The organism is Frateuria flava, assembly GCF_017837635.1.
Taxonomy (GTDB): Bacteria; Pseudomonadota; Gammaproteobacteria; order Xanthomonadales; family Rhodanobacteraceae; genus Frateuria_A; species Frateuria_A flava.
In genome coordinates, this window is the sequence record NZ_JAGJRS010000004.1 from 1 (window position 1) to 112,858 (window position 112,858).

105 protein-coding genes, 2 tRNA genes and 1 riboswitch are annotated in these 112,858 nt (G+C 69.0%); of the genes, 51 read left to right on the plus strand and 56 right to left on the minus strand.

The genetic code is table 11. From position 1 onward, the window contains the following. Positions 1-202 precede the first annotated feature (202 nt). The 3 genes from J7I44_RS01795 to J7I44_RS01805 all read right to left on the minus strand — a co-directional run bounded on the left by J7I44_RS01795 (position 203) and on the right by J7I44_RS01805 (position 8,552). Positions 203-3,316 carry an efflux RND transporter permease subunit gene (locus tag J7I44_RS01795; protein WP_209614897.1) on the minus strand — a complete coding sequence of 1,038 codons (3,114 nt, stop codon included), beginning with the start codon at positions 3,314-3,316 and terminating at the stop codon, positions 203-205. Positions 3,317-3,895: 579 nt separating this feature from the next. Beyond that, positions 3,896-7,138 carry an efflux RND transporter permease subunit gene (locus J7I44_RS01800; RefSeq protein ID WP_209614899.1) on the minus strand — a complete coding sequence of 1,081 codons (3,243 nt, stop codon included), beginning with the start codon at positions 7,136-7,138 and terminating at the stop codon, positions 3,896-3,898. A gap of 190 nt (positions 7,139-7,328) precedes the next feature. Further along, complete coding sequence (locus J7I44_RS01805) at positions 7,329-8,552, minus strand: efflux RND transporter periplasmic adaptor subunit (protein ID WP_209614901.1); 1,224 nt, start codon at positions 8,550-8,552, stop codon at positions 7,329-7,331. Positions 8,553-8,867: 315 nt separating this feature from the next. Here J7I44_RS01805 and J7I44_RS01810 point away from each other — a divergent pair, with 315 nt between their 5' ends. Continuing rightward, positions 8,868-9,389, plus strand: coding sequence for a c-type cytochrome (locus J7I44_RS01810; protein ID WP_209614903.1), 522 nt, complete (start codon positions 8,868-8,870; stop codon positions 9,387-9,389). A gap of 121 nt (positions 9,390-9,510) precedes the next feature. On the opposite strand, the gene J7I44_RS01815 is transcribed toward J7I44_RS01810, so the two are convergent. After that, complete coding sequence (locus tag J7I44_RS01815) at positions 9,511-10,101, minus strand: acyl carrier protein phosphodiesterase (RefSeq protein ID WP_209614905.1); 591 nt, start codon at positions 10,099-10,101, stop codon at positions 9,511-9,513. Positions 10,102-10,155: 54 nt separating this feature from the next. On the opposite strand from J7I44_RS01815, the gene J7I44_RS01820 reads away from it, so the two are divergent. The 4 genes from J7I44_RS01820 to J7I44_RS01835 all read left to right on the plus strand — a co-directional run bounded on the left by J7I44_RS01820 (position 10,156) and on the right by J7I44_RS01835 (position 14,406). Next, a complete protein-coding gene (locus J7I44_RS01820) occupies positions 10,156-10,845 on the plus strand; it encodes an alpha/beta hydrolase (RefSeq protein WP_209614907.1) in 690 nt (229 codons plus the stop codon). A 91-nt stretch (positions 10,846-10,936) separates the two neighbouring features. After that, entirely contained in the window at positions 10,937-12,043 is a 1,107-nt protein-coding gene (gene zapE / locus J7I44_RS01825; RefSeq protein ID WP_209614909.1) for a cell division protein ZapE, read from the plus strand. Between the two features lie 132 nt (positions 12,044-12,175). Beyond that, complete coding sequence (locus J7I44_RS01830) at positions 12,176-13,999, plus strand: putative bifunctional diguanylate cyclase/phosphodiesterase (RefSeq protein ID WP_209614911.1); 1,824 nt, start codon at positions 12,176-12,178, stop codon at positions 13,997-13,999. After that, entirely contained in the window at positions 13,996-14,406 is a 411-nt protein-coding gene (locus J7I44_RS01835) for a hemerythrin domain-containing protein (protein ID WP_209614913.1), read from the plus strand. Before J7I44_RS01830 ends, J7I44_RS01835 begins: the two co-directional genes overlap by 4 nt. Before the next feature lie 50 nt (positions 14,407-14,456). Here J7I44_RS01835 and J7I44_RS01840 read toward each other — a convergent pair whose 3' ends face one another. Next, the gene (locus tag J7I44_RS01840; protein ID WP_209614915.1) at positions 14,457-14,924 is read right to left on the minus strand and encodes a DUF421 domain-containing protein; all 468 of its coding nucleotides are present in this window, start codon (positions 14,922-14,924) and stop codon (positions 14,457-14,459) included. A 4-nt stretch (positions 14,925-14,928) separates the two neighbouring features. Continuing rightward, the gene (locus J7I44_RS01845; RefSeq protein ID WP_245187860.1) at positions 14,929-15,960 is read right to left on the minus strand and encodes an SDR family oxidoreductase; all 1,032 of its coding nucleotides are present in this window, start codon (positions 15,958-15,960) and stop codon (positions 14,929-14,931) included. 263 nt (positions 15,961-16,223) lie between these two features. After that, positions 16,224-16,439, plus strand: a riboswitch (cobalamin riboswitch). A gap of 244 nt (positions 16,440-16,683) precedes the next feature. Here J7I44_RS01845 and J7I44_RS01850 point away from each other — a divergent pair. The 7 genes from J7I44_RS01850 to J7I44_RS01880 all read left to right on the plus strand — a co-directional run bounded on the left by J7I44_RS01850 (position 16,684) and on the right by J7I44_RS01880 (position 24,447). Further along, positions 16,684-19,101 (plus strand): ribonucleoside-diphosphate reductase subunit alpha, encoded by a 2,418-nt coding sequence (locus J7I44_RS01850; protein ID WP_209614918.1) that lies wholly within the window; start codon positions 16,684-16,686, stop codon positions 19,099-19,101. 13 nt (positions 19,102-19,114) lie between these two features. Beyond that, positions 19,115-19,339, plus strand: coding sequence for a hypothetical protein (locus J7I44_RS01855; protein WP_209614920.1), 225 nt, complete (start codon positions 19,115-19,117; stop codon positions 19,337-19,339). Positions 19,340-19,453: 114 nt separating this feature from the next. Then, a complete protein-coding gene (locus J7I44_RS01860) occupies positions 19,454-20,461 on the plus strand; it encodes a ribonucleotide-diphosphate reductase subunit beta (protein ID WP_209614922.1) in 1,008 nt (335 codons plus the stop codon). 31 nt (positions 20,462-20,492) lie between these two features. Then, positions 20,493-21,353, plus strand: a complete 861-nt coding sequence (locus J7I44_RS01865) for a helix-turn-helix transcriptional regulator (protein ID WP_209614924.1) — start codon at positions 20,493-20,495, stop codon at positions 21,351-21,353. 30 nt (positions 21,354-21,383) lie between these two features. Beyond that, complete coding sequence (locus J7I44_RS01870; protein WP_209614926.1) at positions 21,384-21,833, plus strand: nuclear transport factor 2 family protein; 450 nt, start codon at positions 21,384-21,386, stop codon at positions 21,831-21,833. A 307-nt stretch (positions 21,834-22,140) separates the two neighbouring features. Beyond that, the gene (locus J7I44_RS01875) at positions 22,141-22,527 is read left to right on the plus strand and encodes a BlaI/MecI/CopY family transcriptional regulator (RefSeq protein ID WP_209614928.1); all 387 of its coding nucleotides are present in this window, start codon (positions 22,141-22,143) and stop codon (positions 22,525-22,527) included. A 3-nt stretch (positions 22,528-22,530) separates the two neighbouring features. After that, positions 22,531-24,447 carry a M56 family metallopeptidase gene (locus J7I44_RS01880; protein WP_209614930.1) on the plus strand — a complete coding sequence of 639 codons (1,917 nt, stop codon included), beginning with the start codon at positions 22,531-22,533 and terminating at the stop codon, positions 24,445-24,447. A 233-nt stretch (positions 24,448-24,680) separates the two neighbouring features. Here J7I44_RS01880 and fabG read toward each other — a convergent pair whose 3' ends face one another. The 8 genes from fabG to J7I44_RS01920 form a co-directional block, all read right to left on the minus strand. Then, positions 24,681-25,418, minus strand: coding sequence for a 3-oxoacyl-ACP reductase FabG (gene fabG, locus J7I44_RS01885; protein ID WP_209614931.1), 738 nt, complete (start codon positions 25,416-25,418; stop codon positions 24,681-24,683). Beyond that, entirely contained in the window at positions 25,415-25,855 is a 441-nt protein-coding gene (locus J7I44_RS01890; RefSeq protein WP_209614933.1) for a hotdog family protein, read from the minus strand. The genes fabG and J7I44_RS01890 overlap by 4 nt, the downstream gene beginning before the upstream one ends. Continuing rightward, positions 25,839-28,172, minus strand: a complete 2,334-nt coding sequence (locus tag J7I44_RS01895) for an MMPL family transporter (RefSeq protein ID WP_209614935.1) — start codon at positions 28,170-28,172, stop codon at positions 25,839-25,841. Before J7I44_RS01895 ends, J7I44_RS01890 begins: the two co-directional genes overlap by 17 nt. A 1-nt stretch (position 28,173) precedes the next feature. Continuing rightward, positions 28,174-28,812, minus strand: coding sequence for a LolA-related protein (locus J7I44_RS01900; protein ID WP_209614938.1), 639 nt, complete (start codon positions 28,810-28,812; stop codon positions 28,174-28,176). Next, positions 28,736-29,689 carry a lysophospholipid acyltransferase family protein gene (locus tag J7I44_RS01905; protein WP_209614939.1) on the minus strand — a complete coding sequence of 318 codons (954 nt, stop codon included), beginning with the start codon at positions 29,687-29,689 and terminating at the stop codon, positions 28,736-28,738. The genes J7I44_RS01900 and J7I44_RS01905 overlap by 77 nt, the downstream gene beginning before the upstream one ends. Next, entirely contained in the window at positions 29,686-29,991 is a 306-nt protein-coding gene (locus J7I44_RS01910) for an ApeI family dehydratase (RefSeq protein WP_209614940.1), read from the minus strand. Before J7I44_RS01910 ends, J7I44_RS01905 begins: the two co-directional genes overlap by 4 nt. Next, a complete protein-coding gene (locus tag J7I44_RS01915) occupies positions 29,988-30,692 on the minus strand; it encodes a COG4648 family protein (protein WP_209614941.1) in 705 nt (234 codons plus the stop codon). Before J7I44_RS01915 ends, J7I44_RS01910 begins: the two co-directional genes overlap by 4 nt. Positions 30,693-30,777: 85 nt before the next feature. Further along, positions 30,778-31,047: a phosphopantetheine-binding protein gene (locus tag J7I44_RS01920; RefSeq protein WP_209614942.1), complete on the minus strand. Its 270-nt coding sequence runs from the start codon at positions 31,045-31,047 to the stop codon at positions 30,778-30,780. Between the two features lie 90 nt (positions 31,048-31,137). Here J7I44_RS01920 and J7I44_RS01925 point away from each other — a divergent pair, with 90 nt between their 5' ends. After that, positions 31,138-32,130, plus strand: coding sequence for a chorismate transformation FkbO/Hyg5 family protein (locus J7I44_RS01925; RefSeq protein ID WP_209614943.1), 993 nt, complete (start codon positions 31,138-31,140; stop codon positions 32,128-32,130). An 85-nt stretch (positions 32,131-32,215) separates the two neighbouring features. On the opposite strand, the gene glmU is transcribed toward J7I44_RS01925, so the two are convergent. From glmU to J7I44_RS02000, 15 genes are all read right to left on the minus strand, one after another. Continuing rightward, a complete protein-coding gene (gene glmU / locus J7I44_RS01930) occupies positions 32,216-33,589 on the minus strand; it encodes a bifunctional UDP-N-acetylglucosamine diphosphorylase/glucosamine-1-phosphate N-acetyltransferase GlmU (protein ID WP_209614944.1) in 1,374 nt (457 codons plus the stop codon). Positions 33,590-33,652: 63 nt separating this feature from the next. Then, a complete protein-coding gene (locus J7I44_RS01935) occupies positions 33,653-34,735 on the minus strand; it encodes a DUF748 domain-containing protein (RefSeq protein ID WP_209614945.1) in 1,083 nt (360 codons plus the stop codon). A gap of 63 nt (positions 34,736-34,798) precedes the next feature. Then, entirely contained in the window at positions 34,799-35,320 is a 522-nt protein-coding gene (locus tag J7I44_RS01940) for an energy transducer TonB (RefSeq protein ID WP_209614946.1), read from the minus strand. 300 nt (positions 35,321-35,620) lie between these two features. After that, positions 35,621-36,049, minus strand: a complete 429-nt coding sequence (locus J7I44_RS01945) for a F0F1 ATP synthase subunit epsilon (protein WP_209614949.1) — start codon at positions 36,047-36,049, stop codon at positions 35,621-35,623. Positions 36,050-36,163: 114 nt separating this feature from the next. Next, positions 36,164-37,597: a F0F1 ATP synthase subunit beta gene (gene atpD / locus J7I44_RS01950; protein ID WP_209614951.1), complete on the minus strand. Its 1,434-nt coding sequence runs from the start codon at positions 37,595-37,597 to the stop codon at positions 36,164-36,166. 125 nt (positions 37,598-37,722) lie between these two features. Then, the gene (gene atpG, locus J7I44_RS01955; protein ID WP_209614953.1) at positions 37,723-38,640 is read right to left on the minus strand and encodes a F0F1 ATP synthase subunit gamma; all 918 of its coding nucleotides are present in this window, start codon (positions 38,638-38,640) and stop codon (positions 37,723-37,725) included. A gap of 119 nt (positions 38,641-38,759) precedes the next feature. Further along, entirely contained in the window at positions 38,760-40,310 is a 1,551-nt protein-coding gene (atpA, locus tag J7I44_RS01960; protein ID WP_209614956.1) for a F0F1 ATP synthase subunit alpha, read from the minus strand. A 123-nt stretch (positions 40,311-40,433) separates the two neighbouring features. Further along, a complete protein-coding gene (locus tag J7I44_RS01965) occupies positions 40,434-40,967 on the minus strand; it encodes a F0F1 ATP synthase subunit delta (RefSeq protein ID WP_209614957.1) in 534 nt (177 codons plus the stop codon). A 2-nt stretch (positions 40,968-40,969) separates the two neighbouring features. Beyond that, complete coding sequence (locus J7I44_RS01970) at positions 40,970-41,440, minus strand: F0F1 ATP synthase subunit B (RefSeq protein WP_245187861.1); 471 nt, start codon at positions 41,438-41,440, stop codon at positions 40,970-40,972. Between the two features lie 90 nt (positions 41,441-41,530). After that, positions 41,531-41,812, minus strand: a complete 282-nt coding sequence (gene atpE, locus J7I44_RS01975; protein ID WP_209614961.1) for a F0F1 ATP synthase subunit C — start codon at positions 41,810-41,812, stop codon at positions 41,531-41,533. A 68-nt stretch (positions 41,813-41,880) separates the two neighbouring features. Next, positions 41,881-42,687, minus strand: a complete 807-nt coding sequence (atpB, locus tag J7I44_RS01980) for a F0F1 ATP synthase subunit A (protein ID WP_209614962.1) — start codon at positions 42,685-42,687, stop codon at positions 41,881-41,883. Positions 42,688-42,690: 3 nt separating this feature from the next. Further along, a complete protein-coding gene (locus J7I44_RS01985; RefSeq protein WP_209614964.1) occupies positions 42,691-43,056 on the minus strand; it encodes an ATP synthase subunit I in 366 nt (121 codons plus the stop codon). A gap of 250 nt (positions 43,057-43,306) precedes the next feature. Then, positions 43,307-43,693 carry a phasin family protein gene (locus J7I44_RS01990; protein ID WP_209614966.1) on the minus strand — a complete coding sequence of 129 codons (387 nt, stop codon included), beginning with the start codon at positions 43,691-43,693 and terminating at the stop codon, positions 43,307-43,309. 119 nt (positions 43,694-43,812) lie between these two features. Continuing rightward, on the minus strand, positions 43,813-44,175 hold the full coding sequence (gene queD, locus J7I44_RS01995) for a 6-carboxytetrahydropterin synthase QueD (protein ID WP_209614968.1): 363 nt from the start codon (positions 44,173-44,175) through the stop codon (positions 43,813-43,815). Between the two features lie 82 nt (positions 44,176-44,257). Further along, positions 44,258-44,334: transfer RNA gene (locus tag J7I44_RS02000), tRNA-Met, on the minus strand. Positions 44,335-44,490: 156 nt separating this feature from the next. Between J7I44_RS02000 and J7I44_RS02005 the strand changes: the two genes are divergently transcribed. From J7I44_RS02005 to J7I44_RS02040, 8 genes are all read left to right on the plus strand, one after another. Continuing rightward, positions 44,491-45,036, plus strand: coding sequence for an RNA pyrophosphohydrolase (locus J7I44_RS02005; RefSeq protein WP_209614970.1), 546 nt, complete (start codon positions 44,491-44,493; stop codon positions 45,034-45,036). A 56-nt stretch (positions 45,037-45,092) separates the two neighbouring features. Continuing rightward, entirely contained in the window at positions 45,093-45,290 is a 198-nt protein-coding gene (locus J7I44_RS02010) for a (2Fe-2S)-binding protein (RefSeq protein WP_209614972.1), read from the plus strand. A 101-nt stretch (positions 45,291-45,391) separates the two neighbouring features. Further along, a complete protein-coding gene (gene bfr, locus J7I44_RS02015; RefSeq protein WP_209614974.1) occupies positions 45,392-45,862 on the plus strand; it encodes a bacterioferritin in 471 nt (156 codons plus the stop codon). Positions 45,863-46,133: 271 nt separating this feature from the next. After that, positions 46,134-46,874, plus strand: a complete 741-nt coding sequence (locus tag J7I44_RS02020) for a DUF6776 family protein (protein WP_209614977.1) — start codon at positions 46,134-46,136, stop codon at positions 46,872-46,874. Positions 46,875-46,876: 2 nt separating this feature from the next. Then, positions 46,877-47,308, plus strand: a complete 432-nt coding sequence (locus J7I44_RS02025; protein ID WP_209614978.1) for a bactofilin family protein — start codon at positions 46,877-46,879, stop codon at positions 47,306-47,308. An 84-nt stretch (positions 47,309-47,392) separates the two neighbouring features. Beyond that, positions 47,393-47,761 (plus strand): iron-sulfur cluster insertion protein ErpA, encoded by a 369-nt coding sequence (gene erpA, locus J7I44_RS02030; protein WP_209614980.1) that lies wholly within the window; start codon positions 47,393-47,395, stop codon positions 47,759-47,761. Next, positions 47,758-48,726, plus strand: coding sequence for an NAD(+) diphosphatase (gene nudC, locus J7I44_RS02035; protein WP_425599735.1), 969 nt, complete (start codon positions 47,758-47,760; stop codon positions 48,724-48,726). Before erpA ends, nudC begins: the two co-directional genes overlap by 4 nt. Positions 48,727-48,847: 121 nt before the next feature. Beyond that, positions 48,848-49,717 carry a CobD/CbiB family protein gene (locus J7I44_RS02040; protein ID WP_209614985.1) on the plus strand — a complete coding sequence of 290 codons (870 nt, stop codon included), beginning with the start codon at positions 48,848-48,850 and terminating at the stop codon, positions 49,715-49,717. A gap of 89 nt (positions 49,718-49,806) precedes the next feature. Here J7I44_RS02040 and J7I44_RS02045 read toward each other — a convergent pair whose 3' ends face one another. Then, positions 49,807-51,681, minus strand: coding sequence for an MFS transporter (locus J7I44_RS02045; protein ID WP_209614987.1), 1,875 nt, complete (start codon positions 51,679-51,681; stop codon positions 49,807-49,809). A 266-nt stretch (positions 51,682-51,947) separates the two neighbouring features. Here J7I44_RS02045 and J7I44_RS02050 point away from each other — a divergent pair, with 266 nt between their 5' ends. Then, entirely contained in the window at positions 51,948-52,361 is a 414-nt protein-coding gene (locus J7I44_RS02050; protein ID WP_209614989.1) for a hypothetical protein, read from the plus strand. Here the strand turns inward: J7I44_RS02050 and J7I44_RS02055 are convergent. The 7 genes from J7I44_RS02055 to J7I44_RS02085 form a co-directional block, all read right to left on the minus strand. After that, on the minus strand, positions 52,358-53,797 hold the full coding sequence (locus J7I44_RS02055) for a hypothetical protein (protein ID WP_209614991.1): 1,440 nt from the start codon (positions 53,795-53,797) through the stop codon (positions 52,358-52,360). The two genes, J7I44_RS02050 and J7I44_RS02055, sit on opposite strands and share 4 nt — an antisense overlap. 120 nt (positions 53,798-53,917) lie before the next feature. Further along, the gene (gene purD / locus J7I44_RS02060; protein ID WP_209614993.1) at positions 53,918-55,204 is read right to left on the minus strand and encodes a phosphoribosylamine--glycine ligase; all 1,287 of its coding nucleotides are present in this window, start codon (positions 55,202-55,204) and stop codon (positions 53,918-53,920) included. A gap of 140 nt (positions 55,205-55,344) precedes the next feature. Further along, the gene (locus J7I44_RS02065) at positions 55,345-56,730 is read right to left on the minus strand and encodes an AMP-binding protein (protein ID WP_209614995.1); all 1,386 of its coding nucleotides are present in this window, start codon (positions 56,728-56,730) and stop codon (positions 55,345-55,347) included. 134 nt (positions 56,731-56,864) lie between these two features. Then, the gene (gene tsaC / locus J7I44_RS02070; RefSeq protein WP_209614997.1) at positions 56,865-57,437 is read right to left on the minus strand and encodes an L-threonylcarbamoyladenylate synthase type 1 TsaC; all 573 of its coding nucleotides are present in this window, start codon (positions 57,435-57,437) and stop codon (positions 56,865-56,867) included. Between the two features lie 3 nt (positions 57,438-57,440). Then, complete coding sequence (locus tag J7I44_RS02075; RefSeq protein ID WP_209614999.1) at positions 57,441-59,939, minus strand: DNA topoisomerase I; 2,499 nt, start codon at positions 59,937-59,939, stop codon at positions 57,441-57,443. Between the two features lie 161 nt (positions 59,940-60,100). Further along, positions 60,101-61,249, minus strand: a complete 1,149-nt coding sequence (gene dprA, locus J7I44_RS02080) for a DNA-processing protein DprA (protein ID WP_209615001.1) — start codon at positions 61,247-61,249, stop codon at positions 60,101-60,103. A gap of 80 nt (positions 61,250-61,329) precedes the next feature. Next, positions 61,330-62,457, minus strand: a complete 1,128-nt coding sequence (locus J7I44_RS02085) for a LysM peptidoglycan-binding domain-containing protein (protein ID WP_209615002.1) — start codon at positions 62,455-62,457, stop codon at positions 61,330-61,332. Positions 62,458-62,649: 192 nt separating this feature from the next. Here J7I44_RS02085 and def point away from each other — a divergent pair, with 192 nt between their 5' ends. The 5 genes from def to J7I44_RS02110 all read left to right on the plus strand — a co-directional run bounded on the left by def (position 62,650) and on the right by J7I44_RS02110 (position 68,253). After that, positions 62,650-63,159 (plus strand): peptide deformylase, encoded by a 510-nt coding sequence (gene def / locus J7I44_RS02090; RefSeq protein ID WP_209615003.1) that lies wholly within the window; start codon positions 62,650-62,652, stop codon positions 63,157-63,159. Then, a complete protein-coding gene (fmt, locus tag J7I44_RS02095; RefSeq protein ID WP_209615004.1) occupies positions 63,156-64,085 on the plus strand; it encodes a methionyl-tRNA formyltransferase in 930 nt (309 codons plus the stop codon). The genes def and fmt overlap by 4 nt, the downstream gene beginning before the upstream one ends. A 100-nt stretch (positions 64,086-64,185) precedes the next feature. Further along, complete coding sequence (gene rsmB, locus J7I44_RS02100; RefSeq protein WP_209615005.1) at positions 64,186-65,490, plus strand: 16S rRNA (cytosine(967)-C(5))-methyltransferase RsmB; 1,305 nt, start codon at positions 64,186-64,188, stop codon at positions 65,488-65,490. Between the two features lie 10 nt (positions 65,491-65,500). Continuing rightward, positions 65,501-67,291 (plus strand): ArnT family glycosyltransferase, encoded by a 1,791-nt coding sequence (locus J7I44_RS02105; protein ID WP_209615006.1) that lies wholly within the window; start codon positions 65,501-65,503, stop codon positions 67,289-67,291. Continuing rightward, entirely contained in the window at positions 67,291-68,253 is a 963-nt protein-coding gene (locus J7I44_RS02110; RefSeq protein WP_209615007.1) for a glycosyltransferase, read from the plus strand. Before J7I44_RS02105 ends, J7I44_RS02110 begins: the two co-directional genes overlap by 1 nt. On the opposite strand, the gene J7I44_RS02115 is transcribed toward J7I44_RS02110, so the two are convergent. From J7I44_RS02115 to J7I44_RS02130, 4 genes are read right to left on the minus strand one after another with little or no spacing between them, the layout of a single operon-like run. Continuing rightward, on the minus strand, positions 68,250-69,095 hold the full coding sequence (locus J7I44_RS02115) for a glycosyltransferase family 2 protein (RefSeq protein ID WP_209615008.1): 846 nt from the start codon (positions 69,093-69,095) through the stop codon (positions 68,250-68,252). The genes J7I44_RS02110 and J7I44_RS02115 overlap by 4 nt on opposite strands. 7 nt (positions 69,096-69,102) lie before the next feature. Further along, positions 69,103-70,014, minus strand: coding sequence for a glycosyltransferase family 2 protein (locus tag J7I44_RS02120; protein WP_209615009.1), 912 nt, complete (start codon positions 70,012-70,014; stop codon positions 69,103-69,105). Next, positions 70,015-70,953 (minus strand): UDP-glucuronic acid decarboxylase family protein, encoded by a 939-nt coding sequence (locus J7I44_RS02125; RefSeq protein ID WP_209615011.1) that lies wholly within the window; start codon positions 70,951-70,953, stop codon positions 70,015-70,017. It abuts the gene before it with no gap. Positions 70,954-70,991: 38 nt separating this feature from the next. Beyond that, positions 70,992-72,197 (minus strand): O-antigen ligase family protein, encoded by a 1,206-nt coding sequence (locus J7I44_RS02130; protein WP_209615013.1) that lies wholly within the window; start codon positions 72,195-72,197, stop codon positions 70,992-70,994. 289 nt (positions 72,198-72,486) lie between these two features. Here J7I44_RS02130 and J7I44_RS02135 point away from each other — a divergent pair, with 289 nt between their 5' ends. From J7I44_RS02135 to J7I44_RS02150, 4 genes are all read left to right on the plus strand, one after another. After that, the gene (locus J7I44_RS02135; protein ID WP_209615015.1) at positions 72,487-73,302 is read left to right on the plus strand and encodes a glycosyltransferase family 2 protein; all 816 of its coding nucleotides are present in this window, start codon (positions 72,487-72,489) and stop codon (positions 73,300-73,302) included. Between the two features lie 62 nt (positions 73,303-73,364). Next, positions 73,365-74,414, plus strand: coding sequence for a CDP-glycerol glycerophosphotransferase family protein (locus tag J7I44_RS02140; RefSeq protein WP_209615017.1), 1,050 nt, complete (start codon positions 73,365-73,367; stop codon positions 74,412-74,414). A 60-nt stretch (positions 74,415-74,474) separates the two neighbouring features. Next, positions 74,475-76,178, plus strand: a complete 1,704-nt coding sequence (locus tag J7I44_RS02145; protein ID WP_209615019.1) for an ArnT family glycosyltransferase — start codon at positions 74,475-74,477, stop codon at positions 76,176-76,178. After that, a complete protein-coding gene (locus tag J7I44_RS02150; RefSeq protein ID WP_209615021.1) occupies positions 76,175-76,489 on the plus strand; it encodes a tetratricopeptide repeat protein in 315 nt (104 codons plus the stop codon). Before J7I44_RS02145 ends, J7I44_RS02150 begins: the two co-directional genes overlap by 4 nt. A gap of 57 nt (positions 76,490-76,546) precedes the next feature. On the opposite strand, the gene J7I44_RS02155 is transcribed toward J7I44_RS02150, so the two are convergent. After that, complete coding sequence (locus tag J7I44_RS02155) at positions 76,547-77,434, minus strand: LpxL/LpxP family acyltransferase (protein WP_209615023.1); 888 nt, start codon at positions 77,432-77,434, stop codon at positions 76,547-76,549. A gap of 135 nt (positions 77,435-77,569) precedes the next feature. On the opposite strand from J7I44_RS02155, the gene dtd reads away from it, so the two are divergent. The 8 genes from dtd to J7I44_RS16945 all read left to right on the plus strand — a co-directional run bounded on the left by dtd (position 77,570) and on the right by J7I44_RS16945 (position 87,205). Beyond that, entirely contained in the window at positions 77,570-78,013 is a 444-nt protein-coding gene (gene dtd, locus J7I44_RS02160; RefSeq protein WP_209615025.1) for a D-aminoacyl-tRNA deacylase, read from the plus strand. A 163-nt stretch (positions 78,014-78,176) separates the two neighbouring features. Continuing rightward, positions 78,177-80,045 (plus strand): RNA polymerase sigma factor RpoD, encoded by a 1,869-nt coding sequence (gene rpoD / locus J7I44_RS02165; protein ID WP_209615027.1) that lies wholly within the window; start codon positions 78,177-78,179, stop codon positions 80,043-80,045. Between the two features lie 121 nt (positions 80,046-80,166). Next, positions 80,167-80,242, plus strand: a tRNA-Ile gene (locus tag J7I44_RS02170). Between the two features lie 155 nt (positions 80,243-80,397). Next, a complete protein-coding gene (locus tag J7I44_RS02175; RefSeq protein ID WP_209615029.1) occupies positions 80,398-82,428 on the plus strand; it encodes a bifunctional 2',3'-cyclic-nucleotide 2'-phosphodiesterase/3'-nucleotidase in 2,031 nt (676 codons plus the stop codon). 469 nt (positions 82,429-82,897) lie between these two features. Beyond that, entirely contained in the window at positions 82,898-84,043 is a 1,146-nt protein-coding gene (locus tag J7I44_RS02180) for a homoserine dehydrogenase family protein (RefSeq protein WP_425599736.1), read from the plus strand. Positions 84,044-84,063: 20 nt separating this feature from the next. Next, the gene (locus J7I44_RS02185) at positions 84,064-84,993 is read left to right on the plus strand and encodes a homoserine kinase (RefSeq protein ID WP_209615033.1); all 930 of its coding nucleotides are present in this window, start codon (positions 84,064-84,066) and stop codon (positions 84,991-84,993) included. After that, positions 84,990-86,294 (plus strand): threonine synthase, encoded by a 1,305-nt coding sequence (thrC, locus tag J7I44_RS02190; protein ID WP_209615035.1) that lies wholly within the window; start codon positions 84,990-84,992, stop codon positions 86,292-86,294. The genes J7I44_RS02185 and thrC overlap by 4 nt, the downstream gene beginning before the upstream one ends. Before the next feature lie 140 nt (positions 86,295-86,434). Next, positions 86,435-87,205: a CPBP family intramembrane glutamic endopeptidase gene (locus J7I44_RS16945; RefSeq protein WP_209615037.1), complete on the plus strand. Its 771-nt coding sequence runs from the start codon at positions 86,435-86,437 to the stop codon at positions 87,203-87,205. A gap of 73 nt (positions 87,206-87,278) precedes the next feature. Here J7I44_RS16945 and J7I44_RS02200 read toward each other — a convergent pair whose 3' ends face one another. Continuing rightward, on the minus strand, positions 87,279-88,442 hold the full coding sequence (locus tag J7I44_RS02200; protein ID WP_209615039.1) for a lipase family protein: 1,164 nt from the start codon (positions 88,440-88,442) through the stop codon (positions 87,279-87,281). A gap of 25 nt (positions 88,443-88,467) precedes the next feature. Further along, on the minus strand, positions 88,468-88,995 hold the full coding sequence (locus tag J7I44_RS02205) for a DUF6795 domain-containing protein (RefSeq protein ID WP_209615041.1): 528 nt from the start codon (positions 88,993-88,995) through the stop codon (positions 88,468-88,470). Between the two features lie 307 nt (positions 88,996-89,302). Between J7I44_RS02205 and J7I44_RS02210 the strand changes: the two genes are divergently transcribed. Beyond that, positions 89,303-89,935, plus strand: coding sequence for a DUF4303 domain-containing protein (locus J7I44_RS02210; protein WP_209615043.1), 633 nt, complete (start codon positions 89,303-89,305; stop codon positions 89,933-89,935). Positions 89,936-90,279: 344 nt separating this feature from the next. Here the strand turns inward: J7I44_RS02210 and J7I44_RS02215 are convergent, their stop codons facing one another. Beyond that, the gene (locus tag J7I44_RS02215) at positions 90,280-91,389 is read right to left on the minus strand and encodes a GGDEF domain-containing protein (protein WP_209615045.1); all 1,110 of its coding nucleotides are present in this window, start codon (positions 91,387-91,389) and stop codon (positions 90,280-90,282) included. 196 nt (positions 91,390-91,585) lie between these two features. Here J7I44_RS02215 and J7I44_RS02220 point away from each other — a divergent pair, with 196 nt between their 5' ends. Both J7I44_RS02220 and ubiA read left to right on the plus strand, forming a co-directional pair. Beyond that, entirely contained in the window at positions 91,586-91,756 is a 171-nt protein-coding gene (locus tag J7I44_RS02220; RefSeq protein WP_209615047.1) for a hypothetical protein, read from the plus strand. Between the two features lie 205 nt (positions 91,757-91,961). Next, positions 91,962-92,891 carry a 4-hydroxybenzoate octaprenyltransferase gene (gene ubiA / locus J7I44_RS02225; RefSeq protein ID WP_342451865.1) on the plus strand — a complete coding sequence of 310 codons (930 nt, stop codon included), beginning with the start codon at positions 91,962-91,964 and terminating at the stop codon, positions 92,889-92,891. Between the two features lie 24 nt (positions 92,892-92,915). On the opposite strand, the gene J7I44_RS02230 is transcribed toward ubiA, so the two are convergent. Together J7I44_RS02230 and J7I44_RS02235 are read right to left on the minus strand one after the other, a co-directional pair. Next, a complete protein-coding gene (locus J7I44_RS02230) occupies positions 92,916-93,638 on the minus strand; it encodes a ComF family protein (protein WP_209615051.1) in 723 nt (240 codons plus the stop codon). Between the two features lie 17 nt (positions 93,639-93,655). Further along, entirely contained in the window at positions 93,656-93,862 is a 207-nt protein-coding gene (locus J7I44_RS02235; protein ID WP_209615053.1) for a hypothetical protein, read from the minus strand. 141 nt (positions 93,863-94,003) lie between these two features. Here J7I44_RS02235 and bioB point away from each other — a divergent pair, with 141 nt between their 5' ends. From bioB to bioC, 5 genes are read left to right on the plus strand one after another with little or no spacing between them, the layout of a single operon-like run. Further along, entirely contained in the window at positions 94,004-95,005 is a 1,002-nt protein-coding gene (gene bioB / locus J7I44_RS02240) for a biotin synthase BioB (RefSeq protein ID WP_209615055.1), read from the plus strand. A gap of 8 nt (positions 95,006-95,013) precedes the next feature. Then, complete coding sequence (bioF, locus tag J7I44_RS02245; RefSeq protein ID WP_209615057.1) at positions 95,014-96,201, plus strand: 8-amino-7-oxononanoate synthase; 1,188 nt, start codon at positions 95,014-95,016, stop codon at positions 96,199-96,201. A gap of 26 nt (positions 96,202-96,227) precedes the next feature. Continuing rightward, positions 96,228-97,106 (plus strand): sulfurtransferase, encoded by an 879-nt coding sequence (locus J7I44_RS02250; RefSeq protein ID WP_209615059.1) that lies wholly within the window; start codon positions 96,228-96,230, stop codon positions 97,104-97,106. Continuing rightward, on the plus strand, positions 97,103-97,876 hold the full coding sequence (gene bioH, locus J7I44_RS02255; RefSeq protein ID WP_209615061.1) for a pimeloyl-ACP methyl ester esterase BioH: 774 nt from the start codon (positions 97,103-97,105) through the stop codon (positions 97,874-97,876). The genes J7I44_RS02250 and bioH overlap by 4 nt, the downstream gene beginning before the upstream one ends. Continuing rightward, a complete protein-coding gene (gene bioC, locus J7I44_RS02260) occupies positions 97,873-98,751 on the plus strand; it encodes a malonyl-ACP O-methyltransferase BioC (protein ID WP_209615062.1) in 879 nt (292 codons plus the stop codon). Before bioH ends, bioC begins: the two co-directional genes overlap by 4 nt. A gap of 74 nt (positions 98,752-98,825) precedes the next feature. On the opposite strand, the gene J7I44_RS02265 is transcribed toward bioC, so the two are convergent. The 4 genes from J7I44_RS02265 to J7I44_RS02280 all read right to left on the minus strand — a co-directional run bounded on the left by J7I44_RS02265 (position 98,826) and on the right by J7I44_RS02280 (position 102,531). After that, entirely contained in the window at positions 98,826-99,953 is a 1,128-nt protein-coding gene (locus J7I44_RS02265; protein ID WP_209615064.1) for an acyltransferase family protein, read from the minus strand. A gap of 101 nt (positions 99,954-100,054) precedes the next feature. Then, positions 100,055-100,795, minus strand: coding sequence for a LytR/AlgR family response regulator transcription factor (locus J7I44_RS02270; RefSeq protein WP_209615066.1), 741 nt, complete (start codon positions 100,793-100,795; stop codon positions 100,055-100,057). Next, positions 100,792-101,850, minus strand: coding sequence for a sensor histidine kinase (locus tag J7I44_RS02275; RefSeq protein WP_209615068.1), 1,059 nt, complete (start codon positions 101,848-101,850; stop codon positions 100,792-100,794). The genes J7I44_RS02270 and J7I44_RS02275 overlap by 4 nt, the downstream gene beginning before the upstream one ends. 180 nt (positions 101,851-102,030) lie before the next feature. Beyond that, positions 102,031-102,531, minus strand: coding sequence for a nuclear transport factor 2 family protein (locus J7I44_RS02280; protein WP_209615070.1), 501 nt, complete (start codon positions 102,529-102,531; stop codon positions 102,031-102,033). 176 nt (positions 102,532-102,707) lie between these two features. Here J7I44_RS02280 and J7I44_RS02285 point away from each other — a divergent pair, with 176 nt between their 5' ends. Together J7I44_RS02285 and treF are read left to right on the plus strand one after the other, a co-directional pair. Beyond that, positions 102,708-103,475 carry an SDR family NAD(P)-dependent oxidoreductase gene (locus J7I44_RS02285; RefSeq protein ID WP_209615072.1) on the plus strand — a complete coding sequence of 256 codons (768 nt, stop codon included), beginning with the start codon at positions 102,708-102,710 and terminating at the stop codon, positions 103,473-103,475. Continuing rightward, positions 103,472-105,061 carry an alpha,alpha-trehalase TreF gene (treF, locus tag J7I44_RS02290; RefSeq protein ID WP_209615074.1) on the plus strand — a complete coding sequence of 530 codons (1,590 nt, stop codon included), beginning with the start codon at positions 103,472-103,474 and terminating at the stop codon, positions 105,059-105,061. The genes J7I44_RS02285 and treF overlap by 4 nt, the downstream gene beginning before the upstream one ends. Positions 105,062-105,213: 152 nt before the next feature. Here treF and J7I44_RS02295 read toward each other — a convergent pair whose 3' ends face one another. Both J7I44_RS02295 and J7I44_RS02300 read right to left on the minus strand, forming a co-directional pair. After that, positions 105,214-106,119 carry a DUF72 domain-containing protein gene (locus tag J7I44_RS02295; protein ID WP_425599737.1) on the minus strand — a complete coding sequence of 302 codons (906 nt, stop codon included), beginning with the start codon at positions 106,117-106,119 and terminating at the stop codon, positions 105,214-105,216. Between the two features lie 201 nt (positions 106,120-106,320). Next, positions 106,321-106,875, minus strand: a complete 555-nt coding sequence (locus J7I44_RS02300) for a DNA-3-methyladenine glycosylase I (RefSeq protein ID WP_209615078.1) — start codon at positions 106,873-106,875, stop codon at positions 106,321-106,323. A gap of 81 nt (positions 106,876-106,956) precedes the next feature. Here J7I44_RS02300 and J7I44_RS02305 point away from each other — a divergent pair, with 81 nt between their 5' ends. Beyond that, positions 106,957-107,850 (plus strand): DMT family transporter, encoded by an 894-nt coding sequence (locus J7I44_RS02305; RefSeq protein WP_209615080.1) that lies wholly within the window; start codon positions 106,957-106,959, stop codon positions 107,848-107,850. Between the two features lie 80 nt (positions 107,851-107,930). Here J7I44_RS02305 and J7I44_RS02310 read toward each other — a convergent pair whose 3' ends face one another. Further along, positions 107,931-108,878 carry a pyridoxal-phosphate dependent enzyme gene (locus tag J7I44_RS02310; protein ID WP_209615082.1) on the minus strand — a complete coding sequence of 316 codons (948 nt, stop codon included), beginning with the start codon at positions 108,876-108,878 and terminating at the stop codon, positions 107,931-107,933. Next, positions 108,875-109,870 carry an aldose 1-epimerase gene (locus J7I44_RS02315; protein WP_209615084.1) on the minus strand — a complete coding sequence of 332 codons (996 nt, stop codon included), beginning with the start codon at positions 109,868-109,870 and terminating at the stop codon, positions 108,875-108,877. Before J7I44_RS02315 ends, J7I44_RS02310 begins: the two co-directional genes overlap by 4 nt. Before the next feature lie 63 nt (positions 109,871-109,933). Between J7I44_RS02315 and pepN the strand changes: the two genes are divergently transcribed. Beyond that, a complete protein-coding gene (gene pepN / locus J7I44_RS02320) occupies positions 109,934-112,564 on the plus strand; it encodes an aminopeptidase N (RefSeq protein WP_209615086.1) in 2,631 nt (876 codons plus the stop codon). A 51-nt stretch (positions 112,565-112,615) separates the two neighbouring features. On the opposite strand, the gene J7I44_RS02325 is transcribed toward pepN, so the two are convergent. Beyond that, on the minus strand, positions 112,616-112,801 hold the full coding sequence (locus J7I44_RS02325) for a hypothetical protein (protein ID WP_209615088.1): 186 nt from the start codon (positions 112,799-112,801) through the stop codon (positions 112,616-112,618). Positions 112,802-112,858: the final 57 nt, after the last annotated feature.

The window sequence follows — 112,858 nt, forward strand, 5'->3', positions numbered from 1 at the left end:
CAGGGACAACAAACGCTTCGATCCGGCCCTCCACAGCACTTGACCGGCAACACAGTTGCTTCCCCCGCGTTCGCGGGGGAAGGCTCACGCGCACCATCCCGCGCCCGGGAAGCCCCACTCCGGTCCCTCCCCCACATGCAGAGGAAGGCTCACTCGCATCATTCCGCAACCGGGAGCACCGCTTGGGTCCTCCCCCGCCGGATCAGGAGGCCTCGACCACGTTGCGGTGGCGACCCCTCGAGCGGAAAGTCCGCCAGCGCGCCGCCAGGCACGAGAAGATCACGTACAACGCCGGCGTGCTGAGCAACGTCAGGCTTTGCGAGATCAGCAGACCACCGATCAGCGCGATACCCAGCGGCCGCCGCAACTCCGACCCTTCGCCCAACCCGATCGCAATCGGCAACGCCGCCAGGATCGCCACCATCGTCGTCATCATGATCGGCCGGAAGCGCACGATGCACGCCTCCCGCACCGCCTCCAGCGGCGGCTTGCCGTGCTCGCGCTCGGCCACCAGCGCGAAGTCGATCATCATGATCGCGTTCTTCTTGACGATGCCGATCAGGAGCACCAGCGCGATCTGCGACACCACCGACAGTTCGGTGTTCGTCAGCCACAGCGCCAGCAGCGCACCCACGCCCGCCGCCGGCAACGTGGAGAGGATCGTCACCGGGTGGATCAGGCTCTCATAGAGCATGCCCAGCACGATGTACACGGTAAGGATCGCCGCCAGGATCAGCCAGCCCATGCCGCTCTGGGTCTCCATGAAGCGGCGGAAGTCGCCGCCCACATTGAGGCGGATGTCGCCGGGCATGCGAAGGCCCTCGACGGTGCTTTGCACGATCGCCATGGCCTCGCCCATGCTCACGCCTTCGGCGAGGTTGAACGACAGGTCCATCGTGGTGTGCTGGTCCTCGTGCGTGATCGAGGTCGGCGCAAGCCCCGGCTCCATGTGCGCCAGCGCGCCCAGCGGGATCATCTTGCCGCTGTCCGAGCGCACGTAGATGCGATTGATCGCTGCCGGCGTGGCGGTCTGCGAAGGCAGCGCGTTGAGCACGACCTTGTACTGGTTGATGTCCGAGTAGATCGTCGAGACCTGGCGCTGGCCGAAGGCGTTGTAGAGCGCGCCGTCGATGGTGCCGACGGACACGCCCAGGCGCGCGGCGGTGTCGCGGTCGATCACCACGTTCTGGCGCAGGCCGGCGTCGTCGATGTCGCTTCCGACGTCCTTGAACTTGGGGTTCTTCTTCAGTGCGTTGATGAGTTTGGGCAACCACTGCTGCAATTGGGCCAGGTCGTCGCCCTGCAGCGAAACCTGGTACTGCGCGCCCTGGTTGCCGCCGCCTCCGCCGCCGCTGGGCAGGTCCTGGATCGGGCGCAGGCGCAGGTCCAGGTCGGGAAAGCGGTCGGCCTTGGCCGAGAGACGGGCGAGCACGGCGAAGGTGTCGTCGGTACGTCCCTCCGCGCGGGTCTTCAGCTCGATGTTGAACGAGCCGCTGGTGCCCTGCCAGTTGATGCCCAGCCGCGAGCCGACCGCCTTGACGTCGGGGTCGGCCAGCAGCATCTGCGTGAGGCGATCCTGGCGCGCGATCGCGTCCTTGAAGGACACCGTCGCGCTGGCGCTGGCGCGGCCCCAGATCAGTCCCGTGTCCTGCCGCGGGAACAGCCCGGTCTTGACCGCGCCGAACAGGAAATAGGTGGCCACGATCAGCACCAGCGGGGTCAGCGACAGCGCCAGCGCGTGGCGCAGCGCGAAGTCCAGCGAGCGGGTGTAGACGCGCAGCATGCCGGCGTGGAAGCGATCCAGCGCACGGCCCAGCCGCGAGGGCTTGGCGCTGGCGTGGCCGCGCAGGAACAGCGCGCACAACGAGGGCGTCAAGGTCAGCGAGATCAGCGCGGACATCGCGATCGCCGCGACCAGCGTCATGGTGAACTCGTGCATGAACATGCCGGTGATGCCCGGCGCGAACAGCAGTGGGATGAATACCGCGATAAGCGAAGCGGTGATCGAGACTACGGTGAAGCCGATCTCGCGCGCGCCGGTCAAGGCGGCCTCGAAGCGGGGCATGCCCTGGTCGATATGCCGGATCACGTTCTCGATCACCACGATCGCGTCGTCCACCACGAAGCCGATCGCGATCACCAGCGCCAGCAGCGTGAGGTTGTTGAGCGTATAGCCGAGCGCATACATCACCACGAACGCACCGGCGAGCGACAACGGCACGGTCAGCGCGGCGATCAGCGTGGGCGCGAGCCGGCGCAGGAACAGCGCCATGGTCAGCACCACCATGGCGAGCGAGATCAGCAAGGTGGCCTGCACCTCATGCAGCGAGGCGCGGATGGTCGGCGTACCGTCGAAGTACGGGGTCAGCACGGTGCCGGGCGTGAGGTAGGCGCGCAGCGCGGGCACCTGGTCCTTGACTGCATCCACCGTGGCGATGACGTTGGCGTCCGCCTTCTTGTAGACGTACATCAGCACCGCCGGCTTGCCCTGGAACCAGGCGGCCTGGTAGGCGTCCTGCTGGCCGGCGTAGACGTGCGCCACGTCGGACAGCCGGATCGGCACGCCGTTGCGCACGGCAATGATCAGGCTGGCGAAGTCATCGGCCGTGTGCAGCTGGTCGTTGGCAGTGACCGCCATGGTGGTCGTGCCGTTGGACAGGAAGCCCTGCGGCGAGGTGACGTTGGCTGCGGTCAGCGCGTTACGCAACTGGTCCGGCGTCAGACCCATAGCGCTGAGCGCGTGCAGGTCGATGTCCACGCGGATGGCCGGTGTCGCCGCGCCGGCGATCTCCACCTGCGACACGCCGGGCAGCTGGCGCAGCCGCTGCGCCAGCAGGGAGTCGGCGACGTTGAAGAGCGTGGCGGCCGACTCGGTATCGGAGGTGAGCGCAAAGGCGATCACCGGGTCGTCGTTGGGGTTGGCCTTCTCGTAGCTGGGTGGACTGTTGAGGCCCGTTGGCAGGTCCGGCGCCGCGGCATTGATCGCCGCCTGCACATCGCGCGCCGCCGAGTCCAGATTGGTCCCGCCGCGGAACATGATGAACACCACCGCGCGCCCTTCCGAACTGTGCGAACGCATCGACTCGATGCCCGGCACCTGGCCAAGATGCCGCTCCAGCGGCGCGGCCACTGTCGAGGCCATGGTGCTGGCGTCGGCGCCGGCCTGCTGCGCCTGCACGAAGATCACCGGAAACTGCATCTGCGGCAGCGCCGACACGCCCAGCAGCGAGTAGCAGATCAGGCCTGCCAGCAACACGCCCATGGCCAGCAACGAGGTGCCGATCGGGCGGCGGATGAAGGGGCCGGAAAGGTTCATGCGGTGGCGGGGAGGAACAAGACAAAGGGAAGGAGGATACGCGGCATCGCCGTGCTAACGCGCATCGTGCCGATCGGTTGATCCGCGCGACGCATCCGGAGTCAACAGATCCTCAGAGAAAGGCCTCTTGTGCCCCGCGAGCCCCGGCCCCTCACCCCAACCCTCTCCCCGGAGGGGAGAGGGAGCCAAGTGCGGCGAACGTGCGGTACCACCCAACCCGCCGGGTGCCTCCCTGGCCTCAGCTCCCGAGCGCCCGCGGCAAAGCGGCGGCAGCTCCTCTAAGAGCAGGAGGCACACCCATCAAGGCGAGGTGGCACCTAGCTCTTATCCCTCACCGGGCTCAGCCAGCCCGTTTCTTTGGTTACTTTCTTTGGGCCAGCAAAGAAAGTGACCCGAGCGCCGGCAGGCGATCGGAAGCCCGCCGCAGGCGAGCCAAGTCGCGGGAAGGCCGCGCTAGAACGGAAAGCAGGCCAGCGTTCCTGCGAACATCCCCGCGAGCCCCGGCCCCTCACCCCAGCCCTCTCCCCGGAGGGGAGAGGGCGCCAAGTGCGGCGAACGCACCGGCACCGGCTCAAAGCGTCACACCGCCCGGGCGTCGGCCTCGGCGCGCTCCAGCGCCCGGCGCTCGCGGCGCAGCCGCAGCCAGTCGGAGAAGCGTTCCATGTAGAGATAGATCACCGGCGTGGTGTACAGCGTGACCAGCTGCGACAACAGCAGACCGCCCACGATCGACACGCCCAGCGGCCGCCGCAACTCGGCGCCGATACCGTTGCCCAGCGCCAGCGGCAGCGCACCCAACATGGCCGCGGCGGTGGTCATCATGATCGGCCGGAAACGCAGCAGGCACGCGCGGCGGATCGCCTCACGCGCGTTCAATCCGTCGCGCTGCGCCTCGATCGCGAAGTCGATCATCATGATCGCATTCTTCTTGACGATACCGATCAGCAGCACGATGCCCACGATGCCGTCCACCGACAGGCTCATGCCGCACAGGATCAGCGCCAGCAGCGCGCCCACGCCCGCCGGCGGCAGCGTCGAGATGATCGTCAGCGGGTGGATGTAGCTCTCGTACAGCACGCCCAGCACGATGTAGATCACCACGATCGCCGCCAGCAGCAACAGCACCTCGTCGCCGATCGAGGCGTTGAACTCGGCCGCCTTGCCGATGAATTGCCCGCGCACCTGCGGCGGGAAGTCCAGTTGCGCCTCGACCTCATGGAGTGCATCGACCGCCTGCGACAGGGAGTAGCCCGGCGCCAGGTTGAAGGAGATCGTCACCGCGGGCAGCTGCTGCTGGTGGCTGACCACCAGCGGTGCGCTGGTGACCTCGGCAGTCGCCAGTGACGCGATCGGGATGGTGCCGCCGCCACCAATCTGGAAGCCGACGTTGCCGGTGTTGCCGATGCCCGACGGTGTCGCCGAGTTGGCCGAGGTGAGCTGGCCGAAACTGGTCGCGTTCGAGCCGGTCAGCGCACCCGAGCCGTTGCCGCGAACGGTCAGCTTGTTGAGCAGGTCGCGGCTGGAACGGAACTCCGGCGCCACCTCCAGCACCACGCGGTACTGGTTGAGCTGGGTGAAGATGGTCGAGATCTGGCGCTGGCCGAAGGCGTCGTACAGCGTGTCGTCGATGGTCTGCACCGGCACGCCCAGGCGACTGGCTTTCTCGCGATCGATGGTGAGCTTGAGCGCGTTGCCCCGGTTGGCCAGGTTGTTGTCCACGTCGGCCAGTTCGGGCCGCTGGCGCAGCGCCTGGGTCATCTGCTCGGCGCGCTTGGCCAGGTCGGCCGAGTTCACCTCCGACAGCGAGTACTGGTACTCGGTCGCGGCGACGCGGCTGTCCAGGGTCACGTCCTGCACCGGTTTCAGGTACAGCGCCACGCCCGGAATATTGGCGACCGTGTTCTGCAGCCGCGGCATCACTTCATCCAGGCCGCCGCGGTCGCCGCGGTCCTTGAGCACGATCGAAAGCTGGCCCTGGTTGAGCGTGGGGTTGATGGTGCCCGCGCCGATGAAGGCCGCCACGCCGGACACGGCCGGATCGGCGCGCAACGCCTCGGCCACCGCCTTGGTGCGCTGCTCCATCTGCGGGAAGGCGACGTTCTCGTCGGCCTGCACCACGCCGGTGACCAGGCCGGTGTCCTGCTCGGGCAGCAGGCCCTTGGGGATCACCACGTAGAGGATGATCGTGAGCACGACGGTGGCCGCCGCCACCAGGATGGTCAGGCGGCGATGGTCGAGCACCCAGTCCAGCGTGCGGCCGTAGAAGTCGACCGTGCGCAGCCACACGCCGCGCTTGCCGGCGGCGGCATGGCGCTCGTGCGCGTCATCGCCTTCCGGAAGCTGGTCGGGCTTGAGCAGGTAGGCGCACATCATCGGCGTCAGCGTCAGCGACACCAGCATCGAGATCGCCACCGCGATGGTCAGCACCCAGGCGAACTCGTGGAAAAGGCGACCGGTCACGCCGGGCATCAAGAGCAGCGGCAGGAACACGGCGATCAGCGAGACGGTCAGCGACAGCACCGTGAAACCGATTTCCTTGGCGCCGATCTCGGCCGCTTCCTTGCCACTCTTGCCCTGCTCGATGTAGCGCACGATGTTCTCGATCATCACGATCGCATCGTCGACCACGAAGCCGGTGGCCACGGTCAGCGCCATCAGCGAGAGGTTGTCCAGCGACATGCCGGTGAAGGCCATCACGCCGAAGGTGCCCATCAGCGACAGCGGCACGGCGATCGACGGGATGATCGTCGCCCACAGCCGGCGCAGGAACACGAAGATCACCGCGACCACCAGGCAGATGGTCAGCAGCAGGGTGAGTTCGACGTCATGCACCGAGGCGCGGATGGTGACCGTGCGGTCGGCGAACACGTCCAGGTGCACGTCGGCCGGCAGCACCGCCTGCAGCGAGGGCAGCACGGCGCGGATCTGTTCGACCGTCTGCACGATGTTGGCGCCGGGCTGGCGGCGGATGTCCAGCAGCACCGCCGGCTTGCCGTTGGCCCAGGCGGCGAGCTGGTCGTTCTCCACGCCGTCGACCACGCGCGCGACGTTCTTCAGGCGTACCGGCGCGCCGTCCTTGTAGCTGATGATGGTCTGCGCGTAGGCGGCCGCGTCGGTGAGCTGGTCGTTGGTGCCGATCGAGTAGCTCTGGGTGGCGCCGTTGAGCGTGCCCTTGGGTGCGTTGACGTTGGCCGCCTGCAGCGCGGCGCGCACGTCCTCCAGGGTCAGGCCCAGGTTGGACAGCTGCGAGGGATTGACCTGCACGCGCACGGCCGGGCGCACGTTGCCGGCGATCGAGACCAGGCCCACGCCCTGCACCTGCGAGAGCTTCTGCGCGATGATCGAATCGGCCAGGTCGTTGACCTCGCGCAGCTGGCGGCTGTCGGAGGTGAGCATCAGCGTGAGGATCGGCGCGTCGGCCGGGTTCACGCGGTTGTAGACCGGCGGATAGGGCAGGTTGTTGGGCAGCGTGCCCTTGGCCGAGCTGATCGCCGCCTGCACGTCCTGCGCGGCGATGTCGATGTCCCGGTCCATGTTGAACTGCAGGATGATCGTCGACAGGCCGGCGGAAGAATCCGAGCTCATCATCGACAGGCCCGAGATCTGGCCCAGCTGGCGCTCCAGCGGCGTGGTCACCAGCGCCGCCATGGTGGTCGCGCTGGCGCCCGGGTACTGCGTGGTTACCACCAGGCTGGGCGCGTCGATCTCCGGCAGCGCCGACACCGGCAGCTGGCGGTAGCCGAGCACGCCCAGCAGCAACACCGCGACCATCAGCAACGAGGTGGCGATCGGGCGGCGGATGAAGAGGGTGGAGAAGCCCATGGGGGAATCCGGTCTGTCTGTTAGGTGGAGGCGCGCGCCATCCGTGGTCGCAACCCAACCACCGTTCGCCCTGAGCGTAGCGCAGCGAAGTCGAAGGGCTGCCCTTCGACTTCGGCCTGCGGCCTAGGCTCGGGGCGAACGGCTATTTTTCCGGCGACCGCGCGCTTCAGGCCCGGGGTCGCCTCTGTCATCAGTGCCCGCGGCGACCGCCGCCGCTCTTCTTTGCCTTCTCCAGCTCTTCCTTGGTCGGTGCCGGTGGCACCTCGCCAGGCTTGAGCGGATTGACCTTGCTGCCGGGCTTGAGCCGGAACTGGCCTTCGGTGACGACCTTCTGGCCCTGGGTCAGGCCGCTGGCGATCATCACCGCGCTGTCGCCCACTTCCTGCGCGACCTGCACCGGCTGCATCTTCACCGTGTTGTCCTGCTGCAGCAGGTAGACGTAGTCCCCGTCCGGCCCGCGCTGCACCGCCTGCGCCGGAATCACCAGGCCGCCGCCGACCGTGCGCACCTTCAGCCGCACGTTGACGAACTGGCCGGGCCACAGCTCATTGTTCTGGTTCGGAAACTCCGACTTCAGGCGGAAGGTGCCGGTGCTGGCGTCGATCTGGTTGTCGATCACCTTGAGCACGCCGCCATCGGCGATCACGTGCGCGTCGCCGCGGTCGAGCGCGGCCACCGACAGCTCGCCTTCGCCCATCGCGGCCTGGCGCACCATGTCCAGGTTCTGCTCGGGCAGGTTGAACATCACGTTGATCGGGTGCAGCTGGGTCAGCGTGACGATGGTGCTGGTGGTGGTGACCACATTGCCCGGGTCCACGCCACGGATGCCGGCCAGGCCGTCGATCGGCGAAACCACCTTGGTGTAGCCCAGCTGCACCTCGGCGTCGCGGATCTGCGCCTGGTCGGAGGCGAGGGTCGCTTCAAGTTGGCGCACCGTGTTGTGCAACGCGTCCAGGTCCTGCTTGGCGATGTAGCCCTTCGGGCCCAGTTCCTGGCTGCGCGAGTAGTTCGCCTTGGCGGTGGCCAGCTGCGCCTGGTCCTGGTGCAGCCGTGCCACGGCCTGGTCATAGGTGGCCTGGAAGCTGCGCGGGTCGATCTGCGCCAGCACCTGGCCCTTCTTCACGGGCTGGCCTTCGTTGAACTGAAGGCTGATCAGGCGGCCGCTCACCTGCGGGCTGATCGCCACCGTGTTGAGCGCCTGCACCGTGCCCAGCGCGGTCAGGTAGACCGGCACGTCCTGGCGCGCCACCGGCACCACGGTGACCGGCACCGGCGGCTGCTGGCCTTCCTTGCCCTGGTCCTGGGCATTGGCCTGCCCTGGCTGGCCGCCCGGCTTGTGCATCAGGCGCAGGCCAACGACGGCCAGCACCAGCACTACCACCACGACCAGCGCGATCTTCCAAAAACGCGACATTGATAAAGCTCCCGGAATGGTTGTCGGTCCCCTTCAGGCCACGCCGCGCGCAGCCAGAGCCGACCCTGTGAAAAGCATAGGGTTACAGCAACGGCCTTGGACAATGCCAGTTGACAGGGGTGCCCCATGACCGATGACACGTGACCGACCGCACGAACGGCGAGGCCTTGCCCCGATCGCGCCACGTGCGGCATGGCCTGAACCATGGCGCGCGCTTTGATCTATAATCGGCGTCTTGTCTGTCCCGCGCCGGCCAGTTTAGAGGCTTGCCGGCACGTCCACTGATTATCTGGAGTTACTTGCGTGAGCGGTTCCATGACCAAATCGGACCAGAGCTTCATCCGCCAGTTCAGCTGGCTGATCGCCGGTCTGCACGTACTGGCGCTGGTGTTGCTGATCATGGCCTACAGCATCTACTCCCACGCGGCGAAGGAAACCAACCCGCACGCCGCGCAGCGCGTCGCCGAGCGCCTGGCCCCGGCCGGCGCGGTGTACGCCGGCGACACCGGCCGCGCCGCGATGCTGGCCGCGCAGGACGCCGCCGCCAAGGCGGCCGCCTCGCAGGTCGCCTTCGGTGGCAGCACCGACGGCAAGACGGTCTACGAAGGGCTGTGCCACAGCTGCCACACCGCCGGCGTCGCCGGCGCGCCCAAGCTCGGCGACAAGGCCGCCTGGGCCCCGCGCATCGCGCAGGGCATCGACACCCTGGTCAAGCACGCGATCGAGGGCTACCACGGCCCGGACGGCAACTTCATGCCGCCCAAGGGCGGCATGCCCTCGCTCACCGACGAGCAGGTCGCCAGCACGGTCAAGTGGATCGTGGGCCAGGCCAAGTAAGCCGGCCGGTTCGCGCAGCACCGAAACGCCGCCTCCGGGCGGCGTTTTCGTTTTTCGCGGGAGGTCATTCGGAGGCGATGCCGTCGGATTCGTCGGCGAAGCATCGCCCACGAGTGGGCTTCTACCGGGGAGCGGTGGGGCGCCAGTGGGTGGCGAAGCGTTGCAGCTCCGGGAAGAACGCGTCGAAGCACGCCTGCAGCGGCGCCTCCAGGTCCTGCAGGACCGGCAGCATCCGCCCCAGCGGGTTGTCGCGATGCAGGCGTTGGCCGATGCCGGCCAGTGCACGATCCAGCATCTCCGGTTCGGCATACGCGGCGGGCAGGTCGTTGGCCCGCATGTAGTGCGCGAAACGTCGTGCGGTCGAGGGCAGCAGCGCGTCCTGCCGGTCCAGCAGCCCGCGCAACGCGCTCGAGAAGTCGGGCAACGGCAGCGTGGACCAGCGTGCGAAATCGCGCGCCAGCAAGTGATCGAACCACATGTCCAGGGCGATGCCGGCGTAGCGCCGGTACGGCGGTTCGAACAGGGCGCGCGCGGACAGCACTTCCGGGTGGCGATCGGTGAAGCCGTCGATCGCCCGATGCAGCGCGATGCCGTCGCGCACGCCCGAGGGCAGCGCAGGATCGGGCGCGCCACGCACGAAGTCGCCCAGCACCCCGCCCAGGATCCACTCTTCGTCGGCGCCGGCCAGCAGCGCATGGGCCAGATGGTTCATGCCATTCCCCGGCACCACGGCCGGTGCACGACCGCGACGGTTATCATTGTGCGCATGACGCCCACCACCATTCCCGACAATCCGGCCTCGTTTCCCGCGGAAGAAGCGAGCTTCGCGCTCGATGGCCCGGCCGGCAAGCTGGAGGCGATCGCCAACGTCGCCGAGCCCGCCGACGCCCGCCGCGGCGTGGCGGTGATCTGCCACCCCAACCCCGTGCAGGGCGGCACCATGCACAACAAGGTGGTGACGATGGTCGAGCGCAGCCTGCGCGAATCGGGTCTGGACACCGTGCGTTTCAACTTCCGCGGCACCGGCGCCTCCGAGGGCAGCTACGACGAGGGCAACGGTGAAGGCGAGGACCTGGCCGCAGTGGTCGCCTGGGTACGCCGCGTGCGCCCGGACGACGTGCTGTGGCTGGCCGGGTTCTCCTTCGGCAGCTACGTGACCATCCGTAACGCCGCGCGCCTGGGCGCCGCGGCGCTGGTCAGCATCGCACCACCGGCCGGGCGCTTTGCGCTGACCGAGATCGACGCGCCGCAGTGCCCCTGGCTGATCGTGCAAGGCGAGGCCGACGAAGTGGTCGAGCCGCAGGCGGTGTTCGACTGGATCGAGAGCCTGCCGGTCGAGCCCGAGGTGGTACGCATGCCCGAGACCAGCCATTTCTTCCATCGGCGGCTGATGGACCTGCGCGGCGCGGTCAAGCACGCCGTGCAGCCGTGGCTGCCGCCGCTGCGGAAAGCATGAGGCGCGCCCCGGGCGCCCTCCCCTGCGTGCAACCCCTTCCCGACCTCCCCCTGCATGCAGAGGGAGGCGTTGACCTGTCCCAGCCATCTCCATGACCGACCTCACCCCTTCCGCCCGCTACCACGAAGGCGTCGCCGCCCACCGCTGGGAAGCCGACCCTGCGCAGCTCGCCGTGCTGCCGGAACTGGACCGCATGCACGCGGCGCTGTGCGCCACGCCGGACAACGGGGGGCTGTTCGGGCGACTGAAATCGCTGTTCGGCGACGACGAGCATCCGCCGGTACCGGGGCTGTACCTGTGGGGCAGTGTCGGCCGCGGCAAGACCTTCCTGATGGACCTGTTCGCCGCCAGCCTGCCCCACGGCGTGGCGTTGCGCCGCCATTTCCACCGCTTCATGGGGGAGGTTCACGCACACCTGCGCGAACTGGGCGAGCGCGCCGATCCGCTGGAGGCCGTCGCCGAGGGCCTGGCCGGGCGCTGCCGCGTGCTGTGCCTGGACGAGTTCCTGGTCAACGACATCGGCGACGCGATGATCCTGGCCAACCTGCTCGATGCCCTGTTCCGCCGCGGCGTGGCGCTGGTCACCACCTCCAACACGCCGCCGACGAACCTTTACCGCGACGGCCTGCAGCGCGCCCGCTTCCTGCCCGCCATCGCACTGATCGAGCGGCACTGCCGTGTGGTGGAGATGGTCTCCCCACGCGACTGGCGCCTGCGCGCGCTGACTCAGGCGCCGGTCTACCTGACCCCGCCGGGCGCCGAGGCCGAGCGCGCGCTGGCGCGGATCTTCGCCAGCCAGGCGCAGGGTGAGGCACACCAGGGCGGCGCGCTGGACGTCAACGGCCGTCCGATCCCATTGCGCCGCCGGGCGCCGGGCGTGCTGTGGTTCGAGTTCGACGCGCTGTGCGAGGGCCCGCGCGCGGTGGCCGACTACATCGCACTGGCACGGCAGGTGCCTACGGTCATCGTGTCCAGCGTGCCGCAGTTTTCTGTTTACAGCGAGGACGCCGCACGGCGCTTCCTGTTGATGGTGGACGAGTTCTACGACCGCCACGTCAAGCTCGTGCTGTCTGCCGCCGCGCCGATCACCGAGCTGTATGACGGCGAGCGCCACCGCGCCGAGTTCAGCCGCACCGAATCGCGGCTGATCGAGATGCAGAGCGAGGATTACCTGGCGCTGCCGCACCGCCCCGAATAGGCCGTCACCTGGGGGCGGTCCGTCGGCCGCCGCACTTCCTTTTTTCCGCATTGCGGCTGTGGACGCCGCCGACGTACTCTGGCCGGAGGGGTTACAAGCGGTTCCCACCAAGTCGGCCGGAGGGAGAACGCCATGCATACGACCGTGGAACACGCGCTGGAGGCGACGGCCCTGGATGGGGCGTTCGCCGCCAGCGACGACACAGGCCCGTTGGCCGCGGGCGACCATTACACCGTTCCGGGCTTCGATTCGGTCGCCCACCTCGCGGCCGCTTCACTGGGCGTGGCGATGGTCGCGCTGGTGCTCGATAGCGGCAGCGCCTATTGGTACAGCCGCGACGCCGGCCCGCGCGCTCCCCATGTCCTGCACCCGCTCTATCTGGAAGCCGCGCGTCGCGGTGCCGGCCAGGTGCTGCCGGACATCGCCGCCGACGCGCGCTATCGCGACACCCCGCCCCTGACCGGCCCCTCGCCGACCACGCTGCGCTTCTTCGCCTGCGAACCGGTGTTCACCCTGAGCGGCCGGCACGTCGGCGCGCTATGCGTCATGGACCATGCGCCGCGCAGCGGACTGGACGAGGCCGGACTGGCTGCCTTGCGCAATGCCGCCCGGCTGGCCGGTGCCGGCGTGGTGCTGGGCAGCTACCTCGGCCGCACCGACCCGGTCACTCAGCTGCCCCACCGCAGCGCCTTCTTCGAAGACCTGCGCAGCCGCCACAAGAACGGCGCGCAGCGCGCCTGGCTGATTGCCATCGAAGTGGCGCCGGTGGAGCGCTTCAATGCGTTCGTGCGTGCGATGGGCTTCCCCTATGCCGACGAGCTGATGCGCGCCGTGGCCGCGCGCGTACTAGACTGGATGCCGCCGCGCACGAATCTCTACCAGGTCGGCGTCACCCGGTTCGCCGCGGTACTGCCCGATGGCGACAAACCGCTGGAAACCACCCAGCTCGACGCACTGGTCGCCCGCCTGCGTACCCCCTTCGACTGCCTGGACATCCCGCTCACGCTGCAACCGGGCATCGGCCTGCTCGACCTGGACGTGCGCCAGCTCGACGGCGCCGATCCGCTGCGCCAGGTGATGAGCGCCTCCTACGCGGCCCAGCGCAACCCGCGCGGCTGGGCGTTGTACGAGCGCAGCCAGGACGAGCGGCACCAGCAGGAGTTCTTCCTGGTTACCGAGCTGGCCGCCGCCCTGACCGAGCGCACCGAGCTCTACCTGCACTACCAGCCGCGCGTACGCCTCAGTGACGGCCGCTGCATCGCCATGGAGGCGCTCGCGCGCTGGCGTCACCCGACCCTGGGCGAAGTGCCGCCAGGCCAGTTCGTGCCGCTGGCCGAACGCGCAGGCCTGATGCGCTCGCTGACCGGCTGGGTGCTTGACCACGGCGTCGCCCAACTGGCGGCTTGGCGCCGCGCTGGCTGCGACGTTGGGCTCTCGCTCAACATTTCCAACGCCGATTTCGACGCCGACCTGGTCACCCGACTGCAGGACGTGGCGACCCGCTACGGCGTCGATCCGGGCACATTGGAGCTGGAGTTCACCGAAACCACCCTGATGGCGCACAACGACGCGACCCGTCGCCACCTGGCGGCGGTGCGCGAGCTCGGTGCCGGCATCGCGATCGACGACTTCGGCACCGGCTACAGCAACCTCGCCTCGTTGCGGCAGATGCCGGCAACCTGCCTGAAGATCGACCAGTCCTTCGTGCGTGCAATGGACGCCAGCCGCCATGACGCGGCGATCGTGCGCTCCACCGCAGCGCTGGCGCACGATCTGGGCTTTCGCGTGGTGGTCGAGGGCGTGGAAACCCGACGCATCTACGACGCCGTGCGCCGCATGGACTGCGACGAGGTACAGGGCTACTTCGTCTCGCGCCCGCTGCCGGCCGCGGCCGTGCCGCCCTGGCTCGAACGCACGGCCGAGTGGCACCAGCGCGACGACGAGGGCGGGCCGTGAGGTTGACGGACGTCCTGCGCGACCAGCATGCGCAGTTGCGCGCCCTGCTCGATGAGCTGCAACGCTTGGGGCTGGCCGGCTCCGAAGGCCGCGAACGGCTGCACAAGGCGCGGCATGCGATGCTTGCGCACCTTCATCTGGAGGACAACCGGCTCTATCCCGCACTCCAGGCGCATCCGTCGACCGCCGGCCTCGCCCGCCGCTATGCCGGCGAGATGCAGCAACTGACCCCGGCGCTGCTGGCGTTCTTCGACACCTACCATGAAGGTGATGCCGACCCACAGGCGTTTTCGCGCAGCCTGGCTCAATTGCTGGCCGTGCTGCAGCAGCGCATCGGTCGCGAGGAGAGCCGGCTGTACCCGGCCTACGAAGCACACTGTGAGCCGATTGGCCCGCCACCAACCTAGGGTGGGATGGGGCCACGACGACGCTGCAAGGTTGCACCCAGTCGCCCGCGCTACGGCCTGGAAGCCTTCAACACGCTGATCTTGCCGTTGGCCTCCAGCCGCACCTCGGCGACGTCGCCCACTTCACGCAAGCCTTTTTCGCGCAGCACGCGACGGAACGCTTCCTCGGACATGTCGTGCCTGCGCAACGAACCCTCGATCACCTTGCCATCGCGCGCCAGCAGGCTTGCCTTGCCTTCGACCAGCCGGTCCAGGCCAGGCCAGCGCGCGCAGGCCCAGGCGACACCCTTGTCCAGCAGGAAGATCGCCAGCACGCCGATGATCGCCGCCAGTGGCGCCTTGTCGTCGCCGATGATCGCCGTGCGCAGGGTGCCACCGACCAGCGTCAGCACCACGATGTCGAACGTGGTCATTTCGCCGAAGGAGCGCTTGCCCAGCAGCCGCAGCAGGATCAGCAGCCCGAGGTAGACGCCCGCCCCGCGCAGCGCGAATAGCCACCAGGGATCGGACAGGTGCATCGCGTCAACCCGTCGAGCCGCCCATCACCGGCAGGATCGCGCCACTGATGTAGCTCGAACAGCTGGGCGCGGCCAGGAACACGTACGCGGGCGAGAGTTCCTCCGGCTGCGCCGGCCGGCCCCACGGATTCTGCTGGCCGAACTTGGCCACCTGTTTGGCCGGCTTGTCGGCCGGGTTGAGCGGCGTCCACACCGGCCCCGGTGCCACCGCGTTGACGCGGATGCCGCGCGAGACGAGATTGCTGGCCAGCGACATGGTGAAGGCGTGGATTGCGCCCTTGGTCGCCGAGTAGTCGAGCAGGTGCTTGTTGCCGAACAAGCCGGTTTCCGAACCGGTGTTGATGATCGCGCTGCCCTCGTGCAGGTGCGGGAGCGCCGCCCGGGCCATGTGGAAATAGCCGTAGATGTTGGTGCGCATGGTGAGGTCGAAGTGTTCCTCGGTGATCTCCTCCAGCGTGTCGGCGTGTTCCTGGAAGGCGGCGTTGTTGACCAGCACGTCAAGCCCGCCGAATTCCTCGACCGTCTGCTGGACGGCCCGCTCGCAGAAGTCCGGGTCCTTCACGTCGCCGCGGATCAGCAGGCAGCGACGGCCTTCCTTCTCGACGTGGCGCCGGGTTTCGCGCGCATCCTCGTCCTCGGACAGATACACCACCGCCACGTCCGCACCCTCGCGCGCAAACAGCACCGCCACCGCGCGACCGATGCCCGAATCGGCGCCGGTGATGATCGCGGCCATGTCCTGGAGCTTGCCGCTGCCGCGGTAGTCGGGCGCCTCGAATTGGGGGCGGGGTTTGAGCTTCGCTTCCTTGCCCGGCTTGCTCAGGTGCTGCTCGGGCAGCGGTGGGCGCGGTTTGGGCCGCGGGCTGGTCTGGCCGGGCTGCTTTTTCGCGGCGCTCTTCGTACTCGCGGACTTGCTCGCCTTGGCTTTCTGCTTTTGCTTGTCCTGGGCGTCGATCTGCGCCTGCACCTGCCGCGCTTTCGCCACCACCTTGCCGGTGCCGGTGCCGCGCCTGGCGGTCTTCGTCGTGGCCATCATCCGCTCCCGTTGTGGCTGGGCATGGCTCGCGACGATAGGCACGCACTCGTGGCGGACAGGTGAGCGCGGCGTTGCCGGCGCTCGTCGGGACAACTCGGCGGAACGACCTGCCGGGGTCCGGTGGCGGGCTAGGTTTCGGTCTCCTGCACCAAGCCCATCGCCCCCAAGCGGGCTCCTGCGAAGAGGTGCCGCCGGCATGTCGCCGGCAGACGCGCCCTCACCCTCGCACCACTAAATCGTGGGTTGACCAACGTCATTCTCACCGATATGTTGTGCCCGTCGGTGCCCGTCCAGACGCGACTGTCGGTCGGGCTCAAAAGGGAATCCGGTGCGAATCCGGAACTGCCCCGCAGCGGTAAGCGGAAACGAACGTCCTCACATGCACTGGGCCGCCGCGCCTGGGAAGCGAGGGCAAGTAGGACGGATCGAACGATCCGGTGTCCGCAAGTCCGAAGACCTGCCGACACGCCGGGCCCCATGGGCCGGCGGTCGCGCTCCATGAGACGCGCCCGCCCGACCCTGTCGCGACCCGGCGCGGGTGACCGCTTCCGCGGGGAGGCGCGTTGCATGCGGGCGTTCTGGCGCCCGCGTGGGGCGTGCCGTTCATCGGAAGCGAGCCCTCAGGCCCTGCGCGCGGGAGCAGGCGTTTGACGTTTTCGGAACCGTCGCGTTGGTGCGTTCTCCTCCGTACCGGCGCGGCGGCTTCCCTTCCGGAGCTTCCGCATGGACACCCTTGACACCCCTTCGCACGAAGGCATGGCCGCACCGCGTGCGGACGACAGCTTTGCCCTGACCCCGCCGCACAGCCCCGCGCAGATGCGCGTGACCAAGCGCAGCGGCGCCACCGAAAGCGTGGACGTCAACAAGATCGTGCGCGCGGTGACGCGCAATGCCGATGGCCTGCACGCGGTCGACCCGCTGCGCGTGGCGCTGAAGACCATCGGCGGCCTGTACGACGGCGCCAGCACCGCGGAGCTGGACCAGCTCTCGATCCGCACCGCCGCGGCGCTCACCGCCGAGGAACCCGAATACGGCCAGCTCGCCGCGCGGCTGCTCGGCGCATTCATCGACAAGGAAGTGCGCGGGCAGGAGATCCAGAGCTTCTCGCAGTCGATCGCGCGCGGCGCGGAGCTGGGCCTGCTCAATGCGCGGCTGCGCGATTTCGTCGCCGCGCACGCGCGCAAGTTGAACGATGCGATCGACCCGCTGGCCACGCGCCGCTTCGAGTACTTCGGCCTGCGCACGGTGTACGACCGCTACCTGCTGCGCCATCCGCAGACGCGCAAGGCGGTCGAGACACCGCAGCATTTCTTCATGCGCATCGCCTGCGCACTGGGCGGCAACGACGTAGGCGAGGCGCTGGAGCTCTACCGCCTGTTTTCCTCGCTCGAGTACATCCCCAGCTCGCCCACGCTGTTCAATGCCGGCACTGCGCACGAGCAACTCTCGTCCTGTTTTCTGCTGGACTCGCCGGCCGATTCGCTGGAGGCGATCTACGACAAGTACGCCGACGTCGCCAAGCTGTCGAAATTCGCCGGCGGCATCGGCCTGTCGTTCACCCGCGTGCGCTCGCGCGGCTCGCTGATCCGCGGCACCAACGGCCATTCCAATGGGCTGGTGCCGTGGCTGAAGACGCTCGACGCCTCGGTGGCCGCGGTCAACCAGGGCGGCAAGCGCAAGGGCGCGTGCTGCGTGTACGTCGAGCCCTGGCACGCCGACGTCGAGGAGTTCCTCGAACTGCGCGACAACACCGGCGACGAGGCGCGGCGCACGCACAACCTCAACCTGGCCAACTGGATCCCCGACGAGTTCATGCGCCGGGTCGAGGCCGACGCCGACTGGTCGCTGTTCGATCCGAAGGCGGTGCCGCAGCTGGTCGACCTGTGGGGCGTGGCGTTCGAACGCGCCTACCGCGAGGCGGAAGCGGCGGTCCTGGCGGTGAAGACGGTCAGGGCACGCGAGCTTTACGCGCGCATGCTGCGCACGCTGGCGCAGACCGGCAACGGCTGGATGACCTTCAAGGACCGCTGCAACGCCACCGGCAACCAGACCGCCGAGCCGGACAACGTGATCCACCTGTCCAACCTGTGCACCGAAATCCTGGAGGTCACCGGCACCGACGAGACGGCGGTGTGCAACCTGGGTTCGATCAACCTGGCGCGCCACCTCGGCGAGGGCGCCTTCGACTTCGACAAGCTCGCCGACACCGTGCGCACCGCGGTGCGCCAGCTCGACCGGGTGATCGACCTCAACTTCTATCCGATCGCCACGGCCCGGCGCGCCAACCAGAAGTGGCGACCCGTAGGCCTGGGCGTGATGGGCCTGCAGGACGTGCTGTTCCAGCTGCGGGTGCCGTTCGATGCGCCCGAGGCGCTGGCGCTGTCCACGCGCATCGCCGAAGAGATCTACTTCCACGCGCTGGACGAGTCCTGCGCGCTGGCCGGGGCGGCCGGCGCGCACCCGGGCTTCGGGCAGACGCGCGCCGCGCGCGGCGAGCTGCAGTTCGATTACTGGCCGCAGGCGTCGGTCAGCGATCCCGCGCGATGGGATGCCTTGCGCGAGCGCATCCGGGCCGGCGGCCTGCGCAATTCGCTGCTGATCGCCATCGCGCCGACCGCCACCATCGCCTCGATCGCCGGCTGCTACGAATGCATCGAGCCGCAGGTGTCCAACCTGTTCAAGCGCGAGACGCTCTCGGGCGATTTTCTCGTGGTCAACCGCTACCTGGTCGAGGAGCTCAAGACACTGGGGCTGTGGACGACCGAGGTGCGCGACGCGATCAAGCGGGCCGACGGCTCGATCCAGGGCATCGCGGCGATTCCCGAACGCCTGCGCCAGGTCTACCGCACCGTATGGGAGCTGCCGCAGAAGGCCCTGATCGACCTGGCCGCCGCGCGCGGCGCGTATATCGACCAGAGCCAGTCGTTGAACCTGTTCATGGAGAACCCGAACATCGGGCAGCTTTCCTCGATGTACATGTACGCGTGGAAGTCGGGCATCAAGACCACCTACTACCTGCGCTCGCGACCGGCCACGAAGATCGCCAAGACGACCGTGGCCGCCGTGCCGGACCAGAGCCAGGCAAGCGCAGCGGTGTTGTGTTCACTGGAGAATCCCGAGTATTGCGAGGCCTGCCAATGAACCGGCCCCTCGCATGCATCGCTACCGCAACCTGGACGGCCATTCCGGCGTCAGCGCCTACGAACTGGGCGAGGGATGGATCCGCGTCCGCTTCGTCGGCGGCCCGACCTACGAGTACACCGACGCGGCCACCGGCGCCGAACACGTGCGCAACATGCAGGCCCTGGCGCAGGCCGGCGAAGGCCTGGCGACCTACGTCAGCAGGTTCGTGCACGAGGCGTACGCGCGCAAGCTCTGACGGTCGCGCGGGGCGGTAAAGCCCACGCCCTTTCTCGGCGCCGTTCCCGCTTTGCGGGAATGACGGCCATGCAGTCTCGCCGCCTCCCGGGCGGTCGCACCCCAAGGCACCTCCATGACCAGCCAACTGCTCGACCCCGGCTACGCCCTCACCCTGCGTCCGATGCGCTACCCCGCGTTCTACGAGATGTACCGCGCCGCCATCCGCAACACGTGGACCGTGGACGAAGTCGACTTCGCGCCCGACCTCGCCGACCTCGACGGCAGGATGAACCCCGCCGAGCGCCACCTGATCCAGCGCCTGGTCGCCTTCTTCGCCACCGGCGACACCATCGTGGCCAACAACCTGGTGCTCAACCTCTACCAGCACGTCAACGCGCCCGAGGCGCGCATGTACCTCTCGCGCCAGCTCTACGAGGAGGCGCTGCACGTGCAGTTCTACCTGACCCTGCTGGACACCTACATCCCCGACCCGGCCGAGCGGCACAAGGCGTTCGCGGCGATCGGGAGCATCCCGTCGATCGCCGCCAAGGGCGACTTCTGTTTCAGGTGGATCGACTCGATCCAGCACCTGCGCCGCATCGAGACACGCGAGCAGCGCCGGCAGTTCCTGCTCAACCTGATCTGTTTTGCCGCCTGCATCGAGGGCCTGTTCTTCTACGCCGCCTTCGCCTACGTCTACTACCTGCGCTCGCGCGGCCTGTTGCACGGTCTGGCCTCCGGCACCAACTGGGTGTTCCGCGACGAGTCGGGCCACATGGCGTTCGCCTTCGAAGTGGTGCGCATCGTGCGCGCCGAAGAACCGGAACTGTTTGACGACGAACTGCGCCTGCAGGTCGAGCAGATGCTGGAAGAAGCGATCGACTGCGAGACGCAGTTCGCGCAGGACGTGCTTTCCGGCGGCGTGGCCGGGCTGTCGGTGAACGACATGCGCCAGTATCTCCAATACTGCGCCGACCAGCGCCTGGCCCAGCTCGGCCTGCCGAAGAAGTACGGCGCCACCAACCCATTCGACTTCATGGACCTGCAGGACGTGCAGGAAGTCACCAACTTCTTCGAGCGGCGCGTGTCGGCCTACCAGGTCGGCGTGCAGGGCGAGGTGGCGTTCGACATGGCGTTCTGAGAGGCTCGCCTCCTGCCTGCGCGAGGAACCGATGAGCCTGGCCGACGTCACCGTACTGTTCGACAGCCCGCTGCTGCGGATCACCGGCATCGAATGCCGCCATCCGCGCGGCGGCTGCGGTTGCGAGCGCGGCGAGGAGCGCACGCATCTGGCACTGCTGCGCCGCGGCGGTTTCGGCTACCACCTGCGTGGCGCGACCTACGTGGGCGATCCGGCCACCGCACTGCTCTACCGCGCCGGCGACAGCTATCGCGTCTCCCACCCGTTCGAGGGCGGCGATGCCTGCAGCTGTTTCGAGGTCGCGCCCGAGCACGAGGACGAGCTGTTCGGCCGCCGCCTGCGCGGCACGATCGATGCGGCGCGCGTGATGAGCCCGGCCGACCAGTACCGTCATCGTGCCCTGCACGCCGCGCTGGCCCGTCGCGAGGCCGATCGCCTGGCTGCGGAGGAGGCGGCCACCTCGCTGTGCCACGCGATCCTGCATCGCGCGGCGCCGGGCGAGGGCTCACTGTTGCCGCGCGCGCGCCGTCTGGCGATGCGCGCGAGGGAACGGCTGCTCGCCGATCCTGCCGACGGCGCCGACCTTGCAACGCTGGCCACGTGCGTAGGCTGCTCGCCCTTCCACCTGGCGCGCGTGTTCCGCCGCGCGTTCGGCCTGAGCCTGGGGGACTACCGCACGCGCATCCGCCTGGCGCTGGCGCTCGAACGCCTTGCCGCCGGTGCGGACGACCTGGCCGCGCTGGCATGCGAGCTCGGCTTCAGCCACCACAGCCACTTCGGCGCCGCGTTCCGGCGGCACGTCGGGCTGACGCCCGCGGCGGCACGGCTGCGGCTGCGCACGGCCACGCGCGCGAGCAGGTATTTGATAGCGACGCCGTCGCGCGATCGCTAGCTTGGCCGGCGTCCCCACAGGGAATACGCCATGAAGACCGCCGCCATCCTGTTTTCCCTCGTCGCCGCGATACAGATGCGCGACGCGCGCGCCACCGCTCCCCACCCCATGTTGCCGCCGGCGCTCGCCCAGGCGGTGGCCGCGTTCGACCGGGCGCAGATGCAGGGGGACGGTGCGGCGCTCGCACGGCTGCTTGCCGATGACTACGTGCTCTTCAACAGCCGCGGCCGGGTCGAGGACAAGGCCGCCTTCATCCACGACTACACCGCGCCGGGCACCTCGATGAAGCCGTTCACGGTGGAGGACGAAGTCGTGCGCCACTGGCCCGGAGGCGCCGTGCTCGGCGGCGTGGTCACGCTCGAGGGCACCAGCGGCGGCAAGCCCTACAAGGTGCGCCTTCGTTTCGCCGACATCTGGCGCAAGCGCGACGGACGGTGGCAGGTGATCTTCACCGGGGCGACCCGCGTCCCCGCGCCATAGGTCTCCCAGGGCGTTCCTTCGCCACAGATCCGCCCGCTCCCCTGAAGGGGAGAGCTCCGGATGAGGGACGGGTATGGGCCGGCATATCAGGCATGGCGAGGCTTTGCCCGCTCCTGCGTTCCGGCAAGCCTTGCCCCCTCACCCCAGCCCCCTCCCCGCTGGGGAGAGGGAGCCAAGCGGCTCCGCCATACTCCACCGCGATCCCGGCCTCCTCGCATGCCCTTCCGCAGGAGGCCTGACCACCGGCCTATTGACTACAGCTGTAGTCACGACTAGCTTGACTACAACTGTAGTCAGGATAGCCGCCATGCCCCGCCCCACCATCGGTGACCAGGAACTCGCGCTGCTCCATTACCTGGCCGAGCACGCCCCCGCCTCGGTCGGCGAGGTGGCCGCCGGCTTCGGCGAAGCGCGCGGGCTGGCCCGCTCGACCGTGCTGACCATGATGGAGCGCCTGCGCGGCAAGGGTTACCTCAAGCGCCGCCAGGCCGGCGGTGTCTACCGCTACAGCCCGGCGACCGCGCCCGGCGAGGCCATGCGCCACGCGGTCGGCAGTTTCGTGGAAAGGACCTTGAGCGGCTCGGTGTCGCCGTTTGTCGCCTACCTGTCCGAACGCGCCGAGGTCAGCGACAGCGAGCTGGCCGAGCTGGAGGCGCTGGTGGCGCAGTTGCAATCGCGGCGCAAGGAGCCCTGAACCATGTCGCTCTCAGCCAGCTTGCTCGACGGGCTCCTGGCCCGCCTGTTGTGGACCTCGGCACAGGCGTGCCTGCTGATCGGCGCGGTCGCCCTGGCCTGCCGCCTGCTCCCGCGGCTGCCGGCCGCGGTGCGCTGCATGCTCTGGTGGCTGGTCGGCGCGCAGCTGCTGCTGGGCCTGGCCTGGCACTCGCCGCTGCAGTTGCAGTGGCTGCCGGCACCGCAGGAAGCGCCGGTCGCGGTCACGCGCGCGCTCCCGGTCGTGATGCTGCCGATGGCGACCCACACCACGCCGGTGCCGTCGGTTCCCCACCTGGACCTGCCCGCGCAGAGAGCGCCGTTCCCGTGGGTTGCGCTCCTGCTTGCCGCCTGGCTCGGCGGCGTGGCACTGCAGGTCGCGCTGGTCCTGCGCCAGCACTGGCGTGTCGCACGGGCCCGCATCGGGGCCGAGCCGGCGCCACCGGCCTGGCAGGGCGCCTGCCAGGCGCTGGCCGGGCGGTTGGGCCTGCGTCGCGTGCCGCAGCTTGCGCTCTCGCCGGGCATCGGCTCGCCGCAGGTGCTCGGCGCCTGGCGACCGCTGGTGTTGTTCCCGGCCTACGCACGCCTCTCCGACGAGGAGACGGCGATGGCCATCGCGCACGAACTGGCGCACCTGCGCCGCGGCGACCTGTGGCTTGGCTGGGTCCCCGCGCTGGCGCAGCGGTTGTTCTTCTTCCATCCGCTGGTGGCCTGGGCGATGCGCGAGTACGCGCTCAGTCGCGAGGCCGCCTGCGACGCCCAGGCGCTGGCCGCGACCGGCGGCGCCCCGCAGGCCTACGGCCGGCTGCTGCTGCGGCTGGGTGTGGCCACACCGCTCCCCTCCGGCCTGGCCGGTGCGTCCCCCACGTTCCACAACCTCAAGAGGCGACTGACCATGTTGCAGCATACCGAGGCCACATCCCGCCGCAGCCGCGGCTGGATCCTGCTTGTTGCGATCGCGGTGGCCGGCGTGGTGCCCTACCGCGTCACCGCCGGCAGTACCAAGGCACCGGCCAGCCCGGCCCCGGCCCCGGCTCCGGTTGCGACCCCGCTGCCTGCCGCACGGCCGGCGCCCGCGGCGTCCGCGTCACCCACCGCGCACCCGACGCCGAGCACCCGGGCGGCGCATGTCCGCAACCCGCCGCCGCCACCGCCGGCCCCTCCCGCATTGCCGCCGATGCCTCCGGCTCCGCCGGCGCCACCCTCGCCTCCGCCCCCGCCGCCGCCGGGTCTGGCCAGCTTCGGCAGCCAGGTGCATGTCGACACGGACGCGAACGCACGCAGCGGACTGGCGATCTTCGACGGCGACACCACGATCATCAGCGGCACCCGGGCCGACGTGTCCGCCGCGCAACGGATGCATCGGGGCGGCGACCCGCTGGTCTGGTTCCGGCATGAAGACAAGGCGTATGTCGTGCACGACCCGGCCGTGGTCGCACAGGCCAAGGCGATCTACGCGCCCGTAACCGACATGGCCAGCGAGCAGGGCAGGCTGGCCGGCGAGCAGGGACGCCTGGCCGGCCAGCAGGCCGGACTGGCCGAGCGTGAGGCAGGCTTTGCCCGCCAACAGGCGGAGCTTGCCGGCCAGGCCGCCGAACTCGCGGCCGAGGCAGTGGACGTCGGCGCGGGCTCGGACGAGGTCGCCCGTGCCCACGAGGCACGCCAGCGGGCGCTCGAGCAGCGACAGGCCCGGCTCGAGCAGCGGCACGCCGCCGCGCGAAACGACATCGCCGCAAGACAGCGCGAACTGGAATCGCAGCAGGCGGCGTTCGAAGCGCAGCAGCAGAAGCTTGCACAACGCCAGCAGGACGTTACCCACAAGGCCGAGCAGCAGATGGAGCGGCTATTGCAGGACGCCATCCACACGGGCAAGGCACAACCGGCCCTCGGCCGGGACGGCTAGTTCCGTCGCGTTGCAGGACGGGCGGGAGCGCTTATCGGACCGTTCCCTCGCTGGCCGGGGAAGGCGCCTGAGGGGCGGACCGGGAGGCTTGGCGAAACACGCCCCTCGGGATCCCGATCCGTAGCGCCCGCATCCGCCTGTCGCCGCCTTGCCTCGCGTTCGCCGGGCAAGGCTCGGTGGCCCGAGCCCTGGCGTTAAGCGACAAGGAGCTCGGGAGCATGGCCGGCGTCGCGTCAGGCCATGCCGCCGTTGACGCCGATCACCTGGCCATTGACGTAGCCGGCCGCGTCCGAGCAAAGGAATGCCACCAGCGCGGCGACTTCCTCCGGCCTGCCGGCGCGCTGCGTCGGCACCATCTCGCGGATGCGCTCGGGCGGAAAGGTCTCGCCGATCATCCGCCCTTCGATCACGCCAGGCGCCACCACGTTCGCGGTGATGCCGCGCGAGGCCATCTCGCGCGCCAGCGACTTCACCGCGCCGTGCAGGCCGGCCTTGGCTGCGGCGTAGTTGGCCTGGCCGCGGTTGCCGACCTGTCCGGCGACCGAACCGACCGCGACCACGCGGCCGAAACGCGCGCGCGCCATCGGCAGCAGCAGTGGCTGCACGACATGGAAGAAGCCGTTGAGCGAGATGTCGATGACCCGCTGCCACTGGTCGGGGCGCATTCCCGCCATCGGTGCATCGTCGTGCACGCCGGCGTTGCTGACCACGGCATGGACCGGACCGTCGGCCAGAAGGGTTTGGAGCGCGGCTTGGGTGGCGGCGCCATCGGTCACGTCGAAGGCGATCGCGCTGGCCTGCCCGCCCTCCCCGCGGATCGCCGCCGCCACCGCTTCGGCCCGCGCAGGCGAGGTGTTGGCGTGCACGATCACCTGATAGCCGGCGGTCGCCAGCGCGCGACAGATCGCCCCACCGAGGTCACCGCTTCCGCCGGTGACCAGGGCGCGTCGGTTCACGGGGTTCGTACTCATGACATCGGTCCTTCGGGATGGATGACTGCGGCGCGGCCGCTGGCCAGCAGCCGGCCGCCGTGCTCGACACGGAAGGCGTACTGCGCGCCGGCATCGTCGGCGTAGAGACACTGCGCATGGACGTCCAGGCGTCCATCCGCGGGAACGTGTTCGACTGCCAGCCGCACCTCGCGCAGGCTCACCAGCATGCCCGGGCGTGCGGTTTCGACACCTTGCGCCCGCGCGCGCAAGGCGCCGTGCACGGCCATCGCCTGCGCGCCGTATTCGGCCAGGTGCACCGCGTGCAGGCCGTCCGTGCCGCGCAACGGGTGGTCCGCCAGGGTATGGCCGTCGCTGGTGGCGTGGATGGTGTCCGCGTCCCAGTCGAGCACCGTATCGAGCAGGCACATGCTGCCGGCGTGCGGGATCAGGTGCGCCCAGTCATTCTTCGGCAGCATGTCCGGCCTGCGCGTGCGGCGCCATCAGGATCGAAAGACAGAAGTGGAAGGCCACGCCCAGGCTCACAGTGAGGCCGATCGCGCGCAGCACCGGGATGGTGGCCCAGGCCAGCATGCCGAATACCAGCAGCGCGGACAGCACGCACACCAGCGTGGCATGCAGCGTGCGCCGCTGCTCGGCCGCATCCCCGGTGTCGCGTTCGAAGAACAGCGCGTAGTGCAATCCCAGTCCGCCGGCCAGGATCAACGCGACCAGGTGGAACAGCGACACCTGCACCCCGGCGACGCGCTCGACCGCCAGCACCAGGAACGTGGCCAGGGTCATCGGCGCGAGCACGTGCCAGGCGCGGCGAAGGCTGCGCAGGGCCAGGCTGATGGTCAGCACCAGCAGAAGGGTCGCGACGAGCAGGGCCTGCAGGATGCGCGTGCGGTAGGCGATCACCAGCGATTCGGCGGCACCCTTGAGGTCGAGCACGCGCACGGTGCCGCCGCTGCCTTGCGCCAGCGTCGCCAGCGCGGCGGCGTCGTGCACGCCGCTGACCGTGCCCAGGCCAACCCAGTGGCCGTCGCGCTCGACCAGCATCGCGGCCAGTCGCTGGCCCAGCGGACTGGCCGCGAACGCCTGCGGCGTGAGCGGTGGCAGGCTGCGCGCGGTTTCCACGTCGGCCACGAACGGGGCGAACAGGTCGCGCCGGAACGGCAGCCCGTCGGTGGCCTGCGCGAGCGCCTGTTCGAGCGTCGCGCGGTCCGGCAGCTTCTGCTGGCGCGCGCGCTGGGTCGCTGCGCTGGGCAGGTAGCGCGAGGGCAGCTCGATCGCATCGACCGCCTTGCCCGCGACCAGTGCATCGACCTTCGGCTCGAGTTTCTCGGACAGCGCGAGCACGGCCTCGGGCGTCGCCGCCTCCAGCACCAGCAGATAGCGCACGTCCGGTGCGCCCAACGCTTCGCGCAGGCGGGCGTCGCGCAGCAGCAGGTCGGTCGGCAACGGGGTGAGCGCGGCCAGGTCGTTCTGCCAGAACGGCCCCCGCCCCAGCGCGAGCAGCGCGACGATCAGCACCGCCACCGCCCAGGGAACCCAGCGCGGCCGCGGCAGCGCATCCACCGCCGTGCGCAGGCGCTTGAGCCAGGGCAGCGCGGCGACGTCGCGCACGCGCACCGGCAACAGGTAGGGCAGCAGGTAGCGTGTGCTGAAGCCGGCGGCGAGCAGGCCGACGATGGTGAATACCGCCAGCTGCTTCAGGCCGTTGACGCCCGATGCATAGAAGGCGAGGTAAGCGATGCACGCCGAGGCGATCGCGGTGAGCAGCAACGGCCACAGGTCACGCACGCTGGCCACTGCGTCCTCGCCGGCGCGGCGGTGGCTGAGCACGCGGATCGGGTACTCCTGCGCCACGCCCAGCAAGGTGAAGCCGAACGCCAGCGTGATGCCGTGCACCTGCGGGTAGATAACCGTGAGCGCGGCGATGCCGGCCAGCGCGCCGCTGGCCACCGGCAGTGCGGCCAGCAGCAGCGAACCGATGCTGCGGTAGGCCAGCAGCAGCAGGGCGATGAAGCCGATGGTCGAGATCCGCCCGATCCAGTCAGCCTGCTCGCGGGTCTGCGTGCTGGCGACCACGCTGAAGTAGCCGGGTCCGGAGACCACGAGCTCCGCGTCGCGGCCGCCGGGCAACGCATGCAGCGTCTGTTCGATGCCGGCGATGGCCTCCTGCTGCGCGTCTGGGTCGAAGCCGGGTGCAAGGGTCTGCACCAGCAGCAAGGCCTCGCCCTGGGGCGAGAACCACACGCCGTCGCGGATCTGCGGCGAACGTGCCGGCGCCCAGCGCTGCGCGAGCTTGAGCACCTCCAGCGTGGGATCACGCGGCAGCAGGCCCTTGAACAGGCTGGCCGCGGGCGACCCGAGATCCTCCAGGCGCTGTTGCAGCTCATCGGCGAGGAAGGTCGCATCGAGTGCATGCGAGTCCAGCGTGGGCGAGAGCAGGTAGCGGTAGGGCAGCAGCTTCGGATCGAGCGCGGTGAGATCGAAGCTTCCGTTGAGCACCTGCGCGTAACGCGGATCGGCCTTGAGCTTGCCGGCGAGCGCCTGGCTCAGCTTCGCCAGCGTGGCCTCGTCCCTGCCGCTGATCGCCAGCAGCAGCAGGCGCGAGCCGGGGCCCTCGCCCACCTGCTCCATCAGCAGGCGCTGGTCGGGCGTGGTCGGCGCGGGCATGAAGCTGCGCAGGTCGGAACCGACCTGCAGGTGTTTCGTCACCCACAGCCCGAGCAGGGCGAGGACGAGCAGCCATCCGGCCAGCAGCGCGACGCGCGCGCGCAGCGGCACGTCAGGCGCCCTTGCAGAGGGCGGCGAGCGACTCGCGGGTCGGCTCGGCCGGCATCTTCGCGGCCAGGCTGCCGAGCAGGTCGATGGCGACGTCGCCATCGGCTTCCTGCATCCACATGCAGCGCGCCTCCTTGCCCTGGCCGTCGATGCGGATGGTGGCCACCGTGCGCGCGACCTCCAGCTCTCGTGGGGTGAGGGTCAGCGTCCAGGCGCCCGTGGCGTCGCCGCGACGGGCGATCGCAAACGCCTGGCGCAGGCGACGCGGGTCGCCGCCGAGTAGCGCCACGAAACTGTCCACCAGCACCTTCAGCTGCGGTGCGCGCTCCAGCGAGAAGCTGCGCTCGCCCTTGCCCTCGCGCTGCTGCGTGACCTTGCCGTCGGCGATGCGCGCGGTTTCCTCGTGCGGCCTGGTGACGTGGCGCACCAGCGTGTCGCCGCCCAGCCAGGCCAGCTCGCCGGAGACCACCAGCGGCCGGTCCAGCACCTGCATGAAGCGTGCTTCGGCAAACGCGGTGCGCGCCGGGGCGGGGCGGCCCAGCTGCCCGATCAGCACGTCGGTGGCATCAGGTGCCGAGGCGTTCGCCGAGCAGGCCAGGGTCAGAAGGCACAGCGCCGCGCCGATCTTGCTGCCAGAAGTCATAGAAGTTGAACCAGTTGTAGGGGGCCACGTGCACGTAATGCTCCAGCCGCTGGGCATAACGTGCGATGAGCGCGTCCAGTGCCGGACCGCGGGCGTGGCGCGGAATGTCCACCTGCTCGGCCAGCGGTTCGAACACCAGGCGGTAGCGCCGGCCGCCCAGGTAGAGCCCGAAGCACAGCACCACCGGCACCTTCAGCGAATGGGCCAGGAGCCAGGGGCCGACCGGGAACGGTGCGCTCTGGCCGAGGAACGGCGCGTGCCGCAACGCCTCGTGGCTGCGCCCGCGATCGGCCAGCAGCGCAACCAGCGCGCCCTGCTGGCAGGCCTCGGCGATGGCCAGGGTGATCGAGGTACCGTCCTGCGAGGCATCGATCACGCAGGCGCCCACTTCCGGCGCCAGCGCTTCGAGCAGTTCGGTCATGGCCGGGGTCTTCTGCTTGTCCAGCAGCACGCGCAGCGGCATCTGCGGGCGCCGCGCGCCGATCGCCCGCAAGGCTTCGAAGCTGCCTTGGTGGGAACCGAACAGCAGCACGCCGCGCCCCTGCGCCAGGCGCTCGTCGAGCAGCTCCAGTCCGACCGTCTCGATCTCGAAAGGCGTCTCGCCGTGGGCGAGCAGGAAGATCCGGTCCATGATCGTGGCGGCGAAGCAGTGGATGTGCCGCATCACCTGCCAGGCCGATGCGCGTCGTCCGAACACGCGGGAGAGATACGCGCGCGAGGCGGCGCGCTCGGGACCGCGGCGCAGGAAGAAGTAAAGCGTGATCGGGTACAGGAAGAGCCGCCCGAACCGCCGCCCGCCGTACAACGCGATGTTGCGGATCAGCCACAGCGCGAAGCGTCCGCCGCCTTCGGGCCGGCTTTGCCAGTGATGGGTCATGCGTCCGCCGCCCCCTCGACCAGGCCGCGGGCCAGCAGGTGACCATCGCGGCGCAATTCGAAGCGTACCTGCGCGCCGGCCGGCGTCAATTGCAGCTCGGCGGTCTGTTCCGGCGTCAGCGGTGCGACGAACTTGGCCTCGCGCACGCAGGCCAGCCGCTGGCCGCGCCAGGCGCGGAGGGCTTCGGCGACCTGCTCCAGCAGCAGCACCCCGGCGACCAGCGGTCGTCCGGGGAAATGGCCGGGCAGGCTCGGGTGGCCGGCGGTGAAGGAGAAGGTGGCGTGGTAGCTCTCGGTGCTCATGGCGCGCGGTTCCTGCCGCGGATCAGCTGGGGCCAGCGTAGCGCCAGCCGGTGCAACAAATCATGCAGGCTCAGGTGCGGCAAGTGCCGCAGGTGCCAGCGACGGAACGCATACTCCAGGGCGAATATCACCGCCATCAGCAGGTAGGCGCCCAGGTGCACGTAGCCCTGCACCCATGCCTGCGGCAGCGACCATGGCGGAGTCACGCCCACGCGTTCGAGCAGGCCGCCGGGCACCTGACAGGACAGCAGCACGCCCAGCAGCAACGCCTGGGCGGTCAGCAGAACGCTCCAGAAGGCGGTGAGCCGGCGTGCGTACCGGGCAATGCCTGGCATGAGCAACCGCGGCGGCCCTTCGATCGCCTCGATGAACTGCGCCACCAGCGGCTGCTGGCCAGCCCGCAGGGTCCGCCCGAACACCCAGGCCAGCAGCAAGTTGAACAGTACCGGCACCGCGTCGAGCAGCAGCGCGGCCAGGCCGCGTGCGGCAAGCCACGCCATCACGCCCGACAGCCCCAGCCACAGCAGCCAGGCGCCCCGGCGGCGATCGCGCAGCGCTGGCCACCATAGCAGCCCCAGCAGCAACGACAGCGCCGCCAGCGACAGGAACTGCCGGTGCAGCAACGTACCGGCAAGGGCCAGCAGCGGATAGGCGAGCAACAGCGGCAGCGGGCGCCCACCGGGACGCCGGGGATTGGACATGACGTGCGCGTGCATCAGAGTGGGAAAGAACGATGATCCGCGCGACGGGTGAGCGGAGGCGTCACGAGGACGCCGACGCGCCGGCTCAGGCGGCGCGATGCTGCTCGACGTGCGCCGAGAGCGTAGCCAGGCTGGTGAAGATGCGCTTGTTGTCCGGGTTGTCCGAGCGCAGCTGGAAGCCGTAGCGCTTGGACACCGCCAGCGCGATTTCCAGCGCGTCGATCGAGTCCAGGCCCAGGTCGCCGCCGAACAGCGGCGCGTCCGGGTCGATCTGCTCGGGCGCGACCGATTCCAGGTTCAGGCTGTGGACGATCAAGGTGGCCAGCTCGTGCTGGGCCGCAGTCTGTTCTGCCATGCTTTTTTCCGTACCCCATGCGTGCCTCCCCCCGGCGGCAACAGGCGCGGAGTGTAACATAGCGGCCTTGTTGCTCCTGGTTTGCAAGGCATGATGCACGGTTGTGAAAACGCACTGGCCGAGCCGCTGCCGCGCCGCGCGCCGCGGGTCGCCTACCGCAGTGGTGACGTGGCGACCGCACTGGCCGAGTACGGCACGCTGGCGGTGTTCGGTTTCGGCAGCGGCACTCGGTCGGAAGAGGATCCGCGCTGGTTCCGTGTGGCGCTGGAAAGCTTCGATGCGCCCGCGTCGCTGGAGCTGTGGCAGGTGGACGCCGACGTGGTCCACGGCCGTGACGGCGACCTGCGCTGGGCCGCTGGCGGCGGCTGGCTGTTCGCCGCAGTGGACCTGAGCGAGGCCGACCACGGTGGCCCCTCTCCGGCAGCCACGCATGCCTATGAAGCCTTGCGCCGGCTGGTCGAAAGCCGACCCGAAAGACACGTGCTGCGCATCTGGAACTACCTGCAAGCGATCAACCAGGGTGAAGGCGACGCGGAACGCTACAAGTTGTTCTGCGAGGGTCGCGCCATCGGCATGGGCGATTTCTTCGCCGAGGGTTTCCCGGCGGCCACGGCGATCGGCCACCACGGCCCGGCCAGCCGCCTGCAGGTCTACCTGCTCGCCTGCGACCAGCCGGGCGAGCGGATCGAGAACCCGCGCCAGGTCAGCGCCTGGTGCTATCCGCGCCAGTACGGCCGCACGCCGCCGAGTTTCGCCCGAGCGATGCTGCTGCCGGCGCAGGACGCGCTGGCGATCTCCGGCACCGCGGCCGTGGTCGGCCACGCCTCGGCGCATCAGGACGATCTGCAGGCGCAGCTGGAGGAAACCTTCACCAATCTGGAGGCGCTGCTGGCGCGCGGGCGGCTGGCGCCAGGCTTCGATACGCAGTCCCCGCTGAAAGCCTACGTGCGCCATCCGGCCGATGCTGCGCAGGTGCGCGAGTTCATCGCCCACCGCCTGCCCGGCGTGCCGGTGCTGCTGTTGCATGGCGACATCTGCCGCAGCGAGTTGCTGGTGGAGATCGACGGCTGGCGTTACGCCTGACGGACATCCCTGGTACCGCCCTGGAGCGCACCCGTGCGCGACGGCGCGGCACGCTCATGCATGGCAGTCGCGCACGGTTGCGCTCCTACCGTTTGGGTGTCTTGATGGGGCGCTTGTAGCCGGTGATGGTCTGCTGGCGCGCACGCCCGAGTGTCAGCTCGCCCTCGGGCGCGTCCCTGGTGATCACGGAACCGGCGCCGATCGTGGCGTTGGCGCCGATCGTCACCGGCGCGACCAGCGCGCTATTGGAACCGATGAAGGCGCGATCTTCGATGCGCGTCAGGTGCTTGTTGGCCCCGTCGTAGTTGCAGGTAATGGTGCCGGCGCCGACATTGACGCCCGCGCCGATGCGCGCGTCGCCCAGGTAAGTGAGGTGGTTGGCCTTGCTGCCCTCACCCAGATGGGCCTGCTTGGTTTCGACGAAGTTGCCGATGTGCACGCCGGCGGCGAGCTCGGTGCCCGGGCGCAGACGCGCGAACGGACCGATGGTGGATGGGCCGTGGGTGATGACGCCTTCGAGGTCGCAGTGCCCCAGCACCACGGTGCCGGCAGCCAGCCGCACGTCCTTCAGGCGCACGAACGGGCCCACGCGGACGTCGTCGCCCAGCATCACCTGACCTTCCAGCACCACATCGATGTCCAGCTCCACGTCCATGCCGGCCTGCACCTGGCCGCGCACGTCCAGTCGCGCCGGATCGGCCATGCGCACGCCCGCCACGAGTAGTTCGCGGGTTGCACGGCGGCGATGGTGGTCTTCCAGCTCAGTCAGCTGCAACGGGTTGTTGGCGCCGGCGGCCTCGACCGGGTCGGCGCATTCGATGCAATCGGCGGAGAGGCCTTCGCTGGCGGCCATCGCAAAAACGTCGGTGAGGTAGTACTCGCCCTGCGCGTTGTTGCGCTCCAGCCGGCCGATCCAGCGGCGCAACGCGGCGGCCTCGCCGGCGAGGATGCCGGTATTGACCAGGCGGATGGCGCGCTGCGCGGCGTCGGCATCCTTTTCTTCCACCACCGCGGCGACGCGTCCCTCGGCATCGCGTTGCACGCGGCCATAGCCGTAAGGGTTCTCCAGTACGGTGGCCAGCAACGCAAGGCGATCGGCAGCCACCAGTGGCGCCAGCGTATCGGCGCGCAGCAGCGGCACGTCGCCGTAGAGCACCAGCACACGCGCGCCATCGGGGATGTGCGCGAGCGCCTGCGCCACGGCGTGACCGGTACCCAGACGCTCGGCTTGTTCGACCCACTCGACGTCCGGCACGGCGGCGAAGGCGGTGCGTACCTGCTCGCCGGCATGGCCGTACACGACGTGGATGGAGCTTGGGGACAGCGCTCGGGCGGTGTCCAGCACATGCGCCAGCAGCGGGCGGCCGGCCAGCGGCATGAGCACCTTCGGCTTGCGGGATTTCATGCGCTTGCCCTCGCCGGCGGCAAGGATCACGACGTGCAGGGGCGAAGCGGGCATGCGGGTACCGTGGTGAGCTTTCGATGCCGACGAGGATACCAGCGCGTTCGTGAAGCGGACTGATCAGTCCTGCTTCTCCGGCGCCGGCTCCAGATCCTCGAGCTTGGGCGTGTAGGCCTGCACGAAGGCGTTGTGCAGCACGTTGATCACCGCGCGCCAGGCGCCGACGTCCTTGCTGTCGATGCGACCGCTGATCGGCACCTTGGTGGCGAACTGGTCCTTCTCGTGGTTCTTGAACAGCCAGGTGACGCCGCTGGCGAGGGCCTCCCAGGCGACCTGCAGCGGGTTCTCCTTGTCCTCTTCGACATCCTGCTTCCAGCTGAACACCTTGACGTCGTGCAGCAGCGGCTTGGCGTATCCGTTGAGCTCGCCGTTACGCGCCTGCAGTTGCATCACGAACGTGCCGTTGCCGCCGGCGAAGTCGAGCCTGGCGTAGGCGCGGGCGAGGTCATTGAGGCGCTTGAGTTCGATCTGGCGGATACGCAGGTCGAAGGTGAAGTCCAGCAGCTTGGGGTCCAACGGATCGAAACGGGCGTCGGCCATCAGCGGCGCGTTGCCAAGCACCTTCGCGGTGGCGTGGAAATCGGCCACGCGGCTGCCCTGGCTGCGATCGGCGTTGCTCAGGTTGACCGCCCTGGCTTCCACGTCGGTCATCTTCATGTCCACCTTGGGATGGGACACGAAGTTGTGGAACGTGACCTGGCTGTTGTGCACGGTCACCTCGTCGAGGCGTATCGGCACCAGCCCTTCGAGCTGCTGGCGCCAGTCCACGCCCGTACCGGCCTGGCTCGGCGCCCGGCTTCCACCGTCGACGAAGTTGAGGCTGGCGTGGTCGAACTCGACGCGGCCACGGACCGTGCCGTGGGTGATTGCGCGCCAGCTGATCGCGATATCGGTGGTGGCCGCGGAGAAGAACGGTACCGGCACCTTGCCGTCCACCTTGTCGATGCGCAGATCGCCAAGGCTGTAGGCGCCACGCCAGAGATGGATGTCCACATCGGCGACATGGCCGTGATAGTCACCCATGCGGTCCATCTTGCGATTGAGGTAGTCCTTGACCACGTAGGGCAGGGCCAGTCGCGCCACCACCAGCAGCGCGACGATAACCAGCACGATGACCAGCGTGCGGCGGGCGACGTGTTTCATGCGCGGTCCTGACAGCCCAGTCCGCCGAAGTCTAGGCCGCCGCGTGTGGGCGCGGCGTTCAGGTCATCGTGCTGTCGCGTCCGGCCCGGAAGAAACCGATGTGCGGCCGTGCTCGCAATGGAAGGTGAACACATAGTCAAGGCTGAATGGCCTGGCTTCGCTGTCGACCGGGTGGCTGGTGCCGTCGGCATCGGCGGCCCAGCGGGTGATCGTCAATGGCGTGTAGCGCCAGTGCTGGACGGCTGCCCGCACGGATTCGGCAAAGGGTTGCTGCGTGTCCGGCGCATTCATGCGCACCTCATCGACGTTGCCCTGGGTGCCGACGATCACGCGTGCCGGCAGCTCGATCTGTGGCGGGCAGCGGGCGAGCACCGACGCGGGATAGACGGGCGGCTCGTGCACTTCCAGCGTCGCGCCCATGGCGATCTGGCCGATCGCCAGCTTGTAGTGCGCCAGCCCGGTGCCCTCCGCGGTACGGTAGCTTGCCGACCCGATGCCGGGTTGGGCGTCCTGCTTCTGTGCGGTGTGGACACAGCCGGCCAGCAGGGTGGCGGCGACGAACAGGGTGAGCGCGCGAGTCATCATGGATCCTTCCTGGAGGCCGTGACAGCCTAGCCGCGAGGGTCACAAGCGCAAAATCCGCCTCGCGCGCTTTGCTTTCCAGGCGTTTCCTCGCGACGCGCAGCATCGCCGGGGGCCGCCCCCCACCCCTCTTTCCCACGAGCCGGAGCCCCGGCAAACGGGAAGCCAAAATCGACCCCGCCTTGGCGGGGTTGACGTCCGCTCAACAGGGCCTGATCAGGTCCCCCGAGGAGTGGGAGCCTGGTCGTCGCAAACGAAAACGCCGGCACGAGGCCGGCGTTGTCCGTCAGGCTTCGCAGCCTGTCAGTGCTTGAGGTTCCTACGCAGGCGCTCGAGCGCCTGCAGCTGGGTCAGCGCGGCGACCAGCTTGGCCTGCGCCTCGGCCACGTCGATGGCGTCGGAGCGGTTGGCCAGGGCTTCTTCGGCTTCCTTCTTGGCGGCCAGCGCGGCGGCCTCGTCGATTTCCTCGGAGCGCACGGCGGTGTCGGCCAGCACGGTGACGGCATGCGGCTGCACTTCCAGGATGCCGCCGCCGGTGATCGAGATGTCGACCTTCTCGCCGCCGGCCTCGGTCACCACGACCTTGCCCGGCTTCAGGCGGGTGATCAGCGGCGCGTGGCGTGGTGTGATGCCCAGCTCGCCCTGGTCGCCGGTGGCGACGACCATCGTGGCCTCGCCCGAGTAGATCGCGGCTTCGGCGCTGACGACTTCGACGCGGATGGTGGTGGTCATGCTTGGTCTCGCTTCGCTCGACGGAAATGGGGAATGGTCAATCGGGAATGGTCAGGCTGCGCGGGCTTCGCTTTTGCGATTCCCGATTGACGATTCCCGATTCCCGAAGGTCGCTTAAGCGGCCTTCTTCGCCGACATTTCCTCACCCTTCTTGATCGCCTCGTCGATGCCGCCGACCATGTAGAACGCCTGCTCCGGCAGGTGGTCCACGTCGCCGTCGACGATCATCTTGAAGCCGCGAATGGTCTCGGCCAGCGACACGTACTTGCCCGGCGCGCCGGTGAACACTTCGGCCACGTGGAACGGCTGGCTGAAGAAGCGCTCGCACTTGCGCGCGCGCGACACGACCTGCTTGTCTTCCTCGGACAGCTCGTCCATGCCCAGGATCGCGATGATGTCCTTGAGCTCCTTGTAGCGCTGCAGCGTGCCCTGCACGCGGCGGGCGACGTCGTAGTGCTCGGTGCCGATCACGTTCGGGTCGAGCTGGCGGCTGGTCGAGTCCAGCGGGTCCACCGCCGGGTAGATGCCGAGCGCGGCGATGTTGCGCGACAGCACCACGGTCGCATCCAGGTGGGCGAAGGTGGTGGCCGGCGACGGGTCGGTCAGGTCGTCCGCGGGCACGTACACGGCCTGGATCGAGGTGATCGAACCGGTCTTGGTGGAGGTGATGCGCTCCTGCAGCACGCCCATTTCCTCGGCCAGGGTCGGCTGGTAGCCCACCGCCGACGGCATACGGCCGAGCAGCGCGGACACCTCGGTGCCGGCCAGCGTGTAGCGGTAGATGTTGTCGACGAACAGCAGCACGTCCTTGCCCTTGCCCGACGCGTCCTTCTGGTCGCGGAAGTACTCGGCCATGGTCAGGCCGGTCAGCGCGACGCGCAGGCGGTTGCCCGGCGGCTCGTTCATCTGGCCGTAGACCATCGCCACCTTGGACTCGGGCAGGTTGTCGAGCTTCACGACGCCCGCGTCCTGCATCTCGTGGTAGAAGTCGTTGCCTTCGCGGGTACGCTCGCCCACGCCGGCGAACACCGACAGGCCCGAGTGCTGGGTCGCGATGTTGTTGATCAGCTCCAGCATGTTCACCGTCTTGCCCACGCCGGCGCCGCCGAACAGGCCGACCTTGCCGCCCTTGGCGAACGGGCACACCAGGTCGATCACCTTGATGCCGGTTTCCAGCAGCTCATTGGCCGCGGCCTGCTCGTCGTAGCTCGGCGCCTCACGGTGGATGACCCAGTGGTCTTCGGCGTTGATCGGGCCGACCTCGTCGATCGGGTTGCCCAGCACGTCCATGATACGGCCGAGGGTGGCGCTGCCGACCGGCACCTTGATGCCTTCGCCGGTGTTGTGCGCGACCAGGCCGCGACGCAGGCCTTCGGTGGAGCCCAGTGCGATGGTACGGACGACGCCGTCGCCCAGCACCTGCTGGACCTCCAGCGTGATGTCCATGCCGTCGATCTTCAGTGCGTCGTACACCTGCGGCACCTGATCGCGCGCGAACTCGACGTCGATGACCGCGCCGATGATCTGAACAACTTTGCCCTGGCTCATTTGTGGTAGCTCCACTCGTAATTTGTATTCGGGTACGGGAATGGGGAATCGTGAATCGGAAATCGTCAAAGCGCGTCGCGCGGCTCTTTCGATTCCCTATTTGCTATTGACCATTCCCGGGAAAATCAGACCGCCGCCGCGCCGCCGACGATTTCGGAAATTTCCTGCGTGATCGCCGCCTGGCGCGCCTTGTTGTAGCTCAGGGTCAGTTCGGCGATGACCTTGTTGGCGTTGTCCGAGGCGCTCTTCATCGCGACCATGCGTGCGGCGTGCTCGCTGGCGAGGTTCTCCAGCACGCCCTGGTACACCACCGACTCCACGTAGCGGCCGAGCACGTGCTCGAGCACCGCGGCGGCGTCGGGTTCGTAGATGTAATCCCAGTCGTGGGTCTGCTCGAGCGTGATGCCGGCGTAGGCGTTGTCGCCCGAGCCCTGCTGCGCGGCCAGCTCGGCCGCGACCAGCGGCAGCGGCAGCAGCGCGTCGACCATCGGCTTCTGCGTCATGGTGTTGACGAAGTCGTTGTAGGCCAGGAACACGCGATCCAGGCCGTTGGCCGCATAGGCGTCCAGCACGACCTTGATCACGCCGACCAGCTGCTCCAGCTTGGGCCGCTCGCCCAGGTGGCTGACGCTGCCGACCAGGTTGACGCCCTTGATGCGGCGGAAGAACTGCATCGCCTTCTGCCCGATCGCCACCACGTCGACCTGCACGCCCTTGTCCTGCCACTCGCGCACGGCCGGCAGGACGCGGCGGAACAGGTTGGAGTTGAGGCCGCCGCACAGGCCGCGGTCGGTGGAGATCACGATGAAGGCCACGCGCGCGACGTTGTCACGCTCGACGAGGAACGGATGCTTGAAGTCCGTGTTGGCCTGGGCCACGTGGGCGATCACCCGGCGCATCATCCGCGCATACGGACGCGAGGCCTTCATCAGGTCCTGCGCCTTGCGGATCTTCGAGGCCGAGACCATCTCGAGCGCGCGCGTCACCTTGCGCATGTTCTGCGTGCTCTTGATCTTGGTTTTGATTTCGCGTCCGCTTGCCATTTTTGTCGCTCGCTGTGCTCGCTTGGGAATGGTAAATCGGGAATCGGGAATGGTTGGAAGCCAGGGTGCAGCGCGCTTGTGCTTTTACGATTCCCGATTTCCCATTGCCGATTTACGGCCTACCAGCTCCCCGTCTTCTTGTACTCGTCCAGGCCGCTCTTGAAGACGCCCTCGATCTCGCCGTTCCAGTCGCCGGTCGCGACGATCTTCTTCATCAGTTCCTCGTGGTTCTGATGGAAGAACGCGTGCAGGCCGCGCTCGAAGTCGAGCACCTTGGCGACCGGCAGGTCGTCCAGGTAGCCCTTCTCGGCGGCGTACACCGACAGCGCGAGCTCGGCGATCGACAGCGGCGCGTACTGCTTCTGCTTCATCAGCTCGGTCACGCGCTGGCCGCGGTCGAGCTGGGCGCGGGTGGCCGGGTCGAGGTCCGAGGCGAACTGCGCGAACGCGGCCAGCTCGCGGAACTGCGCCAGCGACAGCTTCACGCCGCCGGACAGCTTCTTGACGATCTTGGTCTGCGCCGCACCACCCACGCGCGACACCGAGATACCGGCGTTCACGGCCGGGCGGATGCCGGCATTGAACAGGTCGGTTTCCAGGAAGATCTGGCCGTCGGTGATCGAGATCACGTTGGTCGGCACGAACGCCGAGACGTCGCCGGCCTGGGTCTCGATGATCGGCAGCGCGGTGAGCGAACCGGTCTTGCCCTTGACCTCGCCGTTGGTTTCCTTCTCGACGTAGGCCTCGTTCACGCGCGCAGCACGCTCGAGCAGACGCGAGTGGAGATAGAACACGTCGCCCGGGTAGGCTTCGCGGCCCGGCGGGCGCTTGAGCAGCAGCGAGATCTGGCGGTAGGCGACGGCCTGCTTGGACAGGTCGTCGTACACGATCAGCGCGTCTTCGCCGCGGTCGCGGAAGTACTCGCCCATGGCGCAACCCGAATACGGCGCGATGTACTGCAGCGCGGCCGACTCGGAGGCCGAAGCGACGACGACGATGGTGTTGGCCAGCGCGCCGTTCTCTTCGAGCTTGCGCACCACGTTGGCGATCGAGGAGCGCTTCTGGCCGATGGCGACGTAGATGCTGTAGATGCCCGAATCTTTCTGGTTGATGATCGCGTCGATCGCCACCGCGGTCTTGCCGGTCTGGCGGTCGCCGATGATCAGCTCGCGCTGGCCGCGGCCGATCGGGATCATCGAGTCGATCGCCTTGTAGCCGGTCTGCACCGGCTGGTCGACCGACTTGCGCCACACCACGCCCGGCGCGACCTTCTCGATCGGCGAGGTCTTCTTTGCGTTGAGCGGGCCCTTGCCGTCGATCGGGTTGCCCAGCGCGTCGACGACGCGGCCGAGCAGCTCGGGGCCGACCGGCACTTCGAGGATGCGGCCGGTGGTCTTGGCGGTGTCGCCTTCCTTCAGGTGCTGGAATTCACCCAGCACCACGGCGCCGACCGAGTCGCGCTCGAGGTTCAGCGCGAGCGCGAAGGCGTTGCCCGGCAGCTCGATCATTTCGCCCTGCATCACGTCGGCCAGGCCGTGGATGCGCACGATGCCGTCGGACACGCTGATGATGGTGCCTTCGTTGCGGGCCTCGGCACCGAGCTTGAACTGCTCGATGCGGCTCTTGATCAGTTCGCTGATCTCGGACGGGTTCAGAGTGGTGCTGGACATGGTCGCTTTCCTGAATTTGGGAATGCTTTTTCAAGCGTCCGACCCCATGGCCGGCGTGCTCTTCGATGTTTTGTCAGCGCCGGATCGCCGGCACTGTCCCGCGGCCCGCAGGCCGCGCTTGAATCAACTTGCCAGCGCGGAGGCCAGGCGCTGCAGGCGGCCGCGGGCGGAGCCGTCGATCACCTCGTTGCCGGTGTCGATCACCACGCCGCCGAGCAGCGCCGGGTCGACATGGCTCTCCAGTTCGATCTCGCGCTTGAAGCGGCGCTTGAGCGAGGCCTTCAGCTGTTCGGTCTGGGCGGCGTCCAGCGCCATCGCGCTGGTCACCTTGACCTTCAGCTGCGAGCCCGCCTCACGCTTGTGTTCCTCGTACAGGTCAGCCACTTCCGGCAGCAGCGCCAGGCGGCGCTGTTCGGCCAGCGTCTGCAGGAACTGGGCGAACGCGGTGTCCGTACCCATGCCCTGCGGCAGATGCAGTGCCACCAGCTGCGCCGGCTTCACGCGCGGGTCGCCGACCAGCGCGGAAACGCGCGGATCCTTCGCCACCGCGGCGGCGAAGGAAAACGCCTGCGACCATTCGCCAAGCGTGCCGGCCTCGTGCGCCAGCTCGAAAGCGGCGCGCGCGTACGGACGGGCGAGGGTGATTGCCTGGGCCATGGTCAGATCTCGGTGGCGAGCTGGTCGAGCAACGCCTTGTGCGCGGCCGGGTCGATCTCGCGCTGCACGATCTTGGCGGCACCCTGCACGGCAAGCGCGCCGACCTTCTCGCGCAGCTCCTCGCGGGCACGCTGGGCCATCGAGGCGATGTCGTCCTGCGCGCTGGCTTTCAGGCGGTTGATCTCGCCGATGGCGTCGGCGCGGGCCTTGTCCAGGATCTGGTTGGCCTGCTGCTGGGCGCGATCGATGATCTCGGCGGCCTGCTGGCGCGCCACCTTGATCTCGGCGGCCACCTTGCTGTCGGCATCGCGCAGCTCGGCGCGGGCGCGCTCGGCGGCATCGAGGCCTTCGGCGATCTTGAGCTGGCGCTCTTCGATGGCCTTGTTGATGTGCGGCCAGATGAACTGGACGCAGAACCAGATCAAGATGGCGAAAGCGATCATTTCGCCGATCAAGGTCGCGTTGGGAAGCATCGCTGCATTACCTGTAAATGCGGGTGGTACGGCTACGGGCGCCGCGGCGACGCCCGTAGGGGAACGGCGCCGAAGCGCCGTCGAGGCGACTTAGCCGGCGGCCGTCAGGCTGGCCAGCAGCGGGTTGGCCACCGCGAAGTACATCGCCAGCGCCACGCCGATCAGGAACGCCGCGTCGATCAGGCCGGCGAGCAGGAACATGCGGCCCTGCAGCAGCGGCACCAGCTCCGGCTGGCGGGCAGCGGCTTCCAGGAACTTCGAACCCATGACGCCGATACCGATACAGGCGCCAAGGGCGCCCAGGCCGATGATCAGGCCCAGCGCGATGGCGGTGAAACCCTGGACTTGCGCGATTTGAACGATAGCTTCCACGACGATCTCCTCAGAAAGAAAAGCTTATGTGTTTCGGTTGGACGTTGTTCGAAAGGACGGACAGCAGATCAGTGGTGCTCGTGAGCCATCGAGATGTAGACGATGGTCAGCACCATGAAGATGAAGGCCTGGATCGAAATGATCAGGATGTGGAAGATGCCCCACACGGTGTAGCCGACGATGCCCATGCCGTAGAGCAACCAGCTGCCGGCGCTGAACAGACCGGCAATCAGCATGAACACGAGCTCGCCGGCGTACATGTTGCCGAACAGTCGCATCGCCAGGCTCACCGGCTTGGAGAGCAGCTCGACCAGGTTCAGCGCGAAGTTGGGCAGCCACAGCAACGGATGCTTGCCGAACGGCGCGGTGAACATCTCGTTCATGTAGCCGCTGAAGCCCTTGGCCTTGAAGCTGTAGAAGATGATCAGCACCAGCACCGTCAGCGACATCGCGAAGGTCATGCTGGTGTCTGCCGTGGGCACGGCGCGGAAGTGGCCGATGCCGAACTTCTCGGTGATCCAGGGCAGCAGGTCGACCGGCAGCAGGTCCATCGCGTTCATCAGGAAGACCCAGACGAACACGGTCAACGCCAACGGGCCAAGCACGCGGCGATCACCGTGGAAGACGTCCTTGACCTGGCCGTCGACGAACTCGAGCACGATCTCGACGAACGCCTGCCCCCTGCCCGGCACACCGGCGGTGGCTTTGCGCGCCTTCATCCAGAACCACAGGCAGAACAGCACGCCGAGCACCAGCGACACGGTGATCGAATCGATGTGCACCGCCCAGAACCCCTCCGGATTGCTGTGCGGAGTCAGGTGCTTCAGGTGATGCGAGATGTATTCGGTAAGACCGCCCTGCGGCTCGCTTGCCATGTGTCAACCCTTGAATCGAAACGCCAGCAGATGAACCGCGTAAGCAGCCGCCAGCCCCGTAATGGCGGCCAGCGGCGGCAGTTTCAGTTTGATGAGGATCACGCCCATCCCACCGATGACCGCGATCCACTTGAGGATCATGCCCACCAGCAGACGCCCCAGCGCCATGCCCGCCCCGTGCATCCCGGCGAAGGCCCGCGCGCCAAGCAGCGCGTTGCCCAGCGCCATCACGAGGGCGCCTGCAAGGGCCGCCAAGGCTTCGCGGCGCCCCTGCATCAGGAAAACGAGACCGACCAGCGCTGCCACAGCGACCTGCCACATCACGATGCGCAGGGCCAGGCGGCGTCCGGAGGCAAGACTATTGAGCACGTGTGTTCCCGCGCGGCTTCGCACCAGGCGTCACCCTTGCAGCTACGGGCCACGATCCAATCCGCAAAAGTATATCAGCCGCCTATTTGCAGGGACAAGCCGCAGGGCTGCGACATCTTGTCGTGCGGGCGCTGGCGTTCACTTTGAACGACTCGCAACTTCCTGCGTGCGACGCAAAAAAAGGGCCGGACAACAGTCCGACCCTGGGAATGCGCCTCCGGCGGGGAGGACGGGGACGCGGGCAGAAGCCTTAGCGGGCGGCCGACTTGCGGCCTCCGGTAGCGCCCGTAGCGACCGCATCGTTGGCGGCCGCGAGCGGCTGCACGAGTGCGCCGAGCGACTCGGCGGTCTGGCGACCGACAGCCACCAGGCCCTGACTCAGCGTCACGGCCTGCTCGGCCTGCACACGGCCCAGTGCCACACCCTTGTCCCACAGGCCGCGCATGGCCTCCGGATCGCGGGCCTCGCCAGCAGCAAGCAGGAAGTCGGCGGCGGAGCGAGCCTGCTGCTCCAGCGCACCCAACTGCAGGCCGGCGGCCTGCTCGAGGCCCTTCAGAAACAGCGACTGCGCCTTGAAGGCGTTGTCGGCGAACTGACGGGCATAGTCAAACGCCTGGAAATCGAACGACGTGGTCATGGCTTGTCCCTCGCGGGAGTCTTGGGAAGTGGAACAAGCCTAGCAAACGATTTTGTGCAATGCAACATTAAAACGTTGCCGTTGCTATCTGCCGGCGACCGCGGCCCTATTGCACCGCGTCAGAAGCTCTCACGACTGCAGCTCGCGCCCGACGTGCAGGTTTCGTGCACCACCACCCGATCCAGCGTTGGAAGCCGCGTTTCCAGGCGGCGGAAGATCCAGCGCGCCAGCATCTCGCTGGTCGGATTCTCCAGCCCCTCGATCTCGTTGAGATAGTGGTGGTCCAGTTGCTCGAACAGCGGAGCGAAGGCGGTCTTGACGTCGGCAAAGTCCATGACCCAACCCATGGCCGGGTCAGGCTCACCTTCGACGTGGATCTCGATGCGGAACGAGTGCCCGTGCAACCGCGCGCACTTATGCCCGGCGGGCACGTTGGGCAGCCGGTGCGCCGCCTCGATCTGGAAGACTTTATGGATATGCATGGCGAGCGATTGTACGTCGCCCCAGGGCCAGGGCCGGACGACGAAAGAAGACTGGGGAGGCAGGCACGGCGCCGCGGGCGCGTGGTGGCTATGGGTGGACTCGAACCACCGACCCCAGCATTATGAGTGCTGTGCTCTAACCGGCTGAGCTACATAGCCATGGGGCGTCGCTGGCGCGGACGCCAACGGAGCCCGGCAGTGTAATTGGCGCACCCGGCCGGTTCAAGCCTCTTCGCTTTCCATCGCCACGCGCGCTATGGTTGGATCGAAGCTCGTGGCCGCTCGATACGCGGCACGCGGGCCCGAGGAGGCGTCATGATCGATGCGGATGGTTATCGCCCTAACGTAGGCATCGTGTTGCTGAACGCAGAGGGCCGCCTGTTCTGGGCGCGCCGCGTCAGCCACGACGGCTGGCAGTTCCCGCAGGGCGGGATGCGCAGCGACGAGACACCGCTTGAGGCCATGTATCGCGAGCTGGCCGAGGAAACCGGCCTGCTGCCCGAACATGTCGAAGTGGTCGCCAGCACCCGCGGCTGGTTGCGCTATCGCCTGCCCAACCGCTACGTGCGCCACCATCAGCGCCCGACCTGCATCGGCCAGAAGCAGGTGTGGTTCCTGCTGCGCCTGGTCGGCGGCGAGGATGCGCTCAAGCTGGACGCCTGTGACAAGCCGGAGTTCGATATCTGGCGTTGGGTCGATTTCTGGTACCCCGCCGTGCATGTGGTCAGCTTCAAGCGGCAGGTCTACGAGCGGGCGCTGCGCCACTTCGCGCCGCTGGTGGAGGCAATGCTGAGCGTCGAGCTTGGCGCCCTGCCACGCCACGCGGAGGGCTCCCCGCCGGGCAACCGCGCGGTCGCCTGAACGACGCCGCGAAACCTAGTTGACAATCATTCGCATTCGCGCTGGAATGCGCGGCCATGTACATCTGCCTCTGCAACGCCGTGACCGACGGCGACATCCGCCGCGCCGTCGCCGATGGCGTGCGCACCTTCGCCGAACTGCAGGCGCGCACCGGCTGTTCGGACTGCTGCGGCTGCTGCGAACCCGAAGCGCGCGCCACGCTGGACGCCGCGCTGGCGCAGGTGACTTTCCCGCTGCCGCTGATCACCGCCTGACCCGCCGCGGGCGGACGCCAAACCGCAACCATTCGCGTTCCCACCCGCGGGCGCCCGAGCCCGTATAGTCACCGGTCGACCCTGCACCGGAGACTTCCCCCATGAAAGGCGACGCCAAGGTCATCGAGTACCTCAACAAGGTGCTTTACAACGAACTGACCGCGATCAACCAGTACTTCCTGCATTACCGCATGTTCAAGGACTGGGGCTACGGCGAGCTGGCCGAGCACGAGTACAAGGAATCGATCGAGGAAATGAAGCATGCCGATCATCTGATCGAACGCATCCTGTTTCTCGACGGCCTGCCGAACCTCCAGCACCTGGGCAAGCTGCGCATCGGCGAGAACGTGCTCGAATGCATCCAGGGCGACCTGGACCTGGAGCTGGCCGCGGCGATCGATCTACGTGCCGCGATCGCGCACAGCGAGGGCATCGCCGACTACGTCAGCCGCGACCTGTTCAAGAACATCCTTCACGACGAGGAAGAGCACATCGACTGGCTCGAGACCCAGCTCAACCTGGTCAAGGACATCGGCGCCGAGCGCTACCTGCAGAGCAAGATGGGCAGTTGACCGTTTGCCCCTTGCAGGAGCCCGCTTGCGCGGCGATGCCTTAAGGGAGTCTCGGATCGGCAACAAGGCCCCAGCCCGGACGACGAGAACGCGAAGCCTGCCATCGGCTGGCTCAGGACGCGTGGACCCAGACGCTCCGATCGCCCAAAGGCCGCCCGCAAGCGGGCGCCTTGAAGGCATCCGGTGGCGAATCGGAAAGCGTGCGGCCGTTCCTTGACGCTTTCGTCACGCAGCGGCTATACCGGTCACCCCAGTAGTTCCGGATTTTTCCATGGCTTCACGCCCGCCTCCGCGCTTCGTCGTGCGCCCGCACGATGAGGCGAGCCTGCGCCGCCGCCGGCTGTGGCTGGGCGTGGCCTGGCTGACCAGCGTGCTGCTGACCGGCGCCGTGGTTGGCACGCTGGCCTGGCGCACCACGCCCGCCGCGGTCGACCATCGCGAGGCCAGGAAGCTGTCCGCCGAAAACGAGCAGCTCAAGCAGCAGCTTGCCAATCTCAAGCGCGCGCAGCAGGTCACGGACATCGCAACCAAATCGCTGCGCGGCACGCTGACCGAGCGCGACGAGGAAATTAATGGCCTGCGGGCGGATCTGGGCTTTTATTCTCGCCTGGTCGGCGGCAACGCGCAGCGCGAAGGCCTCAAGGTGCAGGAAGTGCAGTTGCGCCCGGTCAATGGGTCGCACGCCTGGAACCTCGCGCTCAGCCTTACCCAGAACGCCAAGCGCGGCAGCGACGTCAGCGGCGCGGTGACACTCAGCGTCGAAGGCGTGCGTGGCGACAAGGTGGTAGCGCTGGGCTGGTCGCAACTGGGCGACGCCGCGCAACAGGACGGCCTGTCCTTCCGCTTCCGCTATTTCCAGCAGCTGCATGCCACGTTCATGTTGCCGGCGGACTTCAAGCCTACGCGACTGCGTATTCACGTCAAACCCGAGGACGGCGACGCCGTCGACCGCGCCGTGGCGTGGAACGATGCGCTGTCGGGCAACCTCACCACGATCGAAGGGGGAAACTGACCATGTTCAACCGACGCCGCACCGACCGAACCGACGGCAGCAGCGACACCAGCCTGATCGCCCGCGGTACGGTGATCCGTGGCGACCTGCGCTTCAGCGGCGCGCTCCACCTGGACGGTCGCATCGAAGGGACCGTGCTGGCCGACGGCGAGGACGCCGTGTTCACGGTAAGCGAGTACGGCCAGGTGCAAGGCGACATCCACGTGCCGCACGTGATCGTCAACGGCTCCGTGCAAGGCGACATCCACGCCGGCGAGCGGCTGGAGCTGGCCCCGCTGGCACGCATCACCGGCGACGTGCACTACCGCACGCTGGAAATGGCCGGCGGCGCGCAGGTAAACGGCCGCATGAGCCATCGCGTGGAGCCGAGCGCCCGCGAGCTGCCCTCGCCGGCGCAGCCGGACGCGGAGCTGGACGACGCCGTGCCGGCCTGATACCGGGAGCGCCGCGTCGCGAGCGCCTGCCACCCGGCAGGCGTTATCCTTGAGTTCGCGCCTCCGCAACCGCACATTCGCCCCATGGAAACCCTCGTCTCGATTCCCGACTACCGCCAGGCCAACGCACCGCTGGTGTTCACCGAGGCCGCCGCGCGCAAGGTGCACGAGCTGATCGTCGAGGAGGGCAACCCCGCGCTGAAGCTGCGCGTGTACATCTCCGGTGGCGGCTGCTCGGGCTTCCAGTACGGCTTCACTTTCGACGAAGCGCAGGCTGAGGACGACTTCGCGCTCGATCGCGAAGGCGTGACCCTGCTGGTCGACCCGCTCTCGCTGCAGTACCTCACCGGCGCCGAGATCGATTACGCCGAGAGCCTTTCCGGCGCGCAGTTCGTGATCCGCAATCCGAACGCCAAGACCACCTGCGGCTGCGGCTCCTCGTTCTCCACCTGAAGTCGATGGCCGCGCCCGTCACCAACATCTTCGCCGGGCTGAGCCTGGTGCTCGATCGCATGGCCGAGCGCCGCGACCAGGAAGCGTGGCTCGCCGAACAATGCAGCTGCGCGCAGGCACGCTATCTGGTGCTGGACCCCTCGGGTGAGAGTTACCTCCTGCGCGAAGCCGAGCACCTGCGCTGGCTGGGCGAAGCCGAGCGCCGCGAGCTGTTCGCCGATGTGCCTGCCAGCCTGCTGGGCATCGCCGAAGGCTGTCCGCATTTCCTGCTCGCGCTGGACGAAGCGCCGCTGGCCGAAGCCCTTCAGGACCGTCTCGCCGCCCGCCGCATCGGCTTGCGCGAAGCCGGCCTGCGATTGTCCGCTGCCGAGGCGGGGTTGTTCGCCTACGCCAAGGGGCTGGCGCACTGGCAGCGCGAGACGCGCTTCTGCAGCGGCTGCGGCGCGCCGCTGGAGCGTGTCGCCGCGGGCCATCGCATGCGGTGCACCAGCCCGTCGTGTGGGCGGCTTCATTTTCCGCGTACCGACGCGGCGATCATCGCCATCGTCGAATACGAGGGCGCCTGTCTGCTCGGGCGCCAGGCGAGCTGGCCGAAGGGGCGCTGGTCGGCGCTGGCCGGCTTCGTCGAGCCGGGCGAGTCGCTGGAAGACGCCGTGCGCCGCGAAGTGTCCGAGGAGTCCGGCGTGCGCGTGGGCGAGGTGCACTACCACTCCTCACAGCCTTGGCCGTTGCCGGCGTCGCTGATGGTTGGCTTCCTCGCGCAGGCGCTGGATCCGTCGATAGACCTGCGTGACGGCGAACTGGAAGAGGCACGCTGGTTTACGCCCGCGCAGATCGTGGCCGGCCTGGCCGACGGCAGCTTCGCTACGCCGACGCGGTTGTCGGTGTCCTACCAGCTGTTGGCGCACTGGTTGCGCGAACGCGCCGGGCTGGAGCTCGACGAGCTCACCGCCGACCACCTGTAGGAGCGCACCTGTGCGCGACCGGGTGGCCGCGCCGCGCACCGCGCTCGCGCCCGGGCACGCTTCTCCAGGGCGAGCGCAACGCTTGCCCTAGAATGGTCGGGCGTATCAAGGAAACCTTCTGATGGCCCTCAGCCTGCTTGCCGCCCTCCTCGCCCTCGGCCTCCTGCATTTGCTGCCGCAGCTTGCGCAGTGGCGCGGCGATGGCGTGTTTCGCGGTTGGGTCAGGCAGCTGGACGACACGGCCGGACGGGGGCGTGTGCTGCTGACGCTGGTGGTGCCGGCGGTGCTCTGCCTGCTGCTGGCCGAACTGCTCGGCCACGTGCCGCTGGGCGTCTTCCTGCAGTTGGCTTTCGCCGTGGTAGTGCTGCTTTATGGGCTCGGACCGCACGCCTTCGAGGCGGATCTGGAGTCGGTCCTGCACGCGCCCGATCCGGTTGCCCGCCAGGCCGCCGCGCAGCGCCTGGCCGAGCCGGGTGCGCAGGTCGCCTGGAATGCCCACGCGCTGGGCGAGGCGGTGGCGCTTGCCGCGCTGCGGCGGCGCTTCGGGGTGCTGTTCTGGTTCTTCGTACTGGGGCCCGCCGGCGCCTTGCTTTACCGGCTGGCGCAGACGCTGGGTCGCGATGACACGCTGGCGCTCGATGCCGCCAGCCGCCGCCACGCGCGCTATGTCGCCAACGCGCTGGACTGGCTGCCCGCGCAGCTGCTTGTGTTCACCCTGGCGCTGGTCGGTCACTGGGACGCGGTGATGACCGCCTGGCATCGTTGGCGCCTGCACGCGGCACCGACCAGTTGGTACACCGATGGGCCCGATTTCCTGGCTGCCGCGGCCTGTGCCGACATCGAGGTGGAAATCGAGGCAGGCGATGGTTATGCCCAAGAGCGTTCCGATCCGCTGCTGGAACTGGTGCGCATGCGCGGCGCCTTCCTGCGCGCGCTGCTGGCCTGGTTGAGCGTGGTCGCCCTGATCGTGCTGGGCGGCTGGCTCACCTGACGCTGCAGGAGCCCGCTTGCGGGCGGTGCACTTGCGTCACTGGAACAAGAGCGTCGCCCGCAAGCGGGCCCTGCACACGTACGGAGGTCTCAGGCCAGCGTGCCGCGCAGTTCGCGCACGCGCGCTTCGAGCGCGTCCAGCCGCAGCCGTTCCGGCATCACCGGCGCATCGACCACCAGTTCCACCCGCGCGCGGAAACGCCGCGGCAGGCGTGCGCGCCCCAGGCGCGTGTCGCGCCGGCTCCATACGCTGCCCCACAAACCGCGCAGCGCCATCGGCACCACCGGCACCTGCCGCCGTTCGAGGATGCGCAACACACCGGGCCGGAAAGGTCCGATTTCACCGTCGCGCGTAAGCCCGCCCTCGGGGAAGATGCAGACCACTTCGCCCGCGGCGAGCGCCTGGTCGATCGCCTCGTAGGCCGCCGCCAGCACCGCTGGATCCTCCTTCTGGCCGGCGATCGGTATCGCCCTGGCCGTGCGGAAGACGAACCGCAGCAGCGGAATGTTGAAGATCCGGTAGTACATGACGAAGCGCGCTGGTCGGCGCAGGTTCGCCATCAGCAACAGCGGGTCCATGAAACTGACGTGGTTGCACACCAGCAATGCCGGCCCTTCCTCCGGCACGTGGCGCATACCTTCGACGCGCACGCGATAGAGCGTGTTCACCAGTACCCAGGTGATGAAGCGCATCGGAAATTCGGGCACTAGCGTGAAGATGTACGCCGCCACCGCCACATTGAGCAGCGCCGCGGCGAGGAACGTCTCCACCGCATCGAACCCCAGCGCGCCTAGACCCAGCCCGAAACCCGCCGCCAGGACGATCAGCAGCGCGTTGACAATGTTGTTGCCGGCGATCACGCGCGAGAGCTGCTCGCGCGGCGCGCGTGCCTGCACGAAAGCGAACAGCGGCACCACGTAGAAGCCGGCGAACACGCCGATCAGCGTCAGATCCAGCGCCACGCGCCAGCTGCCGGCGGCCCGCAGGAAGGCCAGCCAGTCCAGCCCCTGCGCCAGCGCCGCGCCGTGGCGTGCGAAGTAGAGGTCCACGCCGAACACGGTCAGGCCGAACGCGCCCAGCGGCACCAGGCCGATCTCCACGCGCCTGCCGGACATCCGCTCGCACAGCAGTGCGCCCACGCCCGTGCCGATCGAGAACAGGGTCAGCACCAGCGTATTGACCGAGCCGTCTCCGCCGAGCGTCTCGCGCGTGTAGTTGGGCAATTGCGCGATCAGCACGGTGCCGAAGAACCAGAACCAGGAGATGCCCAGCACCGCGTTGAACACGGCCCGATCGCGGCGCACGATGCCAAGCACGCGCGCGGTTTCGCTCAACGGATTCCAGTTGAATTTCAGTTCCGGCGCGGTCGCTGGCGCCGGCGGTATCCGCCGGCTGGCCAGGTAGCCGGCCACCGCCACGGCGATCGTCGCGGCCGAGGCCAGCCACGGACCGATACCGGCGACCAGCATCAGCGAATTGCCGGCGATCATGCCCACCAGCATCGCCAGCTGCGTGCCCATTTCGACCAACCCGTTGCCGCCGACCAGCTCGCCAGGCTTGAGCGCCTGCGGCAGGATCGCGTACTTGATCGGCCCGAAGGTGGTCGAGTGCAACCCCATCAGGAACAGCACCACCAGCAGCAGCGTGGTGTCGTGCGTGTGGAAGCCGATCGCCGCCAGCGCCATCGCGCCGATCTCGAACAACTTCACTGCACGGATGATGCGCGTCTTCTCGTACTTCTCCGCCAGCTGCCCGGCGGTGGCCGAGAACAGGAAGAAGGGCAGGATGAACAGCGCCGGCGCCAGATTGGTGTAGAGCGACACGCTTTTGTCGTCCAGCCCCATCTGGAACGCCACCAGCATCACCAGTGCGTTGCGGAAGGCGTTGTCGTTGAACGCGCCCAGCGCCTGGGTCCAGAAGAACGGGGCGAAACGGCGCTGGCCGAGCAAGGCGAATTGGCTCATGCGGGTCCTGGGCTGGGAGCTGGCGCTAGCCTAGCGTGAAAGCCCGCCGCCTCGTTGCGCGAAGTCATCGATGGGAATACCTTCGGCGCGCGGAGGGGCCACCGGGGCGATTCGCGTCGAAATCCGAGCACCGAGCCGCTGGGGCTCGACGCCAAGCAGGTCACCGGGGAGGGTGGCCTGGCGTATCCCGTGCCAGCGATGCCTTCCGCGGCGCACACGGCGCCCGCCGACCTGGCGCCTGCGTCGAGTGGGGGAAAGCGATGGACATGAGCCGGAGGTGTCTGGTCTGGGCATTGTGCTATGCCGCCATCGGCATGGGGCTGGGCATCTACATGGCCGCCTCGCACGACCACAGACAACTGGTGACACACGCCCACGTGCTGCTGGTTGGCTTCGTGCTGTCGCTGGTGTACGGGATCATCCACCGGCTGTGGCTGGGCACGCCGCGTCGTGCGCTGACCCTGACCCAGTTCGTCATGCACCAGCTGGCGGCCATCCTGTTGCTGACCGGCCTGTTCCTGCTTTACGGCGGCAAGGCCGACGAGGAGACGCTCGCACCGCTACTGGGCATCGGTTCGGTCGGCGTGCTGCTGGGCATGCTGCTGATGCTCTACATGGCGATGCGTCCCGGCACCGCGCCGGCAGTCGGACGGCCATCCACGGACAAGGCGGCGATCTAGCGCCCCTTGCCACCCGGAGCGGGCGGACTAGCGGAAGCCTCCAGGTGCCAGGTGCCATCCTCGTCGATCCGCAGACACTGGCGAGCCGTGGCTGGGCATTGCCTGGCCAGGTGGATGCTGTCCACCGGAAGCTGCAGGCGCCACGCCAGGCCATACTGCCCGACCGCGTAAAAGCGGTGGTCATCGCGGACGGCAACCCACAACGGCGGCTCGACGTTCCGGCGCGCCAGGTCCTCCAGCAGGCGTTCGCCCCAGCGGGCACGTCCGATCAGGCCCGGGTGATCCAGTTGGCGCGTCCCTTCGACCGCCGACCACGAGGAGAGCGCCAGCAACGCAAGAATGATCGTCACCCGCGGGCTGGCCGCCGAACAGTGAGCCAGCACGATCGCGGGCAGGATCGCGGCAATCGCCGCGTAATACGGATAGCTGTTCCAGGCGAGCAGGAAGTAAGGACCGTAGGCGATACCGGCAAACAGGACGATGGCAAGCCACTGGCGCGCACGCAGCAACGAACGACCCTGCCAGCAGGCGATCGCCGATGCAGCCAGCAGGGGCAGCGCCGTCAGCACCATCCAGGCGAGGGCTCGCCAGCGGTCGCCGGCGACGGCCATGCGCACGGCCTCGCGCGGGACGCCGGCCATCCAGCCGGCGAACGCAACCATGTTGCGAACCACGTTGCTTCCCAACGTCAGTGCATAGGCCGGATCCGCCTGCGTCGTGAAGTGCGCGCGCAGCACCAGCCAGATCCCCGTGACGCCTGCGCAAGCGAGGAGCGCAACGACCTCGCCGGCGCGCACGCGCAACTGCCCGGTGAACAGTCGCACGACCACCATCAGGACCACCGTGAGCGCGGCCGATTCCTTGCTCAACAACGCCAGCGCCAGCGACAGCGGCATGCTGGCCAGCCACAGGACACGGCGCAGGCCTTCCGCGCTGGCTGCCTCGACCCAGGCGGCCAGGCAGAGCGCGGTGAACAACGTCAGGAGCGAGTTGTTGACTGCCGCCGCCCAATGCACCGGGAGCATGTGCATGCCCAACCCGGCGTAGATCACGCCCGCCAGAGCCGCCGTCAGCCGTGGCGCGTTCCATTTGCAGGCACGGCCGATGGCAAGCGCGAACAGGAAGACACTCGCGCTTGCCAGCAGATGCAGAGCCAGGCTCACCATGTGGGTGGCCAACGGGCTGTCGTGCAGCGCCCCGTCGATCAGGCGCCAGTAACCTTCCTGCGATAGCGGCCGCCAGAACCGGGGCGGCACCGTTGGCACGAAATCCGACCACCAGGGAGCCGACGAGGCGTTCGTCGCATGAGCCCCGTAGATGTAGAGGTAATCGTCTCCCCAGAAGGGCGTGCGCAACGCCGGCAGCCACATGAGGAGCACGGAGGCACCCAACAGCGCGATGCCGATGCGCAGGGCCGATCGCCGAGCGTCGAGCATTAGCCGAACATTCCCCTTTGCCGTCACGACGCCTGCCTGGCCACGGCCAGCTGATCCGTAAGGTGGGCGGCGAGCGGGGGCCACACGTGCGCCTTGCGCGGTGTGGCGCTCGGCGGCCGTTCAGTCGGCACGCCGCAACGCCCGGTGCGCGATGTCGCGGCGACAGAAGGCACCGTTGAAATGGATTTTTGAAACCGCCTCGTAAGCGTGTTCTCGCGCGGCGGCCAGGTCGCCACCCAACGCGCAGACGGTCAGCACGCGTCCGCCGGCAGTCGCTGCGCGACCGAGCTCGTCGAGCTTCGTACCGGCGTGGAACACCTTCACCGTCGGATCGAACGCGGCATCGAGGCCTCCGATCGGATCGCCGCTGCGCACGCGACCGGGATAGCCCTCGGCGGCCACCACCACGCCGATGGAGGGGCGGCTGTCCCACTGCGCGCGGGTGTGGTGCAGTTCGCCGTCCAGCGCGGCTTCGATCAGTTCGACCAGATCGGACTTCAGGCGCAGCATGATCGGCTGCGTTTCCGGATCGCCGAAGCGCACGTTGAACTCGATGACCTTCGGCCTGCCGGCCTTGTCGATCATCAAACCGGCGTAGAGGAAGCCGATGAACGGCGCGCCCTCGGCCGCCATGCCGCGCAGGGTCGGCTCGATGACTTCCTTGAGGATGCGTTGCTCGACCGCAGGCGTGACCACCGGCGCCGGCGAGTAGGCGCCCATGCCGCCGGTGTTGGGTCCCAGATCGCCCTCGTCCCGACGCTTGTGGTCCTGGCTCGAAGCCATCGGCAGCGCGTGGCTGCCGTCGCTCATGACGATGTAGCTGGCTTCCTCGCCGTCGAGGAACTCTTCGATCACCACGCGCGCCGACGCATTGCCGAACATGTGGCCACCCAACATGTCGTGCAGTGCCTGCTCGGCATCGGCCAAGGTCAGCGCCACGACCACACCCTTGCCCGCGGCCAGGCCGTCGGCCTTGATCACGATCGGCGCGCCATGCTCGCGCACGTAGGCGAGCGCGCTGTTGAGCTCGTTGAACACCGCGTAGCGCGCGGTCGGGATGTTGTGGCGGAGCAGGAAATCCTTGGCGAACGCCTTGGAGCCTTCCAGCTGCGCGGCGATCGCGCGCGGCCCGAAGATGCGCAACCCGGCTGCGCGAAAGCGGTCAACCACGCCGGCGACCAGCGGCACTTCGGGACCCACGACGGTAAGTTCGGCCTTCTCGGCCTTGGCGAGCTTGAGCAAGCCGTCGAGATCGTTGATCGCCACGTCCGCGTTGCGCACGCCACGCTCGCGCGCGGTGCCCGCGTTGCCGGGAGCGACGATCACCTCGCTGACCCGCGGCGATTGCTTGAGCTTCCACGCCAGCGCGTGCTCGCGCCCGCCGCTGCCGATCACCAGAACCTTCATGCGCTCTCCGGAACCAAAGGATGCGCCCCTCGGCGCAGGCGCGCATTGTAGCGGTGCCGGCACGTTGCTTTGGAACGCAGGATGGGCGTCGGCTCACCGTCCCACACCGAAGCGGTGGGCTGAACCCACCCTACGCCGCCCTACGGGTGCGTGTGGTGGCGGGCGAGCAGTTCGAGCAGCGCGGCGCGCGGCAATTTGCCCGTCTCGTTGCGCGGCAGCGCGGCGACTTTCAACAGCGGGCGCGGCAGGAACACCGGATCGATCGCCCGGCGCAGCGTGTCGAGGATCGTGTGCTCGTCCAGCCCCGGCGCCACCGCCAGCGCGGCAATGCGGTGTACGCCGAGCGCGTCGCCGCCGTCGAGCTGGAACACCACACCGTCCTCCACGCCGGCAATGGCGAGCAGGCGACGGGTAAGGTCGCCGAGCGAGGCGCGCTTGCCGGCGATCTCCAGCATGTCGGCCTGGCGCCCGCGCAAGCGGAAGGCACGGCCGTCGGCGGACAGGCTGACGATGTCGGCCAGCAGCCGCGGCACGTCCAGTTGCGGCGCATCGACCTGGGTGCCGTCCGGCTGCGGGTGCAGCTGAACGTCCGGATACAGCGCCCAGTCTTCCTCACGCGTGGTGCGGCGGCTGGCGAACACGCAGGTTTCGGTGGAGCCGAACACTTCCAGCAGCGGCGCATCGAAGCGCGCTTCGGCCGCCTGCGCCAGTTCGATGGGCATGGGCGCGGTGGCCGATACCATCGCCGCCAGCGGGGGCAACGCAATACCCGATTCGACCAGCGCGCGCAGGTGCACCGGGGTGGTGACCAGCACTCGCGGCTCCGGCACGTCCGCCAGCGTCGAGGCCACGTCGGCCGGAAAGAATGGCCGCCCCGCGTGCACGCCGACGCCGCCCAGCAGCGGCAGCAGCACGCTCATCTCCATGCCGTACATGTGCTGGGGAGGCACCGTGGCGACCGCGGTGAAGCCCTCGCCGACAGCCGCGCGCAGCATCGAGAGGTTGCCCGCATTGCTCGCGTGGAAGCTTCGCCAGGTCTTGAGGTTGGCGCTGGGCACGCCGGTGGAACCGGAGGTGTAGCCGATCGCCACGACCTGGTCCGCCGGGATCTGCGGCCAGCTCTCGACCGCCTCCTCCAGCGTCGCCATGGCAGACAACGCCGGCATGCGGTGGTAGCCGGTCGGCGCCGGATCGAGCGCCTGCTCGCCCAGCGCATAGCAACCCGGATGCGCGGCCATCACCTCGTCGACCGCCTGCGGCGCGCGCGAGGAAGGCAGCAGGTTGGTCTGGCCGCGCAACACGATGGCGCAGAACGCGACCAGGAAGGCGTAGCGGTCCTCGCACAGGTTCACCGCGGCACCGGCACTGGGCAGCGAGGCCGCCACCTGGCGCACGTGGGCCAGGAACTGGGCGGCGCTGACCGGCGCGCCGTCGCGCCAGGCCAGCACGCGCTCGGGCGTGTCCGCGTGCAGCAGCGCCAGGCGCTGCGGCGCCTCGCGCTGGAACGTGTCGTAAACGATGGCCAAGCCGCTATCTCCCAGTTCGCCATGCGCCAGACGCACACAGCATGGCGACCGGCCGTTGCAAGCCGGCGTGAAGCGCGCGTGTGCCGCTGTCCCGCCTTGGGCCGTCCAACGGGCCCGCGGCGCCCCCTGGACGCTCAGGCGCGGATGATAGCGCCGGTGAGGGCATCGCGGATCACCGTCGGGCGTTCCTGACCGCCGAGTGGGGCATCGAGCACGCCATCCAGGGTGTCGCCGAAGTAATCCAGCGCCTGCTGTGCGCTGCGCGCCGGTGGTGAACCGTGCGGATTGGCGCTGGTCGACACCAGCGCGCCACCCCAGGTACGGCACAGCGCGGCAGCCGGTGCGTGGGCAGTGACGCGCAACGCGATGCCCGCATGCGCGCCAGCGACCCAATCCGGTACTTCCGTGGTGCGCGGAAAGATCCAGGTGTTCGGACCCGGCCAGCTCGCCTTGACCTGCGCCAGCACCTCGGCCGGCACGCGGGCCAGATCGATGTAGCGCTCGACCTGGGCGAAGTCGGCGGCGATCAGCAGCACGCCCTGGGTGGGTGGACGCTGCTTGAGTGCGAACAGGCGTTCGAAGGCGGCCTGGTCGCGCGGATCGCAACCCAGGCCGTAGACCGCTTCGGTCGGATAGGCCAGCACGCCGCCGCGGCGCATCAGCGCGGCGGCGGCCGCGCATTCGGTCAAGCTGAAGCGTGCGGTCATCCGTCAGGCGCCGGCGGTCTTTTTCGCGCTCGCCTTCTTGGCGGCCGTCTTCTTCGCGGTTTTCTTGGCGGCGGTCTTCTTGGCCGTGGCCTTCTTCGCCGGCGCCTTCTTGGCCGCTGCCTTCTTGGGTGCGGCCTTCTTCGCCGCCGGCGCCTTCTTGGCGGCCGCCTGCTTGCTGGCGCCCTTGCGCGCGAAGCGGCCTTTCTTGACCGGCGCGGCGGCCAGCAGCTCCAGGCATTGCGCCTCGGTCAGGTCCTTCGGCTCGGTGTCCTTGGGGATGCGCGCGTTCTTCTCGCCGTCGGTGATGTATGCCCCGTAGCGGCCGTTGAGTACCTGGACCCCGTTGCCGAAGTCGGTGATCACGCGGTTGGCGAGCATCTCCAGTTTCTCGCGCACGATCTGCAGCGCGCGCGGCAGCTCGATCGTGTACGGATCGTCCTCTGCCTTGAGCGAGGCGTAGGTGCTGCCCTGCTTGACGAACGGGCCGAAGCGGCCGATGCCGACGCTCACCTCCTCGCCGGCCTCGGACTGCCCGAGCTGGCGGGGCAGCTTGAACAGCTCCATCGCCTGCTCGAGGGTGATGGTGTGCATGCTCTGGCCCGGACGCAGGCTGGCGAACTGCAGCTTCTCGTCGGTGTCCTTGTCGCCGATCTGCGCGTACGGCCCGTAGCGGCCCAGTCGCACCGACACCGGCTTGCCGCTCTTCGGATCGATGCCCAGCTCGCGCGCGCCGGTGGCCTCGCTGCGGTCGACCGACTCGGTCTTTTCCTCGACCTGGGTCTTGAACGGTTGCCAGAAGCGCTCCATCAGCGGCACCCAGGCTTCCTCGCCGCGGCTGACCGCGTCCAGTTCGTCCTCGAGCTTGGCAGTGAAGTCGTAGTCGACGTACTGGTTGAAGTGCTGGGTGAGGAACTTGCCCACCGCGCGGCCGACGTCGGTCGGCTTGAAGCGACGGCTGTCCAGGAACACGTATTCGCGGTTCTGCAGCACCTGGATGATGCTGGCGTAGGTCGACGGGCGGCCGATGCCGTATTCCTCCAGCGCCTTGACCAGGCTCGCCTCCGAGTAGCGCGGCGGCGGCTCGGTGAAGTGCTGGTCGGCCAGGATGTCCGAAAGCGCGACCTGCTCGCCCTTTTCCATGCGCGGCAGGCGGCGTCCTTCATCGTCGTCCTCGGCGCTCTTCTGGTCGCGGCCCTCCTCGTACACGGCCAGGAACCCTGGATCGACCACGGTGGTGCCGGTGGCGCGGAACGCGGCCGGACCGCCGGCGGCGCTGGGCAGGTCGAAATCCACCGACACGGTGTTGAGGGTGGCGTGGATCATCTGGCAGGCGACCGTACGCTTCCAGATCAGCTCGTACAGCTTGCGCTGCTCGTCGTTGAGGAAGGCGGCGACCTGGCGCGGCGTGCGCATGGCCGAGGTCGGGCGGATCGCCTCGTGCGCTTCCTGCGCGTTCTTGGACTTGGTGCGATAGACCTGCACGCCGTCGGGCAAGGCGCCGCGGCCGAAGTCGCGGGCGATCAGCGCGCGCAGCTCGTCGGTCGCCTCGTTGGAGAGCGCGGTGGAGTCGGTACGCATGTAGGTGATCAGGCCGACGTTGCCTTCGCTGCCGAGGCCGACGCCCTCGTACAGGCCCTGGGCGACCTTCATCGTGCGGCTGGTGGAGAAGCCGAGCTTGCGCGCCGCTTCCTGCTGCAGGGTCGAGGTGGTGAACGGCGGCGCCGGGCGGCGCTTGCGCTCCTTTGAGGTGACTTCGCTGACGGTCAGTCGACCATGCGCGGCGTCCTTCAGCGCAACGCGCGCGGCCATCGCGTCGGCCTCGTTGGTGAGGTCGAACTGCTCGAACTTCTTGCCGTTGAGCCGGGTCAGGCGCGCGCCGAAGTCGCCATCGGCGTGCTTGAGCTTCGCTTCGACGGTCCAGTACTCGCGGGCGACGAAAGCTTCGATCTCCTCCTCGCGCTCGACAATCATGCGCAGCGCGGGGCTCTGCACGCGGCCGGCGGACAGGCCGCGCTGCACCTTTCGCCACAGCACCGGCGAAAGATTGAAGCCGACCAGGTAGTCCAGCGCGCGGCGCGCCTGCTGGGCGTCGACCATGTCGTAGGACAGGTCACGCGGCGCGGCGACCGCCGCCTTGATCGCCTTGGGCGTGATCTCGGAGAACACCACCCGGTGCATGCGCTTGCCTTCGGTCAGGCCGCGCTCCTTGAGGATCTCGCTGATGTGCCAGGAAATTGCCTCGCCCTCGCGATCCAAGTCGGTCGCGAGGTAGATGTCGTCGGCCGCCCTGGCCGCCTTGGCGATCGCGTCGACGTGCTTTTCATTGCGCTCGATCACCTCGTACTTCATGGCGAAGCCGTTGTCGGGATCGACCGCGCCCTCCTTGGGCTTGAGGTCGCGCACGTGGCCGTAAGAGGCAAGGACCTGGAAGTCGTTGCCGAGGTACTTGTTGATCGTCTTGGCCTTGGCGGGCGACTCGACGATGAGGAGGTTTTTGGCCATGGGGCGGGGGGTTCCGGGGGACGTCCGTGCCGCCGGTCTGGCGGCACACTCTTTATTAGTTGAGCCATGCGCTCGCCGGAACTGTCAAGCCGGATCGCGTGAAACCGCGATGCGGCGCGGTTTTCACCGGCCCGATGGGCGACGCAGGCAGCGCCTGCCGGTCAGGCCACGCAGTGGTAACGATTGCCCGGCAGGCTTTCCACCTGCCCTTCCAGCTCCAGCATCAGCAACATGGAGGACAACGCCGCCGGCGCCAGCCCGGTACGGCTCGCCAGCTCGTCCAGCGTGGCCGGATCGTGGCCCATGGCCTGACGCAGACGGTGGTGTTCCGGACGCGCTGGCGGCATGGATGGCGTGTCGGGCGCCGGTGTTCCGCAGGGCGGTGCCGCGGACACCGGAAGCTTCGCCAGCCGGGCGGCAAGCTCCAGGCCCAGCGCGCGCGCCGCCGGCACCAACGTCTCGATGAGTTCGGCCGGCTCTTCGACCAATCGCACGCCTTCGCGGATCAGCCGGTGGCAGCCGCGTGCCAGCGGGTTGTCCACCGAACCCGGCAGGGCGAAAACCTCGCGCCCCTGTTCGCCGGCCAGCCGCGCGGTGATCAGCGAACCGGACTTCAGCCCTGCCTCGATCACCAGCGTACCCAGCGACAACCCCGCGATCAGGCGGTTGCGGCGCGGGAAGTGGTCCGCCCGCGGCGCGGTGCCCGGCGGGAACTCGCTGACCACCGCACCGCGAGCGGCGATGGCCTGCGCCAGAGCCTGGTGTTTGTGCGGATACACCCGATCGGGGCCGGTGCCGACCACGGCGATGGTCGGCGCATCGACGGCCAGCGCAGCGGCGTGTGCGGCGCCGTCGACGCCATCGGCCATGCCGCTGGTGATCACGAAGCCGGCCTGCGCCAGCGCCATGGCGAAGCGGCGCGCGTGCGCCAGACCGCCGGCAGTGGCGCCGCGCGCCCCGACGATGGCCACCTGCGGATGCAGCAGGAGCGACGCGTCGCCGGCGATGAAGAGCGCCACCGGCGGCTGCGGGATGTGGCCCAGCAACGGCGGGAAGTCGGCGTCGGTGCAGCACAGCAGGCGATGGCCGGGCGTGGCGAGCCAGGTCATGTCACGGGTCAGGCGCGCCTCGTCGGGGCAGGTGAGCCAAGCGCCGGCGGCCTCGCCCAGGCCCGCCGGCGAGCGACGCAGGTGGGCCAGCACCGCCACGGCGTCACCGTCGGCAGCCAGCCGCTCGCGCAGCGAGGACAGGCCCAGGCCCGGGGTGTGCAACAGGGTCAACCAGGCGCGAAGTGCATCCGTGTCACTCATCGGGCCAGTGTAGGTCGGCTCCAACGAAAAACGGCGCGGCCAAGGCCGCGCCGTCGTGTCGGGTTACCCCGAAGCGGGGATTACTCGGGCATCACCAGGCGGTCGCCGCGATGCACCGGGCGCAGGCCGTCCATCACCAGGCCGTAGCTGACGCGATCGAAGGTACGGAACACCATCACGTGGCCGACGAACTCGTCCGGCAAGGTCACATGCTCGCCGCTCCCACGGCTCCAGCTGCTGCTGGCGACGTCGTCGTGGACGGTCTCACCGGGCTGGAAGATGGCGAACGTCTGGCCGTTGTCCACGCCGTCCTTCGCACCGATCGACAGCGCCACCACCTGGCGCGGGCCGGCCGCGTCCATCGCATCGGCGAAGGCGATCACGCGGGCGTTGGCCGGGACCGAACGCGGGGCGTGCGGGTAGTAGTAGGGGTCGTAGGCCGGGCCCTCCAGCGGCAGCACGCGGTCGCCACTGCGGATTTCCTGGGTGGCGTCGAGCAGCAGCAGCGTGGACGGATCGCCCCCGCGCAGCACTTCGGCCGTGCCGATCACGCTGACTTCGACGCCCAGCGGATCACCCTCGCCATAGTGGCCGTCGTCGCGGAAATCCTCCTCCCACGGCGTTTTCATCATCGACACGTCGTTGTCGAGGGTATGGCCGAGCACCTCTTCTTCGGTGTTGTCGCCATCGCCGGCGGCGTAGCTGCGGAAGGCGTGGGTCGGACGCACGATCGCAAAGCGCTGGCCCGGCTCGGCCTTAAGACCGCGCACGTACAGGTTCTGGCCAACCGCACCACGCAGGCGCGCTTCCTCGAAGCCCATGATGTAGGGCGAGGACTTGACCTGGTCCGCATCCATCACGCGCATGTCCTTGAGGAACAGGCGCAGCTGGTCGAGCGGGATCGCCGGGATGGCCTCGGCCTCGCGGTGCGCGCTCGGCTCGAGCTTGACCCGCGGCCCGTTGATGAAGGACAGGTTGAGCACGTCGCCCGGATAGATCAGGTGCGGATTGCGCACCTGCGGATTGGCCTGCCAGATCTCCGGCCACAGCCAGGGCTTGGACAGGAACTTGGCCGAGATGTCCCACAGCGTGTCGCCGCGGCGCACGGTATAGGTATCGGGATGATCGGCGCGCAACTGCGCTCCGGCGGCGTACACGGCCACGGTGACCAGCATGCCGGCCAGCAGCCCGATGGACTTCTTGATCATGTGCTCAGATTCCCCTACCCCGAGGCTCGGGCGAGTGTAACCGAATGGTGAAGACCCGCAACCGGGAGCAGTTGGCAAAATCGCCTGCCGCACGGGAGCTTGCCGCCGTACAATGAGGCCCATTCTAGTTTGCGCCGGGGCTTTCGTTACGACGATTCGCCCGCATCTTCGAGGCGCCCCGAGGTATCGATCATGTCCGTGCTGACCATCCTTGAATTTCCCGACCCCCGCCTGCGTACCCAGGCCGCGCCGGTGACCGCCTTCGACGCCGAGCTGAAGCAGTTCGTCGCCGACATGTTCGAGACCATGTACGACGCCAACGGCGTCGGCCTGGCCGCGACGCAGGTCAACGTGCACAAGCGCGTGCTGGTGGCCGACATGAGCGAGGAACGCAACCAGCCGCTGGCGCTCGTCAATGCCGAGATCATCGGCAAGGAAGGCACCCAGGTGTACCAGGAGGGCTGCCTGTCCTTCCCGGGCATCTATGCCGACGTCACCCGGGCGCTGAAGGTCACGGTCAAGGCGCAGGATGTGGAAGGCAAGGCATTCACGATGGAGGCCGAGGGCCCGCTGGCGGTGTGCATCCAGCACGAGCTGGACCACCTGGCCGGCAAGGTGTTCGTCGATTACCTCTCGCCGCTCAAGCGCAACATGCTGCTAAAGCGCATGGAAAAGCAGCGCAAGCAGGCGGCGAGCGCTTGAGGATCGTCTTCGCCGGCACGCCGGAATTCTCCGCTCCCTGCCTGGAGGCCTGCCGCGCCAGCGGTGCGCAGGTCGTGGCGGTCTACACCCAGCCTGATCGCCCCGCCGGCCGGGGCCGCAAGCTCGCGCCCAGTCCGGTGAAGCAGGCGGCACTGGCCGCCGGCCTGCCGGTCGAGCAACCCGAAACGCTGAAGTCGCCCGAGGCTCAGGCCACTCTGGCCGGCTACGCGCCCGACCTGATGGTGGTGGTTGCCTACGGGCTGATCTTGCCGCGCAAGGTGCTGGCGATCCCGACCATGGGCTGCTGGAACGTCCACGCCAGCCTGTTGCCCCGCTGGCGCGGTGCGGCGCCGATCCAGCGCGCGATCCTCGCCGGCGATGCCGAGAGCGGCGTGGATCTGATGCGCATGGAAGCGGGGCTGGACACCGGCCCGGTGCTGCTGGAAAAGCGCACGCCGATCGGTCCGTACGACACCGGCGGCACGCTGCACGACCGGCTGTCGATGCTGGGTGCCGAAGTGCTCGCCGAAGGCCTGCGCCGCACGTTGGCTGGCGAGGCGTTGGTCGCCACGCCGCAATCCGACGAGGGCGTGACCTACGCGCACAAGCTCGACAAGGCCGAGGCGAAACTGGATTTCGCACGACCGGCAATGGAACTGGAACGCACGGTACGTGCATTCGATCCGTGGCCGGTAGCGGAGGGCGCGATCGCCGGCGAGAGCGTGCGGATCTGGAGCGCGCGGGCGGTCGATCGCCAGCACGGCGCGACGCCCGGCACCGTGCTGGCGGCCAACCGCGATGGCATCGAGCTGGCCTGTGGCGAAGGCGTTCTGCGGGTGACCGCGGTGCAGCGCCCGGGCGGCAAGCGCATCGGCGCCTTCGACTACCTCAACGCCCGCCCGGAACTGCGCGGAGCCATCAAGTGAACGCACTGCTCCCTCTCCCCCTGCTCTTATCGAAGATGGGGAGAGGGCGCAAAGTTCACGGCGTCACGAACGTTCTGGCCCGTGTGGGCAGCGCCTGCCCATGACCGATACCCGCGCCCTCGCCGCCACCGCACTCGCCGAGATCGCCCTTCGGGGCGCTTCGCTGCGCGAGGCGATAGAACGCCATGCCCCCAAGCTGCCCGACCCGCGTGACCGCGCCCTGCTGATGGCCCTGCTCAGCGAAGGTGCGCGCTGGTGGCTACGCTTCGACCGGGCACTCGACCGACTGCTTGAACAGCCGCTGCGGCGCAAGGAGCCGCAGGTGCACGCGCTGCTGGTGCTGGGGCTGGTGCAGCTTGAGGTCCTCGGACTGCAGGACTACGCCGCCGTGGCCGCCACCGTCGAGGCCACCCGCGCCCTCAAGCGCCCGCGCCTGGCCGGACTGGTCAACGCCGTGCTGCGCCGCTGGCAACGCGAACGCAGCGATCTGCTGGCCGCACTCGACGCCACCCCGCCGACCCGCCACGCGCACCCCGGCTGGCTGGCCAGGGCCATCGCCCACGACTGGCCGGACGCGTCCAACGCGGTACTCGCCGCCAACAACCTCGAGCCGCCGCTCATGCTGCGCGCCAACCGCCGCCGCACCACGCGCGAGGCGCTGCTCCAACGCCTGCACGCGGACGGCTACACGGCCGAAGCCCATCCCTGGCTCGCCGACGCCGTCGTGTTGCCGCACAGCGGCGACGTCACCCGCTTTCCCGGCTTCGCCGAAGGCCTGTTTGCGGTGCAGGACGGCGCCGCCCAGGTTGCCGCCGACCTGCTCGACGCCCGACCGGGCCAGCGCGTGCTCGATGCCTGCGCCGCGCCCGGCGGCAAGGCCTGCCACCTGCTCGAACGCACCGACCTGACGCTGACCGCGCTGGACTCCGATCCCGCGCGCCTGCGTCGGATCGGTGAGAACCTCGACCGCCTCGGCCTGCATGCGGACCTCGTTGCCGGCGACGCCGCCACCCCTTCCGCGTGGTGGGACGGTGAGCCCTACGACCGCATCCTCATCGACGCACCCTGCTCGGCCACCGGCGTGCTGCGCCGACGACCGGACGTGCGGCTGCACCGCCGCGAAAGCGACATCCCGACGCTGGCCGCGCTGCAGCAGCACATCCTCGGCGCGCTGTGGCCGCTGCTCAGGCCCGGCGGAAAACTGGTCTACGCAACCTGCTCGCTGCTGCGCGCTGAGAACGAGGCGGCCGTGCAATCCCTGCTCGCCACCATGCCTGACGCCCGCCCGCTGCCGTTCACCCTGCCGGCGGGCCAGCCGGCCGCGGTCGGCTGGCAGATCCTGCCCGGCGATGGGGATCTGGACGGTATGTACTATGCGGCCATCGAAAAATCCGCCTCGCGCTGAGAACCACGCCATGCCCGCTTTTTCCCAGGCCACGCCGCAGGAGCGCTGTCGCTTCTGGCTGTTGCTGCTGATCGCGCTGGTGATTCTCGGCGCAGGCATCGGCCTGCGCGATCCCTGGCCGTCGGACGAACCACGCTTCACGCTGGCCGCCAAACAGATGGTGGAAAGCGGCGACTGGCTGTTTCCGCACCGCGGCAGCGAGCTTTACGCCGACAAGCCACCCATGCTGATGTGGCTTCAGGCCGCCAGCTTCGAGCTGGTACGCAACTGGCGCCTCGCCTTCATGCTGCCCTCGCTGCTGGCCGGGCTGGGCACGCTGCTGCTGGTCTACGACCTTGGCCGGCGGCTGTGGAACCGCCGCACCGGCCTGTACGCGGCGGGCGGACTGCTGCTGGCGTTCCAGTTCGTCTACCAGAGCCAGCGCGCGCAGATCGATCCGCTGGTGCTGTTCTTCATCACGGCGGCGAACTGGGGTCTGCTGCGGCATCTGCTGGCGCCACCGGACACCGGCGCGACAGCCAACTGGCCCATGTTCTGGCTGGGCTGTTTCTGCGCCGGGCTGGGCGTGATCACCAAGGGCGTGGGTTTCATCGCCCTGTTCATGCTGCTGCCCTACGCCTGGGCCGCCTGGCGCGGCTGGGACGGCGTGGCGCGGCCCGGTCGCGGTGCCTGGTGGCGCTGGCTGCTGGGACTGGGGGCGGTGCTGGCGGCGATCGCCCTGTGGCTGGTGCCGATGCTGCTGACGGCGCACGCGCGCGCCGACATGCCCGCCTACCCGGCCTACGTGCACGACATTCTGTTCCGCCAGACCGCCCATCGCTACGCCAACGCGTGGCACCACATCCACGCGTGGTGGTACTACCTGCCGATCGTGCTGTTCAGCTGGCTGCCGCTGTCGCTGACCTATGCCGGCAGCGTGCCGCGCTGGTGGCAGCGGTTGCGCGAACACGACGCCCGCGTGCTGCTGCCGCTTTGCTGGGTGGTGCTGGTGCTGCTGTTCTTCAGCGCCTCGCCGGGCAAGCGCGACGTATACGTGCTGCCCGCGCTGCCGATGCTGGCGCTGGCGACCGCACCATTCCTGGACGAACTGCTGCCAAGGCGCTGGCTGCGCGTGATGGGCCTGGTGTTCATCGCCGTGCTCGGCGCCGCGATGCTCGGGCTGGGCCTGTGGGCGCTGCACTCGCACTCGCCGAAGGTGGCGCAGTTCGTTGCCCGCCGCGACCTGGCCGACGGCGGTGCCGCGTTGTGGTGGATGTGCGTGGTGCTGGGCGTGGTGCAGCTGGCGCTGGTCGCCACGCTGCGCGTACGCCGCGCCCTCTGGGTCGTGTGTGGCGGCATGGCCGCACTGTGGCTGGCCTGGGGCTACTGGGCGGTGCCGCTACTCAACGATTCCAGTTCGTCGGCCGGCTTGATGCGCGAGGTGCGCAGCCATCTCGCCCCCGGCGACCAGCTCGGCCTGGTGGCCTGGAAGGAGCAGAACCTGCTGATGCTGGACCAGCCCGCCGTGGACTTCGGCTTCAAGGTGCCCTGGCACCTGCAGTTCGCCCGCGCCACGCAGTGGCAGGCACAGGCGCCGGCCACGCGCTGGCTGTTCGTGCAGCAGACGGCCATGGGCGATTGCGTGGACCGCGCCCAGGCGATCTACCTCGGCCACGCCAACCAGCGCGACTGGTGGATGTTCAAGGCCGGTGCGGTGGTGCCCGGTTGCGTACCCAGCGCCGCAGTGGACGAGCTGCCGGACGACGATGCCGATGCCGGCGCTGTCGCCGCGCCCGAAGCCCCCGCACCGGTCGATCCTTGATGGCGGCACCTCGCATCCAGCTGCTGGCGCGCGACAACGGCGCCGGCCTCAGTCGCGACATGGCCCTGCTCGCCGCCGCACTGGGTGAGGCCGGCGCCGCGGTGGGCACGACCGCGCTGCCGCACCGCGGCCGCGTCTCCGAATGGCTGACGCGCGCACGCCTGGCGGCTCGTGCGCCGGCCTTCGATCTCACGCTGATGTTGGAGCGCGTACGGCCGGAATTCGCACGCGCGGCCCGGCGCAACGTGCTGGTGCCCAATCCCGAGTACTTCCGAGCGCGGGACCGCGCCGCGCTGGCTTGCGTCGAGGAGGCATGGGTCAAGACCCGCCATGCCGAACGCCTGTTCGCAACGCTGGGCATGCCGGTGCACTACATCGGCTTCACCAGCCGCGACCGGCGGGACCCCTCGGTGCCGCGCCGCCACGCCTTTTTCCACGGCCCGGGGCGCAGCAACAACAAGGGCACCGCGGCGCTGCTGAAACTGTGGGCCGCGCACCCCGAATGGCCCACGCTCACCGTCGCCTGGCGGCGCAAGCACATCGACCTGGGCACGCTGCCGGCCAACGTGCGCCTGACCCGTGAACACCTCGACGACGACGCCTACAGGCAGCTGCAGAACGCGCATCGCTTCCACCTGTGCCCCTCGCAGACCGAAGGCTACGGCCATTATCTGGTCGAGGCGATGAGCTGCGGCGCGGTGGTAGTAACGCTCGACGCCGAGCCGATGAACGAGCTGGTGACGGCCGAGCGCGGCGTGCTGGTACCGGCGACGGCGACGGGCTCGCAGGACCTGGCCACGCTGTACGGCTTCGACGATGCGGACATGGCGCGAGCGATCGAGCGCTGCGTGGCGATGCCGGAAACCGAGGCCGCCATGCTGGGGGCTGCCGCGCGCGACTGGTACGACGCCGAACGTGCCGCGTTCGCAGAACGCCTGAAGGCCCTGCTCGCCGCCGTTTAGCCGTCCGGACGATCGGCCCGCGCAAACTCCGCAAGATGGCCGTCGACACCGCGCTCGCAACGCACGATGCCTTCTGTGCGGGTGGCGTGGAACAGACGGTTGTTCGGCAGGCTCAGGTCGTTCACGTCCGGCTGGGCGCGCGAGTCGTGCCACAGGTGCACCGCCAGCGCCGCCCACTTCAACGCGCGGCGGCGCAGGCCGGCATTCTCCAGCCGCGCCACCAGCTCGCGGTCCTCGGCACCGTACCCCTCCATGCGTTCGTCGAAGCCGTTGACGCGGAGCAGGTCGTCGCGCCAGAAGCTCATGTTGCAGCTCATCACGCGGCCGCCGCTCTTCGAGCGCGCCTTCCAGCGCGCCAGTTGCGGCTGGCGGAACGCATACAGGCGCTTGCTGCCATCGAACTCATGGAAATCCGCGCGCGACCACGGCGCGAACACCGGCGCCCCGCCGGCGAGCAGGCGCGCGGTTTCCTCGCCGGTGGCCTTGATCCGCCCGCCCTGCAGAAAAAAGCCGCGCTCGGCCAGCATCAGGTGATCGGCCACGAAGCGCGGATGCAGCAGCATGTCGCCGTCGATCAGGATCACGTAGTCGCCGCGGCAGGCGGCGATGCCCCGATTGCGCGCGCGCGCGGCGCGAAAGCCCTTGTCCTCCTGCCAAAGGTGACGCAACGGCACCGGGAAATCGCGCGCCATGCGCTCGACCAGCGCGCGGGTTTCCGCGCCCGAGCCGTCGTCGGCCACGATCACCTCGTCGGGAAGCCGTTCCTGCGCCGCCAGGCTGGCCAGCACGCGCTCGAGCGCAGCCGGCCAGTTATAGGTGAGGACGATGGCGCTGGTCCGCATGAGGTGCTCAGCGACCGCGCAGGCCGCGGCGCAGGATGGCCAGCGCGCGCTCGACGCGCTTCCACCAGGGCGAAGGTCCACGCATGGCGATACCTGCGTACAGGCGCGCCTCGGCCCAGGTGGGCCGCCCACGCGTCTTGAACTCGGACTTGGCCAGGTCCAGCACGTGCGCATCCAGGTGCATGACCGCGGCGTAGTGGTTGATCAGGCAGCGGGAGCGGTACTGCGCGGCGAATTCGCGCATGCGCGCCTGCTCGTGCCACCAGCCGTTGCGACCGTGGATGCGGTAGTCGACGTTGCCGGTCGGCAGGAAGTATTTCTTCGCGCCAAGCAGGCTGGCGCCGAACACCAGGCAGTTGTCGGCGCTGATGCGCCAGTTCGCCACGAACCCGGGCGGCAGGTCGAGCACGCGCGCAGCCAGTGCGCGGCGCAGCGCCAGCGCCGAGGTGGGCGCACCGTACCAGCGCGCGTGCACCCAGGTGCCCAGCACGGTGTAGCCGAGGTCCGCCGCGTCCTTCGCATAACCCTGTACGCCCGACTCGTTGCCGACCAGGCGCACGTCGGAGAACACGAAGTCGATGTCGCGGCGCGCGGCGAACAGCGCGGCCAGCTGGCGCAGGTAGTCCGGCCCCCAGCGGTCGTCGGCGTCCAGAAAGCACACCACCTCGCCACGGGCCGCCGCCAGGCCGCGCTGGAAGGCGGCCAGCTGGCCGCCGTTCTCGCCGCACAGCAGCTTTACCCGCGGCTCGCTGCCGTAGCGTTCACGCAGATAGTCGGGCGAGCCGTCGGTGGAGCCATCGTCCACCACGATGACCTCGTGCGGGGCGTGCGTCTGCGCCAGCGCGCCATCCACCGCCTCGGCCACGTAGTCGCGGTAGTTGTAGCTGGTGACGACGACCGAGAACGTGGGAGCGAGCACTCAGGCCTCCAGCAGCTGGCGGAAGTAGGCGATGGTTTCCTTCAGGCCGTCCTCCAGCCCCACCCGGGGCTGCCAGCCCAGCTTCTCCTGCGCCAAGGCAATATCGGGCTGGCGTTGGCGCGGGTCGTCGGCGGGCAGCGGGCGGAACACAAGCTTCGACCGGCCGCCCACCAGTGACAGCACCTTCTCGGCCAGCTGCAGCATGGTGAATTCACCGGGGTTGCCGATGTTCACCGGGCCGGTGAAGCCGCGCGGCGATTCCATCATGCGCACGAACGCCTCGATCAGGTCGTCCACATAGCAGAAGCTGCGCGTCTGGCTGCCGTCGCCGTAGATGGTGATGTCCTCACCCTTGAGCGCCTGCACGATGAAATTGCTCACCACGCGGCCGTCGTTGGGATGCATGCGCGGACCGTAGGTGTTGAAGATGCGCACCACCTTGATGTCCAGGTCGTGTTGACGGTGGTAGTCGAAGAACAGCGTCTCGGCGCAGCGCTTGCCTTCGTCGTAGCAGGAGCGGAAGCCGATCGGATTGACTCGTCCCCAGTACTCCTCGCGCTGCGGATGCACTTCCGGGTCGCCGTATACCTCGCTTGTGGAGGCCTGCAGGATGCGTGCCTTCACCCGCTTGGCCAGGCCGAGCATGTTGATGGCGCCGTGCACGGAAGTCTTGGTGGTCTGCACCGGATCGTGCTGGTAGTGCACCGGCGAGGCCGGGCAGGCCAGGTTGAAGATGCGCTCCACTTCCACGTACAGCGGGAAGGTGACGTCGTGGCGCATCAGCTCGAAGTACGGATGGCTCAGCAGGTGCGCCACGTTGCGCTTGCTGCCGGTAAAGAAGTTGTCCACGCACAGCACGTCGTGGCCATCGGCCAGCAGGCGGTCGCACAGGTGCGAGCCGAGGAAACCGGAGCCACCGGTGACCAGTACCTTGTTCATGCGTCCTCGTGGGTTGAGCTGCGCCGTGCGCTGGCCGCCTAGTGTAGGCGAGGCGACGCCGCGCGCCGCGTGCGGGCCTCCAGCCCCAGCGCCAGCGCGAACGGCAACCAGATCAGCAACCAGCCCGGACGCGGGCTGTCCAGCAGTTGCGGCATGTCGAACTGCAGCGCCACGCTGGCATACACCCACAGTCCCAGCGTCACGCGGCCCAGCGGTTCGCCGCGGTGCCGCCAGCCGCTCCAGGCCACCAGCGCCCACATCGCCACCATCATCGCAAGCCCCGGCAGGCCGAGCAGGATCGCCGCCTGGGTCAGCACGTTGTGGCTATGGGTCAGGTGCTGGCCGCCCACCACGATGGTGAACTCCGTGCCCTGGCCCAGCCCCAGCCAGGGATGCGCCGCGATCAAATGCAGCGCCTTCACCAGGATCTGCGGCCGGTAGGAAGCGCCGCGCTCCATCAGCACCGGCAAAGGCCAGGCCAGCGCGATCACGCTCAGCACCAGCACCACCACCGCCACCAGCGCCGCCACCAGCACGCCCGCGCGGCTGCGCTGCCACAGTGGCGTTGCAAGGGCGCAGGCGGCCAGCGCCAGCCACACGCTGCGCGACTGGGTGAGCGCGACGAACAGCAGCAGCGCCATGAACGCCGCCATGCTCGCCACCCGCCACGCACGCCCCCGGTCGGGCAGTTGCGCCAGCCACACGCAGGCCGCGCCCATCGCTGCGGCGGCATAGTTCGAGGTGGCGATCACGCCCTCGCCGGTGATGCGTACCTGGTCGAGGTTTTCGGGATGTGGCGCGCGCAGAAAGATCATGCTGTAGGCCAGTGCGGCCACCGCCATGGCCCAGCCCACCGCGGTCAACAGCATCTCCATGCGCGCCGGCCGCTCGCCGCCCCACAACTGGCAACCGAGCACGAACAACACCACGCTGACGATGCGCCCGAACTCGTCCCCCGGCCGATCCTGTTGCCCCCAGCACATCGACAGCGTGGCCCAGGCCACCAGCAACAGGAAGGCGCGGAACGCCGGCTGCGGCCACAGCCCGCGCCAGAGCGCGCCGCGTTGGCGAATCGCCAGGCAGAACACGGGCAGATACAACAGCACGACGAGAGTGACCTGATACAGGCGGCCAGGGTTGAAGGACACCCCCGCCGGCATCACCAGCATGCCGATCATCAGCCAGCCGAGCCCCAGGCCGATCACGGTCTCCCATCGACTGGAGGCCAGGGGCAGGTTGCGCATGTCCGGCTTCGCTCCGCTCGGAAAACCCCTGGATCCGGCATGCGGCGCCGGCGATGGCATCCACGTATCGCGTCCGTTCGGTTCCGCCGTGTCCTTGCCGTCTTGCCTCATCGTCACTCCACTTGCTACCCGTACCCACGTCCGCCGGCATCCGCATCATGCCTGGGCGCGACTGAAGGGCACCCGCCGGATTCCACCGGGCGGTCGCACAACATAAACCCGATTCATGTTTCGTCAATGACGATGGCCGGCGGAAACGACCGTGGCGCCGGCCCGCTAGAATGCCGCCATGCCGACCCTGCCCCTGACCCTTGCCGTCATCACGTTCAACGAAGCGGACAGCATCGCGCGCTGCCTGGACAGCGTGCCGTTCGCGGCCGAGAAGCTGGTGGTCGATTCAGGCAGCGACGACGGCACCGTGGCGATCGCGCAGGCGCATGGCGCCCGCGTGGTGCATCAGGACTGGCTGGGCTTCGGCCCGCAGCGCAATTTCGCGACCACGCAGTGCGCGCACGAGTGGATTCTCGTACTGGACGCGGACGAGTTCCTGTCGCCCGCACTGGTCGCGGAGATGGAACGGCTCCTGCCCGCGATGATGGCCGGCGAGGCGCCGGCGGCCTGGTTGCGCCGGCGCACGGTCTACATGGGCCGGCCGATGCGCTGGTATCGGCCGGCGGTGGGCGAAAAGCTGGCTCGCCTCTACCACCGCGACCGCGCACGCTGGAGCGATGCGCGGGTGCACGAGTCACTGCGCTTCACCGGCCGGGCGCCCACCTTCGACGCGCCGTTCGACCACGTCAACAACCCGACCCTGGTCCACAAGCAGCTGAAGGTTCTGCGTTATGCCGAGCTGAAGTGCCGCGACTGGCTGGAGAAGGGAAAGCCCGTACGCATGTGGCAGGCGCCGTTCGTGTACCTGCTTGCGTTCGTGAAGGACTACTTTGCGCGACTGGCGTTTCTCGATGGCTGGCGCGGCTTCATGATCGCGCAGACCGCGGCCAGCTACGCGCTGTACAAGCGCATGCGCTACTACGAGATGACGCGCAACCCTCCCTCGGTGGCGCGCGCCGGCACGATGCTTTCGCGACACGGGCTGGACCGCTGATCGCATAACGTCTGGCGCGGTCCGGCCACGGACGATTTTCTTTTTCCATTGCGATACCTCACATGCACACGTCCGAGAAACGGCACTACCTGCTCTACGGCTCCGAACGCTATGCGCTCGCGATCCTGCGCCCGCTGCAGGCGGCCATCCGTGCACGCGGCGACGAGGCGGCCTGGTTCTTCGATGGCCCCGGCGCGCAGGACCTGGACGCGGACGAACGCCTGTTGGGCGTCGATGAGGTGCGCCGCTGGAATCCGGTGGCGGTGCTCACGCCCGGCAACCACCTGCCGCACTTTTTCCCGGGCGTGAAAGTGGAGGTCTTCCACGGCTTCGATGCAGGCAAGCCGCGGCACATCTACATCCGCGGGTTCTTCGATCTTTACTGCACCACCGGTCCCCGCGACACCGCGCAGTTCCAGGCGCTGGCCGACCGGCTGGGCCATTTCAGCGTGGCCGAAACCGGCTGGACCAAGCTCGATCCCTTCCTCAGGGAGATCGCCGGCCCCGTTCCACCGGTACGCCAGCCGCCGGTGATCCTCTACCACTCCACCTTCTCGCCCTCCTGGAGCGCGGCCGAAACCCTTTACGAGGAAGTCAGGCGGCTCTCGCGCGATGGCCGCTGGCGATGGATCGTGACGTTCCATCCGAAGATGAACCCGCAGACGGTGGCCAAGTACAAGGCGCTGGAGAACGAGTTCCTGACCTTTGCCGAGAACGACAACATCCTGGAGTTGTTCACGCAGGTGGACATGATGTGTTCGGACACCTCTTCGGCGCTCAACGAATTCCTGCTTACCGGCAAGCCGGTGGTCACGTTCAGGAACCGCCGGCCGGGACCGCAGCTGATCGATATCGACGACCCGGCACAGTTCGAGCCGGCGATCGAGCGTGCGCTGGCGCGTCCTCCCGAGCTGATGGCCGCGATCCAGGACTACGCCGATGCGATCCATCCCTGTCGCGACGGCCACGCGAGCGAGCGCGTGCTGGCGGCGATCGACGCCTTCGTCGCTTCGGGCGGGCGCAACCGCAAGCGCAAACCGCTCAACCTCTGGCGCAAATTCAAGCTGCGTCGCCGCATCGGTTACTGGGGACCGGCGCGCCTGCCGCGGTAGCGCCGGCGTCGATCGCCTCGCCCGGCTAGAATCCCGTTTCCCTGCATCACGAGTCTGCCCGTGCCGCCCAACGCCTACAGCCGAACCGAACACCTGCGCGCCCTCTGGCCCTGGCTGCCGTTGTGGATAGCGGCGGCGCTGCTGGCGATCTTCTCGCACGGTCCGATGCCGCTGTATTCGACCCGTACGCTGGCGGTGGCCTGGGAAATGTGGAACCACGGCCACTGGCTGGTGCCCTACAACAACGGCGCGCCCTATAGCGAGAAGGCACCGCTGTTGTTCTGGATGATCCACGCCGGCTGGTTCGCCTTTGGCGTGAGCGACGTGTGGCCGCGCGTGCTGGAAGTGATCTTTGGCGCCAGCCAGCTGGTGCTGATCTCGGCGCTGGCGCGGCGGCTGTTTCCGGACCGCCCGTGGGTGGCGCGCGCCGCGCCCTGGATGTTGCTGGCGCTGGCCTACGCGTTCCTGTTCGGCCTGCAGATCATGTACGACGTGCTGCTGGCGGTGTGGTCGCTGGCGGCGCTGTTGTGCCTGACACGCACCCGCACGCGGGACGAGCCGCGCTGGTGGCTGTTCGGCCTCTGCCTCGGCCTGGGGCTGCTCACCAAGGGGCCGGTGATGGCCCTGCACGTGGTGTTCCCGTGGCTGCTCGGCCCCTTGTGGAACGACTGGGCGAACCAGCATCGCGCGCGCTGGTACGGTCGCGGACTGCTGGGCTTCCTGCTCGGGTTCGCCATGCTGCTGGCATGGGCATTGCCCGCCGGCTTCAGCGGCGGCGAGGCGTATCGGCAACGGCTGTTCTTCACCCAGACCGCCGGGCGCGTGGTGAACGCGTTCGATCATGCGCGCCCGCTGTGGTGGTACGTGCTGGCGCTGCCGCTGCTGATGTTCCCGTTCAGCGGCTGGCCGCGCGCCTGGGTGGCGCTCGCCTCGCTGCGCCGTCCGCTGGACGCCGGCGTGCGCTTCGCGTTGTGCTGGGTGGTGCCGGTGTTCGTCACCTTCTCGCTGATCAGCGGCAAGCAGCTCTACTACCCGCTGCCGGAGTTTGCCGGTGCCGTGCTGCTGCTGGCCGGCGCCATCGCGCTGCTGCGCGAGCGGCGCCCCGGGCTGGCCACCAACCGCTGGCTGGGTACCTGGCCGCTGGCGGTCGGCGGCATCGTGTTCGGTGTATTCCTGTTCGTGTTGCCGTGGCTGGTCGCGAGCGGGCGACTGCACGGTGAATGGTTCGATACCACCGCCGCCTACAGCCGTTTCTTCGCCGTGGTGTTCCTGCTGCTGGGCGCGTTGCTGCTGCTGCGCGGCCGCGGCGAGATGCGCCGGCTGGCGTTCGCCGGATTGCTGGGCACGCTGGCGATCAACACGCTGTTCACGCTGACCCTGTGGCCGCGCTACGACCTGACGCAGGCAACCCGCCTGCTGGGCGCGGCCGATGCGCAGAACCGCGCGATCGGCTACACCGGGGTCTACGAGGGCCAGTTCCATTTCGCCGGGCGGCTGGATCACCCGATCGAGGAATTGCACGACGACGACGCCATCGCGGCGTTTGCCCGCGCCCATCCCGACGGGCTGATCGTGACCCATCCGGACAAGCTCGACGCCGCCGCGCTGCGTTATCCGCTGCTCGCCCAGCCATTCCGTTCCTCCTGGGTGGTGGTCTGGCCGGCCACCTCGCTGGCCGACCTGCGCGCGGGCCACCGCCCGCCCGAACCGTCCCAGCCGCCGCGCATCTTCAGTCTCGACGCCCGCTCGCGGCAGTTGCCATGAGCTCCTCGCTGATCGCCGGCCTGCGTGCGCAGTGCGGCGGTCCGCGGGATGGCGCGCTGCTGCGCTTCTCCCTGGGCAACGCCCTGTTCGGCGAGGGACAGGCGGCCGAGGCCATCGACGAACTGCGCCGGGCGCTGGCGTTCGACCCGGCCTATTCGGCCGCGTGGAAGCTGCTGGGCAAGGCCTGCCTGGCGATGGACGACCGCACCGGCGCCGCCGAAGCCTGGCGCCAGGGCATCGCCGCGGCCAGCCAGCGCGGCGACAAGCAGGCGGAGAAGGAGATGACGGTCTTCCTGCGCCGCCTCGCGTAAACACTGTCGCCCCCACGTCCGATCCTTCCCCCGCGAACGCGGGGGGAAGGATCGTGTTCAGCCGCGCTTGTACGGATTGGGCAGCCCATGCCCCGACCAGCGCCGGTAATGCCACTGGTACTGCACGAAGGCACGCTCCACGCAGGCTTCCACGCCGCGGTTGAGCGCCGCGCAGGCGTGTTGCGGATCGGCATCGTCCAGGCCCTCGGGCGCCGCCAGCAGGTGAATGCGGAAGCCCTCCCCGCGCGGCAGCCGCTCGGCGAAGGCGAACAGCACGGTCGCCCCGGTGCGCGCCGCCAGCCGCGGCAGCAGGACCATGGTCAACGCGTCGCGCCCATAGAACGGCGCCGGCTCGCCCTCGCCGGCGCGCGGCTTCTGGTCGGGAAGGATGCCGATCGCGCCGCCCGCGGCCAGGCGCTTGTACAGCGTGCGCACGCCCGCGCCCTCGGCGCGCACCTGCTCGGGCGCCAGTGCACCGCGCACGCGGCGCAGCAGCGGCTCGATCGCGGCCAGCCGTGGCGGCCGGTACAGGATGGCCATCGGCATGCGGCTGCACAGCCAGTAATTGAGCAGCTCCCAGCAGCCCAGGTGGGGCGCGGCGATGATCACGCCCTTGCCCCGCGCCATCGCGGCCTCCAGCAACTCGCCACCACGCACCTCGCGCACCAGCCCCAGCATCTTTTCCGGCCCCGCGCCCCAGACCTTCACGATCTCGGTGACCGACTTGCCACCCTCGGCCATGACCCGGCGCAGCAGCGCGACGTGGGCTGGCCGGTCCAGTCCCGGCCGGGCGATGGACAGGTTCACCGTGGTGTCGTGCGCAGTGCGCCCGTGCAACCCCAGGGACAGCCGGCCCAGGCCCGTACCCACGGCATGAAGCAGGCGCAGCGGGAGCAGGCCGAACAGCCGTAGCAGGAGGTAGAGCAGGTAGATGTCAGGACGCATGGGGGGATTGCCGCTTGCCGCGCCAGCCGGCGCAAGTAAAGGGAACGCCCGCCCTGCCGTTAAGCGCAGGACAGGAGACGCTCCACCGTTTTTGCCTATTCTTGCAGGGACGCCCTGCCGACGGCTGCCGCCCCCATGATCAGCCTCATCCAGCGCGTACTTTGTGCCAGCGTCGACGTCGACGGCGCGACCGTGGGCACGATCGGCCCGGGCCTGCTCGCGCTGGTTGCGGTACAGCCGGACGACGGCGAGGCGCAGGCCAGGCGCATGCTCGAACGGCTGCTGGGCTACCGCGTGTTCGCCGACGAGGCCGGGCGGATGAACCGCTCGCTGGCCGACACCGGCGGCGGCCTGCTGCTGGTCAGCCAGTTCACGCTCGCCGCGGACACCCGCTCGGGCATGCGCCCCAGCTTCACCCGCGCCGCGCCGCCCGAGCATGGCCGGCGCTGGTTCGAGCGGCTGGTGGAACTGGCCCGCGCCACACACGTCGGAGGGGTAGAAATCGGGCGCTTCGGCGCCCACATGGAAGTGCGGCTGGTCAACGACGGCCCGGTCACCTTCTGGCTCGAAGTGCCCTGACCGGATCCCCAACGATTTGATGGCATACGACACGCGATCCCCACGCAAACGCCCGTCTGGCGCGATTTTTGCGTGTAGGCCACGCGAAATTTTTCCCTTGGAAACTGGTCAAAAAAGCGCCACATCGCTATACTGATCGGTTCCTGCATCTGCGGCGGTAGGTATGAACAACAAAGCTCCCGAGCAACAGTCCGAAATCAAGGCGCTCATTTCCAAGGGCCTGGAACAGGGCTACCTGACCTACGCGGAGATCAACGACCACCTGCCCGACGACATCGTCGACCCGGAGCAGATCGAAGACATCATGGCGGTGCTCAAGGGCGTCGGCATCGAAGTGCACGACGCCGCGCCGGATGCCGATCCGCTGGCCGACAACGCTCCCGGCTCCGGCAACGATGACGAGGCCGCCGCCGAGGAAGCGGTCGCCCTGCTGTCGGCGGTCGATGCCGAAGTCGGCCGCACCACCGACCCGGTGCGCATGTACATGCGCGAGATGGGTACCGTCGAGCTGCTCACCCGCGAGGGCGAGATCGCCATCGCCAAGCGCATCGAGGAAGGTCTGGGCCAGGTGCAGACCGCGCTGGCCAGTTTCCCGCTGACGATCGAGCTGCTGCTGGAGGAATACGACCAGCACCTGGACGGCAAGCGCCGCCTGTCCGAGATCCTCGCCGGTTTCGCCGACCTGGAGCAGCTGGCCGACGAGGCACGTGCCGAGGCCGAGGAAGCGGCCGCCAATGGTGAAACCGTCGAGTCGGACGATGACAGCGACGATGACGATGACGACTCCTCCGAAGAAGAAGAGGCCGGCCCGACCGGACCGGATCCGGAAGAGGTCAAGCGCCGCATGGAGCTGCTGCGCGACTACTACACCAAGTTCCAGAAGGCCGCCCCGAAGGCGACCGGCATCACCGACAAGAAGATCGTCAAGCTGCGTGACCAGATGGCCGAGGAGTTCCTCAAGCTCAAGCTGCCGTCCGCGCTGATCGACAGCTTCGTGCGCAAGCTGCGCGAGGTGGTCGGCGACATCCGCCACCACGAGCGCGTGCTGATGGACATCTTCGTCAAGCAGGTGAAGATGCCCAAGGCCGAGTTCCTCAAGGCGTTCCCGAGCAACGAGGGCAACGTCGAATGGGCCGCCGAGCTGGGTCGCAAGCGCCAGAAGTGGTCGCCGAACATCAAGACCCATCGCGAGGCGATCGACGCCGAACAGGACAAGCTCGCCGCGATCGAGAAGAAGCTGTTCCTGCCGCTGACCGACATCAAGGACATCAACCGCGCCATGTCGATCGGCGAGGCCAAGGCCCGTCGCGCCAAGAAGGAGATGGTCGAGGCCAACCTGCGCCTGGTGATCTCCATCGCCAAGAAGTACACCAACCGCGGCCTGCAGTTCCTGGACCTGATCCAGGAGGGCAACATCGGCCTGATGAAGGCGGTCGACAAGTTCGAATACCGCCGCGGCTACAAGTTCTCGACCTATGCCACCTGGTGGATCCGCCAGGCGATCACCCGTTCGATTGCCGACCAGGCGCGCACCATCCGCATCCCGGTGCACATGATCGAGACGATCAACAAGTTGAACCGCATCTCCCGCCAGATGCTCCAGCAGTTCGGCCGCGAGCCGACGCCGGAGGAGCTGGCCAAGGAGATGGAGATGCCCGAGGACAAGATCCGCAAGGTGCTCAAGATCGCCAAGGAACCCATCTCGATGGAGACCCCGATCGGCGACGACGAGGACTCGCATCTGGGCGACTTCATCGAGGACACCAACGCCTCCTCGCCGATCGAGTCGGCGACCGAGACCGGCCTGATGGAGACCGTTCGCGACGTGCTCGCCGGCCTCACCCCGCGGGAGGCCAAGGTGCTGCGCATGCGCTTCGGCATCGACATGAACACCGACCACACCCTGGAGGAAGTCGGCAAGCAGTTCGACGTCACCCGCGAGCGCATCCGCCAGATCGAAGCCAAGGCGCTGCGCAAGCTGCGCCACCCGAGCCGCTCGGAGCAGCTGCGCTCGTTCCTCGACCTGGAATAAGCGCGCACCTCACGTACCACCCGACGCCCGCCTCGCGCGGGCGTCGTCGTATCCACGCCGTTGCAGGCGCCCGCGCGCGTTGGCCCCTTCGCCTGCTGCGGCTACCATGCACCCTCCGGGCGGGCCTATAGCTCAATGGTTAGAGCAGGGGACTCATAATCCCTTGGTTCCAGGTTCGAGTCCTGGTGGGCCCACCAATGACATCCCGGACTTCTGAAGTCACCGCGCCCCCAGGGCGCGTGTGCCCTCCCGCAGGGACTCGGGGTCGAAGGACACGACAGCGCAGCCCGCCGCTGCGCTCCTCCGATCTGCTACGTTCCCTGCCCTGCCGTCTGCCGCTGGACGTTTCCCGATGTCGCTCCGCCCGCTGTTGTCCCTGCTCGCCGCCGCCGTGCTCGCCGGTTGCGCCTCAAGTCCCACCTCGCCGGTCCAGGCGCCGGACGGGACTCGCGCCGACGTGGCGATCCTGGAAACCACCGACGTTCACGCGAATGTCCTGAGCTGGGACTACTTCAAGGCCAAGGACGATCCGACCGTCGGCTACGAGCGCGTCGCCACGCTGATCCGCCGCGCGCGCGCCGAATTCGCCAACAGTTTCCTGTTCGACAGCGGCGACACCATCCAGGGCACCGTGCTGGCCGATTACCAGGCATTGGTCGCGCCGGTCGGCTGCGACCAGGAGCTGGCGATCTACAAGGCGATGGACGCGATGGGCTACGACGGTGGCACCGCCGGTAACCACGAATTCAACTACGGCCTGCCATTCCTCTCGCAGGTCACCGGCACGCCGATGGAGATCGACGGCAAGCGCACCGACCGCTGCGCCGGGCCGCATTTCCCGCTGGTGCTCGCCAACGTGTTCGACGCCAGCACCGGCAAGCCGATCTTCAAGCCGTGGACGATGGTGAAGAAGACCATCGAAGCCTATACGCCCGACGGCAGCCGCCTGCAGGTGCCGATCAAGGTGGCGATCATCGGCTTCACGCCGCCGCCGATCCTGAAGTGGGATCAGCGCCACCTGGCAGGCAAGGTCACCGTCAGTGGCGTGGTCGAAGCGGCGCAGCGCTACCTGCCGCAGATCCAGGCGCAGCACCCGGATCTGGTGGTGGCGATCCTGCATGGCGGCCTCAACACCGCGCCCTACACCAGCGACATGGAGAACGGCGGCTGGTACCTGGCCGGCGTGCCGGGCATCGACGTGCTGCTGCTGGGCCACTCACACACCGAGTTCCCGGGACCGCGCTATGCCGGCATGAAGGATGTGGACGCCACCCGCGGCTTCGTGCGCGGGAAGCCGGCGGTGATGGGCGGCTTCTTCGGCAAGGACCTGGGGGTCATCAAGCTGGCGCTCGAACGCGAGCACGGCCGCTGGACGATCGACCGCGACGACACCCACAGCGAGGTGCGCCCGATCTGCCCGCAGAAGAACCCGTGCGTGCCGGCTGATCCGGCGATCGCGCCGCTGGTGGCGCAGGCGCATGCCGCGACCGTGGCCTACGTGAACACGCCGATCGGCCGGAGCACGGTGCGCCTGTCCAGCTATTTCGCCGACGAGGGCGACATGTCTGCGCTGGCCGTGGTCAACGCCGCGCAGCGCGACTACGTGCAACGCGAGTTGCCCACGTTGCATCCGGAACTGGCTGGCGTGCCGGTACTCGCCGCGGCAGCGGCCTTCCGCACCGGCTTTGGCGGCCCGGACGACTACACCGACGTGCCACCCGGCCCGCTCACCCTGCGCAGCGCGGCGGATCTTTATTTCTATCCGAACACGCTCGCCGCGGTGAAGACCGACGGCGCCGGGGTCAAGGCCTGGCTGGAGAAGTCGGCCGCGCGCTTCAACCGCATCGATCCGGCGAAGACCGGCGAACAGGCGCTCATCAACACGCACGTGCCGGGTTTCAACTTCGACCAGATCCAGGGCGACCTCAGCTACGCGATCGACGTGGGCAGGCCGGTCGGCCAGCGCATCGTGTCGCTGACCTACCAGGGCAAGCCGGTCACGCCGAGCCAGCCGTTCGTCGTCGCCACCAACAACTACCGCGCCAGTGGCGGCGGCAACTTCCCCGGCCTGGACGGCAGCAACACGGTACTTGCTTCGCAGGATGGCGTACGCGAGATCGTCGCCGCCTGGCTCAAGCGCACCGGCACGCTCGATCGCGCCGACCTGCCCGCGGCCTCCTGGCATTTCGCACCGCTGAAGACCCGCGGCCCGGTGACCTTCACCGCGGCGGCAGGCAAGCAGGGCCTCGCCGCGGCGGATGGCCTGGAGAACATCCGCCAGCTGCGCGATCAAGGCGACGGCAGCGCGGTGTATGCGATCGACCTGGGCAAGGACCTGGCCGGCGCTTCCAGACCTGCCCGTGGCCACCACACGCGCAAGTAGCTTGCACGCCCCCTCCCGCCGGCAGAGGAACGGGAGGTGTGGATCCACTTGTCGTGACCAAGTGCCGCCGACCCTCTGAGTGTCGGTGCGCAGCGCTGAAGCCGAGGGGCGCGCCGCCCGTGGCAATGCTCACCGCCTGCACGGAAAAGTCGGACCGGCAGGCGGTTCCTGCCATTGACCCACCCCGGGCGACCCCGTACCGTCTGGCGCATGTCGCCACTTTCCACCCACCCGCGCATGCCTCCGCTTCCGGCCCTGCCGGACGCGGCCATGCGCGCCGGCGGCGTCATGCCATCCGCCGCCGCCACGACCACGATCACCACGACCACTACCCGGTCCGGGTGGGTGTCCGTGCGCGCTTAAGCTCCATCACGCATCGGCCCCGCCCTCGACGAGGCGGGCCGGCTGCAGCACTCACCGAACCCGCCACGCGAGCCAGGGGCCTCCACCCAAGGAGGCTCACGTGGACATCGTCGCTTCACCCCCCGAACGTTCCCGGCCCCGGCCGCACGCCATCGCCTCGCCGGTCCCACGCCTCCTGGCGCTGGGCGTGATCGGGCCGGGCCGCATCGGCGGCGCCCTGCTCGATCAGCTCCGCGCGGCGCGCACGCGCCTGGCCAGCCAGGCAGGCCTTGCGCTCGAATTGCGCGGCATAGCCACCCGCAGCCGCATGTGGCTGGATTGCGACGATCCGCAACTCGACCAGCGCAACGGCGCGCAGACCTGGCGCCCGGCCGACCTCGACGTCTTTGCCGCGCACGTGCGCGGTGCACAAGGCATGGCGATGCTGGTCGACTGCAGCGCCAGCGAAGCGGTGACCGACCGGTACGCCGGCTGGCTCGCCGCGGGCATCCACGTGGTCACGCCGAACAAGCTCGCCGGCAGCGGCCCGCTCGCACGCTGGCAGGCGATCCGCGCCGCAGCGGCGGCCGGCGCTTCGCGCTGGCGCTACGAGGCCACCGTCTGCGCCGGCCTGCCAGTGATCCAGACGCTGCGCGACCTGCTCGACACCGGCGACATCCTGCACGCCGTCGAGGGCATGTTCTCCGGCACGCTGGCCTGGCTGTGCAGCCGCTACGACGCCACCGGGCCGTTCTCCGCGCTCCTGCGCGAGGCGCATGCCCAGGGTTACACCGAGCCCGACCCGCGCGAGGATCTCTCCGGCACCGACGTGGCACGCAAGCTGGTGATCCTGGCGCGCGAGGCCGGCTGGCCGCTGTCGCTGGAGGACGTGGAGGTCGAAAGCCTGGTGCCGCCGGCGCTGGCCGCGCTTCCAGCCGACGCCTTCCTCGAGCGTCTCGGCCGGGGCGAGCTGGCCGAACTGGACGCCCCGCTGGCCGAGCGCCTCGCCCGCACGCGGCAAGCCGGCTGCGTGCTGCGCCACGTCGCCAGCCTCGACGCCCATGGCCGCGCGACGGTGCGGCTGCAAGCCCTGCCCGCGCACCATCCGTTCGTGCATGTCCGGCTCACCGACAACGTCGTGCAACTGCGCACCGCCCGCTACTGCGACAATCCGCTGATCGTGCAGGGTCCCGGCGCCGGCCCGCAGGTCACCGCCGGCGGCGTGTTCGCCGACATGCTGCGCATCGCCGAGATCCAGGGAGCACTCGCATGAACCTCATCAAGGATCCGCCCATGTCGTCCGTCCGCACCGCCAGCGCCTTCGCCCCCGCCTGCGTGGGCAATGTAGGCGTGGGTTTCGACATCCTGGGCCACACCCTGGCCGGCGCGGGCGACCGTGCGCAGGTGTGGCGCATCGACGAACCGGTGGTGCGCATCTCGCGCATCGAGGGGGTGGTGCGCGACCTGCCGATGGACGCCGGCCGCAACACGGCCGGCGCCGCGTTGCTCGCCCTGCGCGCGGGGCTCGGGCTGGAACACGGCTTCGAACTGGTCCTGCACAAGGGCATTGCGCTGGGCTCGGGCATGGCCGGTTCGGCCGCCTCCTGCGTGGCCGCGCTGGTCGCGGCCAACGCGCTGCTGGATGAGCCGCTGCCGCGCGAGGCGCTGTACCGCTTTGCGATGGACGGCGAAGCGGTGGCCAGCGGCGGCCGCCACGGCGACAACGTCGGCCCGCAATTGCTCGGTGGACTGGTGCTCGCGACCGCCACGCGGCTGGTGCGTATCCCGGTGCCGTCCGGCTGGCATTGCGCGCTGGTGCATCCGCATTGCGTGCTGGAAACACGCCGTGCGCGCGCGGCCCTGGCGGGCAACTACGTGCTGTCCGAGTTCGTCGCACAGAGCGCCAATCTGGCGCAGGTGATCGCCGGCTGCTGGCGCGGCGACGCGACGCTGGTGCGCGAGGGCCTGCGCGATGTGCTGGTCGAGCCGCGCCGCGCGCCGCTGGTACCCAACTTCGCCCGCGTGCAGCAGGCCGCGCTCGACCACGACGCGCTCGGCGCCAGCATCTCCGGCGCCGGCCCCAGCGTGTTCGGCTGGTTCGAGGATGCGCCCGCCGCAAAGGCCGCGGCCGAAGCGATGCGCGCGGCGTTCGCCGAGGCGGGACTGGACAGCGACGTGCTGGTCGGCCCCGTCGACGGCCCCTGCGCGCAGCTGCTCGGATGAGCGCGCCGCGCTACCTGAGCACGCGCGGACATGCGCCCGCGGTGTCGCTGGACGAGGCGATCGCCGCCGGCCTGGCGCCGGGCGGCGGGCTGTACGTCCCCGAGCGCCTGCCCCGCATCGATCCCTCGGCGTTCGACCCGTACGGCGACCTGGCCGCGACCGCCACCACGTTGCTCACGCCTTTCTTCGAAAACGGCGCGTTGGCCGGGGCACTGCCCGCGATCTGCGCCGAAGCGTTCGCCTTCGACGCTCCGCTGCGCCCGCTGGCGCGCGCGGACGCCTCGCTGCTGGAGCTCTTTCACGGCCCCACCGCCGCGTTCAAGGATTTCGGCGCGCGCTTCCTCGCCGCCTGCCTGCGTCACCTGCGCAACGTCGACGCCCCGACGCTCACCATCCTGGTGGCCACCTCCGGCGACACCGGCGCCGCGGTCGGCGCCGCATTCCACCGCCAACCCGGCGTGCGCGTGGCGATCCTCTATCCGGACGGCCGTGTCTCGCCGCGCCAGGCGCACCAGCTCGGCAGCTTCGGCGACAACGTGCATGCGTTGCGCGTGGCGGGCAGCTTCGACGATTGCCAGCGCATGGTGAAGGCGGCGCTCAACGACGCGGCGCTGCAGCGCGAAGTGCCACTCAGTTCGGCCAACAGCATCAGCCTGGGCCGCCTGCTGCCGCAGATGGGCTACTACGCGCACGCGTCCCTGGGCGGGTGGCGCCGCCATGGCACGCCACTGGATTTCATCGTCCCCACCGGCAACCTCGGCAACGCCCTGGCCTGCGTGTGGGCGCGCGGCATGGGCCTGCCGATCGGCGAGGTCCGCCTGGCCTGTAACGCCAACAGCACGCTGCCGGATTTCTTCGCCGGTGCCGACTACCGCCCGCGCGATGCCATCGCCACGCTGGCCAACGCCATGGACGTGGGCGCTCCGAGCAATTTCGAACGGCTGCGCTGGACGTTCCACGACGACGAAGCACTGCGTCGCGCGCTGTGGGCCACCAGCGTCGACGACGCGGCGATCCGCGCCACCCTGTTGCGCCACGCCCACGACCACGGCGAGGTGGTCTGCCCGCACACCGCCACTGCGCTGGCGGTGCTCGAGCAGACGCCGCGGCGCGCCGGGCACGCCTGGGCAATCGTCGCCACCGCGCATCCGGCAAAGTTCGAATCGGTGCTCGAACCCCTGCTCGGCCATCCGGTGCCGGTACCGCCCGCGTTGGCCACCATGCTCGATCGTCCGAGCCGGGCCGAGCCGATGCCCGCCGACGACACCGCGTTCGGACAATGGCTGCGGGCGCTGCGCTGAGCGGCACCTTCGCGATGCCGGGAGCGGCAAAAAGGTTGAACCCGGATACGCCCCTGTGACGATGGGCATCCGGCCGAACGAGCTATTTACGCCGCGGCGGCAAAGCCCCGATCCTCGTGGCGAGCCAGCCGGCCTACACCGTGGCATCCAGGACACTGCAAGGGCTGGGCCTGGACAAGCCATGGCTCGCGCCGCTGCCGGTGGTGTTCCTGGTGCTGGTGACCTGGGCCTGCCTGCGGCTGCGCAGGGAACCGCTCGCCGCGGTCGGGCTTCATCTGGATCGTGCCTGGGCGCGCGACGTCCTCGGCGGGGCGGCACTGGGCACTGCCCTGATCCTGGCCGTGGCAGGCCTGATCGCGCTGGCCGGCGGCGTCCGCTTCCACCTCGATCCGGCCCGCGGCCTGGGCGCGCTGGCCATGGGCGCATGGGCGTTCACCTGGGTCGCGCTGCTGGAAGAACTGCTCTTCCGCGGCTTCGTGTTCCAGCGCCTGATCGACGGCCTCGGCCGCTGGCCCGCACTGCTGGCGATGGCGCTACTGTTCGCGCTCGCGCACTGGGGCAATCCCGGCATGGACGGGCCGACCCTGGCGTGGGCCACGGTCGACACCGTGCTTGGCGCGCTCCTGCTGGGCCTGACCTACCTGCGCACCGGCTCGCTGGCGCTGCCGATCGGCATCCACTTCGGCTGGAACTGGGCCCAAGGCGCGCTGCTCGGCTTCGACGTGAGCGGCTTCGGCCAGCCCGGTTGGCTGTTGCCGGAGCTGCTGGACAAACCGCAGTGGCTCACTGGCGGCGCCTTCGGCCCGGAAGCGAGCGTTTTCGCGGTGTGGGTGGATGCCCTCGCCGTGGGGCTGATGTGGAAATGGAAGGGCCGGGCGAACACGCGTTCGACGGCGCTCGCGTCCGCGTAGTTGTCTGGCCCAAACGGCGGGTTGCGCTGCGGGTCAGGGTTGCAAGTGGGTGGCCGATGGCCGCCTGTCGACCTCACCCAAGGACCGCCAGCGCCCGGTGAGCGGCGATGGCCAGCGACTGGTAAAGCAGGCCCAGCACCCAACGGATGAAATCCACCGTCAGCGCGGCGCCCGCCACCGTCCGGCGGCCCAGGAAGCGGAAGATGGCAAGCACGATGGTCTGGAGATAAACCGAGATCTCGGCTGACAACTGTGCGCCCCGGGCCAGCAACATCGCCAGGTAATCGAGCACGGTCAGGCTGGCGGTCAGGCCGGCGCTAACGCCGGTGAGCACCAGCAGCGACGCCTTGCCCAGCAGCCAGGTAAGCGCCTTGCAGATCATCGCGAGCGCCCAGGTGCTTCCCATTACGATGCCGCTGCTGCCTGCGCTGGCCTGTTCCAGCCACAGCTGCACGTTCATCTTGTGGTCGGTGCTGAGGTCGCGGTTGCGCAATGCGGACCAGCTCAAGTCGGCAACGCCCGGGACGTAGCTCGCGTGCATCTTGTGCGCATCAAAGCTGATCAGGCCCCTGGCACCGTTACCCAGTTGATATCCCGCCGACGCGGCCGATACGTGGAAGAACGGAAACAGCGGAATCATTGGGACCGGATCGGCACAATGGAAAGTCCGGTAGACGTTTTCCCTGCCCAGACGGGCATCGAGCCCGCGCGCGAACGCCGCGGTCCCCACGCGCGGCGAACCGAAGGTGTACAGGCGCACTTTGCCGGCGCCGATGCTGGAGAGGTGGTCCGCGCTGAGCGTCGCCAGCGCTCCTCCGAGGCTGTGCCCGACGCAATGGATCTCGGTCGGATTGCGCCCGCGCAGGAATTGGCCTATTTCGGATGCGAATGATTTCCAGGTGTGGTGAAAACCGGCGTGCACCAGCTCACCGCCCGGGCCCCGCTCGACGCCGATGGTGCCGTTGGTCAACCAGTCGACCAGGACATCGGTACCGCGCGTGGCAATGAGGACTTCACCCTTTCGCTGCCCGGTGCCTTCGGCGATGTATCCGAAACCACTGCGCACCTTGCAGACGTACAAACCGCCAGACAGGCCCTCGAACCGCGATTCGGCATGGAAAAGGTCCTCGCTGCCCAGCCTGTCGTGTCGCGCCGCGGCCTGGTTCAGGGTCTGCGTCCGCAGGACATAGACGCCACGGGCCATGGCCGCGGCTTGTTGCGCTGTCAATGCACTCATGAAACATCCTCCCTGATGATGGCTGTCATTGCGGTTCGCAAATGCCGAAAACTTCGCCCCGGCGTTGTGGCTCGGATTCCAACCGGCACACCAGGCGGATGGGACGGCCAAGCTCATCGTTTTCGCGATAATCGCCCTTATTGAAAAACCAGCCGTCGTACGTCTTGCCCTGATAGGTAATGAGCAGGGTCTGGCGCACATTCGGCTCATGGGGCAAAAGAGAGGCCGAAAGCGACCGCCCCCAGATCACGGGCAGGGAGAACGCACCCTCCGCGTCGGTAGCTGCGTGGTCGCCGCCTTTCTGGTTCTTCCAGGACCATTCGTAGCTGCGCTCGATGACCGCACCCTCGACCGGTTTGCCGTGATCGAGCACCACGCCTGTCACGGCGGAAAACAGGCATTTCTTTCCCATGGCACGGGCCTCGTCGATGACTAACAAGAAAAAAGCACACAAAAGCGGCGCGACGATCCAGCGTCGCGCACGTGAAAGTGTCATATGGGTCGCCCTGTCGGGACGGGCGAACTGGCCGAGCTGCGCCGGGCGCGTCCGCATGCTGCCTTTGCCATGGAATCCCCCGCGGTCAACGTCCGTGAATAATCCGCAGTCGCCTGAATAGCAAAGTGCCTCCGCCCTCGCAAGTCGCACTACACCGGTCTTTGCGTAAGCCTCCGGTTGGGTCCGACCGAAGTCCGAAGGTCGGTGGTCGCCGTTCTGCGGGTGCGCCGATTCTCCGCGAGCGGATTCGCACACACCTTCCGCGCCCTCCTGCAGCCGGGTATCGGCCAACGCCCGCGATTGAGGTCGCGGCCTATGGCTTCGCTTCTGCATACTTGGCGCACCAACCCACGCAGGAAGCCCCATGGACGCCAGGGACGCATTTCGATCCGAGTTGACCGCCGCGACACTTCGCGCTGCCAGGGAAGCGGTCGACCGCTTCGGTTCCGAGCGGATCTATTCGTTCGCGCTGTACACCAACGGCGAATACAACTACCTGTTCGCCTCGGTTTCGACCCAGGCCGGACTTGAGCGGGTCGCCCGCCACTATCTGCAAAAGCCGGACTTCCAGCGCAGGTGGAAAACCCTCGATGTCGCGATGGCGCACCTGAAATGGAGCCCCTGTGATTCGCCGCACCACGTGGCGCTGGAAGACGGCTTCGCTGCCGCACAGGCGCAGCTGGACATGCTCTGGGATGCCATCGACGAAGTCGACGTCGACGACGAGGATTTCGACGACGAGTGGGCGGACGACAACTATTCGCGCTTGTGCGGTTTCGTCGTCGAGGCGAGCGCGGAAGCCCTCGATGGCGTGCGGCGGGCGGGCATCTTCGACGAGGGCGTGACGTTCAACATCCTCATGGGGGACCAGGGCGAAGACGAGCGGCTGCACTATGCCGCGGCGTTGAACGACGCGGCGGCGGTCGTGCGACTGCGCGAGGATTTCATCGCCGCCGCCAGGCACCGTGGCGTGGAAATGGAAGACGATCCCGCGTAACGGCCAGTGCGGCTGCGCCGATCACTCGAGCAACGGATCGCCCCCCGTTCGAGACGCCACGCAACCTCGCTGGCACTGCGGTGAGCATGCCGCCTGGCGGCGACGACAGCTTCAAGGCGGCTCCGGCGCCCGTCACGTCCCGAGCGGCGCGCCAATCTTTTCCGCGCTGGCGTGGGTGCCCGAGGCCGGCGCCAAACCAGCAATCGAAAGCTCCGCTCTCACTGGCGCTTACGCGCACCGGCGAATCGCGCGCACGCGAACTTCGAGACTTGCGCTTCGTCACTGACACGTGCCGCCGAACGAATGCGCTCCCCGAACGAGGGGAACAGAACGCCGCGCTTCGCTCAGAACAGGTCGATGCTGCCGGTGCTCACCGGCTCGGCGGCCAGCGCGCCGCGGCGGACCAGCTCCTCGTAGCCGTGGGTGCGGTTGCGGCCGTGTTCCTTGGCGAAGTACAGGGCCTTGTCCGCACGGTCGATGACCGTCTCCGGGTAATCGCCCATCGCGGCGAGCGCGTAGCCGACGCTGACGGTAACGTGGCCGACCTGCGGGAACAGGTAGCTGGCCACCCGCTGGCGGAAGCGTTCGAGCGCGCCGCGCGCCTCGGCTTCGTCGTGGCCGGCCAGCAGCACCACGAACTCCTCGCCGCCGAAGCGGAACAGCACGTCGGCCTGGCGGAAGCTGGCGCGCATCTGCTGCGCCAGCAGCAGGATCACCTCGTCGCCGTAGATGTGCCCGTAGGTGTCGTTGATGCGCTTGAAATGGTCGATGTCGAAGATCGCCAGCCACACGTTGTCGGGGCCGGCATGGCCGGCGCGACGCTCGTGGGGCGCCCGCGCCGGTTCCGGATGGTCGAACAGCCGCTGCAAGTGGCGCTCGAAGGTGCGGCGGTTGTACAGGCCGGTGAGCTTGTCGCGCTCGCTCTCGTTGAGCAGGGTGATGTAGTTGGCGTAGATCCGCGCGAAGCCTTCGGCCAGCGCGTGGGCACCGTCCAGCGGCGTATCGGATTCCAGCTGCAGCGCGCCCAGCGCGCGCCCTTCGTGCAGGATCGGAACGTACAGGCGGTGCTCGTCGGCCAGCGTCTCGGCAAAGCTCTGCTGCTGGTCCATGCAGCGCCATACCGGTTCCAGCGCGGGATCGTCGGCGATCGGCGCGCCGGTGTGCAGGCAGAACAGGCCCTGCGCATCGGCGGCGCAACGGACCAGGCTTTCCAGCCGGCGGCCGTCGGCCGCGCGCTTGCACAACACGACTGCGCGCGCCGGCGCCAGCTCGGCCAGCGACAGGGCCAGGCTGTGGTCGAGCGCGTCGGTATCACGATGGTGGGTGAACGCGGCCACCGAGGCGAGCAGGCGCGCCTGCGCCGGCGCGATCGGGCTTCGCGGCACCGGCGCCAATGCGGACAAGGCCCGCGCTGACGCGGCTTCCTGCGCAACGATGTCGTATGCCACGGACATGCCCGGCTCCCGGGGATGGCTTCAACGCTTGGCCGTCGCTCGCGCAACGGAACCTTCGCCTGACTTATCGGCCGCCGCGGCGTGCACTTGAGCGGGTGCCGTCGGCGGCGCGCCGTGCCGCGATGCACCTTTTGCCGCGCGCTTGACGGGCCTTGCGCGAGGCTCGGGGCCATTCGCCTCCCCACGGAGCCACGCCATGCCGAACAATCCCCAGCATCCCGAGCCGCCGATCGCCCAGCCCGGCAAGCTGCGGCCCGATGAAGAAATCCGTAACCCCGGCCATGCCAGTCCCGCGCGCGACGCCGATCCGGACCCGCTTGGCAGCCCGCTGCAAGAAAACGATCCGCTGCAGCCGCCGCCGCCCTGAGCTTCGCCCCGACCGGGGGCCCGCGGCCCCCGCCGGGTAAGCGGCCCGAGGTCACGCAGGACGCAAAAGCGTGGCGCCGCGCAATCGCCGGGCGGCGGGCCGGGCTAAACTGCCGCGCATGGCCCCTCCTCCCCGCAAGCGCCAGCGCCGCACGCCGCCGACCACGGCGCGGCCGCGCCCCGCCGCACCGGCACCTTCCCGTCCCATCCGCCCCGCGGACAGCTCCTCCCGCGCCACACGCGTGCTCGACCTGCTGCTGCGCCCGCTGCCGCCGCACTGGCGCGACAAGGCCGCCGATTACCTCGTGCTCACCCGCATGGACCGGCCGATCGGGGCGCTGCTGCTGCTGTGGCCGACCTGGTGGGCGCTGTGGCTGGCTGCCGGGGATTTCCCGCCGTGGGGCGCACTGGTGATCTTCACCCTGGGCGTGTTCGCCATGCGCTCGGCCGGTTGCGCGATCAACGACTACGCCGACCGCAAGCTCGATCCGCAGGTGGCGCGCACCGCCGGACGACCGATCGCCAGCGGCCGGGTCAGCCCGCGCGAGGCGCTGATCGTGTTCGGCGCGCTGCTGGCGTTCGCCTTCGTGCTGGTGCTGTTCACCAACGCGTTGACCATCAAACTGTCCTTCGCCGGCGCGGCGCTGGCGGCGATCTACCCGTTCACCAAGCGCTGGACCTACCTGCCGCAGGTGGTGCTGGGTGCGGCGTTCGGCTGGTCGATCCCGATGGCATTCGCCGCGGTGACCCACACCGTACCGCCGCTGGGCTGGCTGCTGTTCCTGGGCAACATCCTGTGGTCGGTGATCTACGACACCGAGTACGCGATGGTCGATCGCGACGACGACCTGAAGGTCGGCGCCAAGTCGACCGCGATCCTGTTCGGCGATGCCGACGTGCCGATCCTGGGGATGCTGATCGGCACCTTCCTGCTGGCCATGCTGTTCGTTGGCCAGCGCGCGCAGCTGCCCTGGCCGTACTGGCTCGGCCTGCTCGCCGCCGCCGGCCTGTTCGGCTACCAGCTGTGGCTGATCCGCCGCCGCGCGCGCGACGCCTGCCTGGCCGCGTTCCGCCACAACAACTGGGTCGGCCTGGCGCTGTGGATCGGGATCGTGCTGGGCCTGGCGGTGAAGTGAAGCGCGATCCCTCGTAGCAGCCCGCTACAAAGGGCGCTGCCGTGGCGCAGGCGCCCGCGCCAATGCCCACACCTCCACCCGCGCCACGCCTGCCCGCTTGAGCACCCGTGCGCACTCGGCCAGCGTCGCGCCGGTGGTCATCACATCGTCGAGCAAGACCACGTGCGCCGGCAGCACCCGTCCTTCGCGCAGCGCGAAGGCCCCGCGCACGTTGCGCCGCCGTGCCGCCGCATCGAGCTCGGTTTGCGCTTCGGTGGCACGCACACGCAGCAGCCCGTCGTGCCGCACCGGCACGCCGAGCGCACGGCCGAGCGGCCGCGCCAGCTCCAGCGCCTGGTTGTAGCCACGCTGGCGCAGGCGCGAGCGATGCAGCGGCACCGGAAGGATCAGCGTCGGCCGCGCGAGCGGCGGTGGCACGCACCGCCACAGCCGCGCCAACGTACGTCCGGCGGCCAGGTCGCGACCGAACTTGTAGCGCGCCTCCAGCCGGTCCAGCGGCCATCCGTAGCGAAATGGCGCCCAGGCCGCGTCCCACGGCGGCGGCTTGCGCTGGCAGCGGCCGCACGTAGCCGCCGCACGGGGCAGGGGCAGCGCACACCGCGCGCAGCAACTGGTGTTGCGTGGCAGCTCCGCGGCGCAGGCGTGACAAAGGTCGAGCCCATCGCCGCCGGCGTCGCCGCACAGCAGGCAGCGCCACGGCAGCAGCCAGGCGTGCAGGTGGGCGAGGTGGCGGGCAAGCGCATCCATGCGCATCGGAGGGGATGTCAGTCCCTGGGCTTGTACAGCGCCGCGTCGAGGATCGACCACAGGTGGATGATCCAGCCCATCCAGACGATCCACAGCGCGGCGGCGAGCACGAACATGATGATCGCCTTGAGCAATCGTCCTTGCACCAACTGGCCCAGGCCGGGAATGAAGAAACTGCAGACCGCCGCGATGACGTTGCCGGTGCTGCCCTGACCTGCGCTCATCGGGTTGCTCCGTGGGGTGGGACCCCGATGGTAGCGGACTGGCGTTGATGCCATCGCGTCAACCGATCGCACTTGATGCCAGTTGACAGACGCCGGGCCCCTTCCCACACTGCCGCGTCCCCACGCGGAGTCGCCGTTTTCATGTCATCTGCCCCGATCCGCCACGACTGGACGCGCGCGGAAGTCGCCGCGCTGTTCGCGCTGCCGTTCAACGACCTGCTGCACCGCGCGCACTCGGTGCACCGCGAGCACCACGATTCCAACGCGGTGCAGGTCTCGACCCTGCTCTCGATCAAGACCGGCGGCTGCCCCGAGGACTGCGCCTACTGCCCGCAGGCGCAGCGCTACCAGACCGGCGTGAAGGCCGAGAAACTGATGAGCATCGACGCGGTGGTCGCGCGCGCGCAGGCCGCCAAGGACGCCGGCGCCAGCCGCTTCTGCATGGGCGCGGCCTGGCGCAGCCCGAAAGACCGCGATGTCGCCAAGGTCGCGCAAATCGTCTCCGCGGTGAAGGCACTGGGCCTGGAAACGTGCGCCACGCTGGGCATGCTGAGCGGCGAGCAGGCCGGCACGCTCAGGCAGGCCGGGCTGGACTACTACAACCACAACCTCGACAGCGCGCCGGAGTTCTACGGCCAGATCATCCACACGCGCGAGTACCAGGATCGCCTGGACACGCTCGAACACGTGCGCGGCGCAGGCCTGAAGACCTGCTGCGGCGGCATCGTCGGCATGGGCGAATCGCGCGAGCAGCGCGCCGGCCTGCTGCAGGCGCTGGCCAACCTGCCGGAGCATCCGCAGTCGGTGCCGATCAACCAGCTGGTGCAGGTCGAGGGCACGCCGCTGCACGGCACCGAGGCGCTGGACCCGTTCGAGTTCGTGCGTACCATCGCGGCGGCGCGCATCCTGATGCCCGCCTCGATGGTGCGCCTGTCCGCCGGCCGCCAGCAGATGGACGAGGCGGTGCAGGCGCTGTGCTTCCACGCCGGCGCCAACTCGATCTTCTACGGCGAGAAGCTGCTGACCACCGGCAACCCCGACGTCGCCGCCGACCGCGCACTGTTCGCGCGGCTGGATCTGCATCCGCTTGAAGTGGTCGAGCATTCGGGCACGGTGCACGCCGACATCCTCGAATCGGCCTGATCGCCTCGATGCGCGCGGACCTGCTGCAACGGCTGGCCGTCCGGACAGCCGAACGCGCACAGGCGGACCTGCTGCGCCGCGCACGCACCATCGAGCATGCCCAGGGCCCGTGGTTGGAGACCGGTGAGCGTCGCCTGCTCGACTTCTGCTCCAACGACTACCTGGGCCTGGCCCGGCACCCGCAGCTGATCGGCGCGTTCAAGCGCGTGGCCGACGACGAAGGGGTGGGCAGCACCGCCGCGCACCTGGTCTGCGGCCACCGCCGCGAGCACGCGATGCTGGAGGAAGCGCTGGCCGACTGGACCGGCCGCGAGCGTGCGCTGCTGTTTTCCACCGGCTACATGGCCAACCTGGGCGTGCTGCAGGCACTGCTCGGCCGCGGCGACCTGTGCGTGCAGGACAAGCTCAACCACGCCTGCCTGCTCGATGGCGCCACGCTCGCCGGCGCTACGCTGCGCCGCTATCCGCATGGCGATGCCCCCGCCGCCGCCCGCCAGCTGGCCGGCCTGCCCGATGCCGCTGCGCTGCTCGCGACCGACGGCGTCTTCAGCATGGACGGCGACCGCGCGCCGCTGCGCGAGCTCGCCGCACTCTGCCGGCGCGAGGGCGCCACGTTGATGGTGGACGATGCGCACGGCCTGGGCGTGCTCGGACCCGACGGCGCCGGCAGCGTTGCCGAAGCCGGCCTGGGCCCGCGCGACGTGCCGGTGCTGATGGCCACGCTGGGCAAGGCGCTCGGTACCCACGGCGCCTTCGTCGCCGGCTCGGCCACGCTGGTCGAGGGGCTGACCCAATTCGCCCGCACCTATGTCTACACCACCGCCATGGCGCCCGCCGTGGCTGCCGCGGCACTCACCGCGGTGCGACTGGCGCGCACCGAACACGGGCGGCGCGAAAGGCTTGCCGTGCTGATCGCACGCTTCCGCACCGGTGCGGCGCAACTGGGCCTGCCGCTCGCCGCCTCGGATACGCCGATCCAGCCGTTGCTGCTGGGCGATGCCACCCGCGCACTCGCCGCGGCACGCGCGCTGGAGGCTCAGGGCCTGCTGGTGACCGCGATCCGTCCACCCACGGTGCCCGCCGGCCAGGCGCGCCTGCGCATCACGCTGAGCGCGGCGCACGAGGAGGAGCACGTCGATCGCCTGCTCGAGGCGCTGGCGACCCTGTCGCGGGGCGACGACGGCGCGCCGGTATAATCGACGGCTCGCCGTACCCGACTCCCATGATCGTCAACGTCGCCGCCTACCGCTTCGTCCCGCTCGCGGACCTCCCCGCGCTGCGTGCATCCCTGTACGCCCGAGCCGAGGCCCTGGCGCTCAAGGGCACCATCCTGCTCGCGCCCGAAGGCATCAACCTGTTCCTGGCGGGTACCCGCGAGGGGGTCGACGGCTACCTCGGCTGGCTGCGCGAAGACGCGCGCTTTGCCGACCTGCCGGTGAAAGAGTCACTGTCCGCGCAGATCCCGTTCGGGCGCCTGCGGGTGCGGCTCAAGCGGGAGATTATCACGCTGCGCGCGCCGGTCGCGCCCCACCAGGGCCGGGCGCCTGCGGTCGAGGCGGCCACGCTCAAGCGCTGGCTCGACCAGGGGCATGACGACGACGGCCGCGAGGTGGTGTTGCTGGATACGCGCAACGACTACGAGACCGACGCGGGGCGCTTCGCCGGTGCAGTCGACTACCGCGTACCGAGTTTTACCGCCTTGCCTGACGCGGTCATGGCCGACCGCGAGCGCTATCTGGGCAAGACCATCGTCTCCTACTGCACCGGTGGCATCCGCTGCGAAAAGGCTGCGCTTCACCTGAGCGCGCTGGGGTTGGGCGAGGTGCTGCAGCTCGAAGGCGGCATCCTCACGTACCTGGAGGAGACCGACGGCAGCCATTGGGAAGGCGCGTGCTTCGTGTTTGATGGCCGGGGCGCGGTGGATCGCAACCTGCAGCCGACCGAGCTCCTTCTCCCCGTCGAGGACGGGGTATCGGCGAGGGGCGGCGCTTGCGCGGAATCCGCATCGAGCCTCTCGCCATCTGCCTCCCTCCCCGCGAGCCCCAGCCCTTCACCCGAGCCCTTTCCCCGACGGGAAGAGGGGGCCGAAGACTTCGCATGACCCTGCATATCGACAAGCTGGGCCACGGCCCGCAGCCGCTGGTCCTCCTCCACGGCTGGGCCATGCACGGCGGCATATTCGCGCCGCTGGTCGAGGCGCTGGCCGCGCAGTGCACGCTGTACGTGGTCGACCTCCCCGGCCACGGCCACTCGCGCGCCTGCGGCCTGCCGCTGGAGCCACACGCCATCGCCGAGGCGATCGCCGCCGCCACGCCCCCGGGCCCCTGGCTGGGTTGGTCGCTGGGCGGCCTGGTCGCCCTCGCCGCGGCGCTCGACATGCCCGACCAGGTACGCGGCCTGGCAATGCTCTGCGCCACGCCCAGGTTCGTGCGCAGCGCCGACTGGCCGCACGGCAGTGACGCCGCCCTGGTCCACCAGCTCGCGCTGGACCTGGAAACCGACTACCACGCCACACTCGAGCGCTTCCTCGCGCTCGAGGCGATGGGCAGCAACGACCCCAAGGCCGAGCTGCGCCGCCTGCGCACGGACGTCTTTGCGCGCGGCGAACCGGAACTGCGCGTGCTGCAGGAAGGCATCGGTCTGCTCGAATGCACCGATCTGCGCGCGCGCCTGCCGCAACTGGCCGTGCCCAGCACGTGGATCGCCGGCCGTCGCGACCGGCTGGTGCCGCCGGCCGCCATGGCCTGGTCGGCCGAGCGCTGCGGTGGGCGCTTCGTGGAAATCCCCGGCGCCGGCCACGCGCCCTTCATCGGCCACGCCGGTGCCGTGGCCGATGCACTGCAGCCCCTGTTCGCGGAAACCCTGGCATGAGCACGTTCCATCTCGACCGCGCCCGCGTGCGCCGCAACTTCGCCCGCGCCGCGGCGACCTACGAGCAGCACGACGTGTTGCAGCGCGAGGTGCAGGCGGATCTTCTTGGCCGTCTGGACTTCTATCTGCAGACGCCCGAACGGGTCCTCGACGTCGGCGCCGGCACCGGGCGCGGCAGCGCGCTGCTGAAGAAGCGCTACCCGAAGGCGCAGGTGATCGCGGTCGACCTGGCGCAGCCGATGCTGCACGCGGCGCGCAGGCACCAGGCGTTGCTGCGACCGTTCCAGCGCGTCTGCGCCGAGGCCACCGCACTGCCGCTGCCCGACCGCAGCGTTGACGTGCTGCACTCCAACCTGTGCTTCCAGTGGATCGACGACCTGCCCGCGCTGTTCGGCGAGTGCGTGCGCGTGCTCAAGCCCGGCGGCCTGCTGGCCTTCTCCAGCTTCGGCCCCGATACGCTGAAGGAACTGCGCGCCGCCTGGGCGGCGGTCGACCAGCACTCGCACGTCAGCCGTTTCCTGGACATGCACGACGTGGGCGACGCGATGATCAACGCCGGCCTGCGCGATCCGGTGCTGGACGTCGCCCGCTACACGCTGACCTACAGTGACCCGCGCGCGCTGCTCAAGGAGCTCAAGGGCCTGGGCGCCACCCACGCCGACCGCGCGCGCGAACGCCACCTCACCGGCAAGCGCCACTACCGCGGCATGCTCGCCGCCTACGAGGCGATGCGCGTGGACGGTCGCGTCCCGGCCACCTGGGAAGTGGTGACCGCGCATGCCTGGGGTCCGCCGCCCGGCCAGGCGCGTCGCACGCCCGAGGGCGAGATCGCCACCTTCTCGCTGTCCAGCCTGCGCGGCTCGCGCCGGCGCTGAGACATCCGGGGAGCGCACCCTGGTGCGCGACCCGTAGCCCGGCGTCGCGCACCGGGTGCGCTCCTGCAACGAACCTACGCGGCCGCCGACAGGTCCGCGGTGACGCATGGCCGGCGCCCATCCCGTCGCTCGCGCCAGCGCAGGAACGGCCGCTCCACCGCGTAATGCAGCGCCGCACCGACCGCCAGCACGCCAACCGCGTACAGCGCGAACGCGCTCAGCCCATGCCACTGCCACGGACCGACCCACCACGTCGCCACCGCGTGCAGCGCCAGCTTGTGACTGAGGTACAGGCTGTAGGAAATCCGCGCCAGCCAGCCCACCCCCGGCACCGCGCAGCGCGCGGGCATCGCTGTCGCCGCGCCCACGCACAGCGCCAGCGCGAGCGACAGCAGGGGATACCCCACCACCGAGGGCCAGAACCCCAGCCGCTCGCGAAACAGCCACCACGCCAGCGCGAACAGCGCCAGCCCCGCCGCGAGCGCCACGCCGGCATGTCGCTGCAGGCGCGCCCACGCCTGCGGCCGACCCACGCGCAACCCCGCCAGCGCCACGCCGGCGAGCAGGCCGTCCAGCCGCGCCCAGGTCGGGTAATAGATGCCCTCGACGAAGCGCAGCCCGAACGCCGGCCCCGGCTGCCCGATCACCGGCGCCATGGCGTGCAGCCACACGTAGCTGCGCACGGCCATGCCCAGGGCAGCCACGCCCACTCCCACCGCCAGCGCCTTGCCCAGCGACGGCCGTCGCACCAGCCACCAGGCCAGCCACGGGAACAGCAGGTAGAAGTGCTCCTCCACGCACAACGACCAGGCGTGCGAGAACGCCTTGTCGTGCTCGTAGTCGATCAGCAGGTTGAGCGTGAAGCTCAGGAACTGCCACGCCGGTGCCAGGCCCGGCGCTTCGCGCAGCGCCGGCCAGGCCACGTACACCGCCAGCACCGCCACGAAGGCCGGCAGGATGCGGAACGCACGGCGCCGGTAGAACGCCCGCCATCCCAACGCTTCCCCACGCGCCAGCGACGCCAGCAGCGGATGGCCGATCAGGTAGCCGGACAGGACGAAGAACAGGTCCACGCCCATCCAGCCGTCGTTGCCCAGCCAGGCGAAACGCCCGCCCAGTCCTCCGACCACGTAGGAGTGGAAAAGCATGACCCACACGATGGCCCAGGCGCGCAGCAGGTCCAGGCCGGGAAGGCGTTGCATGGGCAGTCCTTTTCCACGTTGCGGAAGCGGCACTCTGCCAGACCCCACCCATGCGGTTCGGGCAAAGCCGGGGCGGAACACGGGCGGGCGCAGGGCCGGGTTCAAAGCGCCTCGCTGGCCAGCAGCGCGGCGCGCAGCGCATCGACATAGGTGCGGCTGGCGCGCAGTACGGTCCCGTCGCGCAGACGCAGCAGGTGGTCGCGGTTGGACAACGCCTGCATTTCGGCCACGCGGTCCAGCCGCACGATCGCCGAGCGGTGGACGCGCACGAACTGCGCCGGGTCCAGCCGACGGGCCAGCCGCTGCAGCGGCTCGCGCAACAGGTGCAACTGCTCGCCCACGTGCAGACCGGCGTAGTCGCCGTGCGCCTCGATCCAGTCGATCTGCTCCGCCTGCACCAGCCGCACGCGATGGCCAAGACGCACCTGGAACCGCGTGGCATGGCGCGATGCGCGCGCCGGTGTGTCGCCACGCTGCCAGGCCAGCGCCTGGCGCGCGCGGTCCAGCGCATCGGCGAAGCGTTCCTCGTCGATCGGCTTGAGCAGGTAGTCCAGCGCGCGCAGCTCGAAGGCGCGCAGCGCGAACTGCTCGTAGGCGGTGAGCAACACGGCGAGGGGACGTCGCTCCGGCGGCAGCGCTTCGAGCACGTCCAGGCCGCTCAGGCCGGGCATCTGCACGTCCAGGAACAATAGGTCGGGCGCCTGCGACTGCAGTGCGGCGAGCGCGGATGGGCCGTCCGTGCACTCGCCGACCAGCGTGACGTCGGCATGCCCGGCAAGTCGGGCGCGCACGCCGCCGCGGGCCAGGGGTTCGTCGTCGACGATCAGCACGCGCAGGGTCATGCGGGGACGGCCATGGTGCGAAACGGCAGGCTGATCTCGACCCGGCAATCGCCGCCGGGCGCCAGGTGGAAGTCGAACGCGTGCGCCGCGCCATACAGGCGGGCCAGCCGTTCGCGCACGTTGCGCAGGCCGATCGTCGGATGCGGTCCGTCGTTCGCCGGCGACGGCACACCGTCGTTGAAGAGCTGCAACGTGATGCGTTCGCCCACGCGCTCGACCTGCAGCCGCACCCGGCCACCCTCGGCGCGCGGCGCGATGCCATGGCGGATCGCGTTCTCCACCAGCGGCTGCAGCAGCAAGGCCGGCACCGCCGCCTGCAGCAGGTCGGGCCCGACCCGCAGCTCCAGTGCCAGGCGCTCGCCCAGGCGGATCTTCTCGATGTCCAGGTAGTGCCCGGTCAGCGCCAGCTCCTCGGCCAGAGGCACCTCGTGCGCCTCGCCGCGCTCGAGCGTGGCGCGCAGCAGGTCGGCCAGCCGCGCGAGCATGCGGTTGGCGTCGGTATTGCGCCGCTCGGCGACCAGCGTGGAAATCGCATTGAGCGTGTTGAACAGGAAGTGCGGATGGAGCTGGTAGCGCAGCGCGCGCAGCTCGGCGTCACGCGCCGCGGCCTGCGCCTCGCGCACCCGCGCGCGCTCGGCCTGCAGCGCCAGCGTGTGGTCGACCACGGCGTGGATCGCACAGAAGGCGATCAGCGCGAGCCAGCAGCCATCCAGGCCGCCGAACAGGCGCAGCCAGTCGAACCGCGGCAGTGCCTGCCAATGCAGTGCAAGCAGTTCCGCCAGCGCGTTGTTGGCCAGCGACATCACATAGGTCAGCGCCAGCAGCGCGAGTACCGCGAGCGGCCATGGCGCGCGCCGGCGCAGCCAGCGCTGCGCGAAGGTGAGCGGCAGCGTCCACAGCAGGTAGGCCGCCGCGTACAGGACGCGGAAGGCCACCGCGTGCGCGTGGCCCACCTCCGGCAGCGCCATCACCGTCATGCACGCGACCATGGGCATACCGGCCAGCCACGGCAGCCAGAACGGTGCGGCCACTGCGTGGTCGCTGGATCGGATCATGCGTTCCCCCATGCGGCCTCACCGGTATCGAGTCTGGGCAACTGAAACGGGGGCTCCCCGATGCTCCGGGGCGTCATACCCGCGAAAGCAGGAATGACGTCCGTTGGGCGGCCGGGGCGTTCGTTTGAGACTCGACGCTGATCAGGCTTGCGGGAGGCCCAAGCGCCTCCCGCGCGCACTTTAGCGCGCCCGGTCCGGGTAGCTCGAATAAGCCATCGCGCTGATCTTCCAGCCGTCGTTGGTGTGCACCAGTTGCCAGGTCTCGCTGCCGACGTTGTTGCGCTTGCCGTCGACCAGGAACACGAAGTCGAAGTACACCGCGGCCACCGCGCCATCGGTGTGGATGCGCACGTTCTCGAACTTCTCTTCGATGGGTTGCTTCGCACCGGCCACGAAGGCGGCGAAATGTCGGTAGCTGTCTGCATGCACGCGCGACAGGTCCGGCTTGCGCGCCTTGATCTGCTGGAAGGCATCTTCGCCCAGCACTTCGAACCACGAGCCGCCTTCGGGGACGAACAACGCCTCCAGGCCGTTCTGGTCGTGCGCAACGATCGCCGCCTTGAAGCGCTCGATGAGCTGCGTGATCTGCGCCTGGTCCGGCTCCCCGGCGCGGGCCGCGCCGGTGAATGCCAAGCCGGCCAGGCCGGCGAACAGGACAGCGGAAAGGACGTGCTTGTTCATGCATCGCTCCGGTGGATTGGGAGCCTCATTGGGACCTGTCCGGGGGCGCGCCTGCCAGTCCGCTGCGCCGGGCCGTGCCTGCTTGTCGACGAGGCGGTGCCGGGCTCACCGATAGCGCAATCTTCACCCGCGCGCGCCTATGCTGGGCAACCTCATCCACTTCCGAAGGAGCCGCGATGGGGTTGCAAGGCAAGGTCGCGCTGGTCACCGGCGCGGCGCAGGGCATCGGTCGCGCGATCGCGCTGCGGCTGGCGCAGGAAGGCGCGTCGGTGGTGATCGAGGACCGCGTCGCCAACGACCGCGCCCGCGAGACCCTCGCGCAGGTACAGGCCACCGGTGCACGCGCCTGCCTGGTCGAGGGCGACGTGGCCCAGGTCGACGCCGTCCGACGCGTGATGACCGAGGCGGTGGCGCAGATGGGCCGGGTCGACATCCTGGTCAACAACGCGGGCGTGGAGCGACGCGCCGGCTTCCTCGACGTGACCGAGGCCGATTACGACCTGGTGCTCGACGTCAACCTCAAGGGCGTGTTCTTCCTCACCCAGGCCTTCGCGCGTCACGTGCGCGATCGTGGCGACGGCGGGCGCATCGTCAACATCAGCTCGGTGCACGAGGAACTGCCCTTCCCGCACTTCGCCAGCTACTGCGCCAGCAAGGGCGGCGTGAAGATGCTGATGCGCGACCTGTCGGTCGAGCTGGCGCCGCTGGGCATCACCATCAACAACATCGCGCCGGGCGCGATCAAGACGCCGATCAACGCGCAGCTGATGAGCGACCCGGCACTGATGGCCGCGCTCAAGCGCAACATCCCGCTGCAGCGGCTCGGCTCGCCCGAGGAGGTCGCCGGTGCGGTGGCCTTCCTGTGCGGCGACGACGCCGGCTACATGACCGGCAGCACGCTGTTCGTCGACGGCGGGCTGCTGTGGAACTACGCCGAGCAATGAGCGACCAGACCAAGCGCCAGAACGAGGAGAACGCGGCCAGCGTCCCCAAGGCGGACACCCTCACGCCGGCGGACCGCTACCAGGAGCTGTTCATCGCGGTGCAGATGGGCTGCGTGTTCTCCGACAGCAAGACCTTCGTCGATTGCGTGCCGCGCGGCGACCCGGAGGACATCCTGGAGCAGTACCGCGAGCAATGCGACGACGACGGCTTCGACCTGGCCGGCTTCGTGCACGCGAACTTCGAACCACCGCAGGTGCACACCAGCCACTACAAGTCGCCGCCCGGGCAACCGCTCAAGGCGCACATCGACAGCCTGTGGGACGTGCTCACCCGCCACCCGCGCCAGCATCCGCCGAACTCGTCGATCCTGCCGCTGCCCAACGATTACGTGGTGCCCGGCGGACGCTTCGCCGAGCTGTACTACTGGGATTCCTACTTCACCATGCTGGGCCTGGCCGAGAGCGGCCGGCACGACCTGCTGGCGTCGATGGCGAACAATTTCGCCTACCTGATCGACACCTACGGCCACGTGCCCAACGGCAACCGCACCTATTACCTCAGTCGCTCGCAGCCGCCGGTGTTCGCGCTGATGGTGGAGCTGTTCGAGTCGAACGGCGTGTGCAAGGCGATCGAGTACCTGCCACGGCTGCGCAAGGAATACAACTTCTGGATGGCCGGCGCCGAGGAAATGCGCCCGGGCGACGCGCGCCGGCACTGCGTCTGCCTGGACGACGGCAGCATCCTCAACCGCTACTGGGATGACCGCGACACGCCGCGCGAGGAGTCCTACCGCGAGGACGTGCTCACCGCGCGCAAGTCCGATCGACCGGCGCACCATGTGTATCGCGAGCTGCGCGCCGGCGCGGCCTCCGGCTGGGACTTCAGCTCACGCTGGTGCGACGGCCCGGAGCTGTCGACCATCCGCACCACCTCGATCCTGCCGGTGGACCTCAACTGCTTGCTGTACAAGCTGGAGCGGCAGATCTGCCTGCTCAACCACGCGGTGGGCCAGCGCAAGCAGGCGGAGAAGTTCCAGCAGCGCGCCGAACAGCGCAAGCAGGGCATCGAGCGATTGCTGTGGAACGCGCAGGCCGGCGCCTTCCTCGACTACGACTTCGAGCGGGCGTCGCCGCGCGAGGCGCTCAACAGCGCCACCGCCGCGCCGCTGTTCATCGGCCTGGCCAGCCGCGAACAGGCCCATCGCACCGCGCAGGCGCTGCGCGACCGGCTGTTGTGCGAGGGCGGGCTCGGCACGAGCGAACTGGACAGCGGGCAGCAGTGGGACCAGCCCAACGGCTGGGCGCCGCTGCACTGGATGGCGATCCGCGGCATGCGCAACTACGACATCAATGCCGACGACATCGCCTGCCGCTGGTTGCGCACCGTGGGCACGCTCTACAAGAAGGAGAGCAAGCTGGTGGAGAAATACGTGGTCACCCACGACGGTGACGACGCCGAGGGTGGTGGCGGCGGCGAGTACCCGTTGCAGGACGGCTTCGGTTGGACCAACGGGGTGACGCGGCGGCTGTTGCACGAGGACCCCGGCAACGAGGCGAACCAGGCCAAGGCCGCGAGCAAGTCGTAGCTCCTTTACCTGTCGCGCTGGGTCGGTCCTTGAAGTGGCCGTGTGCCCCAACGCCCTGATCGCCAACGAACGAGCAACGACCGCCGTAGGGTGGGCTTCAGCCCACCGTCGCTCGAACCCCAGGCACATGGGCTGAAGCCCACCCTGCCCGTTCAGAGGCCGAGCTTGCGCATCAGCGCTTGCGCGTCGAAGGGCGCGTGTACCTTGGCATCGTTGTCGAAGTAGCAGTACACGTCGCGGCTGGCGCGCTTCGGCAGTGGCCGCGGGCTGGCGCACACGGCATCGGCCGGTTGGCCGCCCTGCGACCAGGCCCGGATGCGCGCGGCCCAGCGCTCCAGCGCCGGGTCGCTGTAGCCGCTGGTGTAGAGCTTCTCGTCGCCATGCAGGCGCAGGTACATGAAGTCGGCGGTGACGTCCTCGAGGTACGGCCAGCGCCCGGCGGTGTCGGCCACCACCAGCGCGACCTTGTGCCGGCGCAGCAGCGCGATGAACGCGTCGCAGATGAAGCTCTCATGGCGGATCTCCAGCGCGTGGCGCAGGCGACGCTTGCGGTCGGGCGTGATGCTGGCGCCGTGTTTCAGGCGGTGGTCGTGCTGGCGCGCCAGCGCCGCCGCCTGGTGGGTGTCGCGGGGCAGCGCGCCGAGAAACTGGTCGAACAGCGCCTCGTCGAAGCGCTGGTTGGGCGGGCACTGCCACAGGATCGGGCCCAGCTTCGGACCCAGTTCGAACAGGCCCGAGGCGAGGAAGTTGGCGAGCGGTCCTTCGAAGTCGCGCAGCCGCTTGATGTGCGTGATGAAGCGCGGCCCCTTCACCGCGAAGACGAAGCCGCGCGGTGTGTCCGCGTTCCAGCACGCGTAGCTGGCAGGCCGTTGCAGGCTGTAGAACGAGCCGTTCAGCTCCACGCTGCCGACCTGGCGCGAGGCGTACGCGAGTTCGGCCCGCTGCGGCAGGTCCTTCGGATAGAACACGCCGCGCCAGGGCGCGTAACGCCATCCGGAAATGCCGACGCGCAGTGTGGCCACGCTCCATCCTGTCCGCAGAAACCGCCCTCCATGCAAGCGTCCGCCAGGTGATGCACCGGTGAACCGCTGCAGCGCCATCGCCTCCGACGCGTCGCAAGCGCCGCGTCCGCCTGTTGGCAGCTTGCCCTGCGTTCGCGCGGAAACGTCCGTTAGTGCGACACCACGCCTGTGATCCTTCCCCGGTTCACCGGGGAAGGTGCCGAAGCTCGGATGGGCAGGCGTTGCCGACTCGCCTGTTCAGACCTCGCGATGGCGGAAGCAGCCGACCAGATGGTCGTTGACCATGCCGGTGGCCTGCATCAGCGCGTAGCAGATGGTGCTGCCGACGAAGCGGAAGCCGTCCTTCTTCAACGCCTTGCTCATGCCGTCGGACGCCGGCGTCGTGGCCGGCACCTCGGCGCTGCTCTTCCAGCGGTTGCGCCGCGGCGTGCCCTCGACGAACGACCACAGGTAGGCGTCCAGGCTGCCGTGCACCTCGATGGCCTTCAGCGCCGCACGCGCGTTGTCGCGCGTGGCGGTCACTTTCAGGCGGTTGCGGATGATGCCCGGGTCGGCAAGCGCCTTGTCCAGCTCGCGATCCGCCATGCGTGCCACGCGCGCGATGTCGAAGCCGTGGAAGACCTCGCGGTAGCGCTCGCGCTTGGCAAGCACCGTGCGCCAGGAGAGCCCGGCCTGCGCGCCTTCCAGGCAGAGAAATTCGAACAGCAGGCGGTCGTCGTGCAGCGGCACGCCCCACTCGGTGTCGTGGTAGGCGCAGAGCAGGTCGTCGGTGGCCCAGGCGCAACGGTGCATGGAGATCCCTTCGATGGCAGACAAGCCAATGTAGCGCAGCGCGCGGCGTACACTGGTGCACTTTCCCGCGCGTTCCTTGCCATGTCGACCACCTCCCCGCAGCGCAGTGCGCTGGGCGCCCTCGCCGGCACCATCCTGATCTGGGCCTACAGCTGGGTGGTGATGAAGCAGGCGCTGAACTGGGCGGGGCCATTCGATTTCGCCGCGCTGCGTTACCTGCTTGGCGCGGTGGTGCTGTTCGTCGCGCTGGCGGTGAGCCGGCAGTCGCTGCGTCCGCCGCCGCTGGTATCCACGGTGCTGATCGGCCTGTGCCAGACCGCGGCGTTCCAGGGCCTCGAACAATGGGCGCTGGTCGGCGGCGGCGCCGGGCACGTGGCGCTGCTCGCCTACAGCATGCCGTTCTGGTCGGTGCTGGTGGCCTGGCCGCTGCTGGGCGAGACGCCCTCCGCGCGGCACTGGCTGGGCCTGGCGCTGGCCGCCGCCGGACTGCTGTGCATCCTCGAACCCTGGCAGGGCCTGGGCAGTCCGCTGAGCACGGTGCTGGCGCTCGCCGGTGGTGCCGCGTGGGCGGCAGGGACGGTGCTAAGCAAGCGGCTGTTCCAACGCCACGCGTTGTCGGCCCTGTCGCTGACCAGCTGGCAGATGCTGATCGGCGCGCTGGTGCTCGGGCTGGTCGCGCTGCTGGTGCCTTCGCGGCCGATCGCCTGGACCTGGGCCTTCGCCGGCGCGCTGGTCTACAGCGCGGTGATGGCGTCCAGCGTCGCCTGGGGGCTGTGGCTGGTGGTGCTCAAGCGCCTGCCGACCACGGTGGCGAGCCTGTCCAGCCTCGGCGTGCCGGTGGTCAGCGTGCTGCTGGCCTGGCTGATCCTGGACGAGCGGCCCGATGCAATGGAATGGCTCGGCATCGCGCTAGTGCTGGCCGGACTGGCGGCGGTGGTCGGCGTGCGCTGGCGCAAGCGGGCATTGCCCTTGTAGGAGCGCACCCTGTGCGCGACCACGCGCTTCCCCGTGCCGGTCGGTCGCGCGCAGGGTGCGCTCCTACAGGCCTGCGGCAATCACCAGGGCAAAGCATCGAGATCGACGTTGCCCCCGGTCAACACCACGCCGACGCGGCGGCCGGCAAAACGCTCGCGCGCTTTCAGGATCGCCGCGAACGCGGTGGCACTGGACACTTCCACCACCTGCTTGAGCTCCTGCCACAGCAGGCGCATCGCGGCGATGGTTTCCTCGTCGGTCACGGTGATGACGTCGACCCGATGCTCGCGCAGCGCATGCAGGTTAGGCTCGCCGACCAGCGCGCGCAGGCCATCGCAGACGGTGTCGGGCACCACGTCGGTGACACGCGCGCCGCGGGCGAGCGAACGCGCGGCGTCGTCCGCGCCGGAAGGTTCGGCCGCGTGAAGCGAAAGTTCCGGACGCAGCGCGTGCGCGGCGATCGCCACACCCGAGGCCAGTCCGCCGCCACCGACCGGGGTCACGATCGCATCGAGATCGGCCACCTGTGCAAGCAGCTCCAGCGCGATCGTCCCCTGCCCCGCCATCACCTGCGTGTCGGCATACGGATGCACCAGCACCGCGCCGGTGTCCTGCACCAGCTGCGCGGTGGTCGCCTCGCGCGCGGCCTGGGTCGGCGCGCAGCGGTGCAGCACGGCGCCGGCGCGCTCGATCGCCTCGAGCTTGGCGCGCACGGCGCCCTCGGGCACCACCACGTGGGCGCGGATGCCACGGGTGGCCGCCGCCAGCGCCAGTGCGTTGCCGTGGTTGCCGGAGGAATGCGTGACCACGCCGCGTGCGGCGGCCGCCTCATCCAGCGCCCATACCGCGTTGCAGGCGCCGCGGAACTTGAAGGCGCCGCCGCGCTGCAGGTTCTCGCACTTGAAGTGCAGTTGCGCGCCGGCCAGGGCGTCGAGCGCGTCGCTGCGCCGTACCGGCGTGACCTGCGCATGCGGCGCGATGCGGGCGGCGGCGTCGCGTATCTGGGTGAGGGTGGGCAAGGCAGTCATGGTGTGTCGATCTCCACGCCGCAGCGGAACGTGCGTGCGGCACCGGGTTCAAGTCGGATGGCGTCGGCGCAGTCGGGCCGGTTGAAGGCGTCGGGCAGGCTTTCCATCGGTTCGAGTGCGAGCGATGCACGCGCGCCGCGTTCGAGCGCGTCGCCGGTGTAGGCGAGCAGCACGCCGCGCTCCTGCCACACCGCGATACCCAGGCCACTGGCTGGATCGCGCAACCGCGTGCGCACGCGACCGTCGGCCTCAGCCTGCAGGTCGGCGTAGGTGTGGTTGAGCTCGAGCGCGCCGATCGCGCGCGGCTGGCGGAAGTCGAGGGCCGGGGCCTGCGCCAGCGACTGGTAGGCGGCCTCGCCCGCGAGCGGAATATGCTCCGCGTCGGTGCGGATCACGCAGGCGGCCGGGACGGTCAGCTCCCATGAGGCCAACGCGTTGTCGCCCAGGCGGAAGTAGGGATGCCAACCGACGAAGGCCGGCGCCACGCGGTTGCCCACGTTGCGCAGGGTCGCCTCCAGCGTGAGTCCGTCGGCCGCGAGCGTGTAGCGCACGGCGAGATCGAGCGCGAACGGGTAACCCGCTTGCGGCGGAATGTGCGTGGCCAGCAGCACGCTGGCCGCATGCTCGTCCGCGTCGAGCGCACCGATGACGAACCCGGCATCGCGCACGAAGCCATGGCGACTGGCGCGCGCGGCGCCGGTCGCGCCGGGCGTGAGGTCGTGTTCGATGCCTTCGAAACGGTAGCGTGCGTCATCGACGCGGTTGGCGAAGGGCGCCAGCACCGCGAAGCGCGAGCCGGGCCGGGCGACCAGTTCGGCCGCGTTGCGATGGCCATCGGCCAGTGCCACGCGCCGGCCGCGGACGGTCGCCTCGATGGCAAGCACGCAGGCACCGTGCCGCGCAATGCGCACGCGACGACCACGCGCACTGTCGTTCAATACGACGACCGGCTGCGTGTCCAATCCTTCGATGGCGACGTTCAAAGCGCCCATGTTCCGTCCGGTCGCGAAAGCGCCGCATGTTAGCCTGAGCCTTCCCCCAGCGGCTTTTTTTATATGACTGCGCGCGACGATCAGACCCCCTCGCCCATCCGCCTTGCCGACTATCGCCCGCCCGCCTGGACGGTGGCGCGGATCGAACTGGAATTCGATCTCGGCATCGATACGAGCGAGGTGCATTCGCGCCTGCATCTGCACCGCGATCCGGCACAGGACGCGCCGCTGCGGCTGGATGGCGAAGGTCTGGAGCTGCTCGCGATCGCGCTGGATGGCCAGCCACTCGACGCCAGTGCCTACCGTTATCGCGAGAATGTGCTGGAGGTCGACGGCGTTGCTGACGGCAGCGTGCTGGAAACCCGCGTGCGCGTGCGCCCGGCGGCCAACACCGCGCTGGAGGGGCTGTACCTGTCCGGCTCGCGCGAGCGCGGCTTCCTGCTGACCCAGTGCGAGGCCGAAGGCTTCCGCCACATCACCTTCTTTCCCGACCGCCCGGACGTACTCACGCGCTACACCGTCACCCTGCGCGCCGAGCGCGAGCGCTTCCCGGTGCTGCTCGCCGGCGGCAATCCGGACGGCGCCGGCGAGTTGCCGGACGGACGCCACTGGGCGCGTTTCGTCGATCCGTACCCGAAGCCCTGCTACCTGTTCGCGCTGGTGGCCGGGCGGCTGGAGAAACTCGAACGCGACTACGTCACCGCCGATGGCCGCCGTGTGGCGCTGGTGATCTGGGCCGAGCCGGATGTGATCGAGTGCTGCCACTACGCCATGGACGCGCTCGAGCGCGCCATGCGCTGGGACGAGCAGGCGTACGGGCGCAATTTCGACCTGGACGTGTTCCACGTCGTGGCCACGCACGACTTCAACATGGGCGCGATGGAGAACAAGGGCCTCAACATCTTCAACGCCAAGTACCTGCTGGCCGATCCGGACACCACGACCGACGACGAGTACCGTGCGGTCGAGGCGGTGATCGGCCACGAGTACTTCCACAACTGGAGCGGCAACCGCGTCACCTGCCGCGACTGGTTCCAGCTGTCGCTGAAGGAAGGCCTCACCGTGTTCCGCGAGCAGCAGTTCTCCGCGGACATGTACTCGCCCTCGCTCAAGCGCATCGACGACGTCGCCCTGCTGCGCCGCGCGCAGTTTCCCGAAGACGCCGGTCCGCTGGCGCACCCGGTGCGCCCCTCGCAGTACAGCGAGATCAACAATTTCTATACCGCCACAGTGTACGAGAAGGGTTCGGAACTGGTGCGCATGCTGGCCGGCCGGCTCGGTCCCGAAGGCTTCCGCCGCGGCATGGACCTCTACTTTGAGCGCAACGACGGCAGGGCCGCGACGCTGGAGGATTTCCTCGCTGCGCTGGGCCAGGCCAACGGCATCGACCTGGCGCCGTATCTGGCCTGGTACGGGCAGGCCGGCACGCCGCGACTGTCGGGCGAGGGACACTACGATGCCGCCACGCGCACCTACACGCTAACCCTGCGCCAGCACACGCCACCCACGCCTGGCCAGCCCGACAAGCGGCCGCTGCCGATCCCGGTCAAGCTCGCGCTGTTCGATCCGGACGGCCGCATGCTGCCGCTGCACGAGGGCGCCACCGAACAGGTGGTTGTGCTCGATACGCAGGAGCAGTCGTTCGTGTTCCCCGGCATCGGGCGCGCGCCGGTACCCTCGCTGCTGCGTGGCTTCTCCGCGCCGGTGATCCTCGACTACGCGTACTTGCCGGCCGAGCTTGCGCTGCTGCTGACCCACGACACCGATGGCTTCAACCGCTGGGAGGCCGCGCAGCAACTGGCCTGGCGCGCCTACGCCGAATTGCGCGATGGCCGCGGTCACCAGGCGCTGGCGGTATGGGGCGACACGCTCGCCGGGCTGTTCGACCAGGCCACGCTGGACCCGGCGCTGCTGGCCGACCTGCTCACGCCGCTCAGCGAAGTGGAGCTGGCCGAACGGGAGACCGACGTCGACCCCGCGCGCATCCATGCGTTGCGCCAGACCCTGCAGCGCGAGCTAGCCTCGCGCATTGGCGCGGGCGTGCTGGCCGACCGCTACCGTGCGCTCACCGCGCAGGCGAGCGACGCGCTGGATGCCGCCAGCCAGGCGCGGCGCCGGCTCAAGCGCCGCGTGCTGGAGCTGCTGGTGCTGCTCGATGCGCCCGCGGCGCATGCCTTTGCAACGGCGCAGTTCGAGCGCGCCGCGACGATGACCGATCGCCTCGCCGGCCTCGCCGTGCTGGTGCGCAGCGGGGCGCCGCAGGCCGCCGGCGCCCTGGCCCGCTACCGCACGCGCCACGCCGACAACGCGCTGGCGCTGGACAAGTGGTTCGCGGTGCAGGCGCAGATCCCGGGCGAACCGGCCCTGGCGCGCGTGCGCGCGCTGGAGGCCGACCCGAAGTTCACCCTGAAGAACCCCAACCGTGTGCAGGCGCTGCTGGGCACCTGGGCGCGCGGCAATCCCAGCGGCTTCCACCGCGCCGATGGCGAGGGTTACCGTTTCCTGGCTGCGCGGCTGGCGGAACTGGATGCGCTCAACCCGCAAGTGGCGGCGCGGCTGGCGACGGCGTTCAACGGCTGGCAGCGGTTGGAGCCGGTGCGGCGCGAGAAGGCGCGGGCGGCGGTCGCGGGGCTGGCGGAACAAAGCCTCTCGCGCAACCTTGCCGAGATCGTCGGCAACATGCTCAAAGGCTGAGCCACTGGTTTTTGCAGGAGCCCGCTTGCGGGCGCTACCAGACGCGGGCGGTCAGGCGGCCAGCTGGTTCAGCGCGTTGCGCAGGCGGACCATATGCGATTCCAGGCGCGGCGCCAGATTCTGGCGCTCCTGCTCGGTGCGCGCGGCCAGGTGTTCGATCGCCATCTGCACCTTGCCGATCTCGATCATCAGATCGTGGCGCGGATAGACAGGCTGGAAGTCGAAAGTGGTGTTCATGGCGAACGCAAGGGATGGGGTTGGTGAAGCGGGCTCTGCAATGGCCGTGCCAGAGCG

Excerpts from the sequence above, each read along its gene's own strand:
- J7I44_RS01795 (WP_209614897.1), bottom strand. The coding sequence starts at position 3,316 with ATGAACCTTTCCGGCCCCTTCATCCGCCGCCCGATCGGCACCTCGTTG.
- J7I44_RS01800 (WP_209614899.1), bottom strand. The coding sequence starts at position 7,138 with ATGGGCTTCTCCACCCTCTTCATCCGCCGCCCGATCGCCACCTCGTTG.
- J7I44_RS01805 (WP_209614901.1), bottom strand. The coding sequence starts at position 8,552 with ATGTCGCGTTTTTGGAAGATCGCGCTGGTCGTGGTGGTAGTGCTGGTG.
- J7I44_RS01810 (WP_209614903.1), top strand. The coding sequence starts at position 8,868 with ATGACCAAATCGGACCAGAGCTTCATCCGCCAGTTCAGCTGGCTGATC.
- J7I44_RS01815 (WP_209614905.1), bottom strand. The coding sequence starts at position 10,101 with ATGAACCATCTGGCCCATGCGCTGCTGGCCGGCGCCGACGAAGAGTGG.
- J7I44_RS01820 (WP_209614907.1), top strand. The coding sequence starts at position 10,156 with ATGACGCCCACCACCATTCCCGACAATCCGGCCTCGTTTCCCGCGGAA.
- zapE (WP_209614909.1), top strand. The coding sequence starts at position 10,937 with ATGACCGACCTCACCCCTTCCGCCCGCTACCACGAAGGCGTCGCCGCC.
- J7I44_RS01830 (WP_209614911.1), top strand. The coding sequence starts at position 12,176 with ATGCATACGACCGTGGAACACGCGCTGGAGGCGACGGCCCTGGATGGG.
- J7I44_RS01840 (WP_209614915.1), bottom strand. The coding sequence starts at position 14,924 with ATGCACCTGTCCGATCCCTGGTGGCTATTCGCGCTGCGCGGGGCGGGC.
- J7I44_RS01845 (WP_245187860.1), bottom strand. The coding sequence starts at position 15,960 with ATGATGGCCACGACGAAGACCGCCAGGCGCGGCACCGGCACCGGCAAG.
- J7I44_RS01850 (WP_209614918.1), top strand. The coding sequence starts at position 16,684 with ATGGACACCCTTGACACCCCTTCGCACGAAGGCATGGCCGCACCGCGT.
- J7I44_RS01855 (WP_209614920.1), top strand. The coding sequence starts at position 19,115 with ATGCATCGCTACCGCAACCTGGACGGCCATTCCGGCGTCAGCGCCTAC.
- J7I44_RS01860 (WP_209614922.1), top strand. The coding sequence starts at position 19,454 with ATGACCAGCCAACTGCTCGACCCCGGCTACGCCCTCACCCTGCGTCCG.
- J7I44_RS01865 (WP_209614924.1), top strand. The coding sequence starts at position 20,493 with ATGAGCCTGGCCGACGTCACCGTACTGTTCGACAGCCCGCTGCTGCGG.
- J7I44_RS01870 (WP_209614926.1), top strand. The coding sequence starts at position 21,384 with ATGAAGACCGCCGCCATCCTGTTTTCCCTCGTCGCCGCGATACAGATG.
- J7I44_RS01875 (WP_209614928.1), top strand. The coding sequence starts at position 22,141 with ATGCCCCGCCCCACCATCGGTGACCAGGAACTCGCGCTGCTCCATTAC.
- J7I44_RS01880 (WP_209614930.1), top strand. The coding sequence starts at position 22,531 with ATGTCGCTCTCAGCCAGCTTGCTCGACGGGCTCCTGGCCCGCCTGTTG.
- fabG (WP_209614931.1), bottom strand. The coding sequence starts at position 25,418 with ATGAGTACGAACCCCGTGAACCGACGCGCCCTGGTCACCGGCGGAAGC.
- J7I44_RS01890 (WP_209614933.1), bottom strand. The coding sequence starts at position 25,855 with ATGCTGCCGAAGAATGACTGGGCGCACCTGATCCCGCACGCCGGCAGC.
- J7I44_RS01900 (WP_209614938.1), bottom strand. The coding sequence starts at position 28,812 with ATGACTTCTGGCAGCAAGATCGGCGCGGCGCTGTGCCTTCTGACCCTG.
- J7I44_RS01905 (WP_209614939.1), bottom strand. The coding sequence starts at position 29,689 with ATGACCCATCACTGGCAAAGCCGGCCCGAAGGCGGCGGACGCTTCGCG.
- J7I44_RS01910 (WP_209614940.1), bottom strand. The coding sequence starts at position 29,991 with ATGAGCACCGAGAGCTACCACGCCACCTTCTCCTTCACCGCCGGCCAC.
- J7I44_RS01915 (WP_209614941.1), bottom strand. The coding sequence starts at position 30,692 with ATGTCCAATCCCCGGCGTCCCGGTGGGCGCCCGCTGCCGCTGTTGCTC.
- J7I44_RS01920 (WP_209614942.1), bottom strand. The coding sequence starts at position 31,047 with ATGGCAGAACAGACTGCGGCCCAGCACGAGCTGGCCACCTTGATCGTC.
- J7I44_RS01925 (WP_209614943.1), top strand. The coding sequence starts at position 31,138 with ATGATGCACGGTTGTGAAAACGCACTGGCCGAGCCGCTGCCGCGCCGC.
- glmU (WP_209614944.1), bottom strand. The coding sequence starts at position 33,589 with ATGCCCGCTTCGCCCCTGCACGTCGTGATCCTTGCCGCCGGCGAGGGC.
- J7I44_RS01935 (WP_209614945.1), bottom strand. The coding sequence starts at position 34,735 with ATGAAACACGTCGCCCGCCGCACGCTGGTCATCGTGCTGGTTATCGTC.
- J7I44_RS01940 (WP_209614946.1), bottom strand. The coding sequence starts at position 35,320 with ATGATGACTCGCGCGCTCACCCTGTTCGTCGCCGCCACCCTGCTGGCC.
- J7I44_RS01945 (WP_209614949.1), bottom strand. The coding sequence starts at position 36,049 with ATGACCACCACCATCCGCGTCGAAGTCGTCAGCGCCGAAGCCGCGATC.
- atpD (WP_209614951.1), bottom strand. The coding sequence starts at position 37,597 with ATGAGCCAGGGCAAAGTTGTTCAGATCATCGGCGCGGTCATCGACGTC.
- atpG (WP_209614953.1), bottom strand. The coding sequence starts at position 38,640 with ATGGCAAGCGGACGCGAAATCAAAACCAAGATCAAGAGCACGCAGAAC.
- atpA (WP_209614956.1), bottom strand. The coding sequence starts at position 40,310 with ATGTCCAGCACCACTCTGAACCCGTCCGAGATCAGCGAACTGATCAAG.
- J7I44_RS01965 (WP_209614957.1), bottom strand. The coding sequence starts at position 40,967 with ATGGCCCAGGCAATCACCCTCGCCCGTCCGTACGCGCGCGCCGCTTTC.
- J7I44_RS01970 (WP_245187861.1), bottom strand. The coding sequence starts at position 41,440 with ATGCTTCCCAACGCGACCTTGATCGGCGAAATGATCGCTTTCGCCATC.
- atpB (WP_209614962.1), bottom strand. The coding sequence starts at position 42,687 with ATGGCAAGCGAGCCGCAGGGCGGTCTTACCGAATACATCTCGCATCAC.
- J7I44_RS01990 (WP_209614966.1), bottom strand. The coding sequence starts at position 43,693 with ATGACCACGTCGTTCGATTTCCAGGCGTTTGACTATGCCCGTCAGTTC.
- queD (WP_209614968.1), bottom strand. The coding sequence starts at position 44,175 with ATGCATATCCATAAAGTCTTCCAGATCGAGGCGGCGCACCGGCTGCCC.
- J7I44_RS02005 (WP_209614970.1), top strand. The coding sequence starts at position 44,491 with ATGATCGATGCGGATGGTTATCGCCCTAACGTAGGCATCGTGTTGCTG.
- J7I44_RS02010 (WP_209614972.1), top strand. The coding sequence starts at position 45,093 with ATGTACATCTGCCTCTGCAACGCCGTGACCGACGGCGACATCCGCCGC.
- bfr (WP_209614974.1), top strand. The coding sequence starts at position 45,392 with ATGAAAGGCGACGCCAAGGTCATCGAGTACCTCAACAAGGTGCTTTAC.
- J7I44_RS02020 (WP_209614977.1), top strand. The coding sequence starts at position 46,134 with ATGGCTTCACGCCCGCCTCCGCGCTTCGTCGTGCGCCCGCACGATGAG.
- J7I44_RS02025 (WP_209614978.1), top strand. The coding sequence starts at position 46,877 with ATGTTCAACCGACGCCGCACCGACCGAACCGACGGCAGCAGCGACACC.
- erpA (WP_209614980.1), top strand. The coding sequence starts at position 47,393 with ATGGAAACCCTCGTCTCGATTCCCGACTACCGCCAGGCCAACGCACCG.
- J7I44_RS02040 (WP_209614985.1), top strand. The coding sequence starts at position 48,848 with ATGGCCCTCAGCCTGCTTGCCGCCCTCCTCGCCCTCGGCCTCCTGCAT.
- J7I44_RS02045 (WP_209614987.1), bottom strand. The coding sequence starts at position 51,681 with ATGAGCCAATTCGCCTTGCTCGGCCAGCGCCGTTTCGCCCCGTTCTTC.
- J7I44_RS02050 (WP_209614989.1), top strand. The coding sequence starts at position 51,948 with ATGAGCCGGAGGTGTCTGGTCTGGGCATTGTGCTATGCCGCCATCGGC.
- J7I44_RS02055 (WP_209614991.1), bottom strand. The coding sequence starts at position 53,797 with ATGCTCGACGCTCGGCGATCGGCCCTGCGCATCGGCATCGCGCTGTTG.
- purD (WP_209614993.1), bottom strand. The coding sequence starts at position 55,204 with ATGAAGGTTCTGGTGATCGGCAGCGGCGGGCGCGAGCACGCGCTGGCG.
- tsaC (WP_209614997.1), bottom strand. The coding sequence starts at position 57,437 with ATGACCGCACGCTTCAGCTTGACCGAATGCGCGGCCGCCGCCGCGCTG.
- J7I44_RS02075 (WP_209614999.1), bottom strand. The coding sequence starts at position 59,939 with ATGGCCAAAAACCTCCTCATCGTCGAGTCGCCCGCCAAGGCCAAGACG.
- dprA (WP_209615001.1), bottom strand. The coding sequence starts at position 61,249 with ATGAGTGACACGGATGCACTTCGCGCCTGGTTGACCCTGTTGCACACC.
- J7I44_RS02085 (WP_209615002.1), bottom strand. The coding sequence starts at position 62,457 with ATGATCAAGAAGTCCATCGGGCTGCTGGCCGGCATGCTGGTCACCGTG.
- def (WP_209615003.1), top strand. The coding sequence starts at position 62,650 with ATGTCCGTGCTGACCATCCTTGAATTTCCCGACCCCCGCCTGCGTACC.
- rsmB (WP_209615005.1), top strand. The coding sequence starts at position 64,186 with ATGACCGATACCCGCGCCCTCGCCGCCACCGCACTCGCCGAGATCGCC.
- J7I44_RS02105 (WP_209615006.1), top strand. The coding sequence starts at position 65,501 with ATGCCCGCTTTTTCCCAGGCCACGCCGCAGGAGCGCTGTCGCTTCTGG.
- J7I44_RS02110 (WP_209615007.1), top strand. The coding sequence starts at position 67,291 with ATGGCGGCACCTCGCATCCAGCTGCTGGCGCGCGACAACGGCGCCGGC.
- J7I44_RS02115 (WP_209615008.1), bottom strand. The coding sequence starts at position 69,095 with ATGCGGACCAGCGCCATCGTCCTCACCTATAACTGGCCGGCTGCGCTC.
- J7I44_RS02125 (WP_209615011.1), bottom strand. The coding sequence starts at position 70,953 with ATGAACAAGGTACTGGTCACCGGTGGCTCCGGTTTCCTCGGCTCGCAC.
- J7I44_RS02130 (WP_209615013.1), bottom strand. The coding sequence starts at position 72,197 with ATGCGCAACCTGCCCCTGGCCTCCAGTCGATGGGAGACCGTGATCGGC.
- J7I44_RS02135 (WP_209615015.1), top strand. The coding sequence starts at position 72,487 with ATGCCGACCCTGCCCCTGACCCTTGCCGTCATCACGTTCAACGAAGCG.
- J7I44_RS02140 (WP_209615017.1), top strand. The coding sequence starts at position 73,365 with ATGCACACGTCCGAGAAACGGCACTACCTGCTCTACGGCTCCGAACGC.
- J7I44_RS02150 (WP_209615021.1), top strand. The coding sequence starts at position 76,175 with ATGAGCTCCTCGCTGATCGCCGGCCTGCGTGCGCAGTGCGGCGGTCCG.
- J7I44_RS02155 (WP_209615023.1), bottom strand. The coding sequence starts at position 77,434 with ATGCGTCCTGACATCTACCTGCTCTACCTCCTGCTACGGCTGTTCGGC.
- dtd (WP_209615025.1), top strand. The coding sequence starts at position 77,570 with ATGATCAGCCTCATCCAGCGCGTACTTTGTGCCAGCGTCGACGTCGAC.
- rpoD (WP_209615027.1), top strand. The coding sequence starts at position 78,177 with ATGAACAACAAAGCTCCCGAGCAACAGTCCGAAATCAAGGCGCTCATT.
- J7I44_RS02175 (WP_209615029.1), top strand. The coding sequence starts at position 80,398 with ATGTCGCTCCGCCCGCTGTTGTCCCTGCTCGCCGCCGCCGTGCTCGCC.
- J7I44_RS02185 (WP_209615033.1), top strand. The coding sequence starts at position 84,064 with ATGTCGTCCGTCCGCACCGCCAGCGCCTTCGCCCCCGCCTGCGTGGGC.
- thrC (WP_209615035.1), top strand. The coding sequence starts at position 84,990 with ATGAGCGCGCCGCGCTACCTGAGCACGCGCGGACATGCGCCCGCGGTG.
- J7I44_RS02200 (WP_209615039.1), bottom strand. The coding sequence starts at position 88,442 with ATGAGTGCATTGACAGCGCAACAAGCCGCGGCCATGGCCCGTGGCGTC.
- J7I44_RS02205 (WP_209615041.1), bottom strand. The coding sequence starts at position 88,995 with ATGCGGACGCGCCCGGCGCAGCTCGGCCAGTTCGCCCGTCCCGACAGG.
- J7I44_RS02210 (WP_209615043.1), top strand. The coding sequence starts at position 89,303 with ATGGACGCCAGGGACGCATTTCGATCCGAGTTGACCGCCGCGACACTT.
- J7I44_RS02215 (WP_209615045.1), bottom strand. The coding sequence starts at position 91,389 with ATGTCCGTGGCATACGACATCGTTGCGCAGGAAGCCGCGTCAGCGCGG.
- J7I44_RS02220 (WP_209615047.1), top strand. The coding sequence starts at position 91,586 with ATGCCGAACAATCCCCAGCATCCCGAGCCGCCGATCGCCCAGCCCGGC.
- J7I44_RS02230 (WP_209615051.1), bottom strand. The coding sequence starts at position 93,638 with ATGGATGCGCTTGCCCGCCACCTCGCCCACCTGCACGCCTGGCTGCTG.
- J7I44_RS02235 (WP_209615053.1), bottom strand. The coding sequence starts at position 93,862 with ATGAGCGCAGGTCAGGGCAGCACCGGCAACGTCATCGCGGCGGTCTGC.
- bioB (WP_209615055.1), top strand. The coding sequence starts at position 94,004 with ATGTCATCTGCCCCGATCCGCCACGACTGGACGCGCGCGGAAGTCGCC.
- bioF (WP_209615057.1), top strand. The coding sequence starts at position 95,014 with ATGCGCGCGGACCTGCTGCAACGGCTGGCCGTCCGGACAGCCGAACGC.
- J7I44_RS02250 (WP_209615059.1), top strand. The coding sequence starts at position 96,228 with ATGATCGTCAACGTCGCCGCCTACCGCTTCGTCCCGCTCGCGGACCTC.
- bioH (WP_209615061.1), top strand. The coding sequence starts at position 97,103 with ATGACCCTGCATATCGACAAGCTGGGCCACGGCCCGCAGCCGCTGGTC.
- bioC (WP_209615062.1), top strand. The coding sequence starts at position 97,873 with ATGAGCACGTTCCATCTCGACCGCGCCCGCGTGCGCCGCAACTTCGCC.
- J7I44_RS02265 (WP_209615064.1), bottom strand. The coding sequence starts at position 99,953 with ATGCAACGCCTTCCCGGCCTGGACCTGCTGCGCGCCTGGGCCATCGTG.
- J7I44_RS02270 (WP_209615066.1), bottom strand. The coding sequence starts at position 100,795 with ATGACCCTGCGCGTGCTGATCGTCGACGACGAACCCCTGGCCCGCGGC.
- J7I44_RS02275 (WP_209615068.1), bottom strand. The coding sequence starts at position 101,850 with ATGATCCGATCCAGCGACCACGCAGTGGCCGCACCGTTCTGGCTGCCG.
- J7I44_RS02280 (WP_209615070.1), bottom strand. The coding sequence starts at position 102,531 with ATGAACAAGCACGTCCTTTCCGCTGTCCTGTTCGCCGGCCTGGCCGGC.
- J7I44_RS02285 (WP_209615072.1), top strand. The coding sequence starts at position 102,708 with ATGGGGTTGCAAGGCAAGGTCGCGCTGGTCACCGGCGCGGCGCAGGGC.
- treF (WP_209615074.1), top strand. The coding sequence starts at position 103,472 with ATGAGCGACCAGACCAAGCGCCAGAACGAGGAGAACGCGGCCAGCGTC.
- J7I44_RS02300 (WP_209615078.1), bottom strand. The coding sequence starts at position 106,875 with ATGCACCGTTGCGCCTGGGCCACCGACGACCTGCTCTGCGCCTACCAC.
- J7I44_RS02305 (WP_209615080.1), top strand. The coding sequence starts at position 106,957 with ATGTCGACCACCTCCCCGCAGCGCAGTGCGCTGGGCGCCCTCGCCGGC.
- J7I44_RS02310 (WP_209615082.1), bottom strand. The coding sequence starts at position 108,878 with ATGACTGCCTTGCCCACCCTCACCCAGATACGCGACGCCGCCGCCCGC.
- J7I44_RS02315 (WP_209615084.1), bottom strand. The coding sequence starts at position 109,870 with ATGGGCGCTTTGAACGTCGCCATCGAAGGATTGGACACGCAGCCGGTC.
- pepN (WP_209615086.1), top strand. The coding sequence starts at position 109,934 with ATGACTGCGCGCGACGATCAGACCCCCTCGCCCATCCGCCTTGCCGAC.
- J7I44_RS02325 (WP_209615088.1), bottom strand. The coding sequence starts at position 112,801 with ATGAACACCACTTTCGACTTCCAGCCTGTCTATCCGCGCCACGATCTG.